Annotated in this window: 112 protein-coding genes, 5 tRNA genes and 1 pseudogene (2 of these 118 only partly in view); 58 read left to right on the top strand and 60 right to left on the bottom strand. The window is 54.3% G+C overall.

Going from position 1 to position 112,320, the window contains the following annotated elements:
* The 3 genes in view from uvrB to YERSI8AC_RS11745 are tightly spaced (at most 24 nt apart) and all read right to left on the bottom strand, a layout consistent with a single transcriptional unit that may run on beyond the window.
* A protein-coding gene (gene uvrB, locus YERSI8AC_RS11755) for an excinuclease ABC subunit UvrB (protein ID WP_138801033.1) crosses the window boundary here: on the bottom strand, positions 1–713 show its beginning. It extends 1,312 nt beyond the left edge of the window; the window shows 713 of its 2,025 coding nt (coding positions 1–713); the start codon lies at positions 711–713; its stop codon lies beyond the left edge, outside the window.
* 24 nt (positions 714–737) lie between these two features.
* On the bottom strand, positions 738–1,145 hold the full coding sequence (locus tag YERSI8AC_RS11750) for an OsmC family protein (protein ID WP_022523500.1): 408 nt from the start codon (positions 1,143–1,145) through the stop codon (positions 738–740).
* Entirely contained in the window at positions 1,145–1,342 is a 198-nt protein-coding gene (locus YERSI8AC_RS11745) for a hypothetical protein (protein ID WP_007114205.1), read from the bottom strand. The genes YERSI8AC_RS11750 and YERSI8AC_RS11745 overlap by 1 nt, the downstream gene beginning before the upstream one ends.
* A gap of 176 nt (positions 1,343–1,518) precedes the next feature.
* On the opposite strand from YERSI8AC_RS11745, the gene ygfZ reads away from it, so the two are divergent.
* Positions 1,519–2,490 (top strand): CAF17-like 4Fe-4S cluster assembly/insertion protein YgfZ, encoded by a 972-nt coding sequence (gene ygfZ, locus YERSI8AC_RS11740; RefSeq protein WP_159176780.1) that lies wholly within the window; start codon positions 1,519–1,521, stop codon positions 2,488–2,490.
* A gap of 7 nt (positions 2,491–2,497) precedes the next feature.
* On the opposite strand, the gene YERSI8AC_RS11735 is transcribed toward ygfZ, so the two are convergent.
* From YERSI8AC_RS11735 to YERSI8AC_RS11720, 4 genes are all read right to left on the bottom strand, one after another.
* Positions 2,498–3,265: a TatD family hydrolase gene (locus YERSI8AC_RS11735; RefSeq protein WP_027959408.1), complete on the bottom strand. Its 768-nt coding sequence runs from the start codon at positions 3,263–3,265 to the stop codon at positions 2,498–2,500.
* Between the two features lie 22 nt (positions 3,266–3,287).
* Positions 3,288–4,877 (bottom strand): peptide chain release factor 3, encoded by a 1,590-nt coding sequence (locus tag YERSI8AC_RS11730; RefSeq protein ID WP_138801030.1) that lies wholly within the window; start codon positions 4,875–4,877, stop codon positions 3,288–3,290.
* Between the two features lie 238 nt (positions 4,878–5,115).
* On the bottom strand, positions 5,116–5,325 hold the full coding sequence (locus YERSI8AC_RS11725) for a putative motility protein (RefSeq protein WP_022523503.1): 210 nt from the start codon (positions 5,323–5,325) through the stop codon (positions 5,116–5,118).
* 140 nt (positions 5,326–5,465) lie between these two features.
* The gene (locus YERSI8AC_RS11720; RefSeq protein WP_009286678.1) at positions 5,466–6,707 is read right to left on the bottom strand and encodes an NAD(P)/FAD-dependent oxidoreductase; all 1,242 of its coding nucleotides are present in this window, start codon (positions 6,705–6,707) and stop codon (positions 5,466–5,468) included.
* A gap of 313 nt (positions 6,708–7,020) precedes the next feature.
* Here YERSI8AC_RS11720 and amt point away from each other — a divergent pair, with 313 nt between their 5' ends.
* A complete protein-coding gene (gene amt, locus YERSI8AC_RS11715) occupies positions 7,021–10,401 on the top strand; it encodes an ammonium transporter (protein WP_159176779.1) in 3,381 nt (1,126 codons plus the stop codon).
* Between the two features lie 123 nt (positions 10,402–10,524).
* Here amt and YERSI8AC_RS11710 read toward each other — a convergent pair.
* The 5 genes from YERSI8AC_RS11710 to YERSI8AC_RS11690 all read right to left on the bottom strand — a co-directional run bounded on the left by YERSI8AC_RS11710 (position 10,525) and on the right by YERSI8AC_RS11690 (position 11,225).
* A tRNA-His gene (locus tag YERSI8AC_RS11710) sits at positions 10,525–10,599 on the bottom strand.
* Positions 10,600–10,633: 34 nt separating this feature from the next.
* A tRNA-His gene (locus YERSI8AC_RS11705) sits at positions 10,634–10,708 on the bottom strand.
* A 76-nt stretch (positions 10,709–10,784) separates the two neighbouring features.
* Positions 10,785–10,861, bottom strand: a tRNA-Arg gene (locus tag YERSI8AC_RS11700).
* A 92-nt stretch (positions 10,862–10,953) separates the two neighbouring features.
* Positions 10,954–11,030, bottom strand: a tRNA-Pro gene (locus YERSI8AC_RS11695).
* 36 nt (positions 11,031–11,066) lie between these two features.
* A complete protein-coding gene (locus YERSI8AC_RS11690; RefSeq protein ID WP_022523505.1) occupies positions 11,067–11,225 on the bottom strand; it encodes a hypothetical protein in 159 nt (52 codons plus the stop codon).
* A 14-nt stretch (positions 11,226–11,239) separates the two neighbouring features.
* On the opposite strand from YERSI8AC_RS11690, the gene folD reads away from it, so the two are divergent.
* Both folD and mtnN read left to right on the top strand, forming a co-directional pair.
* The gene (folD, locus tag YERSI8AC_RS11685) at positions 11,240–12,112 is read left to right on the top strand and encodes a bifunctional methylenetetrahydrofolate dehydrogenase/methenyltetrahydrofolate cyclohydrolase FolD (RefSeq protein WP_009286677.1); all 873 of its coding nucleotides are present in this window, start codon (positions 11,240–11,242) and stop codon (positions 12,110–12,112) included.
* A 38-nt stretch (positions 12,113–12,150) separates the two neighbouring features.
* Positions 12,151–12,858, top strand: coding sequence for a 5'-methylthioadenosine/S-adenosylhomocysteine nucleosidase (gene mtnN / locus YERSI8AC_RS11680; protein WP_159176778.1), 708 nt, complete (start codon positions 12,151–12,153; stop codon positions 12,856–12,858).
* A gap of 69 nt (positions 12,859–12,927) precedes the next feature.
* Here mtnN and pyrC read toward each other — a convergent pair whose 3' ends face one another.
* Positions 12,928–13,965, bottom strand: a complete 1,038-nt coding sequence (gene pyrC / locus YERSI8AC_RS11675; RefSeq protein WP_022523507.1) for a dihydroorotase — start codon at positions 13,963–13,965, stop codon at positions 12,928–12,930.
* A 223-nt stretch (positions 13,966–14,188) separates the two neighbouring features.
* Here pyrC and YERSI8AC_RS11670 point away from each other — a divergent pair, with 223 nt between their 5' ends.
* Genes YERSI8AC_RS11670 through YERSI8AC_RS11660 form a run of 3 tightly spaced genes read left to right on the top strand, consistent with a single transcriptional unit; the run spans position 14,189 to position 16,467 of the window.
* On the top strand, positions 14,189–14,605 hold the full coding sequence (locus YERSI8AC_RS11670) for a hypothetical protein (RefSeq protein WP_022523508.1): 417 nt from the start codon (positions 14,189–14,191) through the stop codon (positions 14,603–14,605).
* A 7-nt stretch (positions 14,606–14,612) separates the two neighbouring features.
* Positions 14,613–15,884: an ATP-binding protein gene (locus YERSI8AC_RS11665; protein ID WP_022523509.1), complete on the top strand. Its 1,272-nt coding sequence runs from the start codon at positions 14,613–14,615 to the stop codon at positions 15,882–15,884.
* 43 nt (positions 15,885–15,927) lie between these two features.
* Positions 15,928–16,467, top strand: coding sequence for a response regulator transcription factor (locus YERSI8AC_RS11660; protein ID WP_009286672.1), 540 nt, complete (start codon positions 15,928–15,930; stop codon positions 16,465–16,467).
* Between the two features lie 61 nt (positions 16,468–16,528).
* On the opposite strand, the gene YERSI8AC_RS11655 is transcribed toward YERSI8AC_RS11660, so the two are convergent.
* Both YERSI8AC_RS11655 and hybE read right to left on the bottom strand, forming a co-directional pair.
* Positions 16,529–17,302: a 3-hydroxybutyrate dehydrogenase gene (locus YERSI8AC_RS11655; RefSeq protein WP_159176777.1), complete on the bottom strand. Its 774-nt coding sequence runs from the start codon at positions 17,300–17,302 to the stop codon at positions 16,529–16,531.
* Between the two features lie 73 nt (positions 17,303–17,375).
* Positions 17,376–17,801, bottom strand: coding sequence for a [NiFe]-hydrogenase assembly chaperone HybE (gene hybE / locus YERSI8AC_RS11650; protein WP_022523511.1), 426 nt, complete (start codon positions 17,799–17,801; stop codon positions 17,376–17,378).
* 183 nt (positions 17,802–17,984) lie between these two features.
* Here hybE and YERSI8AC_RS11645 point away from each other — a divergent pair, with 183 nt between their 5' ends.
* On the top strand, positions 17,985–18,248 hold the full coding sequence (locus YERSI8AC_RS11645) for a GrxA family glutaredoxin (protein ID WP_022523512.1): 264 nt from the start codon (positions 17,985–17,987) through the stop codon (positions 18,246–18,248).
* A 104-nt stretch (positions 18,249–18,352) separates the two neighbouring features.
* Entirely contained in the window at positions 18,353–19,120 is a 768-nt protein-coding gene (locus YERSI8AC_RS11640; RefSeq protein ID WP_022523513.1) for a DUF1338 family protein, read from the top strand.
* Between the two features lie 93 nt (positions 19,121–19,213).
* Here YERSI8AC_RS11640 and YERSI8AC_RS11635 read toward each other — a convergent pair whose 3' ends face one another.
* Both YERSI8AC_RS11635 and YERSI8AC_RS11630 read right to left on the bottom strand, forming a co-directional pair.
* On the bottom strand, positions 19,214–19,879 hold the full coding sequence (locus YERSI8AC_RS11635) for a CoA transferase subunit B (RefSeq protein ID WP_022523514.1): 666 nt from the start codon (positions 19,877–19,879) through the stop codon (positions 19,214–19,216).
* A gap of 63 nt (positions 19,880–19,942) precedes the next feature.
* Positions 19,943–20,641: a CoA transferase subunit A gene (locus YERSI8AC_RS11630; RefSeq protein ID WP_009286666.1), complete on the bottom strand. Its 699-nt coding sequence runs from the start codon at positions 20,639–20,641 to the stop codon at positions 19,943–19,945.
* A gap of 164 nt (positions 20,642–20,805) precedes the next feature.
* Between YERSI8AC_RS11630 and YERSI8AC_RS11625 the strand changes: the two genes are divergently transcribed.
* The 3 genes from YERSI8AC_RS11625 (at position 20,806) to YERSI8AC_RS11615 (ending at position 23,604) form a co-directional block, all read left to right on the top strand.
* Positions 20,806–21,702, top strand: a complete 897-nt coding sequence (locus tag YERSI8AC_RS11625) for a LysR family transcriptional regulator (RefSeq protein WP_022523515.1) — start codon at positions 20,806–20,808, stop codon at positions 21,700–21,702.
* A 106-nt stretch (positions 21,703–21,808) separates the two neighbouring features.
* A complete protein-coding gene (locus YERSI8AC_RS11620; protein ID WP_022523516.1) occupies positions 21,809–22,690 on the top strand; it encodes an acyltransferase in 882 nt (293 codons plus the stop codon).
* A gap of 116 nt (positions 22,691–22,806) precedes the next feature.
* Complete coding sequence (locus YERSI8AC_RS11615) at positions 22,807–23,604, top strand: LysM peptidoglycan-binding domain-containing protein (RefSeq protein WP_159177928.1); 798 nt, start codon at positions 22,807–22,809, stop codon at positions 23,602–23,604.
* An 80-nt stretch (positions 23,605–23,684) separates the two neighbouring features.
* Here YERSI8AC_RS11615 and gcvT read toward each other — a convergent pair whose 3' ends face one another.
* Entirely contained in the window at positions 23,685–24,797 is a 1,113-nt protein-coding gene (gene gcvT, locus YERSI8AC_RS11610; protein ID WP_022523518.1) for a glycine cleavage system aminomethyltransferase GcvT, read from the bottom strand.
* A 123-nt stretch (positions 24,798–24,920) separates the two neighbouring features.
* Entirely contained in the window at positions 24,921–26,330 is a 1,410-nt protein-coding gene (locus YERSI8AC_RS11605; protein ID WP_027959396.1) for an alanine/glycine:cation symporter family protein, read from the bottom strand.
* A gap of 390 nt (positions 26,331–26,720) precedes the next feature.
* Here YERSI8AC_RS11605 and gcvH point away from each other — a divergent pair, with 390 nt between their 5' ends.
* Both gcvH and gcvP read left to right on the top strand, forming a co-directional pair.
* A complete protein-coding gene (gene gcvH / locus YERSI8AC_RS11600) occupies positions 26,721–27,110 on the top strand; it encodes a glycine cleavage system protein GcvH (RefSeq protein WP_022523520.1) in 390 nt (129 codons plus the stop codon).
* A 103-nt stretch (positions 27,111–27,213) separates the two neighbouring features.
* The gene (gene gcvP / locus YERSI8AC_RS11595; protein WP_159176776.1) at positions 27,214–30,108 is read left to right on the top strand and encodes an aminomethyl-transferring glycine dehydrogenase; all 2,895 of its coding nucleotides are present in this window, start codon (positions 27,214–27,216) and stop codon (positions 30,106–30,108) included.
* Positions 30,109–30,172: 64 nt separating this feature from the next.
* On the opposite strand, the gene YERSI8AC_RS11590 is transcribed toward gcvP, so the two are convergent.
* Positions 30,173–31,078 carry a LysR family transcriptional regulator gene (locus YERSI8AC_RS11590; RefSeq protein ID WP_009286662.1) on the bottom strand — a complete coding sequence of 302 codons (906 nt, stop codon included), beginning with the start codon at positions 31,076–31,078 and terminating at the stop codon, positions 30,173–30,175.
* A 218-nt stretch (positions 31,079–31,296) separates the two neighbouring features.
* On the opposite strand from YERSI8AC_RS11590, the gene ppnN reads away from it, so the two are divergent.
* From ppnN to YERSI8AC_RS11575, 3 genes are all read left to right on the top strand, one after another.
* Complete coding sequence (gene ppnN, locus YERSI8AC_RS11585) at positions 31,297–32,679, top strand: nucleotide 5'-monophosphate nucleosidase PpnN (protein ID WP_022523522.1); 1,383 nt, start codon at positions 31,297–31,299, stop codon at positions 32,677–32,679.
* Between the two features lie 224 nt (positions 32,680–32,903).
* Entirely contained in the window at positions 32,904–33,638 is a 735-nt protein-coding gene (locus YERSI8AC_RS11580) for a sulfite exporter TauE/SafE family protein (protein WP_022523523.1), read from the top strand.
* Positions 33,639–33,772: 134 nt separating this feature from the next.
* Positions 33,773–33,973 carry a hypothetical protein gene (locus YERSI8AC_RS11575; protein WP_022523524.1) on the top strand — a complete coding sequence of 67 codons (201 nt, stop codon included), beginning with the start codon at positions 33,773–33,775 and terminating at the stop codon, positions 33,971–33,973.
* Positions 33,974–34,090: 117 nt separating this feature from the next.
* On the opposite strand, the gene YERSI8AC_RS11570 is transcribed toward YERSI8AC_RS11575, so the two are convergent.
* The 11 genes from YERSI8AC_RS11570 to hemN all read right to left on the bottom strand — a co-directional run bounded on the left by YERSI8AC_RS11570 (position 34,091) and on the right by hemN (position 47,637).
* Positions 34,091–34,882: a DUF6694 family lipoprotein gene (locus YERSI8AC_RS11570; protein ID WP_340146502.1), complete on the bottom strand. Its 792-nt coding sequence runs from the start codon at positions 34,880–34,882 to the stop codon at positions 34,091–34,093.
* Between the two features lie 149 nt (positions 34,883–35,031).
* Positions 35,032–36,021, bottom strand: coding sequence for a GTP 3',8-cyclase MoaA (gene moaA, locus YERSI8AC_RS11565; protein ID WP_009286658.1), 990 nt, complete (start codon positions 36,019–36,021; stop codon positions 35,032–35,034).
* Positions 36,018–36,422: a putative zinc-binding protein gene (locus tag YERSI8AC_RS11560; protein ID WP_009286657.1), complete on the bottom strand. Its 405-nt coding sequence runs from the start codon at positions 36,420–36,422 to the stop codon at positions 36,018–36,020. Before YERSI8AC_RS11560 ends, moaA begins: the two co-directional genes overlap by 4 nt.
* 52 nt (positions 36,423–36,474) lie before the next feature.
* Positions 36,475–37,737, bottom strand: a complete 1,263-nt coding sequence (locus YERSI8AC_RS11555; RefSeq protein WP_138801025.1) for a molybdopterin molybdotransferase MoeA — start codon at positions 37,735–37,737, stop codon at positions 36,475–36,477.
* The gene (gene moaB / locus YERSI8AC_RS11550) at positions 37,734–38,312 is read right to left on the bottom strand and encodes a molybdenum cofactor biosynthesis protein B (protein ID WP_138801024.1); all 579 of its coding nucleotides are present in this window, start codon (positions 38,310–38,312) and stop codon (positions 37,734–37,736) included. The genes YERSI8AC_RS11555 and moaB overlap by 4 nt, the downstream gene beginning before the upstream one ends.
* A 35-nt stretch (positions 38,313–38,347) precedes the next feature.
* Complete coding sequence (locus YERSI8AC_RS11545; RefSeq protein WP_027959391.1) at positions 38,348–39,169, bottom strand: peptidylprolyl isomerase; 822 nt, start codon at positions 39,167–39,169, stop codon at positions 38,348–38,350.
* Between the two features lie 40 nt (positions 39,170–39,209).
* Entirely contained in the window at positions 39,210–39,902 is a 693-nt protein-coding gene (gene narI / locus YERSI8AC_RS11540; RefSeq protein ID WP_039858452.1) for a respiratory nitrate reductase subunit gamma, read from the bottom strand.
* Positions 39,903–39,915: 13 nt separating this feature from the next.
* Positions 39,916–40,728 carry a nitrate reductase molybdenum cofactor assembly chaperone gene (gene narJ, locus YERSI8AC_RS11535; protein WP_022523530.1) on the bottom strand — a complete coding sequence of 271 codons (813 nt, stop codon included), beginning with the start codon at positions 40,726–40,728 and terminating at the stop codon, positions 39,916–39,918.
* On the bottom strand, positions 40,721–42,283 hold the full coding sequence (gene narH, locus YERSI8AC_RS11530; RefSeq protein ID WP_009286654.1) for a nitrate reductase subunit beta: 1,563 nt from the start codon (positions 42,281–42,283) through the stop codon (positions 40,721–40,723). The genes narJ and narH overlap by 8 nt, the downstream gene beginning before the upstream one ends.
* Positions 42,280–46,077, bottom strand: coding sequence for a nitrate reductase subunit alpha (locus YERSI8AC_RS11525; protein ID WP_138801022.1), 3,798 nt, complete (start codon positions 46,075–46,077; stop codon positions 42,280–42,282). The genes narH and YERSI8AC_RS11525 overlap by 4 nt, the downstream gene beginning before the upstream one ends.
* Before the next feature lie 174 nt (positions 46,078–46,251).
* The gene (hemN, locus tag YERSI8AC_RS11520) at positions 46,252–47,637 is read right to left on the bottom strand and encodes an oxygen-independent coproporphyrinogen III oxidase (RefSeq protein WP_138801021.1); all 1,386 of its coding nucleotides are present in this window, start codon (positions 47,635–47,637) and stop codon (positions 46,252–46,254) included.
* Between the two features lie 284 nt (positions 47,638–47,921).
* On the opposite strand from hemN, the gene ubiU reads away from it, so the two are divergent.
* The 7 genes from ubiU (at position 47,922) to YERSI8AC_RS11485 (ending at position 53,962) form a co-directional block, all read left to right on the top strand.
* Positions 47,922–48,917, top strand: a complete 996-nt coding sequence (ubiU, locus tag YERSI8AC_RS11515) for a ubiquinone anaerobic biosynthesis protein UbiU (RefSeq protein ID WP_088701521.1) — start codon at positions 47,922–47,924, stop codon at positions 48,915–48,917.
* Positions 48,918–48,926: 9 nt separating this feature from the next.
* On the top strand, positions 48,927–49,874 hold the full coding sequence (locus YERSI8AC_RS11510) for a U32 family peptidase (protein WP_022523535.1): 948 nt from the start codon (positions 48,927–48,929) through the stop codon (positions 49,872–49,874).
* A 137-nt stretch (positions 49,875–50,011) separates the two neighbouring features.
* A complete protein-coding gene (locus tag YERSI8AC_RS11505) occupies positions 50,012–51,763 on the top strand; it encodes a ribonucleoside triphosphate reductase (protein WP_053857057.1) in 1,752 nt (583 codons plus the stop codon).
* A gap of 44 nt (positions 51,764–51,807) precedes the next feature.
* On the top strand, positions 51,808–51,972 hold the full coding sequence (gene nrdD / locus YERSI8AC_RS11500) for an anaerobic ribonucleoside-triphosphate reductase (protein ID WP_027959384.1): 165 nt from the start codon (positions 51,808–51,810) through the stop codon (positions 51,970–51,972).
* Positions 51,973–52,042: 70 nt separating this feature from the next.
* Entirely contained in the window at positions 52,043–52,792 is a 750-nt protein-coding gene (locus YERSI8AC_RS11495) for an anaerobic ribonucleoside-triphosphate reductase activating protein (RefSeq protein ID WP_022523537.1), read from the top strand.
* A 119-nt stretch (positions 52,793–52,911) separates the two neighbouring features.
* Positions 52,912–53,358 (top strand): Rrf2 family transcriptional regulator, encoded by a 447-nt coding sequence (locus YERSI8AC_RS11490; protein ID WP_022523538.1) that lies wholly within the window; start codon positions 52,912–52,914, stop codon positions 53,356–53,358.
* Between the two features lie 127 nt (positions 53,359–53,485).
* Positions 53,486–53,962, top strand: a complete 477-nt coding sequence (locus YERSI8AC_RS11485; protein WP_022523539.1) for a DUF4870 family protein — start codon at positions 53,486–53,488, stop codon at positions 53,960–53,962.
* Between the two features lie 72 nt (positions 53,963–54,034).
* On the opposite strand, the gene YERSI8AC_RS11480 is transcribed toward YERSI8AC_RS11485, so the two are convergent.
* A complete protein-coding gene (locus YERSI8AC_RS11480; protein WP_159176775.1) occupies positions 54,035–55,246 on the bottom strand; it encodes an NnrS family protein in 1,212 nt (403 codons plus the stop codon).
* A gap of 265 nt (positions 55,247–55,511) precedes the next feature.
* Here YERSI8AC_RS11480 and hmpA point away from each other — a divergent pair, with 265 nt between their 5' ends.
* On the top strand, positions 55,512–56,684 hold the full coding sequence (hmpA, locus tag YERSI8AC_RS11475; protein ID WP_141441130.1) for an NO-inducible flavohemoprotein: 1,173 nt from the start codon (positions 55,512–55,514) through the stop codon (positions 56,682–56,684).
* Between the two features lie 57 nt (positions 56,685–56,741).
* Here the strand turns inward: hmpA and ubiT are convergent, their stop codons facing one another.
* On the bottom strand, positions 56,742–57,212 hold the full coding sequence (gene ubiT, locus YERSI8AC_RS11470) for a ubiquinone anaerobic biosynthesis accessory factor UbiT (protein WP_159177927.1): 471 nt from the start codon (positions 57,210–57,212) through the stop codon (positions 56,742–56,744).
* A gap of 228 nt (positions 57,213–57,440) precedes the next feature.
* On the opposite strand from ubiT, the gene YERSI8AC_RS11465 reads away from it, so the two are divergent.
* Both YERSI8AC_RS11465 and YERSI8AC_RS11460 read left to right on the top strand, forming a co-directional pair.
* The gene (locus YERSI8AC_RS11465; protein WP_041158446.1) at positions 57,441–58,007 is read left to right on the top strand and encodes a cytochrome c oxidase subunit 3 family protein; all 567 of its coding nucleotides are present in this window, start codon (positions 57,441–57,443) and stop codon (positions 58,005–58,007) included.
* A gap of 15 nt (positions 58,008–58,022) precedes the next feature.
* The gene (locus YERSI8AC_RS11460; RefSeq protein WP_027959377.1) at positions 58,023–58,325 is read left to right on the top strand and encodes a cytochrome C oxidase subunit IV family protein; all 303 of its coding nucleotides are present in this window, start codon (positions 58,023–58,025) and stop codon (positions 58,323–58,325) included.
* 40 nt (positions 58,326–58,365) lie between these two features.
* Here YERSI8AC_RS11460 and YERSI8AC_RS11455 read toward each other — a convergent pair whose 3' ends face one another.
* The 5 genes from YERSI8AC_RS11455 to YERSI8AC_RS11435 all read right to left on the bottom strand — a co-directional run bounded on the left by YERSI8AC_RS11455 (position 58,366) and on the right by YERSI8AC_RS11435 (position 63,251).
* Positions 58,366–58,563, bottom strand: a complete 198-nt coding sequence (locus YERSI8AC_RS11455; protein ID WP_159176774.1) for a hypothetical protein — start codon at positions 58,561–58,563, stop codon at positions 58,366–58,368.
* A gap of 11 nt (positions 58,564–58,574) precedes the next feature.
* Positions 58,575–60,518: a nitric oxide reductase activation protein NorD gene (locus YERSI8AC_RS11450; RefSeq protein WP_159176773.1), complete on the bottom strand. Its 1,944-nt coding sequence runs from the start codon at positions 60,516–60,518 to the stop codon at positions 58,575–58,577.
* Positions 60,519–60,527: 9 nt separating this feature from the next.
* Positions 60,528–61,340: a CbbQ/NirQ/NorQ/GpvN family protein gene (locus YERSI8AC_RS11445; protein ID WP_138801014.1), complete on the bottom strand. Its 813-nt coding sequence runs from the start codon at positions 61,338–61,340 to the stop codon at positions 60,528–60,530.
* A 64-nt stretch (positions 61,341–61,404) separates the two neighbouring features.
* Positions 61,405–62,760: a cbb3-type cytochrome c oxidase subunit I gene (locus YERSI8AC_RS11440; protein ID WP_159176772.1), complete on the bottom strand. Its 1,356-nt coding sequence runs from the start codon at positions 62,758–62,760 to the stop codon at positions 61,405–61,407.
* Between the two features lie 38 nt (positions 62,761–62,798).
* Positions 62,799–63,251 carry a c-type cytochrome gene (locus YERSI8AC_RS11435; protein WP_088701534.1) on the bottom strand — a complete coding sequence of 151 codons (453 nt, stop codon included), beginning with the start codon at positions 63,249–63,251 and terminating at the stop codon, positions 62,799–62,801.
* 455 nt (positions 63,252–63,706) lie between these two features.
* Here YERSI8AC_RS11435 and YERSI8AC_RS11430 point away from each other — a divergent pair, with 455 nt between their 5' ends.
* The 9 genes from YERSI8AC_RS11430 to YERSI8AC_RS11390 all read left to right on the top strand — a co-directional run bounded on the left by YERSI8AC_RS11430 (position 63,707) and on the right by YERSI8AC_RS11390 (position 73,058).
* Positions 63,707–64,273, top strand: a complete 567-nt coding sequence (locus YERSI8AC_RS11430; RefSeq protein WP_159176771.1) for a YIP1 family protein — start codon at positions 63,707–63,709, stop codon at positions 64,271–64,273.
* A 69-nt stretch (positions 64,274–64,342) separates the two neighbouring features.
* On the top strand, positions 64,343–64,693 hold the full coding sequence (locus YERSI8AC_RS11425; protein ID WP_159176770.1) for a DUF488 domain-containing protein: 351 nt from the start codon (positions 64,343–64,345) through the stop codon (positions 64,691–64,693).
* Between the two features lie 322 nt (positions 64,694–65,015).
* Complete coding sequence (locus YERSI8AC_RS11420) at positions 65,016–65,318, top strand: c-type cytochrome (RefSeq protein ID WP_159176769.1); 303 nt, start codon at positions 65,016–65,018, stop codon at positions 65,316–65,318.
* Positions 65,319–65,344: 26 nt separating this feature from the next.
* Entirely contained in the window at positions 65,345–67,492 is a 2,148-nt protein-coding gene (gene nosR / locus YERSI8AC_RS11415) for a transcriptional regulator NosR (protein WP_159176768.1), read from the top strand.
* A gap of 17 nt (positions 67,493–67,509) precedes the next feature.
* Entirely contained in the window at positions 67,510–69,387 is a 1,878-nt protein-coding gene (gene nosZ, locus YERSI8AC_RS11410; RefSeq protein ID WP_159176767.1) for a TAT-dependent nitrous-oxide reductase, read from the top strand.
* Positions 69,388–69,433: 46 nt separating this feature from the next.
* Entirely contained in the window at positions 69,434–70,732 is a 1,299-nt protein-coding gene (locus YERSI8AC_RS11405; protein ID WP_022523554.1) for a nitrous oxide reductase family maturation protein NosD, read from the top strand.
* Positions 70,729–71,661, top strand: coding sequence for an ABC transporter ATP-binding protein (locus YERSI8AC_RS11400; RefSeq protein WP_022523555.1), 933 nt, complete (start codon positions 70,729–70,731; stop codon positions 71,659–71,661). The genes YERSI8AC_RS11405 and YERSI8AC_RS11400 overlap by 4 nt, the downstream gene beginning before the upstream one ends.
* On the top strand, positions 71,658–72,482 hold the full coding sequence (locus YERSI8AC_RS11395) for an ABC transporter permease (protein WP_022523556.1): 825 nt from the start codon (positions 71,658–71,660) through the stop codon (positions 72,480–72,482). Before YERSI8AC_RS11400 ends, YERSI8AC_RS11395 begins: the two co-directional genes overlap by 4 nt.
* Before the next feature lie 39 nt (positions 72,483–72,521).
* Positions 72,522–73,058 carry a nitrous oxide reductase accessory protein NosL gene (locus YERSI8AC_RS11390; protein ID WP_022523557.1) on the top strand — a complete coding sequence of 179 codons (537 nt, stop codon included), beginning with the start codon at positions 72,522–72,524 and terminating at the stop codon, positions 73,056–73,058.
* Positions 73,059–73,111: 53 nt separating this feature from the next.
* On the opposite strand, the gene YERSI8AC_RS11385 is transcribed toward YERSI8AC_RS11390, so the two are convergent.
* The 3 genes from YERSI8AC_RS11385 to YERSI8AC_RS11375 all read right to left on the bottom strand — a co-directional run bounded on the left by YERSI8AC_RS11385 (position 73,112) and on the right by YERSI8AC_RS11375 (position 74,569).
* The gene (locus tag YERSI8AC_RS11385; protein ID WP_022523558.1) at positions 73,112–73,498 is read right to left on the bottom strand and encodes a SirB2 family protein; all 387 of its coding nucleotides are present in this window, start codon (positions 73,496–73,498) and stop codon (positions 73,112–73,114) included.
* Positions 73,499–73,509: 11 nt separating this feature from the next.
* Entirely contained in the window at positions 73,510–73,917 is a 408-nt protein-coding gene (locus tag YERSI8AC_RS11380; RefSeq protein ID WP_022523559.1) for a hypothetical protein, read from the bottom strand.
* 82 nt (positions 73,918–73,999) lie between these two features.
* Positions 74,000–74,569 (bottom strand): hypothetical protein, encoded by a 570-nt coding sequence (locus tag YERSI8AC_RS11375; RefSeq protein WP_223827952.1) that lies wholly within the window; start codon positions 74,567–74,569, stop codon positions 74,000–74,002.
* A gap of 176 nt (positions 74,570–74,745) precedes the next feature.
* Here YERSI8AC_RS11375 and YERSI8AC_RS11370 point away from each other — a divergent pair, with 176 nt between their 5' ends.
* From YERSI8AC_RS11370 to YERSI8AC_RS11350, 5 genes are all read left to right on the top strand, one after another.
* Positions 74,746–76,644, top strand: coding sequence for a type IV pili methyl-accepting chemotaxis transducer N-terminal domain-containing protein (locus YERSI8AC_RS11370; RefSeq protein ID WP_022523561.1), 1,899 nt, complete (start codon positions 74,746–74,748; stop codon positions 76,642–76,644).
* A complete protein-coding gene (gene narL, locus YERSI8AC_RS11365) occupies positions 76,644–77,312 on the top strand; it encodes a two-component system response regulator NarL (protein ID WP_022523562.1) in 669 nt (222 codons plus the stop codon). The genes YERSI8AC_RS11370 and narL overlap by 1 nt, the downstream gene beginning before the upstream one ends.
* A gap of 238 nt (positions 77,313–77,550) precedes the next feature.
* Positions 77,551–79,143 carry an antiporter gene (locus tag YERSI8AC_RS11360; RefSeq protein WP_027959365.1) on the top strand — a complete coding sequence of 531 codons (1,593 nt, stop codon included), beginning with the start codon at positions 77,551–77,553 and terminating at the stop codon, positions 79,141–79,143.
* 72 nt (positions 79,144–79,215) lie between these two features.
* Positions 79,216–79,674 carry a universal stress protein gene (locus YERSI8AC_RS11355; RefSeq protein ID WP_022523564.1) on the top strand — a complete coding sequence of 153 codons (459 nt, stop codon included), beginning with the start codon at positions 79,216–79,218 and terminating at the stop codon, positions 79,672–79,674.
* A gap of 58 nt (positions 79,675–79,732) precedes the next feature.
* The gene (locus tag YERSI8AC_RS11350; RefSeq protein WP_159176766.1) at positions 79,733–81,226 is read left to right on the top strand and encodes an MFS transporter; all 1,494 of its coding nucleotides are present in this window, start codon (positions 79,733–79,735) and stop codon (positions 81,224–81,226) included.
* Between the two features lie 138 nt (positions 81,227–81,364).
* Here the strand turns inward: YERSI8AC_RS11350 and YERSI8AC_RS11345 are convergent, their stop codons facing one another.
* Complete coding sequence (locus tag YERSI8AC_RS11345; protein ID WP_159176765.1) at positions 81,365–81,781, bottom strand: MarR family winged helix-turn-helix transcriptional regulator; 417 nt, start codon at positions 81,779–81,781, stop codon at positions 81,365–81,367.
* 126 nt (positions 81,782–81,907) lie between these two features.
* Here YERSI8AC_RS11345 and YERSI8AC_RS11340 point away from each other — a divergent pair, with 126 nt between their 5' ends.
* Positions 81,908–82,474, top strand: coding sequence for a YIP1 family protein (locus YERSI8AC_RS11340; protein ID WP_138801002.1), 567 nt, complete (start codon positions 81,908–81,910; stop codon positions 82,472–82,474).
* 82 nt (positions 82,475–82,556) lie between these two features.
* On the opposite strand, the gene YERSI8AC_RS11335 is transcribed toward YERSI8AC_RS11340, so the two are convergent.
* The gene (locus YERSI8AC_RS11335; protein WP_159176764.1) at positions 82,557–82,988 is read right to left on the bottom strand and encodes a DUF488 domain-containing protein; all 432 of its coding nucleotides are present in this window, start codon (positions 82,986–82,988) and stop codon (positions 82,557–82,559) included.
* Positions 82,989–83,413: 425 nt separating this feature from the next.
* Here YERSI8AC_RS11335 and YERSI8AC_RS11330 point away from each other — a divergent pair, with 425 nt between their 5' ends.
* The gene (locus YERSI8AC_RS11330) at positions 83,414–83,773 is read left to right on the top strand and encodes an Atu4866 domain-containing protein (protein ID WP_081742520.1); all 360 of its coding nucleotides are present in this window, start codon (positions 83,414–83,416) and stop codon (positions 83,771–83,773) included.
* A 48-nt stretch (positions 83,774–83,821) separates the two neighbouring features.
* On the opposite strand, the gene YERSI8AC_RS11325 is transcribed toward YERSI8AC_RS11330, so the two are convergent.
* The 9 genes from YERSI8AC_RS11325 to YERSI8AC_RS11285 form a co-directional block, all read right to left on the bottom strand.
* Entirely contained in the window at positions 83,822–84,061 is a 240-nt protein-coding gene (locus tag YERSI8AC_RS11325; protein ID WP_236557446.1) for an AraC family transcriptional regulator, read from the bottom strand.
* Between the two features lie 114 nt (positions 84,062–84,175).
* The gene (locus tag YERSI8AC_RS11320; RefSeq protein ID WP_022523570.1) at positions 84,176–85,486 is read right to left on the bottom strand and encodes a TRAP transporter large permease; all 1,311 of its coding nucleotides are present in this window, start codon (positions 85,484–85,486) and stop codon (positions 84,176–84,178) included.
* Complete coding sequence (locus YERSI8AC_RS11315) at positions 85,479–86,027, bottom strand: TRAP transporter small permease subunit (RefSeq protein ID WP_022523571.1); 549 nt, start codon at positions 86,025–86,027, stop codon at positions 85,479–85,481. Before YERSI8AC_RS11315 ends, YERSI8AC_RS11320 begins: the two co-directional genes overlap by 8 nt.
* An 89-nt stretch (positions 86,028–86,116) precedes the next feature.
* Positions 86,117–87,214 carry a C4-dicarboxylate TRAP transporter substrate-binding protein gene (locus tag YERSI8AC_RS11310; RefSeq protein ID WP_159176763.1) on the bottom strand — a complete coding sequence of 366 codons (1,098 nt, stop codon included), beginning with the start codon at positions 87,212–87,214 and terminating at the stop codon, positions 86,117–86,119.
* A 224-nt stretch (positions 87,215–87,438) separates the two neighbouring features.
* Entirely contained in the window at positions 87,439–88,005 is a 567-nt protein-coding gene (locus YERSI8AC_RS11305; RefSeq protein WP_022523573.1) for a LuxR C-terminal-related transcriptional regulator, read from the bottom strand.
* 51 nt (positions 88,006–88,056) lie between these two features.
* Complete coding sequence (locus YERSI8AC_RS11300; RefSeq protein ID WP_022523574.1) at positions 88,057–88,896, bottom strand: 3-hydroxybutyrate dehydrogenase; 840 nt, start codon at positions 88,894–88,896, stop codon at positions 88,057–88,059.
* Between the two features lie 15 nt (positions 88,897–88,911).
* Entirely contained in the window at positions 88,912–90,078 is a 1,167-nt protein-coding gene (locus YERSI8AC_RS11295) for an acetyl-CoA acetyltransferase (RefSeq protein ID WP_159176762.1), read from the bottom strand.
* A gap of 12 nt (positions 90,079–90,090) precedes the next feature.
* The gene (locus tag YERSI8AC_RS11290; protein ID WP_236557444.1) at positions 90,091–91,608 is read right to left on the bottom strand and encodes a class I adenylate-forming enzyme family protein; all 1,518 of its coding nucleotides are present in this window, start codon (positions 91,606–91,608) and stop codon (positions 90,091–90,093) included.
* Between the two features lie 653 nt (positions 91,609–92,261).
* Positions 92,262–92,720 (bottom strand): hypothetical protein, encoded by a 459-nt coding sequence (locus YERSI8AC_RS11285; RefSeq protein WP_051430439.1) that lies wholly within the window; start codon positions 92,718–92,720, stop codon positions 92,262–92,264.
* Positions 92,721–92,752: 32 nt separating this feature from the next.
* Between YERSI8AC_RS11285 and YERSI8AC_RS11280 the strand changes: the two are divergent.
* Positions 92,753–92,857 (top strand): annotated as a pseudogene (locus YERSI8AC_RS11280) (IS30 family transposase); the annotation flags it as partial.
* A gap of 73 nt (positions 92,858–92,930) precedes the next feature.
* Here the strand turns inward: YERSI8AC_RS11280 and YERSI8AC_RS11275 are convergent.
* Positions 92,931–93,632, bottom strand: a complete 702-nt coding sequence (locus tag YERSI8AC_RS11275; protein ID WP_022523580.1) for a GntR family transcriptional regulator — start codon at positions 93,630–93,632, stop codon at positions 92,931–92,933.
* Between the two features lie 59 nt (positions 93,633–93,691).
* The gene (locus YERSI8AC_RS11270; protein WP_022523581.1) at positions 93,692–95,479 is read right to left on the bottom strand and encodes an IlvD/Edd family dehydratase; all 1,788 of its coding nucleotides are present in this window, start codon (positions 95,477–95,479) and stop codon (positions 93,692–93,694) included.
* Between the two features lie 208 nt (positions 95,480–95,687).
* Here YERSI8AC_RS11270 and YERSI8AC_RS11265 point away from each other — a divergent pair, with 208 nt between their 5' ends.
* The 7 genes from YERSI8AC_RS11265 to YERSI8AC_RS11235 all read left to right on the top strand — a co-directional run bounded on the left by YERSI8AC_RS11265 (position 95,688) and on the right by YERSI8AC_RS11235 (position 102,178).
* Positions 95,688–96,659, top strand: a complete 972-nt coding sequence (locus tag YERSI8AC_RS11265; RefSeq protein ID WP_022523582.1) for a tripartite tricarboxylate transporter substrate binding protein — start codon at positions 95,688–95,690, stop codon at positions 96,657–96,659.
* 48 nt (positions 96,660–96,707) lie between these two features.
* Positions 96,708–97,202, top strand: coding sequence for a tripartite tricarboxylate transporter TctB family protein (locus YERSI8AC_RS11260; RefSeq protein ID WP_022523583.1), 495 nt, complete (start codon positions 96,708–96,710; stop codon positions 97,200–97,202).
* Between the two features lie 101 nt (positions 97,203–97,303).
* Positions 97,304–98,809 (top strand): tripartite tricarboxylate transporter permease, encoded by a 1,506-nt coding sequence (locus YERSI8AC_RS11255; RefSeq protein WP_022523584.1) that lies wholly within the window; start codon positions 97,304–97,306, stop codon positions 98,807–98,809.
* A 26-nt stretch (positions 98,810–98,835) separates the two neighbouring features.
* A complete protein-coding gene (locus tag YERSI8AC_RS11250; protein WP_022523585.1) occupies positions 98,836–99,957 on the top strand; it encodes a mandelate racemase/muconate lactonizing enzyme family protein in 1,122 nt (373 codons plus the stop codon).
* Positions 99,958–99,984: 27 nt separating this feature from the next.
* The gene (locus tag YERSI8AC_RS11245; RefSeq protein ID WP_022523586.1) at positions 99,985–100,914 is read left to right on the top strand and encodes a dihydrodipicolinate synthase family protein; all 930 of its coding nucleotides are present in this window, start codon (positions 99,985–99,987) and stop codon (positions 100,912–100,914) included.
* A complete protein-coding gene (locus tag YERSI8AC_RS11240) occupies positions 100,907–101,920 on the top strand; it encodes a 2-hydroxyacid dehydrogenase (RefSeq protein ID WP_022523587.1) in 1,014 nt (337 codons plus the stop codon). The genes YERSI8AC_RS11245 and YERSI8AC_RS11240 overlap by 8 nt, the downstream gene beginning before the upstream one ends.
* A gap of 147 nt (positions 101,921–102,067) precedes the next feature.
* Complete coding sequence (locus YERSI8AC_RS11235; RefSeq protein ID WP_309599316.1) at positions 102,068–102,178, top strand: IS66 family transposase zinc-finger binding domain-containing protein; 111 nt, start codon at positions 102,068–102,070, stop codon at positions 102,176–102,178.
* Between the two features lie 143 nt (positions 102,179–102,321).
* On the opposite strand, the gene YERSI8AC_RS11230 is transcribed toward YERSI8AC_RS11235, so the two are convergent.
* The 4 genes from YERSI8AC_RS11230 to YERSI8AC_RS11215 all read right to left on the bottom strand — a co-directional run bounded on the left by YERSI8AC_RS11230 (position 102,322) and on the right by YERSI8AC_RS11215 (position 104,490).
* A tRNA-Pro gene (locus tag YERSI8AC_RS11230) sits at positions 102,322–102,398 on the bottom strand.
* A 132-nt stretch (positions 102,399–102,530) separates the two neighbouring features.
* Complete coding sequence (locus tag YERSI8AC_RS11225; RefSeq protein ID WP_159176760.1) at positions 102,531–103,352, bottom strand: inositol monophosphatase family protein; 822 nt, start codon at positions 103,350–103,352, stop codon at positions 102,531–102,533.
* A 94-nt stretch (positions 103,353–103,446) separates the two neighbouring features.
* On the bottom strand, positions 103,447–103,881 hold the full coding sequence (locus YERSI8AC_RS11220; protein ID WP_009286595.1) for an anti-virulence regulator CigR family protein: 435 nt from the start codon (positions 103,879–103,881) through the stop codon (positions 103,447–103,449).
* 114 nt (positions 103,882–103,995) lie between these two features.
* Complete coding sequence (locus YERSI8AC_RS11215; protein ID WP_201304213.1) at positions 103,996–104,490, bottom strand: pilin; 495 nt, start codon at positions 104,488–104,490, stop codon at positions 103,996–103,998.
* Between the two features lie 241 nt (positions 104,491–104,731).
* Here YERSI8AC_RS11215 and pilB point away from each other — a divergent pair, with 241 nt between their 5' ends.
* The 6 genes from pilB (at position 104,732) to YERSI8AC_RS11185 (ending at position 110,621) form a co-directional block, all read left to right on the top strand.
* Entirely contained in the window at positions 104,732–106,480 is a 1,749-nt protein-coding gene (gene pilB, locus YERSI8AC_RS11210; RefSeq protein ID WP_159176759.1) for a type IV-A pilus assembly ATPase PilB, read from the top strand.
* A gap of 3 nt (positions 106,481–106,483) precedes the next feature.
* The gene (locus tag YERSI8AC_RS11205) at positions 106,484–107,716 is read left to right on the top strand and encodes a type II secretion system F family protein (RefSeq protein WP_159176758.1); all 1,233 of its coding nucleotides are present in this window, start codon (positions 106,484–106,486) and stop codon (positions 107,714–107,716) included.
* 192 nt (positions 107,717–107,908) lie between these two features.
* The gene (locus YERSI8AC_RS11200; RefSeq protein ID WP_159176757.1) at positions 107,909–108,754 is read left to right on the top strand and encodes a prepilin peptidase; all 846 of its coding nucleotides are present in this window, start codon (positions 107,909–107,911) and stop codon (positions 108,752–108,754) included.
* A gap of 68 nt (positions 108,755–108,822) precedes the next feature.
* Positions 108,823–109,425 (top strand): dephospho-CoA kinase, encoded by a 603-nt coding sequence (coaE, locus tag YERSI8AC_RS11195; RefSeq protein WP_159176756.1) that lies wholly within the window; start codon positions 108,823–108,825, stop codon positions 109,423–109,425.
* Positions 109,426–109,460: 35 nt separating this feature from the next.
* The gene (gene yacG, locus YERSI8AC_RS11190; protein WP_159176755.1) at positions 109,461–109,694 is read left to right on the top strand and encodes a DNA gyrase inhibitor YacG; all 234 of its coding nucleotides are present in this window, start codon (positions 109,461–109,463) and stop codon (positions 109,692–109,694) included.
* 39 nt (positions 109,695–109,733) lie between these two features.
* Positions 109,734–110,621 (top strand): DNA replication terminus site-binding protein, encoded by an 888-nt coding sequence (locus YERSI8AC_RS11185; protein WP_159176754.1) that lies wholly within the window; start codon positions 109,734–109,736, stop codon positions 110,619–110,621.
* 23 nt (positions 110,622–110,644) lie between these two features.
* Here the strand turns inward: YERSI8AC_RS11185 and YERSI8AC_RS11180 are convergent, their stop codons facing one another.
* Positions 110,645–111,004, bottom strand: coding sequence for a hypothetical protein (locus YERSI8AC_RS11180; RefSeq protein WP_035537408.1), 360 nt, complete (start codon positions 111,002–111,004; stop codon positions 110,645–110,647).
* A gap of 374 nt (positions 111,005–111,378) precedes the next feature.
* On the opposite strand from YERSI8AC_RS11180, the gene YERSI8AC_RS11175 reads away from it, so the two are divergent.
* Complete coding sequence (locus tag YERSI8AC_RS11175) at positions 111,379–112,209, top strand: helix-turn-helix transcriptional regulator (protein ID WP_027959300.1); 831 nt, start codon at positions 111,379–111,381, stop codon at positions 112,207–112,209.
* Between the two features lie 88 nt (positions 112,210–112,297).
* On the opposite strand, the gene YERSI8AC_RS11170 is transcribed toward YERSI8AC_RS11175, so the two are convergent.
* Positions 112,298–112,320, bottom strand: partial view of a histone-like nucleoid-structuring protein, MvaT/MvaU family gene (locus YERSI8AC_RS11170; RefSeq protein WP_022523599.1) — the 3' end only. 352 nt of this gene lie beyond the right edge of the window; only the last 23 of its 375 coding nucleotides appear in the window; the start codon falls outside the window, past its right edge — the gene reads right to left on this strand; its stop codon occupies positions 112,298–112,300.

The raw sequence follows: 112,320 nt of genomic DNA, 5'->3' as shown, positions 1-112,320 counted from the left end.
ACCTCCCCGCGGACAGCGCCAGTGAGCGGATCAAACAGTCGGATAGTGTCGATTTCGCTGTCAAACAGCTCTACCCGCACCGCCTCCTCGTCAGAGTCGGCAGGAAAGATATCGATCACATCGCCGCGCACCCGGTAAGTACCGCGGCGGAAATCCATATCATTACGAGTGTACTGAAGCTCTGCCAAGCGCCGCAGGAAAGCGCGCTGGTCAATCAACTCGCCGCGAGTGAAGTGCAGACGCATCTTTAAGTATTGGTCGGGGTCACCCAAGCCGTAAATCGCTGACACTGATACCACAATCAGCGCATCGCGCCTTTCTAGCAGTGCCTTGGTGGCCGAAAGCCGCATCTGCTCGATATGGTCGTTTATCGAGGCATCTTTCTCGATAAAGGTATCCGAGGAAGGCACATAGGCTTCCGGCTGGTAGTAGTCGTAGTAGGAGACGAAATACTCTACGGCGTTATCCGGGAAAAACGCCTTGAATTCGCCATACAACTGGGCAGCCAGGGTCTTGTTCGGCGCCATCACGATGGTCGGGCGCTGCTGTTGTTCCACCACATTGGCCATGGTGAAGGTTTTGCCCGACCCGGTCACGCCAAGCAGCGTTTGGTGAGCAAGCCCAGATTCCAGGCCACTAATCAGCCCTTTAATAGCAGCAGGCTGGTCGCCAGCGGGCTGAAATTTTGACTGCAATCGAAAGGCTTTGCTCATCGGTGCTCCTATAAAAGATATAATTTAAACTAACCGGGTGGCGATCTCGACCGTAGACTGGGTCATCAGGCGTTGAATCGGGCAGCGGTGGCTAATATCTTCCAGCCGGGCGCGCTGTTCGGGGTCTTCAATACCGTGCAGTGTTAATGCCACGTCTAGCTTGTAGATGCCCTTTTTTTCCTGACTATCGTCCCGCTGCACGGTGACGGTAATACCCTCAAGCGGCCACTCTTTACGCTTGGCGTACATCTGCACGGTAACCGCCTTGCAGGTACCCAGAGCAATATCGAAATAGTCGTGGGGATCAGGGGCACTGCCCTCGCCACCTACTATCGGTGGCACATCGGCATATAGATCTTCCAAGCCATTGACTTCAACTCGCTGCCTAAAGACATGGTTGCGTTCACTGATCACGGTAATGGGAGGGTGCATTAGGATACCTTTACGCCTAGCTTGAGTTTTTCAATGGCATTAATCAGCGTCTCGCGTTTTGCCCGACCGTCCACATCGGCACCATGGCGCCCCACTTCGGCACTATCAACGCCATCAAGCATCATGAGCGCCGTGGTGATTTTGTTCACCTGATCGACCGATTTAACACCCTGGAATGTCAACGACTGCTGTGCCATAGCGTTTCCCTACCTGTTGCCCTGTGCAAAACTGATACAAGAGAAAGAGTCTAGCACGCTAATGGTGCCTTGCAATCAGTGACGACTGCCCACACCTAATAGCATTCAAGGCACTTTTACTTTTACGTACTGAATGCATCACTATCGAACGCTTTCCCACTTTTGCAGGAGTTTTTATGGCGACCGTTACCGCTAGCACCCCCGCCCTTGGCAGCGTCCGCCTTAACCACTTAGCCGCGCTGGATGTGAAGGGGGCGGATGCAGAAAAGTTCCTACAGGGCCAGACCAGCGCCCAAGTCAGCTTGGCCGACGGGCACTTTGCGCCGCTCACCTGTTTCTGCACGCCTAAGGGCCGCATGCTGGCCAACGCCCAGCTAATGCGCTTGGGCGAAGAGCATTATCGGCTACTGCTCAGTAATACCCTATTGGATAGCCTAGAGAGTCATCTTAAAAAATTCGCCGCTTTTTACCGTGCTGAACTAACCAGCCAACGCGACCTAGTATTCATTGGTGCCAGCGATGAGGCCCAATCGCTTGCGAATCAGCTGGGCCTGACGCTAGCTGATCAAGTAGGCCCCCATACTAGCAACGATCAGGCCTGCGCAATCCGCTACCCTGGTGAGACACCGCGCTGGCTATTGTGTTTCGCAAACGACAGCAAGGTCGATTTAGCGTCGGCTCAGGATGACCAAGCGGGCCGTAACGCTTGGCAGCTTGAGGATATTCGTAGCGGTTTGGCGTGGCTAACCGATACCCAACAGGATCACTTCCTGCCCCAAATGCTGAACTGGGAAGCGCTGGGCGGCATTAGCTTTAAAAAAGGCTGTTACACCGGCCAGGAAGTCGTCGCCCGAGCACACTTCCGGGGTCAGGTGAAAAAGCGCTTGATGCGTATTAGCTTAGAAGCCGACTCACTGCCCGCAGCAGGTGCTAGCGTGGTTAATAGTGACGATAAAGCGGTAGGTGAAGTGGTGGTCAGTGCGTTTAATCATCAAGGCGGCGTCGAATTACTGGCAGTCATGAGCACCAAAGTCGCCGAAGAAACTATGCAACTTTATTTAGATGGGGTGCCAGCGACACTTCTCACGTTACCCTATACGATTGAACGCGTTGACCCTGAACAGCTGGCAGTTAGCCTTAACGGCTAGGCTTATTCTAGGTTGAAGGCAAGCCAAACAGCGTCGCGGCGGTATTACTGCTCTGAGCTGCGACCTGCTCCTCTGTTTGCCCGCGCAGTGCGGCAACAACGCTGCATACCTCAGCCACTCGACATGGCTCATTACGCATGCCCTGGTAGCCGCTAAGCGGCATATCGGGGCTGTCGGTTTCCAGCACAAAGGCATCGTCAGGCAGTCCCTCAACGGTTCGCCGTAACCGCCTGGCGCGTTCATAGGTGACTGCGCCGCCCAACCCCAGCTTGAAGCCCAGATCGAGAAACTTGGTTGCTTGCTCAATGGAGCCTGAGAAGGCGTGAATCAGCCCTGCCTCTGGAAGCGCAAGCTGGCGTAGGCGCTTGGCGACCTTATCGTTGGCGTGGACACAGTGCACCACTACCGGCAGAGAATGCTGTTTCGCTAGCTTCAGCTGGACATCAAAGTAGTGCCACTGCGCTTCAAGCGTGTCGGTAAAGCGACCATCAATACCGCACTCGCCCACTGCTACTATCTCAGGGTGCTCAGCGAGCAAATGATCAAGCGCGTTGATATCCGACGCTTGATGCTCATCGACAAAGTAAGGGTGCAAGCCCAAGCATACCGACGTATCCGGCCGCTCGCCGAGCGCCAGCACCTGCTGCCAGCGCGAACGGGTCGTCCCCGGTACCACAAAGTGCACGACACCCACTGCCTTAGCGGACTCGAACACCTCAGCCCGATCATCATCGAACTGAGTAAAATCGAGATGGCAATGAGCATCTATCAGCATGGGAACGCCTGACATATAGGGATTAGTGCTCGCGGGTAGGCTGGAAGCGAATATCCGGCCAACGCTCCTGAGTCATCTGCAGGTTCACCCGGGTAGGCGCAATGTAGGTGAGATAACCACCGCCATCGATCGCCAGGTTGGCGCTGGCCTTGCGCTTGAACTCTTCCAGCTTTTTGGCATCTTCACAGTAGACCCAGCGAGCTGTCTGGACATTGACACCTTCATAGAGGCAGTCGACCTTGTACTCCTCCTTGAGACGGTGGGCGACCACATCGAACTGCAGGGTACCTACGGCGCCGAGAATCAGATCGTTGTTGTCCATCGGCATAAAGACCTGGGTAGCCCCCTCTTCGGAAAGCTGCTGCAAGCCTTTTTGTAGCGCCTTCATCTTAAGTGGATCTTTAAGCCGTACGCGCTTAAATAGCTCGGGGGCAAAGTGGGGTATGCCGGTAAAGCGCATATCTTCGCCCACGGTAAAGGTATCGCCGATCTGAATCGTGCCGTGATTATGCAGGCCAATAATATCGCCGGGCCAAGCCTCTTCTACCTGGGAGCGGTCGGAGGCCATAAAGGTCAAGGCGTCGGCAATCTTAACGTCCTTGCCGATACGCACATGGCGCATCTTCATGTTCTTTTCGTACTTACCCGAGCAGACGCGCAAAAAAGCGATGCGGTCGCGGTGATTGGGATCCATATTGGCCTGGATTTTAAACACGAAGCCGGTGAAGCGCTCATCATCAGATGTGACTACCCGCGTATCGGTTTCGTGGGCCTGGGGCGGCGGCGCGTACTCGACAAAACCGTCAAGCATTTCACGCACACCAAAGTTACCCATGGCGGTACCGAAATAGACCGGTGAAAGCTCCCCCCTCCGGTAAGCATCCAGATCAAACTCATGGGAGGCACCGCGCACCAGCTCGACTTCCATGCGCAGCTCTTCGGCCTGCTCTTCTCCAAGCACAGCATCCACTTCGGGATTATCCAAACCCTCAATGCGCTTATCCTCGGGAATGCGGCTACCCTGCCCCTGGGTATAAAGATGAATCACGTCGTTATAAAGGTGATAAACGCCCTTAAAGTGGCGACCCATGCCAATCGGCCAGGTCATCGGCGCACACTGGATATTCAGTACCGTTTCAACTTCATCCATCACCTCAATGGGATCACGGATATCGCGATCCATTTTGTTGATGAAAGTGAGGATCGGCGTGGTGCGCAGACGACACACTTCCATCAATTTAATGGTGCGATCCTCAACACCTTTGGCGCCGTCGATCACCATCAAGGCAGAGTCAACCGCCGTAAGCGTACGGTAGGTATCTTCAGAGAAGTCTTCGTGACCCGGTGTATCCAGCAGATTGACGATGCGGCCGCCGTAGGGGAACTGCATCACCGAGGTCGTTACCGAGATCCCCCGCTCCTGCTCCATCTTCATCCAGTCTGACGTTGCATGGCGATCGTTACGCTTGCTCTTCACCGAGCCGGCTAACTGGATGGCATTCCCAAATAGCAGCATTTTTTCGGTAATGGTGGTTTTACCGGCGTCGGGGTGCGAAATAATAGCGAATGTCCTGCGAAGCTCGGCTTCACGGGCTAATTGAGTCTCTTTCATTGTGCCTCTTCAAATATAGGGTCTCATTCGCAGCACTCACTCAGCAGCTTTCGCTAACTGGCCACCGCGCGTTGAGCCATGTCCATTGCGACAATTGTAACGCTTGGAGGCGGCTGTTGTCGCGGGTGGCGTCAAATGTGACGCTCTTGAAAAAGGCCAAAAAAAACGCTGAACAAGTCAGCGTTTTAATCTTACAAAGTGGCACAAGGCCGATGTTAACCACCACCAAAGCCGGGGGCTAGGCGAAGGTATTTACCTGCGTACCTAGGGTGCCCTCTTTAGCTAGATCTGGCTGCGCGCCAGTATCGGCAGAGGCCATTATTTCAGTTACTTGATCAGCTTGCGTATCCAAAGCTTCTTTGAAAACCTGCATTTGAGCCTGTTCGGCGGTTTGCGCCTGATTCATATACAGCGATGCACTGACTGAACTGCTGATGCCTACATCCATATATCCACCTCATGGTGTGCAAATGTACTTATAAACTAGCAAAGCATTAGATCACGCGCAAAGATACCGTCTCTATTACTGGTGCTAGCGTCTATTACTATCGGCCTAACTCGCCTGATCATTAATAAATAAAGCGCTAGTTAGAACCTATCAGCACGAAATGGTGCCATATCGATGGCCGTGGGCTGCCCCTCCATCATATCCGCCATTAGATGACCGGTGGCGGGCCCCAGAGTGAACCCCTGATGGCCATGGCCAAAGGCAAGCCACAACCCTGGATGCCTTGGCGCAGGCCCAATCACTGGCTTCATATCGGGCAAACAGGGGCGCGCGCCTTTCCAAGGGGCGTCATCGCGTCGCTCGCCCAAGGGGAACACGCTGCGTGCCACTTTCTCGGCGGCGCCCAGTTGATTGACATCAGCAGGCGCATCCAAGCGATCAAGCTCAGCGCCGGTAGTCAAGCGAACCCCTGCGTTCATCGGCGCCAGCAGGTAGCCCACCTCGGCATCCATAACCCAGAAATTTAGCTTGGCTGGCGCTTGAGGCGCGTAATGCATGTGGTAGCCACGTTTTACAAAGGTAGGAAAGTGGTAGCCCAATTCTTTTAGCCAGCTTCCCGCCCAGGGCCCTAGCGCCACGACGACGTCATCTACTTCTAACGCTTCAGCAGCGGTATTGACCTGCCAGCGATCACCCATTTGCTGAACCGACTTGATATCCGACTGCAAAATACGCCCGCCATCATTACTAAACGCTTGGGCGTAAGCCGCGACCAACCCACCTGGATCAGCAACCGTCCAGGGATCAAGCCAGTGAATTGCGCCGATAATGGTGTCACTCAAAGAGGGCTCTTTCTGCGCAAGAGCCGCCTTATCCAGTTGCTCAAACTGCACGCCATAAAGGCGCCGTGCTTCTTCGGCCTCGGTTATCCGCGCAGCAAGTTTTTCAGGCGTGCGATATAGCTCAAGCCATCCCTGCCTGCGCACCAAGTGCTCAGCGCCTGCGGCTTCAATCATCGGGCCGTGGGTTTTTAGCGAAAGCTGAATCAGTGAGGCGTATTCCGGCACGATTTTCTGGTAAGTCTTCGGCGCTGAGTTCATCCAGTAGCGCAATAGCGGGGAGGCGGCGTTGACCATACCCGCGGGGCGGTAACGAATATCTACCCGACGGTTAGGTAAAACGCTGAGGAGCGTTTTAACGTCGCGGGGAAAAGGGTAAGGCCTTACCGCTTCCCGCTGAATGATACCCGCATTGCCAAACGAGGTTTCGCGGCCAGGCTGAAGGCGATCTACCAGGGTCACCTCATGCCCACGCTGGCGCAGATGCCAGGCAATGCTGACACCGACCATGCCTGCTCCCAAAACTACCGTTTGACGCGCCATCTTGATGCACTCCCTTTTCAGCGTTTATGAACCACAATTGAAGATCTATAACTAATTGAAAAATATCACCAATCAATGCGCATTAACACAGTAGAAAACGCTATTTTATTTCTAAAAATCAGTAATTAATGCTGCCATTAGCGTTAAAAAGGATGACTTCACTATTAGCGGCATAACAATTGCTTAGTTTCTATTAGGAAACCTGAATAGCAGTCAGTTAGCACCGGTGCAACGGTTCCCCCTCCTTCCGCTTAAAACAAACAAAGCACCAAAAAGAAGCGCACTTGCACCAAAAGATACTAAGGAAAACACCATGCCTACCACGCTAAATTTGGACAGCTCGTTGCTCGATATGCTCTGGGTGCTCTGGGCCGCTGCTCTGGTATTTGTGATGCAAGCTGGCTTTCTCTGCCTGGAAGCGGGCACTACGCGCACCAAGAATGCTATCAACGTCGCTATGAAAAACGTAGCGGACTTTGCCATTGCCGTCAGTATTTTTTGGTTAGTCGGTTTTGGTCTCATGTTTGGCGACTCTCACCACGGCTTAATCGGCACAACGCTGTTTGGTTGGCAATTAGAAGCCTCCAGCCACTGGGTGATTACCGTTTTTATTTTCCAAGCAATGTTCTGCGCCACCGCCGCTACCATTGTGTCGGGCGCAGTGGCAGAACGTATGCCCTTTTTAGCCTATACCTGGACGGCCCTCTGGATAGCCTTGGTTATCTATCCGGTTTTTGGGCATTGGGCATGGAGCGGGCTTTTGGATGGCGCGGAAGGCTGGTTAGGGGCGCTAGGGTTTGTCGACTTTGCGGGCTCCACGGTCGTACATAGCGTAGGCGGTTGGGTCGCCCTGGCAGCGGTACTGTGTATTGGGCCACGCAGCGGACGCTTCAGCCACGGTAAACCACCTACTGCCTTCCCTTCAGGCAACTTACCCCTCGCCATGTTAGGCGCACTGTTTATGATCTTAGGCTGGTTTGGCTTTAACGGCGGTAGCACCCTGGCCGTTACCGAGCAAATACCCAGCATAATAGCCAATACTGTTTTGGGCGCCGTCGGCGGCATCCTTTCGGGCATGCTGATGGGGCTACGCACTCGGCGCTACGCCGACGTTATGTATGCGATTAATGGCGCCATTGCGGGCTTGGTCGCCGTCACCGCCAGCGCTCATGTGATCTCCTTATCGGCGGCATTTGGGCTGGGTGCGGTTAGTGGCGTACTGATGGTACTGACCAGCGAATGGCTGATAAGCAAACATATTGATGATGCAGTCAGCGCCATACCCTCGCACCTCGTCGCGGGCGTATGGGGTACGCTAGCACTGCCCTGGGTCGCTGACTTAACACTGATGGATAGTGGCTTGTCGCGATCCGCTCAGTTTGGCGTTCAGTTGATCGGTGTTGTGGTGTGCGGCGTTTGGAGCTTTGGCAGCGCCTGGCTACTGTTCCGCATTACCCGGCGCTTCCTGCCCATACGCGTCTCACCTGAAGCAGAAAAGATGGGCCTCAATCTCGCCGAGCATGGCGCCAAAAATGAGTTGAACCAACTGCTTGAGCATATGCGCCAGCATGAACAGCAGGGTGATATGCGCCAGCGAATTGACGCCGACCCGTTTACCGAAGTGGGCGAAATAGCGGCGAGCTATAATCGCGTAACCGCTGCCCTTGAAAGCGCCGTTGGACATACCCGCGTGATGCTTCGCAATCTCCGCGATGGCGTGATTACCTGGCAGGCAGACGGCACCCTGACCAGCCTTAACCCTGGAGCGGAGCAACTCTTCGAGGTCGACGCCAAACAGATTATTGGCCAACCTGTCTCGCAGCTATTGCCAACCCGCTCCCTCAGCCCCGGAGCACGCCATGAAATTAAACGCCGCTGCGCAGATATGCAGGTGCGCCACCTGGAAATACAAGTCAGCGAAGGAGCCAGCGGTTCCGCGTCAGAGCGCTCAGGGATGGTGCGCGATATTACCGAGCGCAAACAGCTGCAGGAGCAGTTAAACCGCGAACGCGACCTTGCCCGTACTACCCTGGCATCGATCGGTGATGGCGTTATTACCTGCGACGCTAGTGGCAACGTAACGTTTATCAATGCGGAAGCTAAGCGCTTGACCGGATGGACACTCGAAGAGGCCATGGATAAACCCATTTACGTGGTGTATCAACTACTCGATGAAGCCAGTGGCCAACCGCTAAACAACCCGGCCCGGCAAGTGCTCACTCAACTAACTCCGGTGCACTCCACCGAGCACTGCCTACTGGTCAGTCGTGATCACTCGCATACCCCCATCCAACACAGCGCTTCACCAATACGTTCGCGCAGCGGCATTACCTTAGGTGCAGTGGTCGTTTTTCAGGATGTTAGCCTCACTCGCCAGTTGACCGAACAGCTGAGCTATCAGGTCAGCCATGACAACCTGACCGACCTGCTCAACCGCCGCGCCTTCGAATCAGCACTGACTGCGCTACTTAATCGCGACGATGGCCACCATGTGCTGTGTTACCTGGATCTCGATCAGTTCAAAATCGTCAATGACACCTGCGGCCATCTCGCTGGAGATGAGCTGCTGCGCCAATTGGCGTTAAAATTTAAAGACCATGTGCGCAGCAGCGATATCGCCGCCCGCCTGGGTGGCGATGAATTCGCTTTGTTGCTACCCGATTGCGGTATAGAGCGAGCATTGACGATTGCGGAAGCGTTACGCTGCGATATTGAGCAGTATCGTTTTTCTTGGCAGGGCCATACCTTTGGTATCGGCGTAAGCATTGGTTTGGTTGAACTCAACGCCGCTCAGCCCATGCAGTTGAGCCAGGCTCTCCACGCCTCTGACGCTGCGTGCTACGCCGCGAAAGAGGCAGGCCGCAATCGCATCCACTGCTATCAGCCTGACGATCATGCATTACTGGAGAAACACGGCGAACTGCAGTGGGTACAACGCTTGCAAAATGGCTTGGATAACGACACCTTCCGTCTTTTCGCCCAACCCATTGCAGCCATTTGCGCCACTGGCCCTGGCTACCGGGAAATTCTGCTGCGACTTGAAGAGCATGGAGAGATCATCGCGCCAGGTAGCTTTCTACCCGCTGCCGAGCGTTATCACTTTATGGAGCGCATTGACCGCTGGGTGATTCGTAACACCCTAGCCTGGCTAGGGGATCAAAACCGCCATGCGACGCTGCCACCTCACAGCTTATGGGGGATCAATCTTTCAGGTGCGTCGCTTTCCGATGCGGATTTTTGTCACGACCTTATTACTCAGGTCGCCATGGCAGGCCTGCCCCACGGCACGCTCTGCTTTGAAATTACCGAAAGCACCGCCATTGCCCAACTCTCAAGCGTGAGTGAAATAATTGTCACCCTTAAAGAGTACGGCTGTCGCTTTGCACTGGATGACTTTGGTACCGGCCTCTCCTCTTTTAGTTATTTGAAGCAGTTGCCCGTCGATTATTTGAAAATTGACGGTAATTTTATCCGCAATGTGCATCAGGATCCGATTGATCGGGCGATGGTTGAGGCGATTCATGCCGTCGGCAAGGCGTTAGGAATTGAAACCATTGCTGAATTTGTGGAAACCCAGGCAACGCTGGATATTTTGCACCACATGGGAATCAACTACGCGCAGGGGTATTTGCTGGGCAGGCCTGAGCCGCTCACCCATATGGCGGGTAACCGCATTAAGGTGATGCCGCGCTAGCTACAATAAAGGAGGAGTCTAAAAGCCAGAAACACAAAAACCCCAGTTAAGGGCATACTCTCTAAAAGAAGGGGTAAACTAAAAGGAAATTAAAAATAGCAGAAGCGATATATGCTGGGGTAATGGGGTGGATGATGGGACTTGAACCCACGACCACCGGAGTCACAATCCGGGGCTCTACCACTGAGCTACACCCACCACAACCTAAAACTGGAAACGCAAATATTGTCACTGGGGTGGATGATGGGATTTGAACCCACGACCACCGGAGTCACAATCCGGGGCTCTACCCCTGAGCTACACCCACCAAAGACAATCTTACGTAGAACAAATAGCATGCGCTTGAAGATATGATTCTGACAGGTTGTTACCACTGAATTAGGTGGCACGCCCAGCAGGAATCGAACCCGCAACCTACGGCTTAGAAGGCCGTTGCTCTATCCGGTTGAGCTATGGGCGCACATATAGTATTCATATAATACGAATACCGATGAGCACTAGACCACAACTGCAGCTTGGAAAAGCAAACTACTACCTTTCATGCTAAGTGATTGGTCGGGATGGAGGGATTCGAACCCCCGACATCCTGCTCCCAAAGCAGGCGCGCTACCAGACTGCGCTACATCCCGATTTTTATCACCTTAGACGCTACCGTGCTGCCCGTCTCAAGCGAGGCATATATTACTATTTTTAATTTTAAAGTCAACCATTAAAGTGATTGTTCGTGAAGGCGCTTTGCCTGGATGCTCCAGCGTGCGAAAATTACCGCCTTTAAAGCGCTGTGGCTTGAGCGCTTTAATGCCTAGGCTATTTTTAACATTCACAGGGACTCCATTACATGACCGCCCAACTAATCGATGGCAAAGCCATCGCTGCTACTGTCCGCCAACAGGTTGCCGAAAAGATCGCTGCACGCCGTCAAACCGGCGGACGGGCACCGGGACTAGCCGTGGTTGTGGTCGGGGACGATCCCGCCTCTCATGTGTATGTCAGCAATAAGCACCGCGCCTGCGAACAAGCTGGCATTCTCTCCTTTCAGCATGCCCTACCCGCTACAACCTCACAGCATGAACTGGAAGCCCTGGTTGATCAGCTCAACAGCGACCCGACCGTTGATGGCATCTTGGTTCAACTGCCACTGCCCAAGCATCTCGATGCCGAGCCCATTTTAGAGCGTATTCTGCCTGGCAAAGACGTCGATGGGTTTCACCCCTACAACATTGGCCGCTTAGCGCAGCGTATGCCCGCCCTACGCCCCTGCACGCCGAAAGGAATCATGACCCTACTGGCACAGAGCGATATTGCGCTACGCGGCTTAGATGCCACCGTTGTGGGCGCCTCTAACATTGTAGGCCGCCCTATGGCGCTGGAGCTGATGCTGGCAGGCTGTACCACCACCGTATGTCACCGTTTTACCCGCAACCTTGAAGATCACGTAAGCCGAGCCGACATCCTGGTCGTGGCCGTCGGCAAGCCGGGTATCGTGAAAGGCGAATGGATTAAGCCGGGCGCTATCGTGATCGACGTAGGCATCAATCGTCAGGAGGATGGCACGTTAAAAGGCGATCTTGATTTTGCCACCGCCGCCGAACGCGCCAGCTTTATCACCCCCGTACCTGGCGGCGTGGGGCCGATGACCGTAGCTACTCTGCTGGAAAATACCCTTGAAGCCGCCGAGAAGCACGATTTAGCTCCCCTAGAGCACGCCTGAGTTAAACAACACCACTTTTAATGTAGGAGCATGGCGCAGTGAAGCGTATTGGTATTATTGGCGCAATGGCGCAGGAAGTGAGCACCTTGGTGAGTCAGTTGGACAATCCCCAACGCTACGAGCACGCGGGTTTTGTCTTCCATACCGGCACGCGTTACGGCCTTGAGGTCATTGTGCTGCAGTCAGGGATTGGTAAGGTCAATGCCGCAGTAGGCACGGCTATTTTATTAGAGCGCCATCAGCCCGATGCCATTATCAATACCGGTTCCGCCGGTGGCTTTGCCGCCGATTTAGCCATTGGCGATGTAATCATTTCAGACGAAGTACGCCATCACGACGTCGACGCCGTGGTATTTGGCTACGAGATAGGCCAAGTGCCGGGAATGCCCGCCGCCTACTTGGCCGACAAATCGCTGCGAGAAGTGGCGCGTAATGCCATCGTCTCGTTAGGTGAAGTCCAGGTACGCGAAGGCTTGATCGCTACCGGTGACGCCTTTATGGCTGACCCTGCAAGGGTAGACGCTACCCGTGCCCAGTTCCCTAGCATGCTTGCGGTAGAGATGGAGGGCGCAGCCCTTGCTCAAACGTGCCACCTCTACCAGTGCCCCTTCGTGGTGATCCGCGCGCTCTCTGACATTCCTGGCAGTGGCGACAACCACCTCTCCTTCGATGAATTTCTGGAAGTGGCCGCCGACCACTCATCGCGCATGGTTGACCAAATGCTTAAGCAACTTGGCAACGTCTAACAGGGCTTACTAAGCGCTTGGAGCCGTCGACCGTTAAAGCGTCGACGGCGCTTGTTAAGACCTGGCTTGTTAAGACCTAACCGCCCAGTTAAGCGTCTCCCCCGCCAGCAATGGAATAATGTTCTCTCCCTGAGCGTAAGGATAACTCTCCGGCAGTGTCCAACCCCGTCGCTCTAGCGTAATGGTGTCTGCGTTAGCCGATAACCCATAAAAACGCGGCCCATTCAGGCTGGCGAAGGCTTCCAACTTATCCAGGGCACCCATTTCATCGAAGGCGGTGGCGTAAAGCTCAATGGCCACGGGGGCAGTATAGGCACCGGCACAGCCGCAGCTTGACTCTTTAGCCCCCTGGGAGTGGGGCGCGCTATCGGTGCCCAAAAAGAACTTATGGCTACCGCTGGTGGCTGCTTTAAGCAGCGCCTGGCGATGCTGCTCACGCTTTAGAATGGGCAGGCAGTAGTAGTGAGGACGAATCCCACCCACCAGCATCTTATTGCGGTTAAAAAGCAGGTGATGCGCAGTAATGGTGGCGGCCACATTATCCGGTGCCTGGGCAACAAACTCTGCGGCTTGCTGGGTGGTGATATGCTCACACACTACTCTCAGCGCCGGATGGCGTTCCAGCAGCGGTTTTAGCACTGTTTCAATAAACACCGCTTCGCGATCAAAAATATCGATCTCAGCATGGGTGACTTCACCATGCACCAAAAGTGGCATGCCAACCTTAGCCATCATTTCGATAGTGGCGTCACAGTGGGCCAAATCGGTCACCCCTGAATCGGAGTTAGTCGTGGCACCCGCCGGGTAAAGCTTCACCGCTTTGACAATGCCACTTTGTGCCGCGCGCTCGATCTCTTCCGGTGGAGTTGTATCGGTGAGATAGAGCACCATTAAGGGCTCGAAGGTACTGCCCGCTGGCAAGGCAGCAAGAATACGCTGACGATACTCAAGCGCCTGAGCCGTAGTGGTAACCGGCGGGGTGAGATTGGGCATAATGATCGCCCGCCCCATCTGCGCTGCGGTATGGCCTACCACCGCGTTGAGCGCCTCATCGTCGCGCAAGTGAAGGTGCCAGTCATCGGGGCGGGTCAGTGTTACAGTGTCCACGGCATGTCCTGTAGTGGTGTTAAGTCGGGTAAAATACGCCATGTACAGTATACGCAATTGCGCGATGGGATAAATCCGCTCCTCAAGTGCCCACACCCCAGCCCAAGTATCGTATTATGGCGGCGCTGTTTTAGAGACACAGCTCTTTCAAGATCCAGATCTAACGGTTAGTTTTTGCAGTCGTTTATAAAAGTTAGTTTTGACGCTAAGGATTCGGTTGTTTATGCAGAACGTGCGCCGCTATGCGGATATTATTGCCAGCCTGGAAGGATTGATGTGGCTAAGCCTCGCTTGGTCGATTTCGCTCTCCGTTCATATCGGCAGCACAGAACCCACTCTTGCTAGCTTATTGGTGATTGGTGCTCTAGTGGTTTTCTGCTGGGCTCATCGGCCACTGCGTTACCTGTTGCGCCGCTACCATATTCGCAAGCGACGCACCGATATGTGGATCCATACCCTGGCTCTGCCGTTGCTGCTGGCGATGTTCCTCCACATCATGCTTGAAGCGTTATTGGGTAGCGCCTGGTTGCCGCCTAAAATGCTGCTGTTCAATATATTGGCGTCGGCTGGCTGGACAACCTACGTGATGACCCTGTTGATTAAATCTGTCATTCATGGCTTTAAAGCCAAGACCAAGTAAGCCCAAAATGCAAACTGCCCTACCCCTTCCGCTTTCTACTCCCAACCGAAACTTGGTGCGGCTGACTATTGTGCGCGGCATCACCTGGACCGGTTTCTTATTGGCTATTGTGGTGGGCGTTGAACTGCTCGCCTTCGATTTACCGGTGACCGCCGTGGTGAGCGTGGTCATTTCAATGGGCGTACTCAATATTGCCACCTGGTGGCGCCTGGGCCGTCCCCGCGCGGTGACGCACCTTGAGTATTTGCTGCATTTACTTGCCGATATCACCGGCTTAACACTACTGTTCTATTTCTCGGGCGGTTCCACCAACCCTTTTATTACCTACTACCTGGTGCCGGTTACCATCGCCGCCGCCACCCTGCCCTGGCGCCATGCCTGGATCATCGCCGCATGCTCCATGGCGGGCTATACCTTTTTAATGTTCTCCTACCACCCCATCCCGCAACTGGGCCATATCAACAGTGATAGCCCCTTGAGCCTGCATATACTAGGCATGTGGCTTAACTTTGGCCTCTCTGCGGGGCTGGTAACCTTTTTTATCTACAAAATGGCTCACGCGCTGCGTAGCCGTGATCAGGCGCTCTCCCGCACTCGGGAAGCGGCCCTGCGCAATGAGCAGGTGTTGGCGGTCGCGACCCAGGCCGCGGGCACTGCCCACGAACTGGGCACACCACTCTCTACCATGGCAGTCCTCCTCAAAGAGATGCAGGCCGATGCCCCCGCCGATTCGACGCTTGATCAGGACATTAACTTATTGCGCCAGCAGGTCGACGTATGCAAATCACGTCTACAAAATTTGGTCTCCAACGCTGACCGGCGGCGTATGGCAGAACCCGAAGTGCTCGATGCAGAAGTGTGGTTAGCGGGGGTTGTTCAGCGCTGGTTGGTGCTCCGTCCTGATGTGAGCCATCAGTTCGATGTGGCAGAGAAACGCGGAAGACCTTGGCTGGCCGTCGATGCCACGCTCGACCAAGCATTGACCAATTTGCTCAATAACGCCGCTGACGCCAATCCTGAGCACATTGCCATACGCTTAGACTGGCAGAGTGAGAGCGTGGTGATCGATATTCGTGACCATGGCCCAGGTGTCGCCATGTCGATCGCCGACCAGTTGGGTGAGACGTTTATTTCGACTAAAAGCAAAGGCATGGGCATCGGCTTGTTTTTAACCCATGCCACCATCAATCGCTTTGGTGGTGGTGTAAGCCTGTATAATCACCCGGAAGGGGGTACGCTAACGGAAGTCACGCTGCCCCGCTGCGCAGCGCCAACTTAATCGCGCCCGCCCCAAGCACCGCCAGTTATGGATTGAGGACAACATGCAAACGCGAGAGCAACGCCTGCTAATCATAGATGACGATGAAATGTTTTGTCATGTGCTGAACCGTGCCCTTACGCGCCGCGGTTACGACGTTATAGTTGCCCACGATGCCGAGCAGGCCCTGACCATGGCCGCGCAGCATTCACCCACCATGGCGACCCTTGATTTAAAACTGGAAAACAGCTCAGGTTTAAAACTGCTTCCGGAGCTGCTTGCCACCGTGCCCCAGTGTCGCATTGTGGTGCTGACCGGCTACTCCAGCATTGCCACCGCAGTGGAGGCGATTAAGCTCGGCGCGGTTAACTACCTGTGTAAGCCGGTGGATGCCGACGATGTATTAACCGCATTCGAGCGCCAAAGCGGTGACCCGGATATTGAGCTTGCAGACAATCCGCCATCGATTAACCGCATCACCTGGGAGCATATTCAGAAAGTGCTGCAGGAGCACGACGGCAATATATCCGCCACCGCACGAGCGCTGGGCATGCACCGCCGCACCCTGCAGCGCAAACTACAAAAACGCCCCGTACGTCGTTAAAGCCTGCAACAAAGCACCCCGCCAACCACATCAAGGTCACTGGCGGGGCCAAACTGATTAATTAATGCGCCGTCCAGCCTAAATCGATATTAAAGCTTGAGCCAGTCACAGCACCGGCTGCGTCGGATGCCAGATAAGCGACTAATTGCGCCACCTCTTCAGGTTCGATCAAGCGCTTGATGGCCGCCTGTTTGAGCATGACTTTCTCGATGACCTCCTGCTCATCCATACCGTGCAATTTAGCCTGGTCGGCGATTTGGTTGTCCACTAACGGGGTTTTCACATAGGCAGGACATACCGCATTCGCGGTGATGCCTTGTTCACCGCCCTCTAGCGCCGCCGTTTTGGTCAAACCAATCATGCCGTGTTTGGCACTGATGTACGCCGCCTTCCCTAGTGAAGCCACCTGAGCGTGTATCGAGGCCACGTTAACGATGCGTCCCCAACCCTTTTCACGCATATGCGGCCAAGCCGCCTGTGTTAGTAAGAAAGGCGCCGTTAGCATCAAGTCCATAATCTGACGCCACTTTTCCTCGGGGAAGGTCTCAATCGGGGCAACGTGCTGAATCCCAGCGTTATTGACCAATATATCAACACCGCCAAAGCGCTTGACCGCATCCGCCACCGCCGCACGGCAGGCGTCGGGATCGGTTAGATCCGCCTCAAAGAACGCCGCGCCGGATTTTTCAGCGACCGCCTTACCCGCCGGATTAAAATCGACGGCAAGCACTTGATGACCTAATTCGCAAAAGTGCTTAACCACAGCGGCACCGATCCCGCTGCTAGTACCGGTTACCAGCGCAACTCGCGGTGTTGTAACGGCTTGGGAAGTCATGGGTAATTTCCTTTTTCACTGCGTGGATGGAAGATACTGTTTGTAGAAATCCTGACAGTATAGCTGGCTGCACTTAGGCGTTGAGCCCTTCATCGGGTTGCATTAAACGCGCCATCATTTGCTGCGCCAGCCTCGCGGCCTCCTGCATGCTCTCCAGCTCGCTTAAATCTCGCAAAATGGCGCGCTTATAGAGTCCGTAGCCGCCTGGCAAGCGCTCAAGAGATAGTGGGTATGTGCCTGAAGGCAGAGAAAGCGTAAGCGTATCCGCCAGAGTCTCGGTCAGCAGGGAGTGGTCAGGCACTGCAACCAGCCACAGCTCGCAGGGCGTAATCAACGCCCCCACCATGTGCTTAGCGCCATGATGCTGGAAGCATAGCGCATCAACCCCTAAACGCGGGTTCCAGTCACTTTTTCGTTTAATGGATGGCAAGTGCCTATCTCGGTACGCTTTCGACAGATCAGTAAGAAAGGTGTATTCGTCAGCGGTGAGCGTTTGCATAGGCTTGTTGGTTTTCCCAGGTGATAACGGACATTAATGGTTCGTGTAGCGAGCTACTATTGGCGAAACGAGCTCTGCTCAGCCACAATGGGCGCGAATTTATCGCTTAGCCAAACGGCTATTTACCCTTCAGTTACTGTCTACCTGATAACTTACTCAGTTTATCGTAAAGGAGCACCACCTATGTTCGTGGTTATTTTTGGTCGGATGTCATGTCCTTTCTGCGTACGCGCAAAACAGCTGGCCGAGCATTTGGAAAAAGTCGGAAAAATTGAAGGCTATCGCTATGTGGATATGCCCTCTGAAGGCGTCACTAAAGAAGATATCGCCAAAACAGCGGGTAAACCCATTCACACTGTCCCGCAGGTATTTGTCGATCAAACCCATGTAGGCGGCTTTACTGAATTTGATCAGTTTGTCCGCGATCAACAGCTACTTGCCGTTTAACCGCTCGTTAATAGCCGTTGAACCCTTGCTTACCCCGCTTGCCTATACTGAGCAGTTATTTAATGGCTCACGCTAGGTGTGCCACTTTAGGCAAGGAGTTCACCATGCAGCGTCAGGAGTTCGTTCAGCAGCTGTGGCTTGACTATGTACATACCCATCCCGACATCGGCGCCCTTAGACTTTGGCCACTATCAACGGCGGCTGAATATTTAACGCTGGTAACGCTCAATTACGGGCCCTTTGCCGCTGCCGCGCTTACCGGCAATTTAGCTCATATGGGCTATCGCGTCATGGGCCATTACGCCATGGCCGATAAAGGCCTATTAGTGCAACTACTCGCGCCAAGCGACGGCAGTAGTTGGCTGGTGCTGGCAGAACTGCAAATAGGCACATTGTCCAAGGCGCCCCGGGAAGCCATTGAAGGGCTGGTGCAACAATCTCACCCTCAGGATTGCAAGGGGCATAATTTGCTCTGCCGCGGTCGCCCCTGGCCGATGCCTAGCTGGGCGCTTTATCAACAGCTACAGCAAGCTCACCCCTTGGCTGCCTGGATAGCGGTGATGGGCCCTCGATTGCATCACGCTGGCTTTGATTGTGGGCAGTTGGGGGAGCCCTTGAAAACGCTGGATCAACGCCTAAGTGAAGTGGGCATGCCAAGCCTTGAGGGCCAGCAAAACGGTGTCTTCACGGTATCATCACTGCTTGATCACCGCTTCTACCCCACCACACCACAGAAAACAGTCTTCGCCAATGGCGATGAACATCGCCTCTGCCTAGGCGGCCTGGCGTTAGCCCAAAAGCACGTTGAAGATAATCACGAGCATATTGCCGATTTACTGCTACCCCACCATACGCGCTGTGAAATGGCCTGAGACGCTAGCAGTAATGGCGCTAGCGTCTCACTGTGCAGTTTATTTAACCCTCTAACCTTCGGCTGTTTATCATTCGGGCTAATGGGAGCGTACTTACTCGGCATCAAACGTCATTTCGGGAACATGGTCAGGCACAATCAGTTTGCCCGCCGTCTTCTCGACGATTTCCTCAACGCTTACGCCCGGAGCGCGCTCCTTGAGAATAAAGGCACCGTCTTTGATTTCAAGATAAGCTAAATCTGTCAACACGCGGTTAATGCAGCCTGCGCCGGTCAGCGGTAGTTCGCATTTTTCCAATAGCTTGGATTCGCCGTGCTTAGAGGCATGGGTCATAGTGCAAATGATATTGTCGGCACCGGCAACGAGATCCATGGCACCGCCCATGCCTTTGATCAACTTCCCTGGAATCATCCAGGACGCGATATTGCCCTGCTGATCCACCTCGAAAGCCCCCAGCACGGTGAGATCCACGTGGCCACCACGAATCATCGCAAATGATTCTGCGGAAGAAAAAATCGCTGCGCCTGGGCGCGCCGTCACCGTCTCTTTACCCGCATTAATCATATCTGGATCAAGTTCGTCTTCGGTGGGGTAGCGGCCCATCCCCAGCAGACCGTTCTCGGATTGCAGCATGACATCGATGCCATCCGGAATATAGTTGGCAACCAGGGTGGGAATACCAATGCCCAGGTTGACGTAAAAACCATCTTGAAGTTCGCGGGCGACACGCTGAGCCATCTGTTCTCGTGTTAAAGCCATGGTGACTTCCTCTTGTTGAATCGTTAAATGAGAAGCTAGTGTTGCGTTTGAAGGCGCGGCGTATTAGCTGCGCACCGTGCGTTTCTCTATCCGCTTTTCAAACGTGCCTTGAATAATCCGATCCACATAAATTCCTGGGGTATGGATCTGGCTAGGCTCAAGCTCACCCGGTTCAACGATCTCTTCAACTTCCACCACGGTAATTTTCCCCGCCGTGGCGGCCATGGGGTTAAAATTCTGCGCCGTATGGCGATACATTACATTGCCATAGCGATCCGCCTTCCAGCCTTTCACTATGGCAAAATCACCTACAATGGCTTCTTCTAAAATACAGTGTCGGCCATTAAACTCGCGAACCTCTTTCCCCTCACCAATCGGCGTGCCGTAACCGGTAGCGGTGTAAAAGGCGGGAATACCAGCGCCGCCTGCGCGCATTTTTTCCGCCAATGTGCCTTGAGGCGTTAACACCACTTCAATCTCATCGTTGAGCATTTGCTTCTCAAACAGGGCATTCTCACCTACGTAAGAGGCCAGAATCTTACTGATTTGGCGGTCTTCAAGCAGTATTCCCAAGCCAAAACCATCGACACCGCAATTATTGGATACCACGGTAAGGTCAGTGACGCCGCGTCGCTTGATCTCGGCAATCAGGTTTTCGGGAATACCGCAGAGCCCGAAGCCACCGGCGATGACGGTCATACCGCTTTCGATGCCTTCCATAGCCTCTTCGTAGGAAGCTACACGCTTATCGAATCCTGCCATTGTTGTGCCTCACATTGTTGTTGATGATCAGTGTTATCGTAGATGAGTGCTGTCAAAAATTCGCGAACTGAAGCTTACGATAGTGCCAGTGTTGTGCGAGATGATATATTTGTTAAGTTTGTTTTTCTTATCAATTTATTTTTTAAACTTATAAAAGGTGCTTTATGACCGTCAAACAGCTGCGCGCCTTTCTGGCGGTCGCCCAAACCCTCAGCTTTACTCAAGCCTGCGAGCGCCTGCATTTATCCCAACCAGCGCTAAGCCTGGCAATTAAAGGCCTGGAAGAGTCCCTGGGTGGCAAACTGCTGATTCGTAGCACCCGCAGCGTCAGATTAACCCCAGAAGGCGAGTCGCTACTACCGCTAGCCAAACATCTGCTGGCCCAGTGGGACAATACCGAGGAGCGTTTGCGCCAGCGCTTCACCCTCCAGCTGGGGCGCCTTAGCGTGGCGGCGATGCCCGCCTTTGCCGGTAACTTACTCCCTGCGGCGCTGGTTAAATTTCGCCAACAGTACCCCAAAATCAACATAACCGTGCACGATGTCATCAACGAGGAGGTTACCGCCATGGTGCGCTCCCGACAGGTAGAGATGGGGATCGCTTTTTCTCCGGAGGGTACCGGCAGCCTGCTCTTTACGCCGCTGTTTGAAGACCATTTTGTGGCGGTCGTGCCGACTGGCTCTCCGTTAACCCAGAACACCCAGCTCGCCTGGTCGACGCTGCTAAGCTACGATTTCATTACTCTTCAGCGCCCCTCCATGGTACGTCGTTTATTGGAACAGGAGCTGAGCAAACAGGATATGGAGCTCACTGTGGCCTTTGAAAGCCACCAGCTCTCCACCGTGGGGCGGATGGTTGCCGACGGTCTGGGCGTCAGCGCTGTGCCTTCCATGTGCATTCGTCAAATGCATGAACTGGGCGCTCGCTGCATACCGCTGACAGCGCCCGCTATCTCCTGCCGGGTCGGCATTTTGACTCACCAAGAGCTCTCCGTAGCCACCCATGCACTGCGCACCGTTCTCTTGAACACCGTCCAAGCCCCTTCACTGCCGCTCGCCTAAAACATCATCAAGCTAATGAATTGCTGTAGGTTTCTGCTGGGCAGTGTGGCTAGGATCATTTAGCATTCAGTATTACGTTATTGGTCTGACGGTAAGGAAACGTGGTATGCCTATTTTAAAGGGGCTGATTAGCGCTCTGCTGCTAACGCTCAACACGCTGTTCTGGGGCGTACCTCTCATTCTGCTGACGCTACTTAAAGTCATTGCCCCAGGGCAGCGGCTTAAACAGTTAGTGTTGCAGGGGCTGAATGGCGTTGCGCTTAACTGGATAGGCGTTAATCTTTGGTGGATGCGGCACTGGCTCAAACCCGTGCTACACGCCAGCGTACCTGATAATTTGAGCCCACAGCAGTGGTGGCTGGTGATATCCAACCACCGCAGTTGGACGGATATCTTTATGCTGTTGATGGCGTTGCATCGGCGTATCCCCATGCCACGTTTTTTCTTAAAACGTCAATTAATCTGGATCCCCATCGTAGGGTTGGCTTTTTGGGCACTAGAATTTCCTTTTATGCGCCGCTTTAGCCGCGAACAAGTCGCTAAAAACCCTAAACTGGCCACCATTGATCGAGCAGCTACCGAACGGATGTGTCAGCAGGCAAGGCACTCGCCCATTGCGATTTTTAATTTTGTCGAGGGCACCCGCTTTTCGGTTACCAAACGCGATGCCCAGCAGAGCCCCTACCGCCACTTATTACGCCCTAAAGCGGGCGGCATTGCCCAAGTACTTAGTCTGCTAGGCAACCAATTGGATGGTATCCTGGATGTGACGATCAGCTACGCTAACCCCTCGCCGACGTTTTGGGGCTTTTTATGCGGCAGGGAAGCGCCCATAACATTACAGGCACGGCAACTCAGCATTCCTGAGTGGATGTACGCATCAGAAAACCACGAAGAAAAGCAGCATAAGGAACGCTTCCACACATGGATCAATGCACTCTGGTTGGAAAAAGATGGCATGCTGGACAGCCGAACCGATCACGCCTAGCCGGCTGGCTCACTGTTTGGCTGTTAGCGGGACTACTGACCGGCTGTTCCAGCGCTCCTCCATCGTCATCCCAGCGAGCAGCCGCTCCTAGCGCCAGCCAGATCAGTGGCAACTGGGTGCAAGTACAGCGTGGCGACACGCTGGGTAAGCTGGCGGCCCGGGCTAACGTGCCACTGGAACGCTTGGAGCGCTTTAACCCAGGTGCCGATACGCGGCGCCTGGAAATTGGGCAACGTCTATTAATTCCTACCCAGCAGGAGCGGGCACCTTCAGGTGGCCCCTACCGCTATCAAATCCGTCCTGGTGATACGTTCTCGAGCATCGCCCGACATTTTGGCACTACCAGTGGCCGCATTCAGAGTGCCAACCCTAGTGCCTCTCCCACTAATTTGAGAATTGGCCAAATAGTCAGCCTCCCCCTTAGCGGTTCAGCGGCGCGAAGTTCATCTAGAAGCTCAGCAAACAGTAGCAGCTCTTCAAGCGCTAACAAGCCTGCCGCTGCACCTACCAGCAGCGCTCCCAGTCAGGCGCTACCCTCATCAGCCAGGCGCTGGCCCTGGCCGCTGGAGGATTATCGAGTGGTTCGCCGCTTCGGGCCAGACAGCCGAGGCACCCTGCAGCCCATGCTGCTGGCTACTCAAGCTGGCGCTCAGGCTAAAGCCGTCGCCCCTGGCGAAGTACGCTTTGCCGACGGTATGCGTCAGTTGGGTGAAGTGGTGATTGTGCACCATGCCAATAACCTCCAAACCGTATACGCCCTTTGCGAGCGCATTTTGGTCAAGGTAGGCAAACAGGTTAGCGCGGGAGACCCACTTTGTGAGGTAGGTCAAAGCAGTGCCACCCAACGCTATGATCTACTCTTTGATCTGCGCCAAGGCGGCAAACCCATCGATCCCAAGCAGGTTCTGCGCTAAAACACTCGCTTGAAACCGTCCCTCATAATAAAGCAACGGCCCCTAGCTTAAGCAGGGGCCGCGGGTAGATGGACACGCTTCTAGCCGCGATAGTAGCCCGGCTTTACAAACGGCGTGGGAGTTACCACCATAGGTAACTGTTTACCGCGTACCACCGCGAATACAGTGCTTTGCGGTGCTTCCTGCTCGCGAGTGACATAACCCATCGCCACAGGCTTACCGACGCTGGGACCAAAGCTGCCGGAGGTAACGATTCCAATCTCATTGCCTGCCTCATCCACAAGCGGCGCACCCTCACGCACCGGCGCGCGACCTTCAGCTAACAGCCCAACACGCTTGCGGGTGTGATCTTTGGCATCGACCTGATGAAGAATCACATCGGCGCCTGGAAAACCTCCCGGCCGATCACCGCCACGACGACGGGGCTTGCCAATCGCCCAAATTAGACCTGCTTCTATCGGGGTGGTTTGCTCATCCATATCGTGGCCATACAGGCATAAACCCGCTTCCAAACGCAGCGAGTCCCGCGCTCCCAGGCCAATCGCTTCGACTTCAGGCTCAGCTAGCAGTTGCTCAGCGAAGGCTTCGCAAGCATCGGCGGCGACGGAAATTTCAAAACCATCTTCACCGGTATAGCCGCTGCGGCTCACCCAAACCTCCTGCCCAGCAATGGTGAAGCGGCCATGCTGCATAAACACAAGCTCACAGGCTTCAGGGCAAAGCCGCTGCATGACATCCCGCGCCTGAGGCCCTTGGAGCGCCAGTAAGCCACGATCCAAAGGTTCAATGGTATGGGTTGACGCCAAATTGAGGCGCAGGTGAGTCAAGTCCTGATCTTTACAGGCGGCATTCACTACCAGATAGAAGTGATCACCCGCATTGACCACCATCAGGTCGTCAATAATGCCGCCTTCTGTGTTGGTGAACAGCCCGTAACGTTGGGCACCTTTCTCAAGGCTCATCAAATCGGCAGGAATCAAGGTTTCCAGGGCTTCGGCCACGCCGTCACCGGAAACGCTGATTTGCCCCATATGGGAGACATCGAACAGCCCGCACTTTTGACGGGTGTGTTCATGTTCTTTTTTGACCCCCAGCGGATACTGCACCGGCATATCGTAGCCAGCAAAAGGTACCATCTTGGCGCCTAGCTTGAGGTGCAGCGCATGCAGTGGCGTTTGCTTTAATTCAGACATAGGGGCTTTCCTCGCTTAAAAGTGTTCGCTCAAAAAAGAGAACGGGAAGCCACTGATTAAGTGCCTTCCCGACTCTCCTGTTATTCACGTTCACCTACAGCGCCGATGAACGCGCTGCGGGTATTATTGGTCGTGATCCAGTGCTTCACCCGGCAATACGTCTTTGCCGTCGAAATAGTCCTTGGTTAGCTTAAAGACTACCGGCGAAAGCAGTGCCAAGGCAATCAGGTTCGGGATCGCCATCATGGCGTTGAAGGTATCCGCCATGAGCCAGATAAAGCCCAGTTGAGCGATGGCGCCCAGCGGGATGGCCAGTACGAACAGCACCCGATAGATCATAATAGAGCGAGTGCCAAACAGGAACTGGCAGCACTTCTCACCGTAAAATGACCAGCCTAGGATGGTGGTAAAGGCAAAAATCGCCAACGCAATGGCGACAATCTGATTCCCAAAGCCAGGCAGTGCAGCGTCAAACGAAAGCGCGGTCAGCGACGCCCCCGCTTCACCCTCTTGCCAAACCGTTGAGGTCAAAATCACCAACGCGGTAATCGTGCACACAAGAATGGTATCGATAAAAGTGCCCAACATCGCGATTAAGCCTTGGCGCACTGGATTTTTGGTTTTGGCCGCCGCGTGCGCGATCGGCGCACTACCCAAACCCGCTTCGTTGGAGAAGATCCCGCGTGCCACACCAAAACGAATCGCCGCCATGACGGCGGCGCCCGCGAAACCACCTGCGGCCGCCATGGGGTTGAAGGCATAGTAGAAGATCAAACCAAAAGCTTCACCGATCTGCCCGGCATTGACGATCAATACCAACAAGCCAGCCACTACGTAGGCAATGCCCATAATCGGCACCAACTTGCCCGCCACTTTAGCAATACGCTTGATACCGCCCAGAATCACCGCGCCAGCCAGCACCATAATGACCACCCCCGTGAGCCAGTGCGGCACGCCGAAGGTGGCGTCCATGGCGTCAGCAACGGAGTTGGACTGAACGGTATTGCCGATCCCGAAGGCTGCGACAGCGCCAAAAAATGAGAACAGGCCGCCCAACCATAGCCACTTTTTACCCAGGCCATTCTTGATGTAAAACATCGGCCCGCCCACGTGGTAGCCAGTGCTATCGGTTTCACGATAGCGCACGGCCAGCACCGCTTCAGCAAATTTAGTGGCCATACCCACCAGTGCGGTAATCCACATCCAAAACACAGCGCCAGGGCCACCTAACGCAATGGCTGTGGCGACACCGGCAATATTACCGGTACCGATGGTCGCAGAGAGTGCGGTCATCAAGGCATTAAAAGGAGATATTTCCCCTTCGTCTCCCTCTTTGGCAACTGCCGCTTTACCCACCCCAGGTTTCGCATCACGCCCCGCCCACATTAGCTTGAAGCCCATGCCGAGCTTTCTAATCGGCATCAGTTTCAAGCCAAGCTGCAGGTAGATCCCCACACCGAGTAGCAGAATCAACATGACGGGCCCCCAGACCACGCCGTTGATCGCCCCTAAGAGGCTAGTTAATGCTTCCATGTTCATCTCCTCGCTTTGTTGGTATGCAATATTGGTGTGTATTATTGGCTTGTTGCGATTACGGGCTAGTCCTAACGACGCTATTGTTGGTTAGCGCACGATTTGAATGTTTTACACCATAAACTTAGCTAGCATCTAGGGTGATGTCGCTTGTGCATAGAGGATACCGCTTTTTTCATAACCCGATCTTCTGCACAAACCCGGCGAAAAGTAGCTGAACCGATAACGCTACCAAGCAAGCTTTGAAGCAACGAAGAAATTTGTTTCCGATTGGAAACACGTTAACATGCTTGCTTATTCGCTCGATCTACCCCAGTCACTAGTCGCCAAGGCGAACGGCAACCGCTAGTATGCTCGGGCCCAGAAAACTGTTTCATATAGGAAAACACCATGAGCAATCTTCCTACCAATCTTCGTTACGCAGAAAGCCACGAGTGGGTGCTGGATAATAAGGACGGCACCGTGACCGTGGGTATAACTGATCACGCCCAGCAGGCGCTCGGCGATGTCGTGTTTGTTGAACTGCCTGAAGTGGGAACAGCGCTGAACAAAGGGCAAGAGTTTGGCGTTATCGAATCGGTAAAAGCTGCTTCTGATCTCTACTCACCGGTTGTTGGCGAAGTCATTGAGGTCAATGACGCTCTTGAAGACGCACCTGAAACAGTCAATGAAGCGCCTTACGAAGGCGGCTGGATTATGAAAGTGCGTTTAGACAGCGACTCACTTGATGGCTTGCTCGACGCAGATGCCTATCAAGCAACGCTAAGCGCCGACGACTAAAGGCGGTAGCTGAATCATATATTAGGGCCTGCCTTTATCCTTTATGGCAGGCTCTTCGCTTAACGCCCTGCACGGTTCTCTCTTAACGTCCGGAATCTTCTTCATGTCTCTTGAAACACGCCGTCTGGCCGAGCTGGCCGATCACGATGCTTTTATCAAACGTCATAATGGTCCAAGTCAAGATGACGTGGCCACCATGTTAAAAGCGCTCAACATGCAGCACATGGAAGATCTGATTGAACAGACCGTGCCGAGCGATATCCGTCTTGGCCGTGAGCTAGCGCTTGATGAACCGCGCAGCGAATCAGAGGCGCTAGAGTACCTAGCGCAGCTCGCGCGCCAGAACCGCGTGGCTAAGAGCTATATTGGCCAGGGCTATTACGGCACCCATATGCCCGCGGTGATTCAGCGCAACGTATTGGAAAACCCAGGCTGGTACACGGCCTACACCCCCTACCAGCCGGAGATTTCTCAAGGACGCCTGGAAGGCTTGCTTAACTTCCAGCAGGTGGTCATGGATTTAACCGGCATGGAGCTGGCTAATGCGTCGCTGCTCGACGAAGCCACCGCTGCCGCCGAAGCCATGGCGCTGTGTAAGCGTGGTAATAAGAAAAGCAAATCCAACGCTTTTTTCGTCGCCGACGATGTTTTCCCGCAAACGCTGGATGTCGTTAAAACCCGTGCCGAGTTCTTTGGCTTTGAGCTGATCACCGGCCCTGCAGAAGAGTTGGCCAGCCACGATGTGTTTGGAGCCCTGGTTCAGTACCCCTCTGCCAGTGGTGAAGTGCGCGATCTGGCACCGCTATTAAGCGCCGCGGCTGAGCGCAATATAATGACCTGCGTGGCCAGCGATCTTTTGAGTCTGGTGCTGCTTAAAGAACCCGGCCAGCTGGGCGCGGATATTGTGGTGGGCAACTCCCAACGCTTTGGCGTACCCATGGGCTTTGGTGGCCCTCACGCGGCGTTCTTTGCTACATCCGACAAGCTCAAGCGCTCGATTCCTGGGCGTATCATCGGCGTATCAAAAGATAGCCGTGGTAACACCGCCCTGCGCATGGCAATGCAGACCCGCGAGCAGCATATCCGCCGCGAGAAAGCGACGTCCAATATCTGTACCGCCCAGGCGCTTCTGGCCAACATCGCAGGCTTTTATGCCACCTATCACGGTGCAGAAGGGTTGCGCAAAATTGCCGGCCGCGTTCATCGCCTAGCCACCCTGCTTGCCGAAGGCCTTAAGCAGGCAGGCGTATCGCTCGCTCATGACAGCTGGTTTGATACGCTACGTCTGACAGGTGTTGATGCAGGTAAGATCCATGGCCGAGCCATGACCCATGATATTAATCTGCACTACTTCGGCAATGGCGATGTCGGTATTAGCCTGGATGAAACCACCACCGCCCACGATGTAGCCACATTGTTTGATGTGCTGCTGGGCGATGAGCACGGCCTTGCCGTTGCAGTATTGGACGAGCAAGTGGTAGCTAGCGGCGCTTCCGGCATTCCCGCGGCATGCCAGCGCGAAAGCGACTTCTTGAGCCATCCCACCTTTAACCGCTACCGCAGCGAAACCGAAATGCTGCGCTACTTAAAGCGTCTGGAGAATAAGGATCTGTCGCTTGCCCATGCAATGATCCCGCTCGGCTCCTGCACCATGAAGCTCAACGCCACCAGCGAAATGATCCCCGTCTCCTGGCCCTCGTTTGCGCACCTTCACCCCTTTGCACCTCGCGACCAGGTGGCTGGCTATCATCAAATGATCGACGAGCTCTCGGCCTTCCTGGTCGAAGTCACCGGTTACGATCACCTCTCGATGCAGCCTAACTCCGGCGCTCAGGGTGAATATGCTGGCCTTGTGGCAATTCGTCGTTACCAAGCGGCCCAAGGCGAAGGTCATCGCGATGTCTGCTTGATTCCAAGCTCTGCCCACGGCACCAACCCTGCCTCGGCAGCCATGGTGCAAATGAAGGTGGTGGTGGTCGAGTGCGATCAAAACGGCAATATCGACATAGCGGACTTACGCGCTAAAGCTGAACAGCATAGCGATAAGCTCTCCGCCATTATGCTGACCTACCCATCCACACACGGGGTGTTTGAAACCAGCGTACGCGAAGCGTGCAAGATCGTTCACGACAACGGTGGTCAGGTGTATATCGATGGCGCCAATATGAACGCCCAGGTAGGGTTAACCCGTCCTGGCGATTTTGGCGGCGATGTGTCTCACCTTAACCTGCACAAAACGTTCTGTATTCCCCACGGTGGCGGCGGCCCGGGCATGGGCCCTATCGGCGTGAAAGCCCACTTGGTGCCCTACGTTTCAAACCATGTGGTAACACCTATCAACGGCGTCAACACTGATAGCGGTGCAGTCTCCGCGGCTGCCTTCGGCAGTGCTTCCATTCTGCCCATTTCCTGGGCCTACATTAAGATGATGGGTGCCCGCGGGCTGCGGGAAGCTACCGAGCTTGCCATCCTAAACGCCAATTACATTGCCAAACGATTGGAAGCAGCATTCCCGATTCTATACCGCGGTCAGAACGGTACCGTTGCCCACGAATGCATAATCGATATTCGTCCGCTCAAAGCGACCTCTGGGATTAGCGAGGAGGATATCGCCAAGCGTTTGATGGATTACGGTTTTCACGCACCAACCATGTCGTTCCCAGTGCCGGGCACGCTGATGATCGAGCCGACTGAGTCTGAGTCGCTGTATGAAATCGACCGTTTCTGCGATGCGATGATTGCCATTCGTGACGAGATCGCCCGAGTGGAGAGCGGCGAATGGCCGTTGGATAATAATCCGCTGGTCAATGCGCCACATACCCAGGCGGATCTAATGGATAGCGACTGGCAGCGGCCTTATGACCGCCAGTTGGCCGCCTTCCCGACCGCGGCTGTTCAAGCCGCTAAATACTGGCCCGCCGTTAACCGCGTCGATAACGTTTTCGGTGACCGTCAGTTAATCTGCTCCTGCCCTAGCATCGACGAATATCGCAACTAGCGGCAAAGCTGGCAAGATGTGAAGCGATAGCGCTCTAAGTAACGAAAACGCCCTTGGTGCCTAATCAATTAGACGGCATCAAGGGCGTTTTTTCTTGCAGACGCTGAGCGTGAAAACCGTCTAACAGCTTCGCGTAGCGCTTAGGCAGCACCGAGTCGCGGCGGCGCAGCAAATAGAGCACTTCATTGACCGCATTGGGCAGGTTCAACGCTTTTACCTGGCGCTGCCAAGGCGAAGTTTCCAATACCAATCGCGATACCACGCTAAAGCCCAACCCCCTGGCCACTGCATCCAGCACCATGCTGACTTCATTGGTAAAGCCTTGATGGCGGAAATGGGTCATTGAGCGAAACTCGTCGGGGTAATTGGCTCGCAGCAGTGCATTGGCATGGTTAATGCCGTCGTAATAATTGAGAAAGCCGATGCCCATTAAATCTGATAACGTGCTGCCCGCAAAATCTGCAGGCACCACCAAGCAGAGCGGTTCTTCATGCCAAATGCTGCAGCTAAGCTCAGGGTGCCGCATTGCCTCGGTGACTATCCCGATGTCATAACGCCCTTCAAGCAGGTCATTGACGATTTCGTGGTTGAACGCAAAGCTATAGTTGACCGTTAAATTGGGGTGCATTTGCTGCTGCCCCAATATATACGGATAGAACATCAGGCCAACGCTACCCGGCGAGGCAATGCGGCAGTCGCCGCTATCCAAAGAGTCATCGTCTAGCCCGTGACGGAACTGTTCATGCTCAGCAAATAACTTTAAAGCGTAATCGTAAGCACGCCGCCCCGATTCGGTTAATGTAAAGCTACGCCCCTTGCGCTCTAGCAGCTCTTTATTTAAATAGTCTTCTAACTTGCGTACATGCTGGCTTACGCCCGGCTGGGTCATTTCTAAACGTTGCGCCGTACGGGTAAAACTGCCTGTTTCAACAAGCGTAATAAAGGTACGAAAATAGTGGGCATTGAACATAGTGAAGCGCCATGGTCTTTGATAACGGTCTTTAGCAGCTCTCTTTGAGAACCCGCTTTAGGCAACAGTTTAGTAACTAACAAAAAACGCTATTGCCGCCGCCCTATAAAATAGACCTCATAATAGCACACCCCGGCGAGCCAGCCGCTGCGCTGTACCCACCGCTTGGGCGTGGTAATATGCCAAGAGACATCAAACGATTAGGGACAGCCCCGCTAATGACCGAAAACGTTCAACCTCGCGCCACTCTTTCCAGCATCATTTCCCCCGAGGGGAGCCTCGAAGTACTCTCTCAGCATGAAGTTAATCGACTGCATAAAACTTCTCAAAGCGGTCTGCACGACCTTCTTCGGCGCTGTGCGTTGGCAGTACTCAATTGCGGTAATCCCAGCGACGATAGCCTGGCGATTTTAGAAGCCTATAAAGATTTCGATATTGAAGTGCTGCAGCAAGACCGCGGCATTCGCTTAAAGCTCACTAACGCCCCCGCCGAAGCCTTTGTAGATGGCCGCATGATTCGCGGTATCCGCGAGCATCTATCCTCGATCATTCGCGACATCGTTTACGTCTACAATGAGATTCAGCACCACAATCGTTTTGACCTGAGTACGGGAGAAGGCACCACCAATGCGGTCTTCCATATTCTGCGCAAAGCGGGCACGCTCAAACCCGGCCGCGACCCTAGCCTGGTGGTGTGCTGGGGCGGTCACTCTATCTCCCGGGAAGAGTACGAATATACCAAAGATGTGGGCTATCACTTGGGTCTGCGCGATTTAGATATTTGTACCGGCTGTGGCCCTGGCGCAATGAAAGGCCCCATGAAAGGCGCGAACGTTGCCCATGCCAAGCAGCGGCGTAAAGAAGGCCGCTATTTGGGTGTTTCAGAGCCCGGCATTATCGCTGCCGAAGCGCCTAACCCCATCGTCAATGAACTGGTTGTCATGCCAGACATTGAAAAACGCTTGGAAGCCTTTGTGCGCCTGGGCCATGGCATTATTGTGTTTCCTGGCGGGGTGGGCACCGCAGAAGAGATTCTCTATCTGCTGGGCATTCTGCTGCACCCCAGCAACCAGGATATTCCTTTTCCGTTAATTTTCACTGGCCCTGCTGATTCTGCGGCCTACTTTCAGAAAATTGATGAATTTCTGGTCTATACCCTCGGTGAGGATATCCGCCGTTACTACACCATCATTACCGGCGATCCGGTCTCGGTTGCACGCACCATGCGCCACGGCATCGATGAGATCGCTGAATTCCGACGCACCCATCAGGATGCTTTCTACTACAACTGGCGATTGACCATTGCGCGCGACTTCCAGGCAACCTTTGAACCGACACACGACGCCATGCGTGGCTTAGCGCTCCACCGCCAGCAGCCTACCCATGAGCTCGCTGCTAATCTGCGCCGCGCTTTCTCGGGGATCGTCGCAGGCAACGTCAAAGAGGCTGGCATTCGAGCCATTGAAGCTCATGGCCCCTTTGTACTGACCGCAGAGCCCGAACTAATGCAACGCCTTGACGAGCTACTCACCTCGTTTGTAGCCCAAGGGCGCATGAAACTCGATGGCCAGCACTATGTGCCCTGCTATGTGCTGAAATAACAGCGTTTAGGCTCTGCCTGAAAACTGGCTGCGCTCGACCATACGGCGTTAAAAATCGGCTCAAAGTACTCATTTACACAACGTAAACTCCGTCTTTTCGCCGATTTTTGCCTTGTCTGGCCTTCGCTCGCCGACTTTTCAGACAAAACCTAATCCTGAAGAAAATCAATACGCACAGCTGCCGGTTGCGTGGCGGCTGTGCGCTAAAAAGGGCCGGTAACCTTATGCTGTTAATTGCGTTTATAGCGCTACTCGTTGCAGGTATCGTCAAAGGTGCCATCGGTTCAGGTGTCCCGGTTATTGTCGTACCCATTCTCACCATGCTGTACGACGTTCAACTCGCTATCGCTCTATTAGTCGCGCCTAACCTATTTAGTAATGCTTTACAGGTATGGCAATATCGACGCCACCTACTACCCTTGCGCTTCTTGGCAGCTTTCTCCATTGCTGGCGGGCTAGGCATCGTTCTGGGCACTTGGGGATTAGTCGTTTTATCTCCCGAAATACTGTCACTGGGTGTCGCGGGTGTGATCGTGCTTTACCTGATCATCAAAGTGATGAAACGTCGTATCGCCCTGCCTTTTAATATCGCTGCGCGACTAGTGATCCCTATTGGCCTACTCGCTGGCGTGCTTCAAGGCGCTGCAGGCATGTCGGCGCCAGCCTCGGTTACGTTTCTCAATGCGATGCAGTTGAAACGAAGCGTATTTATTGGCTCCATCTCAGTCTTCTTCGTCGCTATTACCAGTGTTCAAATACCGGCGCTTTTAAACGCGGGCATTTTAACTCTGGAACGCTTTTTGTTTAGTATTTTTGCCCTTGTGGTGATACTCGCCGCCATGCCCCTAGGCGCCCGCCTGGGCAATCGGCTGCCCCACCGCTGGTTTGATAATTTGGTTATGCTGCTGCTGGCAAGTATCGCCGGTAAAATTTTTATCGATACGCTGATGGCTGGCTAGCCCACGGAAAACCTTTTCTACGCTTTTTTTCTCACTTCAGCTAAGCAGTGTTGAGAACCAAGTCAGGTAAAAGCGGCCAGAATAGCTACACTGAGTGAGCATTACCTCACTATTGACCTTGAAAGGAACTCAACATGTCGATGATTAATCAGCTAAAAGATGTCAAAACCAAAGATTTCGCCAAGCACTGCTATGAAAGCAGCAGCGTCGATAAACTACGCGAGGCGTCGGCAGGCAGCGCCGATCAGTCAGAAATGGAGCATTGGGGGTTAACCGAAGGGCAGTGGGAAGAGGCAATTGTTGCCGCCCTCGCCGACCATGAAGCCAAAGAGTAAGTAACCCCGTTTGGCGAAAAGATAATTGGTAGAAATGTTTGCGCCCTATCGGATAACCGCTAGGGCGCTGTGGTTTTTGCATCGCTTACCTCACAAAGAGCTTAGTCCACACGAGACTCACTCCAAACGGGAGAAAGCAATGCCACCATACTCCTTCTGCAGTTGCTCAAGCCTGGCCAGTTCGTGTTCCGTTAGCTCAGGGGAGTCCCATAATGGCTGCTCATCAAGCCCTTTCAACCCTTGCAAGGTGACCGTCAGCTCTGCATCGCTGGGTATTTGAGCATTCCCCCATGGGCCAAAGCGGTTAGGCGCAAGGCTCCACTCAAGTGTTTCACCAGGCTCAATGCCACCAGGAACAACGTAGTAAAACGTTTCGTCTACCCAAGCTGCTGAGTGATCAGAGCTCGTCACCACGCCCCTCAACAGAAGCTCAGAAATGGCCTGATCCGTGTCATTGGTCACTGTAAGATCAATCACAGGTTCCGGAGCGCCATAAGGGCTTGAGCCAATGTAATAGCGAGCACTGTCAATGGTAAACCGCGCTAACTGCTGCTGATCACTGGTGGCTTTTGCACGCTTCTCTTCCAGCCGCTTTAAGGTGCGAATAGCCTGTTCGCGTTCGCGTGCCCGACGCTCGCGCAGAATTTGATCGGCACGCTGAATCACCTGATCCCCCGTTAACCCATGCATTTGCACATTGGCAGTTTCGGCAATCTCGGCGGCATTCATGCGGTGGGGGTTGAGAATATCGATACCACTAAACGACGTCGACGTGGCGATAATGATCAAGCCTTGATCAAACTCATCGCGTTTGTAGGTGGGCAAGGAGTTACGCACTTTCTCAACCGAGACAACCGACGCAGGCATGGAGCTAGTATCAATTTTGGGATCTGAGCAACCAGCTATCATGAGTACTGATAGTGATATTGCAGACAGCCTTAGCAGGCTCCACATACAATCACCTCAACGCAACCAAAAATAAAAAATTGTCGAGGAGCTTAACGGAAAGCGCTATTCACCACTAGCCCCTGTTAGCTTTGAACGCTGACCGAATCGTATTACCCGCCTGTTGCATTCATAAACCTCACTATTTGAACTTCACCATCCGTCGTGAAGTGATGACGCTCAGGTTTTTTCTTCATTGCCGCCACAATGCTCGATTTAAGCCGCTGGGTATCACCCGGATAACGTCGCATTACGGCGCGTAAATCTACCGAGTGCTCATTGCCCAAGCAAAGGAGTAGTCGCCCTTCAGCCGTCACCCGAACACGATTACAGGCAGCGCAGAAATTGTGGCTATGGGGAGAAATAAAGCCAATCCGCGACTGGCTGTCTACCATGCGGTAATAACGGGATGGCCCTAGGGTGGTTTCGGTGGTGGGTAAGAGTTGATAGTGGTTTTCTATGGTCTCGCGTACCGCATCGGTGGAAAGAAAGGTTTCACCACGGTTATGCTCGCTGATAGCGCCCAGCGGCATCTCCTCAATAAAGCTTATATCGACTTGTTCATCCCGGGCAAAGTTTACCAAGTCGATAATTTCGTCGTCATTGCGCCCCTTGAGCAGTACGGCGTTGAGCTTAATCGACTGAAAGCCAGCGCGGCGCGCTGCACGGATACCCGCGATCACCTGATCAAGATCCCCCGTCCGGGTTAATGCTTTAAAGCGTTCGGGCTTGAGCGAGTCGAGGCTAATATTGAGCCGATGTAGCCCGCCTTGCCGCAAAGCATTGGCATGCTTGACCAACCCTGAGCCGTTGGTGGTCATCGCCAGCTCGCGCAGGCCTTCCAATGCACCGAGTTTTTGCACTAGCGTGAGTACGCCCTGGCGTACCAGCGGCTCACCGCCAGTTAGACGGATTTTCTCCACGCCCAGCTCGACAAATGCCTGTGAAAGCGCGGCTATCTCCTCAAGGGTAAGCAGTTGGGCGCGTGGCAGAAAGGTCATTTCCTCAGCCATGCAGTACACACAGCGAAAATCACAACGATCAGTTACCGATATACGCAGGTAACGCACCGTACGGCCATACCCATCGACTAGCGCACTCATTCCATGGGTTCCTCTTGGGTATTGGCATTAACGGGCAGCCGTGCAATAAGTTCTTTTACTTCTGCGGTGACGTCGATGATTGTTTGCTCATCATAAAACTGGCCCCGCCGCTTGCGCAGGCCGTTTTCATATAGCTTTACGTGCTCTGTGGGTATCACATCCGCTTTGGCGAGACAGTGGCTGGCGCAGTGCATCTGGCACCCGTCAATGGCTACAATAGGGCGCCCGGAGCGGGCAATGCGCACCAGACCGGGCACACCACCGCCCACACCAGCAATGCAGGACATTTCTGCCTCTCCTGCATGGTCAAGACGCAGGGCAACGCTATTGGCAAGTTGCGCCACATCAGAGCAGCCGGAGCAGGCATAAATCAGTGTGCGGGGTTTGTGTTGTGAAGACATACCCTCTCCTATGAAAAAAAACGAGGTCAGTGGCCACGATAGGAAAAGCTGTTCAAGCGGCGAACTGATTGATGGGGTAATAGTGATAGGTGGCCCCTTCAGTTACCTCCGTGGCGGGGTTAATCATTAAATAACCATGGGCCTGGCTAGCCGCGCTGAGCATATGTGAGCCCTGCCCGCCCGCTAGCTGCGCCACGGGAGCCCCCTGTGACCAATTCATCACCACCCGTAGTAGCTCGCAGCGCCCCTGGGGGCCACGCTGAGAAAAGCCCGCTTTTACCGGATAACGCTGTAGAGCCGCTACGGCTCTACCTTGCATGGCATGGATAAACGGCAGCGCCAGCAGCTGCCAGCCCACCAGGGAGGCCACAGGATTACCCGGCAGCGCCATTAACGGTGTGGAAGAGGCAGGCTCCGCGCCCAGATAACCGAACGCAAAGGGCTTCCCTGGCTTCATGGCGACACCATGAAAATGTAAGCCACCGCGCTGCTCGATCACTGGGCGTACATGATCCTCCTCGCCTACCGAAACGCCTCCGGTGCACATCACCACATCCGCAACGGTTTGTGCGTGCTCAAAGGCCTGATGCAATGACTGCGGTGAATCAGCGATGATGCCCAAATCCAGCACGTCGCACTGAGCTTGCGCTAGCAGTGCGTTAAGCATGGCGCGGTTGCTGTCGTATACCTGTCCCGGTGATCGCACTGTACCTGGGGCAATCAGCTCATCGCCGGTGGAAAGCAGCGCCACCCTCAGACGCCGTTTGACAGTCACGGCATTGATTCCATGGCTTGCCAGCAGCGCAATCGACGCGGCATCAAGAAGCTTACCCGCAGCGAGCAGCGGGGTGCCTATGCGAGTCTCCTCGCCTTGGCGACGAATGTTAGCGCCTAGCACCAAGCTACCCTCGAGGTGTATATGCCCGCGCGGATCAAGAGTCACCCGCTCTTGAGGCACCACAATATTTGCCCCCATGGGCACCGGCGCGCCGGTAAAAATACGCGCGCAGCCTCCTTCCGGTAGCAGCATGACGCCTGCGCCAGCTGGTACGCGTTGGAGAATGGGTAAGCCTGCGCCGCGAGGTGCCGCTTGGTAATCAGCCAGACACAGCGCGTAACCATCCATAGCGCTATTGTCCACGCCCGGCATATCGAGAGGAGCGACCAGCGTTTCTGCCAGCACTCGCCCTGTCGATTGTTCTAGGGTGATGGTTTCTACTGCATTAATGGGCGTGGCTGCGTCGATAAGCCGTTGGCGCGCATCAAACAGATCTAACAAGCCGGGCGTGACTATTTCTGCGCAGTGACAGTTCATAAGCGCTCCACCTCATTGGAAGAAGTCGCTGTGTGACGTCCACTACACGGGGTCGCTGAAGGCAGCACCATGGCGGCGAAGTTGCAGGGCCGAGTGCGGGAGTCCAGCTGCAAAGCAATAATCCTGTCCCACGCCAAGGCACACGCTTTGGGCGAACCGGGCATCGCAAATATCATCGTTCGGTTGGCCACCCCCGCTACGGCGCGAGACTGGATCGTCGCTGTGCCGATTGTTTTCAGGGAGTAGTGGCGGAACAGCTCGCCATACCCCTCAATCGCTTTGTCGAACAGCGGTATCAACGCCTCGGGAGTGGTATCCCGGGAGGTAAAGCCAGTGCCGCCATTAACCAGAATCGCGTGGACATCCGTTCGGGCAATCCACTCCGAGACCACGGCACGAACCTGGTAGATATCATCAGAAACGATGCGCCTCTCGACCAGGATATGGCCGCTTTCGCTCAGATGTTCAACCAGCAGGTCACCGCTACCATCCTCGTCGAAACCACGGGTATCGGAAACCGTTAGCACCGCGATGCCGAGCGGAGTGAAAAGAGCATCTACAGGAACATGGGACATCAAGCCTCTCCTATTAGCTTTGCTATTGCTTCAAGCTATTGCATCAAGCTGCCGCCAGCATCGTCATCCAGAACAATCCCTTCGACGCCTATTTCGCTCTCTAACGCCAGCAAATAGTGACGCAGCGCACGTCGAGTTGCCTGTTCCCGTAGGCTATGGCGCACCCGGTCAATCACTTGATCGAAAGGTAACGCCCTACCGTCTCGCCGCTCGTCAATACTCACCACATGCCAGCCATAGCGAGACGCCAAGGGGCGCTCGTGTAGACCTTCGGGTAAGTGCTGCAAAGCGCGATCCAACTCCGGAACAGTCTGCCCTGACACCAGCCAGCCCAAATCACCATCCAGCTCTTTTGAAGGGCACGCGGAGTGGTGTTGAGCAAATTCGGCAAACCGTTCGGGTATCTGCTTAAGCTGTTCGAGTAGCTTTTCACCAAGCTGGTAAGCGTCGTCGCGACCCTGGGAGTCATCGGGTGCGGCCGCGAGCAGGATATGCCGAACGCGTAACTGCACTGGTTCGCTGAAGCGCTCGCGGTGGGTGTCAAAAAAGCGCTGGCAATCTGTTTCCCCCGGTTCCGGCACCTCAAGCTCCTGTTCGAGCAAGGCAGCAATCGCCGCATCTTCCTGTGCTTCGTTAGTTTCCTGCCTCGACAGTAGGCCCAGGACGTTGGCTCGCTGGCGCAGCAGTTCCCTGACCACCAGGGCGCGGGCCGCCTGAAGCTGGGCCTCCCCCGACGTTTCGGCGGGGTGGTACTGCATCTCCAACGCAATCGTTGCTTCATCGATAGGGGTGTCACCGACACGTACCGGAGGCGCAGCGACGCCCCCAGGTAGCTGTTCGATATCAATCATCTGCATGTTATTTCTCCTCTAGGCCTGGCCGAGCACAAGCCAGTTTTTAGCCACGACGGCGGACAAGCTGATAGCGCCGGGTTACATAGCCGAACGGCGCGCTCCACACATGCACCAGCCGCGAAAACGGGAACAGCAGGATGATGGTTAAGCCGATAAAGATATGCAGTTTGTAGATCCATGACACTTCCTGCATGTAGTCCGCCGCACCGCCGCTGAAGAAGACAATCGACTGCGCCCAGCTGGAGAGTGTCAGCATCATCTCGCCGTCCATATGGCCCAACGAGAAGATGATGGTCACCATACCCAGGCACGCCTGTAAGACGATCAAGCCCAGGATCAAGGTATCCATCATGCTCGACGACGCCTTTACGCGTGGGTTGGCCAGGCGACGATAGAGCAACATGGCGCCGCCCACCACGCACATGGCACCGGCAATACCGCCCACCACGATAGCCACTAGCTGTTTAGTACCGGCGTGCAGGAACGGTTCATAGACCCAGTGCGGTGTGAGCATGCCCACCAGATGGCCGAAGAAAATCACGATAATACCGATATGAAACAGGTTGCTGCCCAGGCGCATATTCTTTGAAGAGAGCATCTGGCTAGAACCGGTCTTCCAGGTGTACTGACCATGATCAAAACGGAGCAGGCTGCCAAGCAGAAACACCGTGCCCGCGAGATAGGGGTAGTAACCGTAGATCAGATGGGTTAAGTAATGCGCAATCGCGTCATACATGGTGATTCTCCTATTAACGATCGGCGGAAGGAGCGGAAGAGGCATTTAAAGACGGAGCAGGCATAATGCGTACCGGCTGGCTCTGAACGGTGTGTTTGCGCTCGGCCAAGCGGCGGCCTTCGGCAGACTGCAGCGCGCAGTCTTCGTCAGAGGTTGCCGAGAAACGCACCGCTTCTTCTTCCCATACGGCGTCCAAGGCTTCGGGGGTGTTATCAGGCGCTTCTTTTTTGACCTGGGGCCGATGCTCTTCGACATCGCCCTCGGCCCCAATTAACGCCAAGAGTGATAGCGGCACCAGGGCGTGATCCGCTCCGCGCTCCTCCAGCCGCGCGGTGAGCAGCGCCAGGATATGACGTATTTCGCCCAACCAACGGCCGATCTCGGCGTCGTCGCACATCGAAAGGTATTCAAGAAATACCGGTATATGGTCCGGCAGCTCCCGGGCATCCAGTTCGAAACCGGCCGCGCTATATTCGGCCATAAGATCGACCATGGCCTGACCACGATCGCGGGATTCACCGTGAACGTGCTCGAATAGCAGCAGCGACGTAGCCCGCCCCTTATCGAACATGGCGACGTACTCGGCCTGCAGCTCAAGCAGGTCGCCCTCTTGGAGACGCTGACACCACTCCATTAGCGACGATTTGAGAGCCGCCCCCAGGCGGCGTTCGGCATTGAGAATTTCGATGAGCTCACCGCTGGCATCCTGCAGTTCCTGGGTCGGGTAATCGAGCAGGCGGGCCAGTACGCGTAGGCTACGCATACCCTGTAGCGGTTCGAACGACGGCTCTACCGGGGTCGGCGATTGGGTAGCGGCTTCAGTCATGACGAGACTCCTCAAGTTGTGGCTGTGGGTCGAAGACCTCTACCGGTTTTACCAAAACGCTGGTCTGCTTACGGCCGTTAAATAGGTTGGGCTGGCTCTCACCGTGGCAACCATCACCAAAGGTAAAGCCACATCCACCCCGCTCGGGGAAGGCTTCGGTTGCCATCTCACGATGGCTGGTGGGGATCACGAAACGATCCTCGTAGTTGGCAATGGCCAGGTAGCGGTACATTTCTTCCACCTGGGCTACGCTCAGACCTACGGCGTCGAGCACCTCGGCATTAGGGGCGCCATCCACGTGCTTGCCGCGCATGTAGACACGCATCGCCATCAAGCGCTTGAGTGCCAATACCACGGGCTCCTCTTCACCGGCTGTCAACAGGTTAGCCAGGTACTTCACCGGGATACGCAGTGATTCGATCTTGGGCAGGATGCCATCGAACTCTACATGCCCCGCCTCAGCGGCGGACTGAATCGGCGACAGCGGCGGCACGTACCACACCATCGGCAGCGTGCGGTATTCCGGGTGCAGCGGCAGCGCCAATCCCCAGTCGATAGCCATCTTGTAAACCGGTGAGGCCTGGGCGGCTTTGATGACGTTATCCTGGATGCCATCCCGCTTGGCCTGGGCAATCACTTCCGGATCGTTGGGATCTAGGAAAATCTCGCACTGGCGGTGGTAGAGATCACGCTCGTCAGGGGAGCTTGCCACTTCCTCGATCCGATCAGCGTCATACAGCAGCACGCCGAGATAGCGAATGCGGCCCACACAGGTCTCGGAGCAGATGGTCGGCTGACCGGCCTCGATACGCGGGTAGCAGAAAATACACTTCTCGGACTTACCGCTTTTCCAGTTGTAGTAGATCTTCTTGTAGGGGCAGCCGGAGATACACATACGCCAGCCACGGCACTTGTCCTGGTCGATTAGAACGATGCCGTCCTCTTCCCGCTTGTAGATCGCACCACTTGGGCAAGCCGCTACACAGGTTGGGTTCAAGCAGTGCTCGCACAGACGCGGCAGATACATCATGAAGGTGTTTTCGAACTGGCCGTAAATATCTGCCTGCACCTTGTCGAAGTTGGCGTCTTTGCGCCGCTTGGCGAACTCGGTGCCAAGAATCTCTTCCCAGTTCGGGCCCCATTCGATCTTTTTCATACGCTGACCGGAAATCAGCGAGCGCGGACGCGCCACCGGCTGGTGCTCGCCGATCTTGGCGGTATGCAGGTGTTGGTAGTCGAAAGTGAACGGCTCATAGTAGTCATCCATCTCGGGCAAGTCGGGGTTGGCGAAAATGTTCGCCAGCACCCGCCATTTGCCACCAATACGCGGTTCAATCCGACCGTCGTTACGGCGCATCCAGCCGCCCTTCCACTTGGCCTGGTTCTCCCACTCTTTGGGATAGCCGATACCGGGCTTGGTCTCGACATTGTTGAACCAGGCGTACTCCATACCTTCGCGACTGGTCCAGACATTTTTGCAGGTCACCGAACAGGTGTGGCAACCAATACACTTATCAAGATTGAGAACCATGCCTACCTGGGAACGAATTTTCATTTCACGGCCTCCTGAGCACTGTTCTTCTGAACACTGTCATTGCCTTCACCATCCAGCCAGTCAACGTGTTTCATCTTGCGCACTAACACGAACTCATCGCGATTTGAGCCGACGGTGCCGTAATAATTAAAACTGTAAGAGAGCTGCGCGTAGCCGCCGATCATATGGGTTGGCTTGGGGCAGACACGGGTGACCGAGTTGTGAATACCGCCCCGCGTGCCGGTGACCTCAGAGCCAGGGACGTTCACGTTGCGCTCCTGGGCGTGGTACATCATCACCATGCCCGCTTTGACCCGCTGGCTGACCACTGCCCGCGCGGCAATCGAGCCGTTGGCGTTGTAGACCTCGATCCAGTCGTTGTCCTCGATATCGATCTCAGCCGCGTCCGCCTCGGAGAGCCACACCACCGGGCCGCCTCGGTTAAGCGTCAACATCAGCAGGTTGTCCGAGTAAGTAGAGTGGATGCCCCACTTCTGGTGCGGCGTGAGAAAGTTCAGCGCCTTGCTCTTAAAGCCGTTGTCGGCGGGAAGCTGGAAGCCTTTGGCCGCCTTGGTATCGATGGGCGGACGATAGACCAGCAGGCTTTCGCCGAAAGCGCGCATCCAGGCGTGATCCTGATAGAACTGCTGACGGCCACTCACGGTGCGCCAGGGAATCAGCTCGTGAACGTTGGTGTAACCGGCGTTATAGGAGACATGCTCATCCTCGAGGCCGGACCAGGTCGGGCTGGAGATAATCTTGCGCGGCTGGGCGACGACATCGCGAAAGCGAATTTTCTCATCAAACTTAGGCCTCGCAAGGTGAGTATGATCACGCCCGGTAATTTTGGAGAGTGCATCCCACGCTTTAACTGCCACGGCGCCGTTGGTTTCCGGTGCCAGGGTCAGAATCATCTCGGCAGCATCGATAGCGCTGTCGATCAACGGACGCCCTTTATGCGGGCCATCCAGTTTGCGATGGTTGAGTTTGCCCAGCAGCTCGACTTCAGCATCGGTATTCCAGGCGATGCCCTTGCCGCCGTTACCGATGCTTTCCATCAGCGGCCCAACAGAAGTGAAGCGCTCATAGGTTTCGGGATAGTTGCGCTTAACCTCAATCAGCGATGGCATGGTCTTACCGGGAATCGGCGCGCATTCGCCCTTCTTCCAATCCATCACCGCCGGTTGGGCCAACTCTCCTGGCGAGTCGTGCTGCATCGGCAGCGTGACCAGGTCGGTCTCTTCGCCCAGGTGGCCTACACACACCTTGGAGAAAGCCTTGGCAATGCCCTTGTAAATATCCCAGTCGCTACGCGATTCCCAAGCCGGGTCGGTGGCGGCAGTCAAGGGGTGAATAAAGGGGTGCATGTCAGAAGTGTTAAGGTCGTCCTTCTCATACCAGGTCGCCGTAGGCAGCACGATATCCGAGTAGAGGCAGGTGGTGGACATGCGGAAATCCAGCGTCACCAGTAGGTCGAGCTTGCCTTCCGGCGCCTCGGCTCGCCATACCACTTCTTCGGGCTTCTGGCCGCCGAAGTCACCCAGGTCTTTACCCTGAATACCGTGGCGAGTACCCAGCAGGTACTTGAGCATGTACTCATGGCCCTTACCGGAGCTACCCAGCAGGTTGGAGCGCCAGATGAACATATTACGCGGGAAGTTCTCTGGCGCATCCGGGTCTTCCGCTGCAAAGCGCAGTTCACCGCTCTTGAGCTGCGCAACGGCATAGTCGGCTGTCGACATGCCTGCAGCCTCGGCTTTTTTCGCTAGGCGTAGCGGGTTAGTGTCCAGTTGTGGTGCTGACGGCAGCCAGCCCATGCGCTCAGCGCGCACGTTAAAGTCAATCAGGCTACCGGGGTAATCCTCGGCCTTGGCCAACGGCGAAAGAATTTCTTTAATCTCGAGCTTCTCGTAGCGCCACTGGGAGGAGTGACTATAGAAGAAGGAAGTAGAGTTCATGTGGCGCGGCGGGCGCTGCCAGTCGAGGCCAAAGGCCAAAGGCGTCCAGCCAGTCTGCGGACGCAGTTTTTCCTGACCAACGTAGTGGGCCCAGCCGCCACCGCTCTGACCGATACAACCACACATGACCAACATATTAATCAGGCCGCGGTAGTTCATGTCCATGTGGTACCAGTGGTTCATACCGGCACCAACGATGATCATGCTACGGCCGTTGGTTTTATTGGCGTTATCGGCAAATTCACGGGCAATCCGGGTGCACTGCTCTGCAGGGACGCCGGTGATTTTCTCCTGCCACGCGGGGGTATAGGGGCGAATCTGATCAAACGAGGTCGCGCCATCATCTTCGCCGTCGCCGACAAAGCCACGGTCGATACCGTAGTTGGCACACATCAGATCAAAAACGGTGACCGCCAGCATTTCGCTGCCATCGGCTCTCTTTAACCGCTTGGCGGGCAAATTGTGGAACAGCAGGTCGTCAGCAGCGCCGACACCGGCCCCTTTGACGTGTTCAAAGTGTTCGTGCTCAATGCCACCGAAATAAGGAAACGCCACGCGAGCGACGCTATCGTGGTGATTGGCCAAACTCAGTAACGGCTTGATCTCGGTGCCTGCGGCGTCCAGCGATTCCAGGTTCCACTTGCCCACTTCGTCGCCGGTTTCGCCCCAGCGGAAACCGATGGAACCGCGTGGTACCACCAGTTGGTCACGGGTTTCGTCCCAGGCAACGGTTTTCCACTCGGGATTGTTTTCCTGGCCCAGGGCAGCATCAAAATCACTGGCACGCAGTTGGCGGCCCGGTGCGAAGCTGCCATCTTCACGCACTTCCAGTTCCACCAGGAACGGCATGTCGGTATAGCGCCGCACATAGTCAGTGAAGTAAGCACTCGGGTTATCGAGGTGGAACTCTTTGAGGATGACATGGCCCATGGCCATCGCCAGGGCGGCATCGGTGCCCTGTTTGGCGGACAGCCATTCGTCGGTGAGTTTGGAAACCTCGGCATAATCTGGGGTGATCGAAACCGTCTTGGTGCCCTTGTAACGTACTTCGGTAAAGAAGTGGGCATCCGGGGTACGCGTCTGGGGCACGTTGGAGCCCCAAGCGATAATGTAGCCGGAGTTGTACCAGTCAGCGGACTCGGGAACGTCGGTCTGCTCGCCCCAGGTCATCGGTGACGCCGGCGGCAAATCGCAGTACCAGTCGTAGAAGCTCATGCAGACGCCACCAATCAGCGAGAGGTAGCGACTACCTGCGGCGTAACTGACCATGGACATGGCAGGAATCGGCGAGAAGCCGAGAATACGGTCGGGGCCGTACTGCTTGGCGGTGTAAACGTTAGAAGCAGCGACCAGCTCGTTGAGCTCGTCCCAGTTACCGCGAACGAAGCCGCCCATGCCGCGAGCACGTTTGTACTGTTTGGTCTTGGCGGGGTCTTCGACAATAGACGCCCAGGCGTCGACCGGATCTGGGTTAGCCTTGAGCGCTTCGCGCCATAGCGCCAGCAACGGCTTGCGAATCAACGGGTACTTGAGGCGGTTGGCGCTGTACAGATACCAGGAGTAGCTGGCGCCGCGCGGGCAGCCACGCGGCTCATGGTTAGGCAGGTCGGGACGGGTACGGGGGTAGTCAGTCTGCTGGGTTTCCCAGGTAACTAAACCGTTCTTAACGTAGATCTTCCAGCTACAGGAGCCGGTGCAGTTCACCCCGTGGGTACTGCGTACTACTTTGTCGTGCTGCCAGCGGGCACGATAACTATCTTCCCACTGGCGGGATTCGCTGCGTAGCTCACCGTGTTCGTTGGCAAAAGGCTCGCGGGACTTGCGGAAGAAATTCAGCCGATCTATGAAGTGACTCATGGTCGATCTCCAGGCTCCTCGGAAATTTGCATACCCGACAGTGCGGGTTCCATGGAGTGGATTCTGCGTGATCGACAAGCGAATTACTGCGTGATTACCTCCATATACACCCTGTCTACCCCCAAGGTGATAGAGCGGCCAACGTAAAGGAATAGACAGTTGGCACTGTTGAAATTACACCGTGCGCGAATAACGGTTTTCCGTTGGTTTCAGGTAGGCGTCGAACGCCATGGCCAGGTTGCGGATCATCAACCTCCCTGAAGGCAGCACCTCGATGTCATGGTCGCGCAAAGCAATTAACCCGTCGTCCGCCATCTCTTCGAGGCTCGCCAAGGCACTCGCGAAGTAGCTGCGAAAATCGATATTGTGCCGGGCCTCGATAGCGGCAAATTCAAGGCGGCCGTGACACATCAGAGTATTAATGACATCGCGGCGCAGGCGGTCGTCATCGCTAAGGCGATAGCCACGGAAGACCGGTAAACGCCCTTCATCCAAGCGATGCTGATACTGGGCAGTTTCCTTGACGTTTTGGCTATAGGTATCGCCCACCTTGCCAATCGAGGTAATGCCCAGCCCAATCATGTCGCAGTCGGCGTGGGTAGAGTAGCCCTGAAAATTGCGCTGCAGAGTGCCATTTTCACGGGCCAAGCTCAGCTCGTCATTCGGAAGGGCGAAGTGATCCATGCCGATGTAGACATACCCTGCGGCCGTCAGGCGGTTAATCGTAAGCTCCAGCAGCTCCAGCTTGCGCTCGGGTGGCGGCATGTCTTCGGGGCGAATTAGCCGCTGAGCTTTAAACAGTTCGGGCAGATGGGCGTAGCTATAAGCGGCAATGCGATCCGGTTGCAGGTCAATAATCTTGGTTAGCGTCGTATCGAAACTCGCCACTGTCTGCAGCGGTAAACCGTAGATCAGGTCAACGCTGACCGATTCAAACCCCGCCTCGCGGGCAGCCTTGACCAGGGATACCACCTGCTCTTCGCTCTGGACGCGATTGACCGCTTGCTGCACGTCGTGATCGAAATCCTGCACACCGAAGCTCAACCGATTGAAGCCCAGCGCGTAGAGCTCGTACACCTGTTCGGGTGTCACGGTGCGAGGGTCTACCTCCAGCGAGAATTCACGCTCTTCAGGTGCGGCGAAGTGAAAGGCTTCGTCCAGCGCCGCCATCAGTTCGCTTAGCTGGGCGTTGCTTAAATAGGTTGGGGTGCCGCCGCCCAGGTGCAGTTGGGTCATTTGGCGGGTGGTATCGAACAGCGCTCCCTGAGCACGTATCTCCTGTTTTAACCACTGGAGGTATTCGGCGGCTCGCTCGGTATTATGAGTAATGATTTTGTTGCAGGCGCAGTAGTAGCACAGGCTTTTGCAGAACGGGATATGCACATAGACCGAAAGCGGCTTGGGTACTGCGACCCGATTACTGCGCTCGGCGGCGCTACGGTAATCATCCTCGGCAAACGCGGCATGAAACTGGGGCGCAGTGGGATAAGAAGTGTACCGCGGGCCTGGGCGGTCATATTTCTCTACCAGGGGGCGATTGAAGAGCAGTTCATCTTGCATGATTGGAATAGGTCTCTGAGGAATAGGTCTCTGAGGAATAGGTCTCTGAAAAGGGGCTCTAGAAGAGTTCTCTGAAAAAGGTCTCTGAGAAATAAATCTGGAAGTGGGTGCAGCAAGCATTGGTTAATATTCATACAATATACGTTTTAAAAACTGCCTGCATCCAGCTTGCCTACTCTGCAGCGTTATCCTCTTTTGAAAGCCACCCCAATATGACCTGTGTCAAAAGCCGACAAAAAATAGGTGACTAAAATGCTCGGACTTTTCCCGCAAGGAGTCTCGCTATGGAGCTTGTATGTCCCGCTGGCAACCTGCCCGCCCTCAAGCGCGCCGTAGATGAAGGTGCCGACGCTGTCTATTTCGGTTTCCAGAACATCACCAACGCACGGCAATTCGCCGGGCTAAACTTTACCGACAAACGTGCCCGCGAGGGGATCGATTACGCCCACCGACATGGCAAACGCGTTTTTTGCGCCATTAATACCTATCCCCAGCCCGATGGCTGGCAACACTGGACTCGGGCCGTAGACCAGGCCGCCGAACTGGGCGTGGATGCGCTGATTCTCGCCGATATGGGACTGCTCGACTACGCTACTCGCCATCACCCCGAGATCTCGCGGCACCTTTCAGTGCAGGGTTCGGCAACCAGCCATGAAGCGCTTCGCTTTTACCACCAGCATTTCGGCATCAAGCGCGCCGTACTGCCAAGGGTGCTGTCAATCACTCAGGTACGCGACCTGGCCAAGCAAACACCGGTAGAACTGGAGGTGTTCGCTTTCGGCAGCCTGTGCATCATGGCCGAAGGACGCTGCTATCTCTCCTCCTACCTGACCGGCGAATCGCCCAATACCCGGGGCGTCTGCTCGCCAGCGGCTCATGTCCGCTGGGAAGAAACGCCAGAGGGCTTAGAGTCTCGCCTTAACAATGTTCTTATCGACCGCTACGCCGAAGGCGAGCGCGCGGGCTACCCCACCCTATGCAAGGGTCGCTTCGAGGTGGCGGGCGAGACCTATCACGCCATTGAGGAACCCACCAGCCTCAATACCCTGGAGCTATTGCCGGAGCTACGCGACCTGGGTATTAGCGCCGTCAAAATTGAAGGTCGTCAGCGCAGCCCCGCCTATGTCTCTAAAGTGGCCGGGATCTGGCGCCAGGCGCTCAACCGCCTAGAGGCTCAGCCTGAGCGCTTTGATCCAGAACCCGCCTGGATGGCAGGCCTTGCCGAGCTTTCCGAAGGTGCCATCACTACCCTAGGCGCCTACGAACGCCGCTGGAAATAGGAGCCTACTATGCCGAACACTACACCTCCCCTATCACCGACCTTATCAACCGGCCCTCTGCAACTCTCCCTCGGGCCGGTGCTTTTTTACTGGACTCGGCAACGCTACGCCGACTTCTACCGCGAGGCGGCCGACTGGCCGGTAGAGATTATAACCCTGGGCGAAACCGTCTGCTCGCGGCGCCGCGATATGAAACTGGACGACTGGCTAGGCATTGGGCGCGAGCTCAGCCAGGCGGGCAAGCAGGTAGTACTCGCCAGCCAGACCTTGGTCGAGTCCGAAGCCGACCTGCGTGACTTGCGCAAGCTGTGTGACAACGGTGATTTTATCGTCGAGGCCAATGACCAAAGCGCCCTGCAACGACTCTCCAGTGCCGGACTGCCGTTCATCGCCGGTGCTGCGCTCAACCTCTACAACCCGGCGACACTGGGCGTTATGGCCCGTGCCGGCATGCGGCGTTGGCAAGCGCCGGTGGAAATGTCACAGCAAGACTTAGCCAAACTTATTAACGATTGCCACCAGGCAGGCGTTCCCCACCCATGCGAAGTATTCGCCTACGGGCATCTCCCCTTGGCCTGGTCGTCACGCTGTTTTACCGCCCGGCGTCACCAAACACCCAAAGACCGCTGCAAGTTCGTCTGCCAAAAGTACCCCGAAGGCTTGGTGCTACGTTCACAAGAGTCCCGGGATGTTTTTACCCTGAACGGTATTCAAACCCTTTCCAGCGCCTGCCAGGATCTGCGCCATGAACTTATGGTCATGGCGGATATGGGGGTATCAGTGGCACGTCTCAGCCCACGGGCGGAAGGCATGGCCGAGGTGGTCAAGGCTTTCGATCAGTCCCGCCACGGCAGGTTAGCTACGCCCGATCCTTTGACACTGGTGGATGCTGAAATCTGCGACGGTTACTGGTATGGCCGACCGGGTATGGATAACACCCGCACGATGACCGGCTAAAACAATAGCCTAGGCGCCACCACGCCTTACTATTTTTCCCCACCATTTTTGACCTGGGTCATTTATTGCAAAATCCTGAACGCTTACCCTTTAACACCATATATAGTATTTATTTTTATTAAATCTAGCATATATAGGTGAATTGGGTGAAAAGCTCCACAAGCGTTCAGGTAGCAAAGCATCATATTGACGTCGCCTCGACGGTCAATGAGTACCTCCAACGCGCCGACTGGCGTGTTCACGCCAATGCCAACCAGGGCTATTCATTGGGCGGTTTAATCCTCAACGTCTCGGGCAAGTTGATAGCCAACTACTGGCTCGATGAGATTTACCCCCACACCGTGGGGGAAGCTCATAGGGAAGGTGATTTGCATATTCACGACCTGGATATGCTGTGCGGCTATTGCGCCGGCTGGTCGCTGCGTACTTTGCTGCTAGAGGGATTTAATGGGGTACCGGGACGAGCCGAAAGCCACCCGCCCCGCCACCTTTCAAGTGCCCTGGGGCAAATGGTTAATTTTCTTGGCACCTTGCAGAACGAGTGGGCCGGGGCACAAGCCTTCAGCTCTTTCGATACCTATCTGGCACCCTACGTGCGCAAGGACGGCCTGACCTACGCGCAGGTTAAGCAGGCGCTTCAGGAATTCATCTACAACCTAAATGTACCTTCGCGCTGGGGTAGCCAGACGCCCTTCACCAACCTAACCTTCGACTGGGTCTGCCCCGACGACTTGCGCCATCAGGTACCGGTTATCGGCGAAGAGGAGCAGCCGTTCAGTTACGGCGAACTGCAGGTTGAAATGGACTTGATCAACCGGGCCTATTTGGAAGTCATGGAGGCCGGGGATCGCCACGGGCGTGTGTTCACCTTCCCGATACCCACTTATAACATCACCCATGATTTCGACTGGGAAAGCGACAACGCCGAGCGGCTCTTCGCACTGACCGCCAAGTATGGACTGCCCTACTTTCAAAACTTTCTCAATTCGGATCTGGAACCCCACATGGTGCGTTCCATGTGCTGCCGCCTGCAGCTTGATTTGAGTGAACTGCTCAAACGCGGCAACGGTCTGTTCGGCAGTGCGGAGCAAACCGGATCGTTGGGAGTAGTGACGATCAACTGTGCCCGGTTGGGTTACCGCTTTGCCGGCGACCGGGCCGGGCTGTTCAGCGAGCTGGATCGCCTTCTGTCGCTCGGGCGCGATAGCCTCGAACTCAAGCGCGAGCGCATTCAGCAACTAATGGATCAGGGGCTCTACCCCTTTACCCAGCGCTACCTGGGCACGTTACGCAATCATTTCTCTACTCTGGGTGTGAATGGGCTCAACGAAATGGTGCGCAACTTTACTGGGGATCGCTGCGATATCGCCGACGCCCAAGGGCTACAGCTGGCACTGGATCTTCTTGACCACGTTCGGGAGCGGATGCGCGAATTTCAAGAACAGACCGGCCACATGTATAACCTTGAAGCCACCCCGGCAGAGGGCACCACTCACCGCTTTGCCCGGGAGGATCTGACGCGCTTTCCTGACATTCTTCAAGCCGGTACACCCGAGGCGCCCTACTACACCAATTCTAGTCAATTGCCGGTGGGTCATACCGATGATCCCTTTGAGGCACTGAGCCATCAAGACCCCTTACAGACTCGCTACACCGGTGGCACGGTATTGCATCTCTATATGCGCGAACGGATTACCTCGGCCTCCGCCTGTCGCAAGCTGGTTAAAACGGCGCTCTCTCACTTTCGCTTACCCTACCTCACAGTCACACCCACCTTTTCGATCTGCCCGGTGCATGGCTACCTGTCGGGTGAACATGAGTTCTGCCCCAAGTGCGACGAAGCACTTTGGGCAAAAACGGCGAGCGCAATCGACGCCGCCACGGCTTGAGGCATTTGCCTCACTTTTTCTCAACTCGTTTAAGGAACACGCTAATGCAAACCTCTCAATATGCTAGCTTGCCCACTGAGCAGCGCCAGCGCTGCGAAGTCTGGACCCGCGTCATGGGCTACCACCGCCCGGTAAGTCAGTTCAATATCGGCAAACGTGCCGAACACCAGGAGCGACGCCATTTTACTGAAGCCGCCGCCTCTCGGTAGCTAGCCCTCACTTTTCTCTAACGACAGCTGGGGGGTCTGGCTACAGGCGCCCCAGCAGGGGGATATCACTATGGCTATGCAGACGACACTTGACGACATCACAACTAAATTATCTTCGGTTCGGCTGCCGATTGCCGGCCTTGTGCCCATGACCACACTGGATTATCCCGATCATCTGGCGTGTGTTGTCTTTCTCCAAGGCTGCCCGCTACGCTGCGGCTACTGCCACAATCCCAACATGATCCCGTCGCGCCGAGGTGAACCCCAGGAGTGGCAAGCGATACGGGAATTCCTGAGCACCAGGCAAGGCCTGCTGGAAGCGGTGGTTTTCAGCGGTGGTGAGCCCACCCTGAATGCCGGTTTGTCCGATGCAGTAAAGGAAGTGAAAGCATTGGGCTTTAAGGTGGGACTACATACCGCCGGCCCTTATCCTGACCGCCTCACCCAGCTATTACCGCACCTTGACTGGGTGGGGCTGGATGTAAAAGGACGCGGAAAAGAGTTTGACCGCATCTGCGGCCGTCCCGGCATCTGGCAGTTGCATGCCCGTAGCTTGGAGGCTTTGCTCGACAGCGGACTCAATTTCGAGTGCCGTACCACCATTCACTGGAAAGATTTTCAGCTTACCGATGTGGAACGCCTGGCACTGAGTCTTGCCGACTGTGGGGTACGCCACTATGCGCTGCAGGTGGCCCGCAGCGAGCAATGCTTCGATCCCACCTATTCTCAGCCAGTTGCCAATACTCCATCTACAGCTCAGATGAATGCGCTGGTAAGCCGTTTGAAACCGTACTTTGACCAGCTTGAGCTAAGGCAATAACGCTTTCCTTCTTGACTCAGGTCAGCATTAGTACCCCCATGTTCTGATTGCAACTTACTGAACGTTCATACAACATGTTTCTTTTACAGTTGGATTACTCTCGGAGCAAAGCACACTCCATGCATCTCACTCGATTCACCGATTATTCAATACGCGTGTTGATCTTCCTCGCCGTGAAAGGCGAAGAGCGTTCTACTATCAATGAGATCGCAGAGACCTTTGATATTTCTCGCAATCACCTGATGAAAGTCGTTCAGGAGCTTAGCCAGAAGAACTACGTTACCGCTATTCGGGGCAAGAACGGTGGCCTATTGCTCACGCGAGACCCCGCTACTATCGTGCTGGGTAAACTCGTGCGCGAAATGGAACATGGCATGGAGCTAGTCGAGTGCTTTCATAGCGATAACAACTGCATCATTACTCCCTCGTGTCGGCTCCAGCCCATTCTAAACGAAGCCTTGTCAGCGTTTCTGGAGGTGCTTGACCGCTATACTTTGGCAGATGTGTTGTCCAATCGTTACCCGCAGTTGGCAGGACTAATGCGTATCCCCACCGTCAATGTCTGACGATCACTAGAAACAACCCTATTAATTTCAGCTAAGGAAATTCTGCATAGTTGCTCTACAATAAATGCATTAAAAATGCATTTTAACGCGCTATTAATGATTCCCACTTTGCCGAATGAGGTTTTCTATGGCTATCTCCCCATCATCCATGCCCTCCGCATCTCACTCCGCGGCCACTTCAACGTCGACTTCCTCTAATACGTTTAAGAAAAGCCGCGGGCGTGGCGCGGCTATCGTTGTCTATATGCTCTTTCTGGGTAGCGTATTAGCGGTGGTCACCGCCCCCATAGGGGTACTCATTGCCCACATGAAAAGAAACGATGCCGAGGAGTGGGTCGCTTCCCATTTGCAGTTTCAGATTAGAACGTTTTGGTTAGGGCTATTAGGCGGGGTGTTGTTCACTGCCATTTGGCATCTACTGGGCTGGATCGGGCTACCGGCAGTAGCCCCCTGGGCTCTGGGCTACCTCTATTTTACAGCCTGCCTGATCTGGATGGTGGGCCGTTGCGGGGTAGGTATTACCCGCCTCACCAACAACCGTCCAGTGGCTAACCCACGCAGTCTTGCCTTTGGCGGTGCCCGGGTCACCCTGGCTGATCGCTAATGAGCGTTTGAATACCTCAATGGTTTTAATACGCCTGCATCCGGACGGATGCAGGCGCCATCTATTATTCGTTCAGCCATCCTGACCGTCGACTCGCGCCTGCATCAACGGCCAAGTGTAGTGCACGACGAATATTGCGTAGGCAACGCACCAGAAGATGATGCTCAGCGTATAGGTCCAGTGGGTGATCTGGGGAAATAGCGCCAAGACGGGTGAGCGCACCAAGGCGGCTATTAGCATTAAGCCCAGCGCCACACCAATACCGGGCAAAGTGCGTATGGGGCGGCCCGTATGACCTAGCGAAACTCTGGCCATCATGGCCAGCATCATGGTGCCCATGCCACCAATGGTCAGGGCGTGCACGGCAAGTTCAACGCGCATCAGCCCCATGAGTGCCAAGACCCACATGACAAGCCCTAGCGGAATGCAGGCGTAGCTGCCGTGCAGCCCCCAAAGTAAAGGTTCACGCCAGCTATGCAACCCACCCCAACGCGCCATGCGAACAGTGTTGGCCAACGCCGCTAAGAGCATCACTCCCCCCATTAATAAAGCAGGAATGGCAACCCCCAACATGATGACCAGTTGCAGCACGACTACGCCAGCCGTACTCAACAGCGTCACTCCTTCGAGCAAAGCAATAGGTTCAGGTTTGGTGCGGCCCAAACGATTGGCAGTGAACATGGCAATCACACGTCCGCCCACTACGGTCATCATCAGTGTGATTAACAGTACGGCCAAGTAGGCGGCTTGGCGGATCAGCTCGGCGTCACCCTGCATCACCCCTAAGTGCATCGCCAGGTTAGCCGTGGCAAACAGCAACAGCACAGGTATAAAGATCAAGTTGCGCCAACGCTTTGCGGTAATAACCAGACGCGCCATAGTAATGGCGACCACTGGAAGAAATGCAAGGTCAACCGCCAGCAGCAGCCATCCTGGCAAATCCATGGGAAAAGCCATCAGCACTCTACCCAATAGCCATAACACCACCAGTCCCAATAGCGGCCCGCCGTTTAAGCTCGGCAAGCCTGTCCAGTTTCGTACAGCGGTAAGCAAAAACCCTCCGATCACTGCTGCGGCAAAACCAAACAACATTTCATGCTGATGCCAGAACACCAGGCCGCCATAAGGGCGCAGCAAAATATTGCCATGCCAAAAGCCCAGCCATACCAGTAGAGATAAAATACTGAACAGCGCGGCCAACAGGAAAAAGGGCCGAAAAGCCAGACGCAGCAACGGTAGTTGCTTGAGCTTGGAGGCAGACTGGGAAGAGGTGATGGTTGCCATAGCATAATACCCCACTGAATTACTTGGATTTGCATTGTGCGTCAGGCTAATAACAAAAACCATGACAAGTATCAAAAATGCATCTTATAGGCTCAAATAAGCTACTTCGTCACTCAATGACAGACGCTTTTGCATTGTCTTCAGGCCTTGTTATTCAAATGACTAGCAGCCCCCTCTCCTTAACAAAGCCCCTTGATGGTTGGTATTTATCGCTTTTGGCGTTAAGATGCATTTGCAATGAATCTTAACGATTGAGGTATTATCCGTGCTAACACATGAACAGGAAAAGCTGATCAACGCGACAGCTCCCGTCGTGGCCGAACACCTGAATGCGATTACACAGCGCTTCTATCCGCTGATGTTTACCCGCTACCCAGAGGTCAAGCCGCTCTTTAATGAGGTTCATCAGCAAAGCGGTGGTCAGCCCCGTGCCCTGGCCAACGCCGTGTTGGCCTATGTGCAACTACGCAGTAATCCAGCTCAGGCGCGTGCTACTCTGGATATTGTGGTCAGTAAACACGTCTCGCTAGGGATTCTTCCCGAGCAGTACCCTATTGTCGGTGAATGCCTGCTGGCAGCGATTGGCGAAGTGCTGGGTGACGCCGTCACCCCGGAAATCGCCGATGCGTGGGGCGCTCTATATAACGAGCTTGCCGCCCTGTTAATTGACCTCGAAGACCAGCGCTATCGTGAGTTTGAGCAGCGCCCGGGGGGATGGCGCGGCACACGCCGTTTCAAGATTGCCAGTACCCATCAGGAAAGTGCTGTAATTCGCTCTTTTATCCTTGAGCCCGAGGATGGAGGACGTGTGGCTGACCATGAGCCAGGTCAGTATATCGGTGTACGTCTAACCATTAATGGCGAGCTGGTTTATCGGCATTACAGCCTCTCAGACACGCCAAATGGCCAAAGCTATCGAATCTCGATCAAACGCGAAGAACAGGGCCAAGTCAGCCGCCACTTCCACGATGTCTTACAACCCGGCGACACCTTGGAACTGTTACCACCAGCAGGTGACCTCACGCTGATTGAAGGTGACGAACCTCTGCTGCTTGCCAGCGGCGGCGTTGGGCAAACGCCCCTGCTCCCCATGGCAAGACATGCCTTGTCCCTTGGGCGGCAAGTCACCTATCTACACGCTGCCCTGGACGCCGACCACCAGGCCTTTAAAGGCGAATTAGAAGCGCTGAAGAGCGAGTATCCTCAACGTCTTAAGGCTGTCCGTATTCATGAGCGCGGCAACGAAGCCGAACATATTGGTCGTATCGACCACAGCTTATTAGCTCACTACCTGCCTGATCTTAAGGCGCGCTGCTATTTCGTCGGCCCCCAAGGATTCATGACGGCGATTAACAGCGCTTTGTCCGAACTGGGTGTCGACGAGGATCGCCGACACTTTGAGCACTTTGGCCCCTCACGCCCCCTCGACGCAGCGTAATAATGGGCGGCCTCGGCATATACCCGGGGCCGCTTGTGAACAGTTCAGAAGCCTGGGTCATTCTTTACCTACCAAACGCTCCAGCCCCAACAACAGTTCCCCCAAACGCCCTTGTGCAAGACCTTCCTCGCAACCGTCGAGTAGATTCTTGAGCGTCAACCCCAGCTCTGTATCCCCTTCAATGATTAAGCGACGCTGGAAAAACAGGCTGTCGGGATCTTCGCGGCGCGTGGCAAGGCACAAGAATTCCCGCCAACCTCCCCGGATGGTTGCCTCGCCTTTCTCGCGACATAATATCAAGCGCTGGGATTCAAGCGTCAGACTTAGCGTCACACCTAAATCGGCGATGGTGAGACTAATGCGCCGACCTTCCAAAGCATCGAATTCCCCCTCAGCAAGCGGCATAGCAAAAGTACGGTTGAGTAAAGGCTCGACTATACGTTGCTTAATTGTAAACGGTACCCGTGGATCAAGGAGACGTATCAAATGGCTAGGCGTTATAGGAGGGGAAATTGAAAAAGAGGGCATGGAAAAAGGTAAAGACAGCAATGACATAACAGTCACTCCGAAGTAAAGGCATCATCGGCAAACACTAGGCCACTGATGCTAAGCGTTGCCGTGGCGCTGGGTAGTGACGCGTGTCAAATAAAAGAAATATTGCACCAAAATTAACATGTATTTAAAATGCACTTAATATATTGACGAAAACTAATGAGCCCTGATACCTCGGCACAACGCTTACCGAGTGGAGTATTAATGAGGCACGACCTGCCCAATCCCGGCTGGGGGCCGCTTTCAGCGCTACCTGGCAATCCACTGATGTGGGTATTGATACTGAGCGAAATGCTGGTTTTCACCGCCTTCTTTGCGCTCTATGCCGGTCAACGCGCCCTTGACCCTGCACTATTCAATGAATCCCAACATCAGCTTGACCCGGTGCTGGGCGGCCTCAATACCCTGGTGCTCTTGACCAGTGGGCTTTTTGTAGCCTTTGCCGTTGAGGCGATAAGCGCTAAGCGCATACAGCGCAGCCGACAGTGGTTAGGCGCCGCTATACTGTTGGGCCTACTGTTCTGTCTCATTAAGGTTTTTGAGTATACAAGTAAGTTTGCCGCTGGAATAACGCCAGAAACGAACGTTTTTTTTGGTTTTTACTATGGTTTAACCGCCTTCCATTTTGCTCACGTTGTGTTCGGCTTAGCGCTACTAGGCTTAGTGAGCTGGCGCACCTCCACCGAGAACGTAGAAACGGCGGCAGCCTTCTGGCATATGGTGGACTTGATTTGGATCCTGCTTTATCCACTGATTTATCTGCTCAGATAATTTTGTGAGGAAACAATGAGGGCACTGCCCGGTACACGACGTTTACTGATTACTTGGGGCGTATTAATGGCGCTGACCCTGGTTTCCATGGTTTCCGCTCGGCTAGATCAGACCACCGACTGGCAGGTGCTTCCCCTATGGTCAGCCGCCATGATAATGATGGCGACGGGGTTCAAAGCCCACTGTGTGCTCATGGTCTATTTAAACTTGCGCGCCGCGACCCCAGCCTGGAAGGGAGTTTTCATTGCCCTGACACTATTAACGTTAACGCTGATTGCCGCGGGCTACCTGGCCGGTCGCTTTCATTTAGTGGGGTAGCCTCACAGGATTGGATTTAGCGAAGTGCGGAATCAGTACCTCAAGGCCGCTGCGCGGCGTTTGCCCAGGCTTCCAGCGACCGACCCAACCGCATCAAACCATAAACGATAAAGGGAACCAGAAACATCAGCGCCACGCCCCAATCTCGGTTATTGATAAGCCATACCAGCGGCACGACTATCCCTAAAGCGACCAAAGACCACAGACTAATCGCCGCTACGAAGCGCAAGCGCACCATAGATAACCTCCTTAGGAAGCAGCAATCTGGCGGTAGATACTCGGCAGAGCCAAGGCGAGATGCTCCGGACGTTGGACAATGGCATAACTACCTCGCCCAAATAGATGAGGAATATAGCGCCCCGCCTCCCGGTCGATCGTTACCCCGAATACCCGCACTTCTTCCCTTCGCGCTTCAAGTACCGCTTTGCGCGTATCCTCTATACCATATCGCCCTTCATAATAGTCGGTATCGTTAGGCTTACCGTCGGTCAGAAGTAGCAGCAACCGGTGCCGATTGGGCCGTTTGGCAAGCGCTTGGGAAAGGTGCCGAATAGCGGGCCCCATACGCGTGTAGTGGCCTGGTTTGAGCGCTGCGATCCGCCGTGACACCCGCTCGCCCATTGGCTCATCGAAACTTTTCAGCGTATTGACCCAAACACGGTGACGACGGTGGGAGGTAAAGCTGTGAATGGCATAGTCATCGCCGCACCCCGCAAGGCCGTGCCCCAATACCAGCAGCGCTTCTTTAGCCACATCCAGCACTCGCCGGTCTTCCAGCCAGGCCTCAGTGGAAAGGGATACATCGACCAGGATCGAAACCGCCAAATCCCTCGCCTGGGTACGGCTAGCTTGATAAAGACGGTCGCTGGCTTCACCGGTAGCCGCCAGATCGCAGCGGGAGCGAATGACGGCGTCCATATCCAGCTCGCTGCCATCCAGCTGGCCACGTAGCGTCTCACGACGCGGCCTAAGTGCTTCAAACTCGCGTCGGACTCGGCGAATGCGCCGTTTTGTCGTTTCATCCGGCTGCCAGTTCTCCCCCTCCTCGCTCTGCACATCGCTGAGTACCACACAGTGGTCAGGCATATAGATTTGCTTACGATGATTCCATTCCGGATAGGTATGGCGCCCACGCAGCCTTCCCCCACTCACCTCACCGGGCGCCAGATCAAGATCAAGCTTTAACTTGGAAGCCGCCTTCTTACGGTTAGCACTGAGCACAATTTCATCAATCTGATCGGCCGCCTGTTTGGCCTCATCATCGTCTTCATCCTCTACATGACGATTGAGATTGACCATTTCGGCCCAGGAAAGCATCTTTTCGGATGCATTGAGCATTAAAGAGTCATCGCGGTCGGCCTGATCCTGCTCGCGCCGGTCAGCCTTACGTTTACCGTGATCATCTTGTGGCGAATTCTTCCCTGGAACCGGCGCCTCATCATCTTCCTGCTCGGTTCGTGCTTGTTTATGAGTACCCAGGGCAACGGCTTGCCCCCATAGCGGCACCGGCAGTGGCGGCCGGTATCCATGCGGCGCATGAAAATTGTCCAAAGACAGGGTCTCGTCGAGGATGGCGATATGCATCACTTCGGCCCAGCCAGCCTCGGGCGGCGTTTCTCCCAGCTGGGCACAGAGAACGGATTCAAGCGCTGCTTCCATCGGCGGCAAGCGCTTGCGCTGAGGGCGAATGGCCAGCAATGCCTGACATAACCTGGCGTGACGCTGAGCGAGCCCAGGGAAGTGGGCCAACACTGCCCGAGTCGCCCGGTTTACTTCACGCAGCTGGAGAAGGTCTTGCTGTAGCGGATCTTCGACGACGTGCACATGCCGGGTCACCGCCAGGTACGCTACCAGCCAAAGGTAGAGATCCCGGTTCAGGGAAGCCTCGGCGAACAGGGCAATGCGTGGCGGTAACAACAGTCTTTCTTCGTCACGGCGTGCTTGATCGAGCACCTCCTCATCAAGCCCAAGCCTTTGACGTAAGGATAAGCGATGCGACGAACTACGCCCCGCAATAGCAGCAACATCGATACCCGCCTCGCCGCCTCCGGCGCGGAAAAAGACGCCGAGCATGGGCCGCAGCGTTTCAAGGCGCACTGCGGCTTCGGGATGGTCTGGGTAGCTTGCCGCACTGGAAGCCCATCGGTGCCAATGGCGGCCTACAAACTCTTCGACTTCAAGAAAATCAAGCATGCCCTGCCCTCACCCAAAGGTTGCGTGAATGGCTTCCATCAGCCCTTCCTGAACATCTGCGTCATCACTCAGCGGCTCCACTAAAGTAGCCCGGGCAGCTTCCAAAATGGGCACCCCGGCAGCAATCAGGGTAGCGCAGTAAACTAACAGGCGAGTAGAAACACCCTCTTCTAAATCCTGCCCCTTCATGGCCCGCAGGCTGGCGGCAAGATTGACCAGCGCGGCGCACTGCTCTCCGGGCAAACCACTCTCCCGCGCGACAATATCGCGCTCAACTTTGGGTGGTGGAAAATCAAATGACATGGCCAGGAAGCGCTGGCGGGTACTCGGTTTAAGCGATTTGAGAATATGCTGATAACCAGGGTTGTAAGACACTACCAGCATGAAGTCATCCGGCGCTTCGAGCAGTTCCCCGGTACGTTCCAACGGCAGTAGTCGGCGGTCATCGGTGAGCGGGTGAAGCACCACGGTGACATCTTTACGCGCTTCTACCACCTCATCGAGATAGCAGATACCCCCTTCGCGCACTGCGCGAGTAAGCGGGCCATCGACCCAGCGGGTCTCGCCGCCCTGCAACAGATAGCGGCCTGTAAGGTCGGCTGAAGTCAGGTCGTCGTGACATGAAACAGTGAATAGTGGGCGGCCCAGCTTAGCGGCCATATGGCTAACAAAACGTGTTTTACCACACCCGGTGGGGCCTTTAAGTAACAGCGGCAAACGTTGGCGAAAGGCGTGCTCAAACATAGCGCATTCGTTGCCGACATTCTCGTAGAAAGGTATTTCACGCTCATCGATAGGATTAGCGACAGAAGAAAGAGGCATGGGAAGACTCCATTGCCGGAAAATAAATAAAGAAAGTAAAAACGGCCCCGCAGGGCCGTTAAGTTCAGGCCGAGCCTGCCCCAGCTGTAATTTGTGTGCCGCCGGCTGGCACCTGCTCTCGAGCGGGGCCGAAGAAAGAGTAAAGCAACATGATCGACCCCACGGCCACGGCCACGCCAGCGCCCAGACGCATAAGATAGAACAGGCCTAATTGATCCTGTACTTCCATGTAATTCATACCCAAGACGCGCTGCAAGTGAGTCTGCACGACCCCGGCGAAGGTCAGGGTAAAGGTCATAAAGCACATGGCACTGGTGACGATCCAGAAGCCCCACATGTTCAGCACTTGGTTATAAGGCCGCACACGGCGGATCTGCGGCATGGCGTAGGTAATCACGCCAAGAATCAGCATCACATAGGCACCATAGAAAGCTAGATGGCCATGAGCGGCGGTTACCTGAGTACCATGGCTGTAGTAATTCACGAACGAGAGGGTATGCATAAAGCCCCACACACCAGCGCCGAAAAAGGCAATGGTTGGGCAGCCTAGGGCCCATAGCATGGCCGCTTTATTAGGGTGGTTACGACTGCCCTTCCAGAACATGGTAAAGGCGAATACCACCATGGCGAAGAAAGGCGCCACTTCAAGCGTCGAGAAGATACTGCCGATGGGCTGCCAGTAGCCAGGTGCACCAATCCAGTAGTAGTGGTGCCCGGTGCCCAGCAGGCCGGAGAACAGTGCCAACCCAACAATGATATAGAGCCATTTTTCGATCACTTCGCGATCCACGCCGGTCATTTTGATCAGCAGGTAACCCAGCAAGGAAGCCATGATCAATTCCCATACGCCTTCCACCCACAGATGCACCACCCACCACCAGTAGAGTTTATCTACCGCTAGATTGGTCGGATTGTAGAAAGCGAATAACCAAAACACTGCCGCTAGCCAAAGCCCCAGCATTAACACCAGATTGATAGCGGTCTTGCGGCCCTTGAGCAGCGTCATGCTGGTATTGAAAAGAAACATTAGAAAAGAAATGGTGATGAGTATTTTCACCCAGAACGGTTGCTCAAGAAACTCGCGCCCTTCATGGATACCGAACTGGTAGCCGACCAGAGCAGCGACGCCAGCAAAAGCAAAGATCGCCAGCTGGATATACGCCAGATTGGGACTATGAATTTCCCGCTCGGCTTCCTCTGGCATCAGATAGTAGGTGCAGCCCATAAAACCGATCAGCAGCCACACAATCAACAGATTGGTATGGCTGACACGCATGATATGAAAGGGCATCACTTCGGCCATAAAGTTGGGCCAAGCATAGACGGTGGCGGCCAGTAGTCCGAAGACTATTTGTAGCGTAAATAGCGCCATGGCCACCATAAAAAAGGGTAAAGCAACCTTCTGGGTTTCATATTTCATTGTACGGTTCTCCTTGATTCATCCTTCGGCTGGTAGCTTTAGCCAGCGGGATGTGGGGGCCAGTCCTGATCGTCGATGCCATCGGTCCATTCGAGGAAGTCGATTAGCGAGTTCATATCCTCTTCGCTAAAGTCATACGCTGGCATTTGACGACGACCCTCGATCCCCAATGGCTGGGCGCGGATCCAGGCATTAATACCCGATCTGGCAGCCTCAGGATTTTCATGACCTCCATAGCGTTCCCAGACGTTACCCAGTTCAGGAGCGAAGTAAGCCCCCTCTCCCATAATGCTATGGCAGTTGATACACATGTTTTTTTCCCACACTTCTTTGCCATGCTTAACAGAATCCGTGAGACCTTCGCTGTCCGTGGAGACATTGACCATGTACCAATGACTATGAGCCGTTAGCGCAGCAAATAGCAGGAAGAAGAACAGCGAACCACCGTAGAAAATATTGCGGGCCGCTGATTTAGTGAGACCATCAGCCATAAGCCATACTCCCTTGCTAGTCAGATCCGACCTTAGGCTGGGAAGCCAAAAGGCATGCATTTATTAAGATGTATATTATTTACATTTTTAAGATTAGCAGAAGAATCCCCCTAGCAACATTGCCACAGATCAATTTTTGGCAAGAGCAAAACCCTGGGTAAATTTAAGATTACTAATTAATTCGAGCCAGAATGCGGCTGGGTTTCTTAATAGTGCCTAATCACTCTGTGCGGTTTGCACCAGGGCATAGCCGTTCTAGAGGTAGGCTGATGCTATGACTTCTCAGATTTCACACGGGCATGCACCACTGCTGCTGATATGGGTTGCGCTCTCTTAAAACAGAGAGAATCAAGCTTCACACTTGACAAAATACAAACTAGCCTTAATTCTGAATATAATATCATGACATGATATTTTAAGCCCACAACGATCACAACTGACTGCGAGGCTAGACAATGAACCCTCTAACCATTATTCAACTGCCCTTTACCCATTTAGCGGGATGGAAAGACCTCCAGCAACGCCATCCTTCAATCGCCACTCTGGCTTGGTGCATCGTGCTGCCCATGTCGTTGTTACCTCCCGTGATGCTCTATTATGCCGGTACACACTACGGAGATATCTTCGCTCCAGGCTTCGCCGATCGGCAGTGGCGCTTCATCACGACCATTCTATTCCTGGCCGAGCTGCTCACCTTCTTTGTAATGGGCTGGCTAATTCACGCGGTGGTCAATAGCGATCGTGATCTCTCAATTAGCTACCACGACGCTTATCTGTTGGCAGCCCTGGCACCTTTGCCACTTTGGTCAGCAGCGACCGCTCTGCTGCTCCCCAGCCTGTTGTTCAATGCGCTGGTAGTACTGGTGGCACTGGGCATCTCTTGCAGTTTGGTCTACCACGGGCTGCAGGCTCTATGTAAACGCTCAGCGAATGACGTAACAACGATGTCTGCTACTTACACCGTTATGGCCGCCGGGGTGCTGGCATGGGGTTTACTGATGGCTATTGTCTGGGCTTACTAGGATTCAAGTAGAGTGGAACCGACTCACTAGCTAGGCTTTAAAGGAAACTCATTTACTTGCGAGATAGCGATGGATATTGAATTAAAGCGAGCCTATGACTCACCTCAAAGCAAAGATGGTTATCGTGTCCTCGTCGACGGTATCTGGCCGCGCGGGGTGTCCAAGGAGGAAGCCAAAATCGATGAATGGCGCAAGGAGGTCGCCCCAAGCAGCGAACTTCGCAAAGCATTTCATAATGGCTCTCTCGACTGGAGTGGCTTCCGCAGTCGCTATCTCAAAGAGTTAACCTCTTATCGCGAGTCTCTTCGTAATCTTGCACAACGTGCCAGGAAAGAGCGAGTTACTCTGGTATTTGCCTCTAAGGAAGAGCGCCGTAACAATGCCGAAGTGCTGCGCCAGTACTTGAACATGTTGAAATAATCCGCGCTGTAAAAAACATTTCTACATCGCCACACCCCTAGCGCCGTGGTGCATAGCCAAGCGTCTGAATTTCGAGTTGAAATCACAATAACGACTGACGTCATCGCCTACCCACTAAGGGGTAAGCTAATGCTCTGTAGGGGTACGCGAGACTAAAAATGATCCAGATCAACATTAGTCCCCCTTATTTCTTTAAAGTGAACTTCATACCTTTTCTCGTACTGAGACATCAGTACCCAGCAACTCGTATACCTCTATAAACCACCTTGCCACGTTGCCGAATTGGTAATTTCAACTCAAAAGATGCATAAGGAATACTTCAATGAAAACCCTCGCGTCCATACTGTTGCTAGGCGTTGTTGCCTCTATTTCGATTACCGCTCATGCAGATGGCGAAGCCACCTATAACCAAGCCTGCATGGCTTGCCACATGACGGGCGCCGCAGGTGCTCCCATTCGCGGCAATGCCGAACATTGGGCGCCTCGCGTGGAAAAAGGCAAAGAGACCTTGTACGACCATGCGATTAACGGTTTTCAGGCAATGCCGCCGAAAGGAGGCCAATTGGGCTTGAGCGATGACGAAGTGAAAGCTGCCGTCGACCACTTGCTAGAACCGGTTCTATAACGCTCTTGACCCGAAAGGAAACCACGATGTCCCCTGTGGCTTACCCACGCCGTCTAACCGGCATCTGGATTAGCTTACTGTTACTCCTAGCAATAACACTGCCCGCCCAAGCTATCGAACTGGAGCAGGTACGCGAGGGGTTTCCCACGGCAGAGCATCTTGAAGCCGCGGATTCACAGTGGCCGGTAAGCCGTGTACTCGCCAGCGACGATGAGTTGCTCGGCTACGCTTTTGAGAGTGTGGATGTCGCTCCAATCCCCGCCTACTCAGGCAAACCGGTCAATGTACTGGTGGGCATCGGTCTGGATGGGCAAATTGTACAGGCCGACGTCCTCAGTCATTCCGAACCGATCATGCTGGTGGGCATTCCCGAGTCGAAGCTAAATAGCTTCGCCGATGAGCACGAATCGGCCCACGTCAATGACAGGCTCAGGGTCGGCGACAATCTTGACGCGATCTCTGGTGCGACGGTGACCGTCATCGTCGTCAGCGACACCATCATGCGCAGCGCCAGGCAAGTGGCCGCTGAACAGCAGCTCATTGCCGACCCCTCCCAGACACCACCGGCACGCGTTCGAGAAGACGTTTTCGCCCCTGCAAACTGGGATGAACTGACCGGCGACGGCACCATTCGCCGTTTGCAACTGACCCATGGCGAGGTCGATACGAGCTTTATAGGTACGCCCGCCGAAGATTACCTGCGCTCGCCACAGCCCGCCGATAAAACCTTTATCGAGCTGTTTTACACCTACCTCAACCCACCAACCGCTGGCCGCAACCTGCTCGGCGATACTGGCTATGACCAACTAATGGTCGAGCTGAAGGATGGCGAGCACGCTATTGCCGTCATGGGGCGTGGTGACTACTCATTCAAGGGTTCAGGGTATGTGCGCGGCGGCATCTTCGATCGCATCGAGCTTTCACAGGGCAGCACTCGGGTCAGCTTTCATGATCGCGATCACATCCGCCTGGGTGATCTGGCCCTCGAAGGCGCGCCCACACTGGCCGAGCGAGACATTTTCATCGTCCGCGAAGAGACGGGCTTCGACCCCGGACAACCGTGGCAGCTGGAATTACTGGTTCGCCGCGCTTCTGGCCCCTTGGATACCGAGTTCAGCCGCTTTAGCGCCGACTACAGTGTTCCCGAGGCCTATGTAGAGCGGCCTGAACCACCGGTGGAAGAGCCTATCTGGGTACAAGTATGGCGCGACAAGGCTTTCCAGATCGCTGTGCTATCCGCCGGATTATTGGTGCTCACTGGCATCATGCTGTTCCAGGATATGCTGGCGCGCCACCCGCGTGTACTGAACCCACTGCGTCTGGGTTTCAAGATATACACCTTAGTATTTATCGGCTGGTACTCGCTGGCCCAGCTATCAGTCGTCAATATCCTTACCTTTACCAACTCGCTGATAAGCGGTTTTAGCTGGTCCTCATTTTTGATCGACCCAATGCTATTTATTCTCTGGTCGTTCGTGGCGGTGAGCCTGCTGCTGTGGGGCCGCGGAGTTTTCTGCGGCTGGCTATGCCCATTCGGCGCTTTACAAGACCTGGTCAACCAGGTCGCTCGCAAACTAAACGTTAAGCAGATAGAGGTGCCCTTCGGGCTCCACGAGCGCCTATGGGCGATTAAATACATCATTCTGCTGGCCTTGTTCGCAGTCTCGCTACATTCGCTTGGCACCGCGGAACGCTACGCCGAAGTGGAGCCGTTCAAGACCGCAATCACCCTGCGTTTCCAACGTGACTGGGCCTTCGTTATTTATGCTCTTGGACTGGTGGCGATTTCTGCCTTCAACCACAAGTTCTACTGCCGCTATCTGTGCCCTTTAGGTGCCGGGTTGGCTATTCCTTCGCGTTTACGCCTGTTCGACTGGCTCAAGCGCCACCGCGGTAGCTGCGGTACCCCGTGCCAAATCTGTGCCAATGAATGCGAAGTGGCCGCTATACACCCGGACGGCCGCATCAATGCCAATGAGTGCCACTACTGTCTCGACTGCCAAGTGACCTACCACGACGACCAGCGTTGCCCGCCCATGGTCAAGCGCCGCAAGCGCTATGAAAAGGCGGCCAATATGTCATCGCGCGGTAATAGCGTTGAGACCCAACGGGATACCGACGCCAGCGGCAAACAGGCCGCATGGCAACGCATCCCTCTTCACCAGCAAGACTGATCTCAGGGGAATCAAGCATGAGCGATAAAAAAGACCATATTCAGGATATCGGCCGTCGCCATTTCTTGCGCAATACCGCCGTCACCGGCGTTGCCGGGGCGGGCCTGGCCAGTGGTTTTGGCGCAGGTGCGTTACTCAATAGCCGTCAAGTTCAGGCCGCCGGCGCCAACGGTATCGACGTTGCGCCCGGCGAGCTCGACGATTACTACGGCTTCTGGAGCGGTGGCCACTCGGGCGAGGTTCGGGTGCTCGGTGTACCTTCAATGCGCGAACTGATGCGGATTCCAGTGTTCAACGTGGATAGCGCTTCTGGCTGGGGGATCAGCAACGAGTCGAAGCGGATACTCGGCGAATCGAGCCATTTCCTCAACGGCGACTGCCACCACCCCCATATTTCCATGACCGACGGCAGCTACGACGGCAAGTACCTATTTATCAACGACAAGGCTAACACCCGCGTTGCGCGCATTCGTCTCGATATCATGAAGACGGACAAGGTCACCACCATCCCCAACGTCCAGGCGATTCACGGTTTGCGCCTGCAGAAGGTGCCTTACACCAAGTACGTCTTCGCCAATGCCGAACTGCCGATCCCCCAGATCAATGACGGCCGCGACCTGGAGAACCCCGACAACTACTTTACTATGTTCAACGCTCTCGATGCCGAAAGCATGGACGTGGCCTGGCAGGTGATCGTCGATGGCAACCTCGATAACACCGATGCCGACTACACCGGGCGTTTCGTCGCCTCTACCTGCTACAACTCGGAAAAAGGCATGACCCTGACCGAGACCATGCGCAACGAGCGCGACTGGGTCGTGGTATTCGACGTTGAAGCGATTGAAGCCGCCGTGGCGGCCGGGAACTACAAGACACTGGGTGAATCAAGCGTGCCGGTACTGGATGGGCGCAAGGGCTCGCAACTGACACGTTACATACCTATCCCCAAGAACCCCCACGGTGTGAATACCTCACCGGATGGCAAATATTTCATCGCCAACGGCAAGCTATCCCCAACTTGCTCAATCATCGCCATCGACAAGTTGCCTGAGCTGTTCGACGACAGTATCGAACCGCGCGATACCATCGTGGGTGAACCTGAACTGGGCTTGGGCCCGCTTCACACCACCTACGATGGCCGGGGCAACGCCTATACCACGCTGTTCATCGATAGCCAGGTAGCCAAGTGGAATATTGAGGATGCCATTCGCCACTACAATGGCGAAGACGTCAACTACCTGCGTCAGAAGCTCGATGTCCACTACCAGCCTGGGCATAACCACGCCAGTCTCACCGAATCCCGCGATGCCGACGGCAAGTGGCTGGTAGTGCTGTCGAAGTTTTCCAAAGACCGTTTCCTGCCGGTAGGCCCTCTGCATCCCGAGAACGATCAGTTGATCGACATCTCCGGGGAAGAAATGAAACTGGTGCATGACGGCCCCACTTATGCCGAGCCCCACGACTGTATTCTGGTACGCGCCGACCAGATCAACCCAAGCCGAGTATGGACACGAGACGACCCCTTCTTCGCCGAGACCGTGGCCATGGCCGAGGCAGACGGCGTCAACCTGGAGGGCGAAAGCAAGGTAATCCGCGAGGGCAATAAAGTACGCGTGTACATGACCTCCATCGCACCGCAATTTGGCCTGACCGAATTCAAGGTCAAACAGGGTGATGAGGTGACCGTGGTCATCACCAACCTTGACCAGGTCGAGGATCTGACCCACGGCTTCTGCATGGTCAACCACGGCGTGCAGATGGAGATCAGCCCCCAGCAGACCGCTAGTGTCACCTTCACCGCCGACAAAGCCGGGGTGCACTGGTACTACTGCAACTGGTTCTGCCACGCGATGCATATGGAAATGACTGGTCGCATGCTAGTCGAACCCGCCTGACGACAACACGCGGGCCGATTCCTTCGGCCCGCTGCGGGAGAACACCATGAAACGACACCCTGGCTATTTAGGTTGCCTACTGGCGCTGCTATGGCTTTTTTGGCTGCCTAGCGGGGTTTATGCCGCCGACTGGCTCGCCACGCCTGGTGAGCCGTTACAGCCGTTGATCGAACAGGCGACCGACGGCGATCAATTGCTGCTGCCTGCAGGACGCTACCCCGGGCGTGTGGTTATTGACCGCACGCTGCATATTAGGGGCGAGTTGCAAGCCATCCTCGATGCAGGAGGCCACGGCCATGCGGTGGTGCTGGCAGCTCCCGACATTATATTTGAAGGTGTCCGCATTGAAGACTGGGGAGATAACCTGACAGCACTGGAGGCCGCTATTTTTGTCGAGCCCGCCGCTCACGGCAGCAGCATCCGCAATAACCAGCTAAGCGGGCCTGGCTTCGGCATCTGGCTCGATGCTGTCAATAACGTCAGTGTGATAGGCAATACCATTCGTGGCGATACCCGACTGCGCTCTCAGGATCGCGGCAACGGCATTCACCTCTATAACGTTAGTGACTCAATTATTGAATCCAACGATGTTGCGCAGACTCGCGACGGCATCTATCTCGACAGCAGCCGCCACAACGTGCTGCGCGACAACACCCTGCATGACCTGCGCTATGGCGTGCACTACATGTACTCCTTCGACAATCGTCTTGAAGGCAACCTGACCCAACGAACCCGAACCGGCTACGCCCTGATGCAATCCAAACGCCTGGAAGTCGTTGATAACCGTTCGGAAGCAGACGACAACTACGGCATTTTGATGAACAACATCACCGACTCCCTATTGAGCGGCAACCGTGTCGAAGGCGTCACCCAGCCCCTGGGGGCAGATGGCGAGGGGCGTCTAGCGGGCGGCGACGGCAAGGCACTGTTCGTTTACAACTCGCAGTTCAATCGTATCGAGAATAATCGTTTCGCAGCCAGCGACATTGGCATCCATCTCACCGCCGGTTCAGAGGATAACCAAATGGCGGGCAACGCCTTCATCGCTAATAAGCAGCAAGTCATGTATGTCGCCACCCGTGAGCAGGATTGGTCGGGCAATTACTGGAGCGACTACCTGGGTTGGGATCTTGACGATAACGGTGTCGGCGACACCGCTCATGAGCCCAATGACGCCATGGATCATCTTCTCTGGCGCCACCCCTCCGCGCGCCTGTTGATGCAAAGCCCTGCGGTGTTGGCACTGCGCTGGGTGCAACGTCAGTTCCCGGTGTTTCGTCCCCCGGGGGTCAGAGACAGCGCGCCCTTGATGAGCGAGCCCGGCCGAGAAGGAAATGCTCCATGAACCCAGTAATAGAACTACAGCGAGTTACCAAGCGTCACGGGGCGCTGGTGCGACTAGCTGAAATGGATCTCACCATCAAAGAAGGCGAGATGCTCGCCCTGCTGGGACATAATGGCGCGGGCAAGACGACCATCATGAAACTCATACTGGGCTTAATTGCGCCCAGCTCGGGCCACGTTGACGTCCTCGGTGGCGCTCCTGACGGGCCACATGCCGAACGCCTACGGCGTCAGTTGGGCTATCTACCTGAAAACGTCACCTTCTACGAACAGCTCACCGGGCGTGAAGTGCTCACCTATTTCGCTCGTTTAAAGCGCGCTGACCGCCATCAGGTAACGGTTCTGCTTGAGCGTGTGGGCCTGGTCGAAGCCGCCGACCGTCGCGTTAAAACTTACTCCAAGGGCATGCGCCAGCGCCTTGGCCTGGCCCAGGCTTTACTAGGGTCTCCCCGGCTATTGTTGCTGGATGAACCCACCACCGGCCTTGACCCCGCGGCCACCCGCGATTTTTATCAGGCCGTAAAAGCCCTACGCGACAACGGCTGTACCGTGCTGCTCTCTTCCCATGTACTGCCGGGCATCGAACCCTATATCGACCGCGCCTTGATCCTGGGCAAAGGGCGACGCCTGGCCCTGGGCAGCCTTGAACAACTGCGCGAAGAAGCACAGCTACCGCTGACGTTTCGTATCCACGGCACATTGCTGGCCATGCAGTCTCAGCTCTGGAAAGCCATGTCCCTTGAGCCTATCCCAATCAATGAGCGCTGTGTGGAGGTCAACGTGCCCGCGGAAAATAAAATGCAGGTACTACGTCAATTAACCACCATGCCGAATATCGACGACATCGAGTTATCACCACCCACCCTTGAGCATCTCTACACGCATTTTTCTACTCGCCCCGCCTCACTGACGCTAGGAGCCAGCGCATGAAGGCCATGTTCATCGTCGCCGCCAAAGAGTTCCAGGATGGCCTGCGTAATCGCTGGGTACTGGCGATCACCGTGATCCTTGCCGTTCTGGCAATGGGTATTGCCTACTTTGGTGCCGCTGCGAGCGGCGGTCTTGGTTTTACTTCACTGGCCACCACCCTGGTCAGTTTATCAACTCTGGCCGTTTTTCTGATCCCCTTAATCGCGCTGATGCTAGCCTACGACGCCGTTGTCGGTGAGCAGGAGGCCGGCACGCTACTACTGCTACTCACCTACCCTATAAGTCGTTCGGCGTTGCTGTTTGGTAAGTTCTTCGGCCATGGGATGATTCTGGCTGTCGCCACGCTACTCGGTTTTGGTATCGCGGGTATGGTTATTGCGTTGGGCGCTGAAGGCGTACCGCTTATCCAACTAACCGTCGGCCTAGCACGATTGATCGCCAGCAGTGTGCTTTTGGGCTGGGTGTTTTTGGCCTTTGCCTACCTGATCAGCGTAACGGTCACCGAAAAGGCACGGGCCGCCGGGTTGGCACTGGGAGTGTGGTTTCTGTTCGTGCTGGTATTCGATCTAGTACTGCTGGCCCTACTGGTTGGCGTCAAGCAGGGGGGCGACTGGCTCCCCTACCTGATGCTGCTCAATCCCACCGACAGTTTTCGCTTGATCAACCTATCGGGGTTCGACAGCACACAGCTAGAAAGCGGTATCGCGGCTATCGCGCAGCAAGGCGCGTTCCATTCTGCCTGGCCGCCCTTGGCAATGCTGGTTTGGGTCGTGGTGCCCCTGCTATTGGCCGCCCGTCGCTTCCACCGTCATACCGCTTAACATCATCTCTTAACATCATTTTATTAACGAGGATTGACCATGCCCGCCCTGCTGCCCATTCTGGCCCTTATTATTTTGCTCATGGCCGGTTGCAACAATGCCACTGACAGCGCCGAAAGGATGCCGCCTCAGCCTATTAGCGGCGATGACATCTGCCATGTATGCGGTATGTTTATCACCGAATTCGAAGGCCCCAAAGGTCAGGCATTTATGCAAAGCCACAGTGACGCGCGTAAGTTCTGCTCCACGCTGGAGATGTTCGTTTTCCTCCAGCAGCCCGAAAATCAGACCCAGCTGCGCCACGCCTATGTACATGATGTCGGCGTGACACCCTGGGAAGCACCTAAAGACGATGCCTTTATCCCTGCAGCAGACGCTTGGTATGTGGTCGGCCATAATCGGCGCGGCAGCATGGGCCACACCCTTGCGCCGTTCTCCAGCCATGAGCGTGCCGAGCAGTTCGCAGCGGTTCATGGTGGCGAGATAATCACCTATGACGATATCGACCTGGAATTGCTCGCCCGGCTCGGGCGCCACGAAGGGAGCGGCCATGCCGCCCACTCAATGGCGCAATAAAAGTGAGGAGTGAGGAGTGAGGAGTGAGGAGTGAGGCAGAAAGTAGCTGCAATTCAGGCTAGCCAGGAAAGCGGGCTGTGATGAACAGCGGCCCCCACCATATAGGCGAAGATAGCCACCGCCACTACCGCGGCTAGGGCTCGCACCGTTGGCGTGGCCCCGCGCTTAATCGCAATGGTGCCAATACCGATATAGGCCAGCAGCGCCAGTAACTTGGCGCCAAGCCAAGGAAGCTGCCAGGGCCATACGGAAAGCAATACCATCAAAGTCACCCCCAGCCCCAACAGAGCCGTATCAATAAGATGAGGCAATACCTTGACCCAACGGGCGTTGAGTCGCGGGCTTTCCTGCACCGACCACCAGGCGCGCACTACGAAGAGCGTGATGCTCAGCGCAGCGGCCGTCATGTGCAGGTGCTTGATGAGGAAATAGTGCTCCATGGTAACCGTCCCTAGCCGACGTTAACCGCATTGCCGTGATGGTCGAAGGCAAGATAGGCGGTGATATTACCCATTTGCAGCGACTCCATCATACGCTGGAGCTGCCGTTCAACCTCAGCGTCATCTTTTGGGTCGTCCATGGCAGCTGTGAAAACTAGATCCCATTCGATCTCGGTACGGCGTGACTCCTCGACCAACGCCGCCATGCTGGTCAATTCCTCCGTCGACTTATCTACGCAGACCACAGGCACCAACACTCCCCCTTCACCCTGTTCGAAGCGACGACGCTGGTCAGCATCAGGGAAATCGGGCAGCTCTGCGCGAACGAACACAAACAGCAGGCGCTGGGGCTTAGGTTGTTTACGCGCTTCCAGCAGTAAATCGGCAAACGTGGCTATGGTCATAAAAACTGTGGTCATAAAATGGGCCTTATCGCTAGTGGTTTAGAATCAGAAGGAGAGAGAGTAGGTAAGAATGAACAGGTGAGACTCATAGGCGGCGTTACTCGGGTGACTCTACGAAAAGCCACAGCAGCAGCATTACCATAAACAGAGGGATCAACAGGCTAAGTGGCGCCGCACGCCAACCATAGGCTTGGACTACCAGAGGCGCCATCCGCAAGGAAAACCCTACCCCCGCCGCTAAAGCCAGAAAAAGGGCGACACAAAGACTCACCCAACGACCAGGCATCCAGCCTTTGGCGTGGGCGATGCCCGTCGTAATCACCGCACCTCCCAGTCCAAGCCCAGCCCCCACTAACAAAAACTCCCACGGTCGGCTAGCCATCCCAAACCCGCCCAGCGCCAACGCTAGCCCCAGTAATAGCCATTGCATCAAGCGGCAGGTGTCTCCCCGCCTGGCGATATACCAAGCCGGCCAAGCCAACAGCACACCACTACTCAACGGTACCAGCACATAGAGGGGTTGTTTTGCGAGCAGGGCATAAAGTGTCCAGCCAGCCACCGCTAAAGCGCTTGCCAGCGGCATCAGCAGCATGGCTACCAGCAACTGATAACCATTTACTGGCTGTTTTGATGTCTCCAACGTGGGAGGCGGCACAGATGATGGCATGGCGTTTCCCAGCGAGGGTATAAAGACATCGGAAGACATGTAAGAATTGTCTGTAAATACTGGGCGTAGGTCAAAAGGCATCGGAGGTAGACCGGCTAACCCCAAAGGAATAGCCCTCGTATCGAAATGCAGACAGTGCCACACTCCCTTACCTCTTCCGCGCTATCGGAAATGCCATGAAATTACTTCAGCGCTCCCTGGTTGCTCGCATCATTGCGTCCTTACTTGCCATTAGCGGGATGGCACTCATCAGCATCACCCTGACCATGGCAATGTCTAACAGCAGCCGTGGCGATGCTGCCGCGATTAATGTCGCTGGCTCACTACGCATGAATGCCTATCAAATCATGGGGGCACTGCAACGCCTGGAGTATGCTCCAGAGGAGACTAGCGCAGAACAGCTCGAAGGACTGATTTCGAGCTTCGATCAACGTTTGTATGGCACAACGCTTCAACAAACGATCCCCATCGATGATCGTCACGAGCGCCGCCGTCAACTGGAAAAACTTCAGATCTACTGGCAGCACACGCTTCGTCCGGCACTAGAGGCACCGTCCCCAGCCACTGCGCTTGACCTCGATACGCTAGAAATGATGATCGTGGCGATGGTCAATGACATTGAAGTGCTGGTGACCTATTTGGAAGAGAGCACCGAGGCCAAGGTGCGGCTGCTGGGGATGATGCAAGTGCTCTTTCTTGTACTGATCGCTATAGTGGTCTCGATTGCCCTCTACGATGTTCGCTTCAATCTGGTAGTACCTTTGCGTCAACTGATGGTTCTGGCCCGCGAGGCGGCACAGCGTAACTTCAAGCCACGCTCCCAGCTCCGCGGCAGCGACGAGTTGGCTTTGTTGGGCCATACCTTTAACAAGATGTCTGCCGAACTGGCAACAAGCTACGCCGCATTGGAAGACAAGGTGTCGCGCAAGCAGCAGGAGCTTGAGCGCAGCAATCAGGCGCTGCAGGTAATGCACGATGCCAGCCGCTCGCTGTATGGAGGCGGTAACGACCTCTGTTCTAGCGCAGCGCCCATGTTACGCGAACTGGAAAAGCTGCTGGATATCGGGCCAATACGGCTTTCCCTAAACGATCCTTTCGACCAACGGGAAATGCCGGTTTTAGAAACCCACTCGCGTACCCGACCAGAGTATTGCCGTGACCAGGATTGCCACGCCTGCCTGATCGATCCTCGCCCCTTGGAGATGGTGGCCAATAACCAGTCACAGTGCTTGCTACTGCCTATTAGCGTAGGCGATACGCTGCTAGGCACCCTGGAGGTGTGGTATCCCCAGGAGCGGCTCAACGATAGCACCCGTCGGCTGCTCACCATGTTAGCCGACCAGCTCGCCACGGCGGTGTATCTGCAGCGGCGTATCGAGGAGCAGCAACACGTTACGCTGATCAACGAGCGAACCATCATTGCGCGGGAACTTCACGACTCTCTAGCCCAATCGCTCTCTTATCTCAAGATGCAGGTCGCCCGACTCGAACGCATGCAGCAGAAAGAAGCTACCCGAGAAGTACAGTCTGCGGTATTCGACGAGCTGCGTACCGGCTTAAACAGCGCCTATCGTCAACTGCGTGAGCTACTCACCACCTTCCGACTCAAACTAGAGGGGCCAGGGCTGCAATTTGCCTTACGCCAGACCGTCGATGAGTTTAGCCAGCGCATGGGGGTAACGGTCGAGCTTGACTACGATGTGCCGCCTTACCTACTTAACCCCAATGAAGAAATTCACGTGCTGCAGATCATTCGCGAGGCATTGGCCAATACCCACAAGCATGCCCAAGCCCACTGGGCTGGGGTCACTGTGCGTTTCGCCGATGCTCGCCTGCTAGTGCGTATTGAGGATGACGGCATAGGCCTGGAAGACGATAGCTCGCCACCTATGCACTACGGTTTGGTGATCATTCGCGACCGTGCCACTACCCTGAACGGGGAGCTAAGCATCGCCAATCGCCCCGCAGGAGGTACTGGTATTGAGATACTCTTCACTCCGTTGACCGCTCGCTTAATTCAGCAGCAACCTGTTACGGCTACCCCCGACTCTCATTTAGGTACAGGGACTTCTTAATGACGCTGACCACTGCCAACGATACACCCGCCAGCCTGATGATTATTGACGACCACCCGCTACTACGGCGTGGCGTGATACAGCTGCTTGAATTAGAAGACGACCTTGAATTGGTTGGCGAGACGGGCAACCCGGAAGAAGGTATTGCACTGGCCCTCAAACTTGAGCCTGACCTGGTTTTACTTGATTTAAACATGCCGGGCGTCAATGGCTTAGAAGCCTTGCGCCGCCTACGGGAAGCCAACTATAGCGGCCGTGTGGTGATGTTCACTGTTTCCGACCATGAGGATGATGTTGTCGCCGCACTGCGCAACGGTGCTGACGGTTACCTGTTAAAGGATATGGAGCCTGAAGACATGGTTCGCCAACTGCGTCAGGCTGCTTTGGGGCGCATGGTCATCAGCGAAAGCCTGACCGCCCTACTCGCTGAAGCCCTGCGTAATCAGCGCAATGCCCCCACCACCCCGGATATTCATAGCCTAACGCAGCGTGAACGCGAAATTCTGCAACAGCTTGCTGGCGGACTCTCCAACAAGCTTATCGCACGCAAGCTGGATATTACCGAAGGCACGGTCAAGGTTCACGTCAAGCATCTGCTCAAAAAGCTCAACTTACGCTCACGTGTCGAAGCTGCCGTCTGGGCAGTCCAGGAAGGTATCGATCACTAATCGATTCTGTGTGGTTACCTCTAAAGACTCCCAGAATACTTTTGCTCTGATCCGCCTTTACCTCCTCTCGATTTTTTCTGTTAAAAATCAATGAATCCAGGCTTTTCAGCGACTACCTCTCAAGAGGTATGTCGCTGTTTTTCATGCTATTTACACCTATTCCCCAATTTCTTCCTCCAGCGTATCTTGCTTTCTAACTGCTAGATGCAGATAGGTTTGATGCCAAGGGGAAAGCGCCATGAGCAAGAGAAATGCCGACATTGAGAAATGGAATGTCGAAGACGCCCAATTTTGGGAACAGGAAGGCAAGCACATTGCCAACCGCAATCTATGGATATCCATTCCCAGTCTGCTGATGGGATTCGCTGTCTGGATGATGTGGGGAATGATTACCACCCAGATGCAGAACCTGGGTTTTTCGTTCACGGTTAACCAGCTATTTTCACTGACGGCGCTTGCCGGTCTAGCAGGTGCCACACTGCGCATCCCAGCATCGTTCATGATCCGCATCGCTGGCGGGCGTAACACCATCTTCCTGACCACCGCGCTATTGATGATCCCCGCAGCCGGCACTGGTATCGCCTTGATGAACCCAGGCACGCCGTTCTGGGTATTCCAGGCTTTGGCGCTACTTTCCGGTATCGGAGGGGGTAACTTCGCTTGTTCAATGAGCAACATTTCCACTTTTTATCCCAGCAAGCAGCAAGGTTACGCCCTGGGAATGAATGCAGGCCTTGGTAATTTCGGCGTCACGACCATGCAAATTGTCATCCCGCTGGTAATGACCGTCGGTATTTTCGGCGCTATAGCCGGTTCGCCGATGGAATTGCAAAGCGCTAGCGGTACGTTGATCGGCAGGATCGAAGCAGGTACCGATACCTGGATCCAGAATGCTGGCTTTATCTGGCTTGTATTCCTGGTTCCATTAGCGTTCGCCGGTTGGTTCGGTATGAACAATCTTCGCACTATTACGCCCAACCCTGGTTCGCCGCTGGCGGCTTTCAGCAAAATATTGGGCCTCTACGGCGTCGGCATGGTAACTGCCATCGTCGGCATGCTGGCTCTCAGCTGGCTTAATATGTGGGTTGCCCTACCGCTAACCATTGTTCTGACTCTGGTGTTGTTGCGCCTGATTCCTGGCGACATCAAGCCCAATATCCAGAAGCAGTTCGCAATATTTTCCAATAAGCACACTTGGTCAATGACCATCCTCTACATTCTGACCTTCGGTTCTTTTATCGGCTTCTCTGCAGCCCTGCCGCTCTCCATCAACGTCATCTTCGGCAACATGATGGAAGCCACTGCCGATGGCACGCTGATTCGCGTGGCCAACCCAGAGGCGCCCAGCGCTCTAACCTGGGCCTGGATAGGCCCCTTCGTGGGCGCCCTGATCCGTCCGCTGGGCGGATGGATCTCCGACAAAGTGGGTGGCTCCATCGTCACCCAAATAATCTCTGCAATCATGGTGGTCGCCTCTATCGCCACCGGCTACGTGATGATGCAGGCCTATAACGCCACCGACCCTAATCAATTCTTCTGGCTATTCCTGCTGCTATTCATTGTGTTATTCGCCGCCAGTGGTATCGGCAACGGCTCTACCTTCCGCAGCATCGGGGTTATTTTCGACCAGCAGCAGAAAGGCCCGGTACTTGGCTGGACCTCAGCCGTCGCTGCCTATGGCGCCTTCATCGCCCCGCGGGTAATGGGCGAGCAAATCCAGGCCGGCACACCGGAACTTGCCATGTACGGCTTTGCGGTCTTCTACGCCATCTGCCTGGTCATCAACTGGTGGTTCTACCTACGCAAAGGTGCCTACGTTAAGAACCCCTAAACAGGGCTTGCTTGTTTACGACCGGAGCCAAGCTCCGGGTCTTCACCCCCTACCCCAATGCGGGAGGACACCATGAAAATCATGATCGCCTATGACGGTTCGCGAAACGCCAAGTTGGCTCTCGCTCAGGTCGTCAACATGTTCCGCTGCAACCAACCTCTGCTGGTACTGGTCGGCGTGGTGGAGAATCCACTCGACGCTACCGATAACAACGAGGCGCTTTTTCAGCAGGAGCACGATGAGGTTAAACGGCACCTTCAAGAGGGTGTGGCATTCGCCATCGGCGAGGGCTTCCAAGCCGAGCAGCTTCTAGCCGAAGGGGATGCGCGCAAGATGTTGCTGCAGGCCACTCGCAAACTCTCGCCAGACCTACTGGTCATTGCCCGCCATAGCCATCAGCCGGACGGCGGCATCATCGCCAAATCGTTGACTTATTTTGTTGATGAACTCGACTACATGACTTTCGGCAGCGTCAGCTCGTTCCTGGCCCGGCGCGCCGAGTGTCCCTTGTTGATCCTACCCAGCCCTTGAGCAGCCCTTACCCCTCCTTTTGGTACAAACCACCTTTGGGACACAGGACGATACGACCATGAAAGTTTCCGCTGTATTCAAGTTTCGCAGCCCCGAAATTCGGGCCTTGCACCTGACCTGGATTGCCTTCTTTATTACCTTTTACGTGTGGTTCAACATGGCGCCGCTCGCGTCGAGCATGCTCAAGAGCGTCGACTGGCTGACCACGGATGATCTCAAACTATTCGCCATCTGCAACGTCGCCTTGACCATTCCCGCCCGCATCATAGTCGGCATGGCGCTGGATCGATTCGGCCCGCGACGGGTGTTCTCGGTGCTCATGGTCACTATGGCGCTACCGGCGTTGGCGTTTGCTTTCGGTAACAGCATGACGCAGCTGCTGGTGGCGCGCCTGGTACTGAGCTCGATTGGCGCCAGCTTCGTGGTCGGTATCCACATGACGGCGCTGTGGTTCAAGCCTAAGGACATCGGCTTCGCCGAAGGCTTCTACGCTGGTTGGGGTAACTTCGGCTCCGCCGTAGCCGCCATGTCGCTGCCAACCATCGCCCTGAGCATGTACGGCGGCCCCGATGGCTGGCGCTGGGCAATCGCCCAAAGCGCTATTGTTATGGCCGCTTACGGTGTTTACTACTGGTTCGCGATTACCGATGGCCCGGATGCCCAGGCTCACCGTAAGCCACGCAAATCCGCTGCCATGGAAGTGAGCTCCTGGGGCGATATGATCAAGCTGATCATCTGGACCATCCCACTGGTCGGCGTACTCGCCATTCTGGTCTGGCGTATCCAGTATATGGGCTATTTATCAGTTACTGGTGCGACCATCGCTTATCTAGCCATTATCACGATCGTCATCTATCAAATTGTCCAGATCCTGCGAGTCAATCTACCGATCCTGCGTAAGGGTGTACCGGAGGATGATAAGTACTCGTTCAACAGCGTGGCGGCGCTTAACAGCACCTATTTTGCCAACTTCGGCGCTGAACTAGCAGTGGTATCGATGCTGCCCATGTTCTTTGAGGAGACCTGGGGCCTGAATGCCGCTACGGCCGGCCTGATCGCTGCATCATTCGCGTTCGTCAATCTGGTGGCGCGCCCCATGGGCGGCATGGTTTCCGACCGCATGGGTAACCGGCGCTTTGTGATGCTGTGCTACATGTTTGGCATTAGCGTTGGGTTCTTGCTGATGGCCATGCTCAATTCGAGTTGGCCACTGATCCTGGCCATTGCGGTGACCATCGGCACCTCGATTTTCGTACAAGGGGCCGAGGGGGCAACCTTCGGTATCATTCCCTCCATCAAGCGCCGCATCACTGGGCAAATCTCGGGCATGGCCGGCGCCTACGGTAATGTTGGCGCGGTGGTTTACCTAACCATCTTTACGTTTGTCACACCGTCGCAGTTCTTCTACATCATCGCGACCGGCGCCTTCATCAGTTGGGTTATCTGCCTAGTGTGGCTCAAAGAGCCAGAAGGCGCTTTTGATGACGAGTACTACGTCTCTTCAGTCGATAGAGACATCGAAGAACAGGCACTGCAGAGTGCTCAGCGCTAATCGTTAGAGTTCTCGGAAGTTCTAGGCACTGTCCAAGATCCAGACAGTGCCTTTAAAAGCCAAAATAGTGACCTTCAGAGCGCACTTAATTAGGAGTCGTGATGTATATTGGTTATATCCAACTTCTTAAGCTCAGCATTAAGTGGGCTTATTCCAACCAGGAAATGGCGTCTCTTCCTGCAAATGACGCAACTCAGGTTGATGAGCTTCAGCGATTTGCGTTACCCGATTCACGCCCTCTTCCAATAAATGCACTTCTATTTGACGGCGATCCTCACGCCCTTGCCGCCGCTCAACCAACGATAGCTGCTCACAGCGGTCAACTAGCGCCACCACCCCATGATGTTTTGATTGAAGCCGCTCCGCTAGCTCCCCCACCGTCGCCCAGTCTCTTCCATAGAAACCACGAAGATGTAGCAATAGTTGATACTGCAAGGGCGTCAGCCCATAGCGGCGACAGATATCTTCACTATGGCGAAGAAAGCAACGCAACCGGTAGCGAAATTGCGACAGCCGCTCAAAGTCGCTTTTATCAAGTGTCTCGGGGTTATTCATTTTTCCGTTTCTCTTAGCTACATACTTAACTATCACTTATTGGCCAATTTATAGCGCCTTTAAAAATACAATATCATACCATGATACAAGCAGCCATTGAGATTATTCCCCCAGGAGGGATCTGCAATGAGAGCACTCACTTTTCTCAAATTACCATTCAACCATCGTGAAGGCTGGAAAGAGTTACAGGCATCTTCCCCCTCCATTCCTTTACTAGCGTGGCTGGTGGTGTTACCCATGTCGCTCTTGCCGCCAGTAATGCTCTATTATGCGGGCACCCATTACGGCGATGCATTTATGGCGGGCTTTGCTGACCGAGAGTGGCGTTTTATCACGACAATTATTTTCCTTGCAGAGATATTGAGTTTTTTCGTTATCGGCTGGGTAATCTACGCTGTAGTCAATGGAACTGATGAGCTATCTATCAGCTATCAAGATGCCTATTTACTTGCCACACTTGCACCACTACCGTTATTCGTCGCTTCATTGGCACTATTGGTACCCAGCTTACTTTTCAACGTAGTGGTTATACTTAGCGGGCTGGGCATCTCTTGCAGCTTGATTTACCACGGCTTACAAGCACTCTGCACCCATCAAAAGTTTGATGTTGCTACTATTTCAGCCACTTACACCATTATGGCTGCCAGTGCTCTGGGGTGGGGTATTTTGTTTGCTGTTATCTGGGCTTATTAAGCCATGAACGTTAGGCGCACTGGCCTACCGGGGCACCAATCCAGTCATCGTCAGCCAAATGATGACGCGTTAAGCAAACGGTCTAACGTTGAGAAGTGGGTAATGTGTGCGCCAGGCAGGGAGATGAGCAAAATTCACGATCACTGGCGTCTTCCTCTTCTAGCGCTGATAGCGCCAGCTCTTTGATTACTGGAAGGTGGGAATCTTCAATTTCACGAGCGGCGGTTAGTAGGGTAACTCGCCCCGCTCGTGCGAATCTCATTAAAGGCAGTAGCTTATCAGGACATGCCTTCAGCTCACTCCTGTAGCGCTCAAGAAAGAGTGATTTACTGATTTTTTGCTGTCGATACTGACGACATAATTGAGATGCAGGCGCTATCTCCGGGTACCACTCATTCAGCGCCAGTAAACTGGGAGACAACCCGCTAGGACATAACCGATCAACCAACACCCGAGTGCCGTTGTGCTCCTCTATCGGCGCATATATACGCTTTAGCATGATTTCATACGACATCGTTTATATACCTCCGCCAGCGCGCGCATGGCTTCAGCGAGTAAAGCTATATAGGTATTAACATAGTAGCAAACTTAGACAGGTTAATAGCCATAGGGATTTGCACCATTCATAACCGGGCGTTGGTCATCACCACGGTGGAACGCCCTCGCTCACCCTTATTTTAATAATAGGATTAGGCAAGGATGCAATAGAATTGTCTCTATGAGCGATTGCTCCCGCTAGTTAAACTTCTCCAGGTATTTTTCATTGTGCGGATTAACACATGACAATTTCAACTAACTTCGTATCAAAAGTTGTTTTATTAACCGGACGACGTTGATACCAGCGACATAGTGGTACGACCTACGGTGAGCCTGTAACTCCGTATGAATATGTGTCCGAGCTATTCAAGCAAATGTGGCATTTAAAGCGAGTGACCTTACATGCAAGACACCAAGCTTCCTATCTACTGGCAACGTGCGATAGTCGTTGCTGGCATTATCACTATTTTCCCCGCCACCACTACGGCTCAAACAGCCCCGAACATAGGAGATAACGCTATGGCAGAACACCCGTATGTTGGCATGTGGGTAACTAAAGATGGCCAAATACGCCACGAACTTTTACCCAACAATCGTTACGATGAAGCCCGTGGTGAGCGTGAAAGCGCCTATCAGGGCCGCTATCAGGTGACAGGTAACTATATCGAATACTGGGACGACACCGGTTTTACCGCTGATGGCGAGTTTATTGATGGCGTGCTCTATCACGGTGGTATGGTGCTATACCGTAACAAAGAGTAGCGCTAAAAAACGAATCACCCGAGCCGGACTTCGCCGCTCAGATGCAGCTCACCTTCGACAACCTGCAGAGTATTCTGGAAGCAGTGGGCGCATATGAGCGGCGAGCTCAAGCAAAATCACCATATCCAGTTTGACCGCGATCGTTAGATAGGGCTCGCTGGATCTCGCCTGCACAATCCGGCCAACCACTGGCATATCAACACTCACGATCGCCGACTGCCCGGCGGACAAAACCTTCTGCTGATTTCCCACGATAATGTATTTAGCGCCCTGCAGAACCAGACACACCAGTGACTTATAGACCGAATGCAACTCGCCTGCTGGCGCCTTCAACACGCATCATGCGTAGACCCGGCACGGACGCCAAGCCATCGCTATTGGTGTGGCGTCTAGCATAAAGCCCTACATTGTATTGGGCAGATAAGTGGCAATAAACGGGAAACAGAAAATAAATACAATGGTCACGACTTCCATCAGGATGAACCAGGAAGCGCCGGAAAAGACATCCGTGAGCGAGGTATCCTTATCCAGTCCGGCAATGACGTACACGTTCAACCCTATCGGCGGAGTGATCAACCCGATTTCACACATCTTGATCGCCAATATACCGAACCAGATGGGATCGAAGCCCAGGCTCGTCACGACAGGAAAGAGAATCGGCAAGGTGATGACCAACATGGAAAAGGCATCCAGGAACATGCCCATGGGGACATATAGCAGCAGAATCAGCGCGATAATCACGATAGCGGGAAGTGGTAAGTCGATCACCCAGCCCGAGATCAACTGCGGAATCTGGATCAAACTCAAGAAGAAACTGTAGACCCCTGCGCCCAGCATGGTCATCATGATCATGACCGTCGTGTTGACCGCATCACGCGAAGAGGTACCAATCGACTGTAACTTGGCCGATCTATCCTGCCGAGAAGCCAGCAGAAACAGGATGGAAGCGACCGCCCCAAGCGAGGCTGCCTCGGTAGGCGTCGCCCAACCCGTATAGATGCTACCCAGCACCACAATGATTAATACCAGTAACTGCCAAGAGCGGCGCAACGAGGTAAAGCGCTTTTTCCAACCAACCCGTTCTCCCTTCGGGCACATATCGGGTTTCAGAACAGAGATGATGAAAACCCCGGCCACGAACACGGCGACTGACAGTATGCCTGGCAGAATACCGGCCACCAGCATCTTGCCAGCAGACACTTCCGTCAATGCCGCGTAGAAGACCAACAATACACTCGGGGGGATCAACACGCCCAGCACACCACCGGCCGCGACACAGCCCGCCGAAAGGCGCTTATCGTAGCCGGCCGCCTTCATTTCGGGTAACGAAATGGAGCCTACCGTTGCAGCAGTGGCCACGCTGGAGCCGGATGTCGCGGAGAAACCAGCGCACGTTAGAATCGTAGAAATCGCCAAACCACCGGGTAAATGCCCGCACCACCGCTTCGCCACGTGAAAGAGCGACTTTCCAACCCCCGCATGAAGGGCAAAGTTACCCATGATGATAAATAACGGGATGACGGTTAACAGGTACGCAGCCGTTTCATCAAAGGCAAAATTCTGCAGGACATTATAGACATAGCTCAGATCCTGAACCATGACGATACCGACAATACCCGCCAGACCCAAGGCTGCGAACACAGGGACACCCAACCCCATGAGCACAAAAATAAGCCCCACGGAAATCAAGCCAAGCAAGCCAGGATTATTCATCAGCAGCCCCAAAGGAAGAATAGATAGCAAGAATGAAATGTAACGTCATTTGTATGAAGGCCAGCAGAAGACCACAAGCAACGATAATTTTTACCCACCAGATAGGCATCTGAACGATTCCCCAGCGGAACTCCTTATCTAGAAACGAGCTATAAGCCCCCTCTATGGTGGGCACGGTAATAGCTAACAGGAAAATAGCCGCAAATAACCAACCAATCCCTTCCCACACCTGCTTGACCGGAAAAGATCTGTTTTCACTTATCAACGACACACGGATATGTTTTTTGTCGTGCTGAGCCCATAACAGGCCCAGGTAAACAATGATTGCCATTGAAACTTCGGAAAACTCGTAAACACCCGGTAGTGGAAAATTGAACAAGCTGCGAGACGTTGCATCGAGTGCAGTAGACAACATCATGAACAGCAGCGCTGCCGCAGCAATGACGCCTGTTACACTCGCCAAGCGCGACTCTATCTTCCGTAATGCAGCTAATTTTTTCACTTCAGCCTGTTTTGGGTCTGTTTTTTCTAATACACCCATCGTGCGTTACTCCAACGGCATGACAAAGCAGTGGGCTGCTATTCAGCAGCCCTGGTGGAATGCAGCTATTTGTGAAGTAGCGCCAGGAATCAGGATATATCCTGATAAATCTCGTAGGGTGTCTTCAGCTCCCCGGTACCATCATGGCGTTCAATGGCTTCATTGATGATTCCCTGCATTTCCTCGCCATCGATACCGGCACCACTTGCCACGTTATTCACCCAGTTATTGACCTGCTCGGGTTGTACCAGGTGACGCGCCCTATCGATTTGCTCATCGTCCCACTTCGAGAATTGAGCGCCCTCAGCCATTGCCTTGCGTACACGGTCTTCCGCGATGCCCGAATAGATTTCCCGGTACTTGCCCTGGTAAATTTCATCGGCCAATTCCTGCATGACTTGCTTTACGTCATCAGGCAATTGATTCCAGACATCGATACCGATCACCGTGGCCGAAGGGCCGTGAGGACCGGCGCCGATTTCGGTGATATACGGCGCGGCTTCATGCAGGGCGTAACTGATTGCGGTAATGAAATCAAAGCCGTAGGCGCCATCCAGCACGCCGCGCTCCAGGGCTGAATAGACCTCCGGTGCCGCCATGGGAATGGCACGCCCTCCCAGGCTTTCCACCACATCCGTGCCCACCCCATAACCTCGAATCCGCTTACCCTTCAGGTCTTCGATCGAGTGGATGGGATCGCGTGTTATCAGCGGGCAGTAATACCAGTTCGTCCAATACAGCACCTTGGATTTATGGCGTGTTTCCCACTCCTCCCGCAACGGCTCATAGCGCAGGTACACATCGCGGCACACCTTCAGTAGGGCATCCGCACGATCCATCTTGTAGTACCACTCGAGGCCACGGGTAACCGGCAAGTCGCTCTGGTAATAACCGGGGGAGATCAACGAAATTTCCGAAATACCATGCTTGATGGCATCAAGGTGGGCACCCGCCTTGTTGAGCGATTGCGCCCAGTAATAATCGATTTCAACGGCACCGTTGGTTCGCTTTTCCAGCTCCTCCAGGAACCACCGATCCAACACCGAAGGAGAAGCGTGTTCGGTCACATAAGAATCATACTTAAGCCGCGTGCTTGTTTGAGCAAACAACGTACTAGGCATCGTTGTCAGCGTCAGCGTGCCACCAATGGAAACAGCACTGATCTTCAAGAAGTCTCTTCTTTTCATGATTAACTCCTGACATCTTTTTGCTTTATTAGCATTATTATAAAACCCGAGTTTTTCTCGGCAGGAATAGATACTTAGTGTTATTGATTCATTATTGGCAAAGCATCATATAACTCATCCTAGCCGCTCCAGGTACGCTACGGTATACGTAGTACTACGTATCCAAGTAGGGAGTTTTACAGCCCCCTCTGAACTGGGTTGAAACACGCCAGGCCACCCCATGCTCAATCTTCCAACTGTATGATTTTTGATACTAATTCTGCGGTATTGCGACACCCCAGCTTCTTCATTATCTTGGCTCGGTGCGCTTCTACCGTCCGATGCGATATATGCAGCATCCTACCGATTTCCTTGCAAGTATGACCATTCGCTATATAGCTGGACACTTCGAGTTCGCGCATGGTCAAGTCATTAGATTTATCCCGGCCCACATTGATTTTCATGAATGACCAAACAGCTAGTTCAAAGGGAGCGTCGGGGGTTAACGTATTACCTATCGTTTTAGTCCAGAAAACTTCTCCGCGGCTATTACGCATGAAACGTTCATCAATACACTTCTTGTTCTGCAAAAGATCCTTATAACGAAGATCACCGATTGACTTGAAATCCGCATAAGAAGGATAAAGTTTCAACATCAACTGGCCGATCAACTTCTGTTTTTCATAACCAAAGAGATCACAAAAAGCATGGTTGCACTCCAGCACACGACGGTTCCTGGTGACGACAATGGCACAAGGCGCATGTTCAAACGCCACCTGAAGAAGATCTCTGCCTAGCACCGTTGCATTCATCGCTGATCACCGCCGCTGTTATCTGGGCATGCCATTATTGGCATACCACGCTCATTGACAGGTCCACCCCCCATCGATAGGCAGCGTGGTGCCGGTCATATGCGCCGCCTGGTCACCCGCCAGGTAATAGACTAACGCCGCCACATGCTCGGGAGGAACCAACTGGCCTGTAGGCTGTTTCTCCGTCACCAGATTGTGTACTGCCTCATCCCGTGAGCTTCCCAACAGGGCCATTCGCTGCTGGATCTGGGGCCACAGAATAGGCGTATCCGTCCAGCCGGGAGAAATGGCATTGACCGTAATATTCTGGGTCGCCGTCTCCAGTGCCAGTACCTTGGTAAGCCCCACCACACCATGTTTGGCAGCCACATAAGCAGCTTTATTGGCGGAACCCACCAACCCATGTACCGAAGAAAGGTTGATGATACGCCCCCATCCTGAATGGCGCATGTCCTCAACCGCGTGCTGAATGCACCGGTAAACCGCCGTTAGATTGATCGCTAGAATGTCCAACCAAGTGGCCGCATCAAACTCCTGTATGGGAGCCGTTTTCTGAATACCGGCGTTATTGACCAGAATATCGACCCGCAGCCCTTCTTCACGGAGATCCGCAAATAGCGCGTCAATGGCCGAAATTTGCTTCAAGTCCGCTTGAAAGTAATGGACAACAGGCGCACCGGCTTGGCGCAGTTCCTCGACGAACCGGGTAACAACCGTATCGCTTTCAGCGCGGATGTCATGAACGATCACCGAGTCCCCCTGGCCTGCGAATTGGTGGCATATCGCACGCCCGATACCGCCCAATGCCCCGGTGACCAGCAGGGTTCTAGACGCGTGAGGCGTTGTTACCGTTGAGCTTGTTGCTGTATTTGTCATCGCCGACATTGTCATTGTCCGCTCCCGGCCTTAATCGACACGTTGCAAGAGGCTGGCGTAATTGGCCACCGCCAGACCGCCCATATTGAAGACAGCACCCGTATGCGCATCCGCAATCTGGCACCCGCCCGCTTCACCCAGCAATTGGCGTGCCGCCATGACATGCATGGAAACCCCGGTGGCACCGACCGGATGCCCTTTGGCCTTCAAGCCACCGGAAGGGTTGACCGGCAATCGGCCATCTTTCATCACCCACCCTTCCTTGATGGCGCGTGCGCCTTCGCCATAAGGCGTCAAGCCCATGCTTTCATAAATCATCAGCTCCGCGATGGTGAAGCAATCATGCACCTCCGCAAACGAGAGCGAATCGAGCGTCATGTCGGCCTCGCGCAGCACGTTCTGCCACGCTCTGGTCACACCATCGAAGACTAACGGATTACGCTGCTGCATGGGCATGAAATCCGTGACCTGGGTGCGCGCAAGGAAACGCACCTTTTGTGCGGCGGCATCCGCCACATCCTTGGACGAGACCACCACCGCCGCCGCCCCATCGGAAACGGGAGAACAATCGGTACGCTTCAGCGGTGCCGCCACCACCGGGTTCTTTTCCGATACAGCCTCACAGAACGCCACGCCCACGTCTTTCTGTAGCTGCGCATAAGGGTTATGCACCCCGTTGGCATGGTTTTTCGCGGCAATACGTGCCAGTGCTTCCGTCTGGTCGCCGTAGGCCTCGAAATAGCGGGCCGCCACATCGGCAAACACCCCCGCAAACCCCGAACGTTGATGCCGGGTTTCCGGCTGGTAACTCGCCCCCAATAGCCCTTTACCGATCCGGGAAGCATCGGCATCGGTCATTTTTTCGGCACCGATCACCAGCACATTGCGGGCCAGGCCCCCCTCGATCAGATTGATCGCCTGATGCAACGCCGCCGAGCCACTGGCGCAAGCATTCTCTACCCGGGTAGTCGGCTTGAAACGCATGTCCGGCAGCGCGTTCAGCACCAGCGATGCCGGAAACTCCTGATCACACATGCCGCTATTAAAATTCCCGATGTAGACAGCATCGATATCCTTTGCCTCCATCTGTGCCGATGCCAATGCCTCGACCGCGGCCTCGCCTATCAGCTGTTCGAGCGACTGCTCGATTTTACCGAAGCGTGTGTGCCCACCGGTGCCAATGATATAAGTACGCATGGAACGAACTCCCTAGCTGGTGACGCCATCGAGCCGCTTGCGCAGCTCGGTTTTAAGGATCTTGCCGTAGGCATTCTTGGGCAAGTCAGTGAGGAAATGGTACGACTTGGGGCGTTTGAAACGCGCCATCCTGTTAAGGCAGAACTGATCGAGCGCCGTGGTATCGAGCGAGACCGAGCAGGCGATGAACGCCATCACCACCTCGCCCCACTCGGCATCACGCTGCCCCACCACGGACACTTCTTTGACCCCGGGAAATTGCAACAACACCTCTTCCACTTCACGTGGATAGATGTTCGTGCCACCGCTGATAATCACGTCCTTCAGGCGATCCGTCAGGTAGAGAAAACCCTGCGGGTCGAGATGGCCTATATCCCCTGTCCGCAGCCACCCATCACGCAGCGTTTCTTGTGTCGCGGTAGGGTTATTCCAGTAGCCCGCCATCACCATATCGCCACGCACACAGACTTCCCCCTCTTGGCCGCAGGGCAGGCAGCTACCCTCCTGATCCTGGATAGTGACTTCGAGCTGAGGATGCGACTGGCCCACTGGCAACAAGGGCGAGCCCTCGGCATCCCCGCTCAAGCACTGCGGCGTCAGTTGATGGTGCTGCCCCTTGCCCAGGAAGGTAATGGTCATGGGGCTTTCCCCCTGTCCATAGATCTGCACCAGCCGGTGCCCGAATACCCTTAACGCCTCCTCGAGATCCTTGGCGTACATGGGGCCGCCGCCATAGGTGATGGTAGCGATATGTGCGGCACTATACTCAGGCTGGTGCGCCGCCAGGTAGTCCAGCACGCGACGGATCATCGTGGGGGCCAGGAACATGGAAACGTGGTCATGGCCCGCCAGGGTAGACACGAAACTCTCACCCGAGAACTTCAAGGAACCGGGAATGACATTGGCGCCGCCTGCCATCAGGTAAGGCACGATATACAGCCCTGAACCGTGGGACATGGGGGCAAAATGCACCAGCCTGCTTTGCGCCGTCACCGGTTCGATGTTGGCCGCATAGCACGCCGACATGGCCGCCAGATTGAGATGGGTCAGCGTCGCGCCCTTCGGCTTGCCCGTGGTACCGCTGGTATAGAATATCCATGCCGGTGCGTCAGGGGCACGGAAAACCGGTCGATCGAAGCTCTCTTCATGAACAAGACCTTCCGGCAGCATGGGGGGCAAAACGAGTGTGTCGGTGAGGGCCTGGGCTACATCATCACGTTCGCAGAACACGATGCAGCTGCCGCTATCATCCGCAATGTAACCGACTTCCGCCACGCTCAGCTTGGCATTGACCGGCACCACCACCAGGCCCGCGTACCAGGCGCCGCATAGCAGTTCGATATAGACAGGGCTGTTGGGCAGAAAGAGGGCGACTCGCTCCCCCGGCGCTAAGCCTTGCCGGGCAAAAAACGTTGCCCAGCGCCGGGCTTGGCAAGCCAGCTCAGCGTAACTGAGCGCCGGCACATCCCCCTGGTAAGTCGCGATACGATGAGGAAACCTAACGGCATTGACGGCTAGGTAATTGGCCACATTCAAGGAGCATTCTCCTGCTTTAGTTATTATTGCTCCTTTAGGCTAGGGGTTGTGGCTACCTAGTGATATACGTAGTAATACGAAGCCCGCTAGACTAATAGTCTAGTGTCGGTGCTGGCATCACCCCTGATCTCATGATGGGAAGGCCGACCCACTCACTACAATCTCAAGCGCTGAAGCGCCGTCCACCTTAAACCAAACCCGGAAGTCAAATGTTTAGCCGTCCTGAGCGGTAATCACCAACACATCGCCTTTTAGCATCATGGGGGCAATAACAGCGCCACCTTTACTATCAGGGCTCATGCCAACACGGACCGCTTGGCGCGTCAGGGTGTCGATAAAGCAGACGCGGGCTTTGGGGGCGTATTTTTTGATGTTGGCGGTGTTTTCAGGCCGCTTGTGTGGCTTTGAGATGTTCTGGTTTATCTATATACAGCTGTTCTAGGCTTAGGAAAAAGCCGCTGGACTGACTCTGGCCGCACTCTAGCCGTGACTGAGTCAGTAACCGTGAGCTTTCAATGGAAACCGGTGCTGCCAGCAGGATAAAAACGAATAAGATGTGGCAGTCATTCTTGTGCGCGTAGCCCACCCTGCCCCGAGTGCCTGGGCGACTTGGCGAAGCATCGCGCGCTGATCCTCAAACAGGATCATTATTGGCTCCTTGCACCAGTCATCAGATGTTGCGAGAGCTGTTCAGCGGCCACTTTGCTTTCACGGGGATGGCCCAAACGTATGGCATCTACCAACGCTAACATCGCATAAAGTTCTTTATCACGCCGTACAGCGTAAGTTGCCGTTTTGAACAACGGCTCTACCGCCGGACCTTTACTATTGCCTCGCGGGTCAGGCCAAACCAATAGCAACTCACCCGCACTGTAAATTTGGCCTTTTAACACCGGTGCTGCAAAAGTGGTGGCAATTCCACGCGTAATTTCACCAGGCCTAGCTGGGAATACGTAGCGCAGACCATGCACAATAAAATCAAATAGGGCTCTGACATTCGCACGCGGCACGCCGGTTTTGCGATCTTTTCGCACGAGGCCAACCTCGATGCAGCGTTTCAGCGATAGGCTGATTTGGCTTTTGCTTATCCCTGTTTCAGCTGCCAAGGCCCTTACGCTGTAACACTCTTTAAGTCGCAAACGATGAGCCAAGAAAGCGGCTGGGATACCGAGCCCCAGCCCAGGTGTTCTTAGGTGAATACTCAGGAGCACTAGAAACCACAGGTGCTGCACTTATTAGCTGAATTCAGAACCGAACCCACTCACAACCTATTCAAGTGACACAAAAGCTTCTACGGTTTGGAAAATCTGTGAAACTTAATCTTTAATGCCAGCATAAAGCGCCAAGTAGCGGTTTTTGGAAGGTAGTAGATGCTGGCGACACAGGTCAGACAAGCGTTCGCGGTCTTCGTCGCGAATGGCGTCAATCATCAATTGGTGTTCATTTCTGGCTTGAGCCAGAGCATCGCGATCCGTAATCGCGATAAAGCGGATGCCATGAGCCTTCTGGGCGAACTCATTAATAGTAGCGTACAAATATTCATTCCCGCAGGCTCTGAATAAGGTGCGGTGAAAAGCGATGTTCATATGGAATACTTGCCTTAGGTCGTGAGCATTCACGGCTGAGCTGTGCTGCTGATGAACATCTTCAAGCTCTGAAAGCCATTCCTGCGGAGCTGGCAGGGGCAGTCTACTCACTGCAGCTAATTCGAGAATCTCGCGCATAGCGTAGATGTCCTCGACCTCTTCCGGCGGATAACTCCGGACGAAAGCACCTCTGTTTTTGATGCGCTCAGTTAAACCGATGTTATCGAGTTGGAAGAGAGCCTGGCGAACAACGTGTCGCTTGCAGTCGAAGCGCTCCATCATGGCCTCTTCGACCAGCCGCTCACGCGGGTGCAGTCGGCCGAGCACAATGTCCTCTTCTACAGCGGCCACGATGTCATCGACACCGTTTGCAGGTGTAGAGGGTTGAGTCTCGGCGCCACTTACAGTGGGCGGCTGGGCAGTTCGGTTCATGATCGCTTTCTCAGCATTCTTTGCGGTGCATAAGGAAAATAAGTGTATCAAACTCGCTTTCAGGCTTCATTCTGTCTTGGTATCCGGCACGTAGGTTCAGGCCGACAGGCACGGAAATCGCACCCTTGTTCGGCTTGAAGGATTTGCTCCATAAACAGACGCCGATAGCCCAGCAGTGGCGCTCCGCCCTCCTCCCCCTTGAGGGATTGGCGTCTAGCATCGAGCACCTTGTTATCCACTTCTAGGTTCAACTGATTGTTAGCAACATCAAGCGATATGAAATCGCCATCGCGTACCAACCCAAGCGGGCCACCCTCAGCGGATTCTGGAGAGACGTGGAGCACAATAGTACCTGCTGCGGTGCCACTCATGCGCCCGTCAGATATGCGAACCATATCTTTAACGCCTTGAGCGGCGAGTTTCTTGGGAATCGGAATGTAACCCGCTTCTGGCATACCCGGTGCCCCTTTGGGCCCTATGTTCTGTAGTACTAGCACGTCGTCAGCTTGCACATCCAGACCCAGGTCATCAATACGGTTAGCCAAGTCTTCTAGACCTGTGAACACGACAGCACGACCGCGGTGAGTCATAAGATCGGCCGAGGCAGCTGACTGCTTAATAATGGCGCCAGACGGTGCCAAGTTACCACGCAAGACTGCTATACCACCCTGGGCGTAGACCGGGCTTTGCATTGACCGCACGACCTTTTGATCGATGAGATGGACGGCGGCATCGATGTTCTCGCCCAAGGTATGGCCATTGATGGTCATGGCGCTCAAGTGTAACAACGGTTTTAACTCACGTAGCAAGGTGGGCAGGCCGCCTGCCCGATGCAAATCTTCCATGTACCCTTCTCCTGATGGTTTGAGATCCATCAGTACAGGGGTTTCCTGGCTCATTCGGTCAAATGCCTCAAGATCGATATCGATGCCCAAGCGCCCTGCGATAGCGGTCAGATGAATCAAGGCATTAGTGGAGCCGCCTAAGGAGAGCAGTACGCGCAAAGCATTTTCGAAAGCTTCAGGAGTAAGAATTTGATCTGGCGTAACGCCTGCGTGTGCAAGTGCAACGGCCTGCGCACCTGACTGTTCGGCAATGCGTTGCCGATCAGCGTAGACAGCCGGCGCAGTGGCGCTATTGGGTAGCATTATTCCCAGTGTCTCGGCTAGGCAGGCCATGGTGCTTGCGGTGCCCATTACCGAGCAAGTACCCACGGTAGGGACCAGCTTGTCGTTGACTTCGTTAATTTCTGCTTCGTCGATGTCATTACCACGGTAGGAGGCCCAGTAACGGCGACAGTCGGTGCAGGCTCCGACGCGAGTACCACGGTGTGAGCCTGCAAGCATGGGTCCGGTGACGACTTGGACTGTTGGAACACCAGCGCTAGCGGCGGCCATCAACTGTGCGGGTACGGTCTTATCGCAACCGCCGATCAGCACCACGGCATCCATCGGCTGGGCACGAATCATCTCCTCCGTATCCAATGCCATAAGGTTACGCAGGTACATGCTGGTGGGGTTAGCGAAAGATTCATGAAGAGTAATGGTGGGAAAGTCTACTGGTAAGCCGCCAGCGAGCATGACGCCACGTTTAACGCTCTCGACCAATCCAGGCACATTGCCATGACAGGCATTGTAGCCACTGTAGGTATTGGCAATCCCAATGACCGGACGCGAGAGCGCATCATCCGTATAACCCATGCCCTTAATGAAGGCCTTGCGCAGAAAGAGCGAAAAGTCTGCATCGCCATAGTTGGTTAGTCGGTTGGACATGCCCAAGGTGGGGGCTTCAGATGTCGATTCATGACGCTCATTGCCGTTGCTATTGTTTTTAAAGTTCTGGCTCATTGCGGTTTCCTCTACTTTATTCGCGGCTTCTCGGAGGTGTCTGTAAATACGGCTCTCGATCCTCAGGCTAGGCGGTATAAATCTAGCTGGCAAGATTATTAATAATATTATTGACAATATTATTGATGTGCAACTACGTTGGATAGTGCAAGCACGCCTTGCTCAACCATGTGCATCACAACGACAAACAGCACTTGAGGTAATAACAATGAAAATCCGTAGCATTTACACAGCGTCCCTACTATCCGCCCTGATACTTTCAGGCGCCGCTCAGGCGGAGTATTCAGCAGCCGATGAGATTAAGGTGCTTCAAGGATTTAAGGCAGGTGGAGGCAGCGATACCTTGGCCCAGTTGACCCAACCATTTTTGCGAGAATCCCTGGGCGTGGAATTTATTAATGAATACATTCCCGGCGCCACAGGCGCGATTGCATGGACGCGGCTAACCCAACAGTCGGCAAATGATGGCAGCGTCATCAGCATCACCAATACCCCGATGCTGATGACGAACTACATCATGAATGACGCTATTAATTACTCAATCGACGAGCTAACGCCCATCGCCAACGTGGTAACCGACCCAGGCGTTATCGTGGTGCCGGAAGACAGCCCCTATCAAACAGTGGAAGATTTTCTCGCTGCTGCCGAGGAACGCCCCGGTCAGATTACAGTGGCAAATTCAGGCGTCGGCGGTGATGACTTCTTTTCAACCATCATGATTGAGAAGGCAACGGGGCTTTCCTTCCAAAAAGTCCCTTTCCAGGGCGATGGCCCCTCTGCGACAGCAGCCCTGGGAAGCAAGGTCGACGCCAGTTTCAATAACCTTGGTAATGTCTATGGCCACATCCAGTCGGGCAGCCTTCGCCCCCTCGCCGTCTTCACTAAAGAGCGTCTGGACATTCTGCCTGATGTGCCCACCATGATTGAGAAAGATATAGATGTCGTGGCCGGCTCTTCACGCGGTTACAGCGCACCAGCAGGCATTCCAGATGAAGCACGCGATGAGCTTATTGCTGCCTTTGAAGCCCTAAAAGATAACGAGGAATTCCAGCAGACGGCTCAGGAACGTGCCATGAATCTCGACATCCAGACCGGTGACGACTACGGCCAGATGATGCAAGACATGGAAGGCCAATTCGAGGAAATCTGGGCAGATGTCAAAGATGAGGTCAACCAGTAAGTCGCTTAACCGGCAGAGGGAAATGGCGAATCGACAAAGGGGTATGAAATGAACATAAGTCGTCTAGTCTTAGGATTTTTTGCCATTGGCATAGCAGCGACCTTTTATATCACTGCGATGGGCTATCCGGCTAAGGCGGCGAACATGCCCCTTATCTATTCGGTTGCCGTCGCATTGTTGGGAGCGGCGATGGTGGGCCAGGAAGTATTCAGTATCCTGCGTCAGCTCTCGGCCGAGGGAGCAGCAACCTCCAATACTGCCGCACCAGAGGAGGAGAGCGTCAGCGGCCAAGCTAGGCACCGCAAGCCATGGAAGGCAATGCTGATTTTCTTATTGGCCGCCTTCTACCTCTACACCATTTCGATAACAGGATACCTGATTGCCACTGTTGGTTTCATGGTAGTGGCGTTAGCGATGATCGGGCATGTTTCATGGCGCTTCGCCGCCATAGGCATTGTGGTGTTGGTCGCGGTGGTGTGTGCGGTTTTCATCGGCTTTCTAGGCCTGCCTGTCCCGCTACTGCCGCCTCTGTTTTCCTCATAACGACAATTAGAGCACCCCTTATTCCCGGCTCGCATGGCTTAGAAAGACATTGCAGCGCGCTGGGAGGGGGTGCCTGACGCAGGCTTCTGGAGTCTAGTCATATGGATAATCTTGTTTTGGTGGGCCTGACCAACGTCATCACGTTCACCAATATCTCCCTAATACTTGGCGGCACCCTGCTGGGGCTGTTTGTAGGCGCCATGCCGGGACTCTCGGCGACCATGGCGTTGGCGCTGCTGTTACCTCTAACCTTTGGCATGAATCCGGCCTCGGGTCTCAGCATGCTGGCTTCGCTCTATGTGGGGGCCTCCTACGGTGGCTCTATCGCCGCCATTCTATTGAAGACGCCAGGCACCCCTTCGGCCGCGGCGACAGTACTTGATGGATTTCCGCTATCGCAACAAGGCCAGGCCGGAAGGGCATTAGGAGTGTCGCTCTTCGCTTCTTTTATCGGGGGGCTGCTGAGCGGCATCGCCCTACTCACTGCAGCGCCGTTGCTTGGCGTACTGGTACTCAAGTTCGGCCCTATCGAGCTGTTCGCGATTGCTGTATTGGGTATCACCATCATTGGCTCTTTATCACAAGGCTCAGTCGTCAGTGGCCTGCTTTCTGGCACCCTGGGATTACTGTTGAGCACAGTAGGTATGGATCTCATCACCGGCACGCCACGAATGACCTACGGGGTCATTAACCTGTTTTCGGGTATCGAATTCACCGTCGCACTGATCGGTCTGTTCTCGATCCCGCAAGCGCTGATATTGATCGAGAATGCCCATGGTGCTCAGAAGGTGGCAAGCAAAATCACCGATAGGTTGATTCCGCCTCTCGCTGAGATTCGCCGCTTGTTACCCAATATCTTCCGTTCCAGTGGCATCGGCATCATCACTGGCCTAATTCCCGGTACCGGCGGCGATACTGCCAGTTGGTTCGCTTACAACGAAGCCAAGCGCTTTGCCAAAGATAAGAGTCGCTTTGGCAAGGGAGACATTGCGGGTGTCGCTGCACCTGAAGCGGCCAACAATGCGGTGGTGGGTGGTGCCTTGATACCCACCATTGCTCTGGGTATTCCTGGCAGTTCCTCTACTGCCATTCTGCTAGGTGCGCTAATGGTTCAGGGCATCCTGCCCGGCCCTAACCTGCTGACTGACTATGGCGATGTCACTTACACCCTCATCTGGGCGGTGATTTTCGCCAACATAGGCCTACTGCTGGTGGGGCTACTGTTCACTCGGCTCTGTGTAAGCGTAACGCGGGTACCTGACAGCTTCGTGGCCTGCTCCATCATCACGCTGTGTGTGATTGGTGCCTTTGCTATCAACAATAGCTTGTTTGAAGTTGGGCTGATGCTGGGCTTTGGGCTGTTTGGTTACTGGATGAACAAAGCCGGTGTCTCACCAGCGCCAATGGTGATCGGGCTGATTCTGGGGCCGGTCATGGAGACCAGTTACCAACAGTCAATGCTGATCGGGCAAGGCAACCTGAGCATCTTTTTGACCAGCCCCATTGCCGTGGTGCTGTTATGCATCGCCGCTTTCTCGATCCTGCAACCGACCCCCCTCTTTCGCTGGCTGCGGGTTGCACTGCGCCAGCGTACTCAGCCTGAGTGACCTTACTCTCAATTCGAGGATTCATCATGACAACGATAACCGAAGTACGTACTCGAACGGTCAATGTACCGCTAGACAACCCCACCAGCTTTTCTAATCGACAGGTACTTAAGCGAGATTATGTACTAGTGGAAGTGGTGGGTGATGATGGCCATATAGGCATTGGGTTTTGCTATGGCGGCAATAATGCTGGCTCACTAGTGGCAAATGCGGTACGGGAACTGCTGAAGCCGGTGCTGTTGGGAGCGGACGCTCATTCGACCGAAGCACTGTGGCAAGCGATGTATCAGGAATCGCTTCTTCATGGCCGCAGCGGTTCGGTGATGCGTGCCATCAGTATTTTGGATACCGCGCTGTGGGACCGTAACGCTCGGGCAGCGAAACTCCCGCTCTATAAATTTCTGGGCGCCAGCGACACCCTCAGCGTGCCGGCTTATGCCAGCGGAGGCTACTACCTAGACGGCAAAACGCCCGCGATGCTTGGCGAAGAGATGGCAGGCTACGTGTCAAAAGGTTTCACCGCGGTAAAGATGAAAGTGGGACGAGAAGACCTAGCGGGAGAGGAAGCTCGCTTGGCGGCGGTTCGCGAGGCGGTGGGCCCAGATGTACAAGTAATGATGGATGCCAACAATGCCTGGCGGGATCTGCCGTCGGCGTTAGCCTTCATGCGCATGGCAGAACCTTATAATCCGTTCTGGATCGAGGAGCCCTTTAGTCCCGATGACATTGACAATCATCGCCGCTTAGCGGAGCGCACGCCAGTTCCGGTAGCCACCGGTGAAATCGAAGCGGGACGCTGGCGCTTCAAGGAGCTGCTGGACAAAGAAGCAGCCATGATTTTGCAGACTGATGCGGCGGTTTGTGGAGGCATCACCGAGTTTCGGCGTATCGCCGCCACGGCTGCCAGCTATGGGGTGGATATTTATCCGCACTGGTTCCACGACTTGCATATCCATCTGGTGGCATCGGCGCCAAACGTGAAGATGGTCGAGTTCTTTGCCGACGATCAGGTGCTTAACTTCAGGCGCCTTGTGGATACCCAGTTGGAGTTTGCCGACGGACAATTGCTACTGCCCACCGCACCCGGACTTGGTTTTGGCTTTGATCAGGCTGCGCTTGAGCGCTATGCCATCGAGCCCTGGCAATAACGACCTTACAACAACAAGGAGAATATCATGTCCCAAGCGAGTGGAGACGTCTGGTCACCGGTGATTACCCCCTTCGGCGCCGACTTGGCGCCGGATACGCAACGTTTTGTGGCGCACTGCCAATGGCTGGCCTCAAATGGTGTCGGCTTGGCCGTGTTCGGCACAAATTCTGAAGCCAACTCAATGACGGTGGGCGAGAAACAGGAGCTTTTAAAAGCGCTAGTGCATGGCGGTGTCGATCCCTCCAGGATTATGCCCGGCACCGGGAGCTGTACAATTGATGATTGCGTGGCGCTGACACGCGAGGCAGTGGACAGTGGCTGTGCCGGTGTGCTGATGCTACCGCCCTTCTACTATAAGGGTGTTAGCGATGAAGGCTTGTTCCGCTATTACAGTGAGGTGATCAATCGCATCGCAAATTCGCGCCTACGGATCTACCTCTACCATATCCCGCCGGTCACTCATGTCCCGCTCTCGTTTGAACTGATCGAGCGTTTACGTGACGCCTTCCCGGGCATTATTGCTGGCATCAAGGACAGCGGCGGAGACTGGGAGCACACCAAAGGGTTAACCGAGCGCTTTGCTGGGCAAGACTTTGCTGTGTATGCCGGCAGCGAGCGGTTCTTGCTGGATACCCTACGAGCAGGCGGTGCTGGCTGCATTAGCGCCACTGCCAACGTCAATCCGGCCGCCATCGTTGAGTTGGCCCGGCATTGGCAGGCGGACGATGCCGACGTTCATCAGCAGAACCTCAATGTTATACGCGACCTATTTGAAAAGTACCCACTGATCCCTGCCATGAAGGCGGCAACAGCTTACTTCTCAGGAAAAGACGCTTGGCGGCGTGTGCGCCCGCCTTTAGTAGAGCTGGAGGAGCAGCGTGTATCTGAACTCGTGTCTTCGCTTAAAGCGATAGGATTCCAGATGGAAGGCATAGGTGAGGCGAGCCATGGATGAGCAAACGAAATCGTGGCGTATTGTCGCTGTACGACGGCTCAGTGAAGCCCAGCTTGAGGCACTTTCCGAAGTTGCCGAGGTCGACTATTTCGAGGACGTGGACGAATCAAACCGTGCTGATTTCATGGCAGCGCTTTCCAGAGCTCATGGCCTAATCGGCGGTAAGCTAGAACTCAATGAGGCAATGCTAGCCGAGGCGCCTGCGCTTCAAGTGGTATCCACCATTTCAGTGGGCTATGACCACCTGCCCCTTAAGGCACTGAATCAACGCCGCATTCTACTCTGCAATACGCCAGATGTGCTTACCGAAACCACTGCCGACACAGCATTTATGCTAATCATGGCGACCCAGCGGCGGCTAGTCGAACTGTCCAACCTTGTCCGCGATGGCGGCTGGCGAACACATATCGGTCCCGAATACTTCGGTATTGATGTACACGGCAAAACCCTAGGCATCGTGGGTGCTGGTCGCATTGGTGCGGCGATTGCACGACGGGGAGCGTTGGGTTTTGGTATGCCCATTCTCTATACCGCCGCCTCATCCAAGCCTGCGCTTGAGCAGCAGTTAGGGGCGAAAAGGCGTGAGCTGAATGACCTGTTAGCTGAAGCAGATATCGTCTGCCTCAGCGTGCCCTATAACAGCGATACACATCACTTAATTGACGCAGATGCTCTAGCACGGATGAAAACGACGGCTGCCCTAATCAATATAGCGAGAGGTAAAGTGGTCGACGAGCCAGCACTGATCGAGGCACTCCACTCCGGCGGAATCCGTGCAGCTGGGCTTGACGTGTTCGTAGAGGAACCGCTTCCACCCGATTCGCCACTGGCGGCCATGGACAATGTAGTGACGACTCCACACATTGGCTCGGCGACCCATGAAACACGTGAGGCCATGGCACAGTTGGCAGTCGATAATCTGCTGGGCACGCTGATCGGCAGCGGCCCGCTTACCGCGGTTAATGAGCATGTCTGGCGACGGGCTGATGCTATTGAGGAAACATAATGCCTCGCCGCCTACAACACATCTTGTGTCTTGATGATTTCGAGCGGGCCACTCAGCGGCATTTAGTCCCGGCCGGTTTGTCGCGGTGGGGAGCGTCCATGAACTGCCCGAGAACGCCCACCATTGTGACGATGACAGCACACCGCGCTGAAGGTCATCGGTGAAGCGGTCAGCGAGGAGCTGCATGTGGTGCCCGCCCGGATCGAGGTGATCCGTCATGTGCGGCGTCAAGATCGCCCCAGCGCCCGCCAAGCATGAGGTTGCTGTGACATCTCCAAATACGATGATGGCGTGACATCACAGAAACTCCGGACAAGTGTCACCTATATGCCACTTATAAAACGCTAACAAACAAAAACGGCCACTGTAGCAATTAGCTAAGTGACCGTTTTATATGTTCTTGGTCGGAGCGACAGGATTCGAACCTGCGACCTTTGCAACCCCATTGCAACGCGCTACCAAGCTGCGCCACGCTCCGCTGTCTTTATTGGCCGCTACATCTTTGCCTCAAGACGGTGCGTATACTAGCGGTTTCTTGCATAAATGAAAAGCCCTTATAGCGCTTTCTTTTCAAGTATTTGTCACACACCGCTATAAATCTCATCACCCTTTATGGCTTACGTTGATCGGCTTCAAGCAGCAGATAAGCCATTGCGTCATATACACCGGGGGCCGTTACGATTAAATGATCCGGGTAGATATCTTCCGGCACCGCTGAAGGTACTGGGTATAGATGCCCTACTCGCGCGCCGGCTTCCCGTGCAATAACCCAGCCCGCAACGAAATCCCAGGGCGAGACACTCTCGTAATACGCATCCAGACGACCGCAGGCTACATCGCATAAATCGAGCGCTGCAGCGCCATTACGACGCATGTCTTGGCACTCAAAAAGCACGGCTTCCAACCGCTTCAAAAGGTGCTTACGCTCCTCTTTACGGTAGGGAAATCCTGTCCCTACCAGGGTGTGCGCCAGTGAATCCGCACTGCTTGGCTGTATGGTTTGACCGTTGCAAAAAGCCCCAGAGCCTTCTGCAGCACTAAAGGTCTCACCTAAAAACGGTGCATGAACAACGCCCACCTTGGCAACGCCCTCTTCCATCCAGCCAATGGAAACCGCTACGTGGCGAAGCCCTTGAGCAAAATTAACAGTGCCATCAATAGGATCCACCACCCACAGCTTAGGTGCTGTTTCATGCAAAGCGCTTTCTGGAGCAAGCTCTTCACTCAGCCGCGCTTCCCCCGGAAAGTGCTCCTCCAGGCGTTGGCTAATGAGTTCATCCACGGCCACATCCACGTCGGTGACCAACTCATTATCCTTTTTTAAGCGCTGGGCAAAGCCTTGCTGCTCCCGCGCCTTGATAATCATCTGCCCAGCTTCTTCGGCAATAGCGATAGTAATTTCAAGACGTGCGGCTAGTGTGTGGTCGCTCATTGAATCTCCCTTTAGAACGCGATGATACTGTGAGCTTCTACCATAAGCCGCCGGGATGTAATTTTCGAGTCATACTGACTTGCGCTTGCAATGGTTAACGCAATACGTCTACCAATACATCCACCACGATGCGCGTAGCGGCTTCAATTAGCACCACATCGGCACCAACACGCTCCCACTCATAGCCTGGGTAGCGCGGCAATTGAGATGCTAACTGGCCGTCAAAACGCTTGGCGATACCTGGGGGCAAAGGTTTGCCACGCTCAAGGTTGCGCTGAATACCTGGCGGCAACGATTCGGCTCGCGGTGCGTCATGCCGGCGCAGCAGTTGGCGCAGCTCACGTTCGTTAATGCGTGGTAAATCAACTCGCTCATCGCGGAAGTGACCAGGTCGGTTAGATTCATGTTGCTGGTGCTGGCCCTTATCGCGGGCACCGTGAGCCGGGGCATGGTCAGGCTGAGCAAAGGCTGCGCTATTAACTAGCAATGCGCCAAGTGCGCTTATGGCAATCAGTTTGATGGGCTTCACTGTAAGCTCCTCGCTTAAGGTCAGAGTTAGCAGTGTACTCGGTGAATAAGTACGAAGTGTGGAATTAAAAAGGAGCCGAAGGCCCCTGACAGAATAAATATATATAAGCGAATATCAGTCACGGCAGCTTGCAGGCAAGAAACGCGTAGGAATAGCATTAGACGCAGCGGGGCGGCACACCCACTCTACAGATCCACTATTATTATCGTTATTTACTTTAGGCTCGAAAACTAGCCGCGTGCCAACTAAAGCATCTACAACACCTTCACTCTTCATAGTCACGACGATCCCAACGCCTTGCCCATCTAACGTTTTTACATTCACACTATTTACGTAGCTTCCTTGGATTTGAGCGGCAGCAGACAAACCAGCTTGGTCATTACCTTTAGGCCAATCACCTGTTGTCATATAGTATTCTGAGACTGCTGTCTTAGCTGATGATGCAAGACTAATGGCCTCACTCACCTGAGCCCGACCCACATAGTTTTGATACTGCGGCACAGCAATAGACGCCAATACACCAATAATCGCGACGACGATCATCAGCTCAATCAGCGTGAAACCGCCTTGGATGGTGTTACGAGAAATTGGCTGTGCAGCATTCTGCATGAAGGCATCTCCTGTGGGGTGAAGGAAAAGCCTTTTTAAGGATCGTGAATCCTTAAAAAGAATTAGAAATCGTTGAAATTAAACTAACTTAAATGGTCTACTTTTACAACGAACCTTATTAATATGATCAGCTTAGCCGACTACCGCTTTAACTACATGAAAGGATTAGTCATTTCATCCCTGTAAACGCTAGTTTATGGTACAAGTAACACGCTTATATCGATGTAAAACAGGTTTTTTGATGAGCCAGCCCTCCTTAGAGTCGACGTTAAGCCACGCCTCCGCACATGGCGGCCTGCGCGGCATTGCCCAGCGCTTGGTCAAGCACGGCTTGCTGACCAACGCCCAGGCCGCAACAGCGGAAACAACCGCCTCGGACTTGGAAATATCGTTACTGCAGCATGTGATCGAAAGCGGCCTGGTCGACCCTAACAAAGCCACACTAGCAGTTGGCTGGGAGTATGGGCTTCCAGTCATTAACCTGGAGGCGGTGCGGCTTACCTCACTGCCTCCCGCTGCAGACTATCCTGTCAAAGTACTGCAGAGCCTTAACGTTTTGCCATTAGCGCGCCACGGTCATCGCCTCACGGTGGCGGTGCCCTACCCCGCTACATTGACGCAACTGGATGAATTGCAGTTTGCAACAGGCCTGAGCATTGAAGGTATCCTCGCGCCCGTTGATCAAATCACTGTCGTTCTCAATAGCTACCTTGCTCACAACGAGCGCGGCATGCTGGATGAGTTGGACGATGTGGTCAGCTCGCTGAGCATTATGCAGAACAACGGCGGTAACGATGTACCGCTGGAAGAGTCTTCCCAAAATAGCGAAGATGCACCCATCGTTAAATTTGTGAACAAAATTCTGCTAGATGCTATCCGCCGAGGCGCCTCCGATATCCATTTCGAACCTTACGAAGCGCTTTACCGAGTACGCTTTCGGGTTGATGGAATGCTCATAGAAGTGGCACGACCACCATTCGCCATGCGCAATCGTATCGCGGCCCGGCTAAAAATCATGGCCCGCCTTGATATTTCCGAGCGCCGCCTGCCTCAGGATGGCTCGATAAAACTCAAGCTTTCGCGCACCCGCTCCCTCGATTTCCGGGTTAATTCGCTGCCTACTGTCTATGGTGAAAAGTTGGTGCTGCGAATATTAGACCCTACCGCAATGCAGCTGGGTATTGAGCAACTTGGATTTACCGACGAACAACGGCGCCATTATGAGTACGCCTTAAAACAACCCCAAGGCATGATTCTAGTAACCGGCCCTACCGGTAGTGGTAAAACCGTTTCGCTGTATACCGGCATTAATATTCTTAATAAAGTGGAACGCAATATTTGCACCGCCGAAGACCCGGTTGAAATCAAAGTCGCGGGTATCAATCAGGTGAACGTATTGCCTAAGATCGGCCTCGATTTTGCCAGTGCGTTAAGGGCGTTTCTGCGCCAAGACCCTGATGTGGTCATGGTGGGCGAGATTCGTGACCTTGAAACAGCCGAAATTGCCGTCAAAGCGGCTCAGACAGGCCATCTGGTACTTTCCACGGTGCATACCAACTCGGCAGCTGAGACACTGACTCGACTGGCTAATATGGGAGTCTCTTCGTTTAATATCGCCAGCGCCGTTAGCTTGATTGTTGCCCAACGGCTGGCTCGTAAACTATGCACACACTGCAAAGAGCCCATTGACATTCCCCACGAGGCGCTGCGCAAAGAAGGCTTTAGTAGCGAAGAAATCCATCAGGCAACGATCTACAAACCGTTAGGTTGCATGCACTGTACTCACGGTTATAAAGGTCGAATTGGCATTTATGAGGTAGTGCCGATCACCGAAGCGATGCGTCAACTAATTATGCGTGATGCCAACGCCTTAGATATTGATCAACAGGTGCGCAAGGAGGGCTATCCAAGCCTTCACCGCAGTGGGTTACTGAAAGTCATGCAGGGTATTACCAGCCTGGAAGAGGTTAACCGAGTGAGCAAGGAGTAAGGCATGGCTAAAACGGCACGTCGACGCCAAACGCCCGCCATCAAGCTAGCGCGCTGGAAATGGATCGGTAAAGGCCCCCAGGATAGAGCGCTAAGCGGTGAGATGATTGGCCGCAGTAAAGCCGAAGTAGCCGCTAAACTCACCAAGCAAAATATCGTTATCCACCGGATTAGTAAAAAAGCCAACCTAGGCGGCAACGGCCGAATTAACCCCAACGATGTTATGGTCTTTGCGCGCCAGATGGCCACAATGGTTCGCGCTGGTATCCCCTTGCTACAGGCGCTTCAAGTGGTGGCAGAGAGCCTCAAAAAACCTGCTATGGTTGCCCTAATGCAACAGATGATAAGCGATATATCATCGGGCTCCAGCTTCTCTGATGCATTGAACCGTCACCCCAAACACTTTGATCGCCTGTTTGTTAACCTAGTCAGCGCTGGCGAGCAGTCAGGTGCGCTGGATCAAATGCTTGATCGTCTTGCGACCTATAAGGAGAAGGTTGAGTCGCTGAAAGCGCGAGTAAAAAAAGCGCTTTGGTACCCCACCACCGTTATGACGATTGGCATTGCAGTCACCATGCTGCTATTGATTAAAGTAGTGCCTGAATTTGAAAGCATGTTCCAGAGCTTTGGCGCTGAACTTCCAGCACTGACCCAGTTGACCGTGAATTTATCCGAGCTTGCCCAGCGTTATTGGCTAGTGGCACTCGGCGCAGTGTTTGCTGCCATGTTCCTGCTCAAAATAAGCATTCAGCGCTCGCCCAATGTCGCCTACCGCATGCACGCACTGCTGCTTCGGTTACCGGTCATTGGCGACATCGTGCATAAATCCGCGATCGCGCGCTTTTCTCGCACGTTAGCGACGACCTTTGCCTCCGGTGTACCGCTCGTAGAAGGCTTAGATACCGCCGCCGGTGCCACCGGTAATAAAGTGTACGAACGCGCGGTGGTACAAACGCGCCAGGACGTAGCCACCGGGCAACAGCTACACTTCGCCATGCGGATGACCAACCGCTTTCCCCCCTTGGCAATCCAAATGGTCAGTATCGGTGAAGAAGCGGGGTCGCTGGATGCCATGCTTAATCGTGTTGCCGATTACTACGAAGAAGAAGTCGACAATAAGGTCGATGCTCTTACCTCGCTCATGGAGCCGGTTATTATTGTAGTACTGGGCGTGCTCGTTGGCGGTGTGGTTGTCTCTATGTACTTACCCATTTTCGACTTGGGCGCAGCCCTCTAAGCACCAAATGCTTAGGCTCTGTCAGAAAACTGGCTGCGCTCGACCATACGGCGTTAAAAATCGGCTCAAAGTACTCATTTACACCATGTAAACTCCGTCTTTTCGCCGATTTTTGCCTTGTCTGGCCTTCGCTCGCCGACTTTTCAGACAGAGCCTAAAAAAACGCTAATTTCTAGAAACCTAAGGAGCTCCATGCATCACCCTCCGTTTATCCTGTGGTTAATCGTTTTATTGATTGGGCTATGCCTGGGCAGTTTTCTAAATGTGGTGATTACGCGCCTGCCGGTGATGCTGATGCGTGGCTGGCGTAATGAAGCCCGCGAAGCACTTGAGCTTAGCGCTGAACACTCACAACGCTTTAATTTGGTCACACCAGGCTCTATGTGTCCACGCTGTGAAGCCCCCATTGCATGGCACGACAACCTGCCACTGATTGGCTGGATAAAGCGCCGCGGCCGCTGCGCTGAGTGCCAAACGCCGATTAGCGTTCAATATCCTCTGGTAGAAGTAGCCGGTGGCTTACTGGCCATGGCGGTGCTAGCGCTCCACGGGCTTACGGCAGAATCAGTCTTCGTCTACGGGGCCTGTCTGATGCTGTTAGTGCTCGCCGTGATCGACTTTCGCACCCAGCTTCTCCCCGACATCATCACCCTCCCCTTGCTTTGGGCAGGGTTACTGTTTCAGCTCCTCTTCCAGCCACTGATGCTGCCAAGTGCCGTTATCGGCGCAATGGTAGGCTATCTTTCACTGTGGAGCTTTTATTGGCTATTCAAACTGGCCACCGGCAAAGAGGGTATGGGCTATGGCGACTTTAAGCTGCTGGCAGCACTAGGCGCCTGGCTGGGTTGGAGTTTTTTACCGCTAATATTGATACTTTCCGCAGGGCTTGGGGCCATTGTTGGGCTAGTTGCCCAGGCCTACTCACCTAACCTACGCGGCACACCGTTTCCCTTCGGCCCTTTTCTCGCCCTCGCCGGCTGGGTGGCGTTGTTAGTCGGTGATGAAATAATGGCAATGTATCTCAACCTGCTTATGTAAAATTGAGCCATGTGAACTTTGACCATGTGAAACGTGGCCCTATAAACTTTAGCTATATGAGGCAGCAGATGATTATCGGATTAACGGGTGGCATTGGATCGGGAAAATCGACCGTCGCTCGCGCCTTCGAAACGCTTGGCGCTGCCTGGGTCGATGCCGATGATGTCGCCAGGGAAATAGTCTTACCTGAAGAACCGGCACTGCTAGCCATTAGAAATCGCTTCGGCGAACAGGTCATGCACCAGGATGGCACGCTTAATCGCGCCGCCCTGCGCGAGATTATTTTTAACGATCCAGAACAACGCCAGTGGCTAGAATCCATCACACATCCCAAAATAAGGGAGCGGCTATTGCAGCATTTAGAGCGGCTCAAAGTCCAGGGAGCGCCTTACGTGCTGCTTGTGTCACCGTTACTGTTTGAGTCGGGTCAAAACACACTAGTAAACCGCGCGGTGGTTGTCGATGTGCCCCAAGCGCTACAATTATCGAGAACCCAACAACGTGATGGGGTGAGTGAAAGCCAGGTGCGTGCTATTCTCGCCGCCCAACTTTCCCGCGAACAACGGCTAGCAAAAGCAGATGACGTGATAGATAACAGCGGTGACCACGCCAGCATGATGGAACAAGTGGCACGGCTTGATGAACGCTACCGTCGACAGCTTAACTACTGAGATATCGCACTTGTTAACGCAATTGGAGTTTTTTTATGGCTCGCCCTGCAAACGATTCCCCGCTAGAAGTTAATTGTCCGCAGTGCGCTAAGCGCGTGCCCTGGTTACCAGAAAGCACTTACCGCCCTTTCTGCAGTAAGCGTTGCCAACTATTGGATTTGGGTGCCTGGGCCGATGGGTCACATCGCATATCGGGCGAATCCGCCATGGATGAAGCCGATATAGAAACCTTACTGGCGCAAGCCGACAAGGATGCACCACTGACCTAGTTTTTACGAAAACTGACTTAACGAGCACTGACACTGACTATGGCCGAGATAAACGCTAACCCATCATCGCCGTCGGCCTATCATCTGCTACTTCAACTGGAGCAGCAGTTTGATCATCTACTGGCAACCATTGAAGCCGCCGTTTCACTATACGAACAGCAACTACCGGCAACTTGGCTCTTTCATCAAACGACGCCGTCTAGCGATTGGTTGCGTAAAGCGCTGTTCGATATGTGGCATGAGCAGGATCAAGATGGCCGTGAGACGCGCAACTATATTGCCGTAGTAGCCGCTAATGACGAGCTACTGATGGCAATAGACGCTGTAAATCAAGCCAAAGTCAATTTTAGTGACCAACTACAACATATCAAACAGGCATTTCCCCAAACACTTAGCGATGCAAAAAGTCGCTTACCGCAACGCCACCCTCATGTTGATGAAGTGTTTCGCCGCAATGGACTTGCCCGTTTACATCTTAAACAGAGCTGGCGGCAGCTACCTATCGCACAAGCGCCTGTCTCACGCATTCGCTTTGCTTGGTACAGTAGTGGTCGCTCTATTAAACGCCTGTCAGTTCAAGAAGCTGAACATAAGCTATTGCAGCTTGATACTGATGCACCGCATATTCGTATTCAGCTACGCAAGCTAGCCGGTATTCCAAGCGGCGAAGTGCTTGCCCAGGTGCAAACTCAGGCCCCGCTGATGCGGGCAAACCTGTTTTTTACCGAACCACTCGACGATGGGCATACACGACGGGCACTGAATGCCGCTATGCCTATTTTTGTGCCTGACAATAACCAGCGGCTGCCCCACATTAACCTGCCTACGCCAGAACCTCCCACTGCCCGCACACGGGCAAGACGACGCGATGAGAAACTAGAGCAGGATGTATTTCTACCGAGCTTGAGGATTTATCGCTACCGTTAGCATAAAGGCACCTGCAAAGACTTCTACGGTGTTTTGGATGTGCTAGCTGCAGGCACTACATCCTGCTGCCATACCCCATAGCCAAGCAGCGCTTCGATCAGCTCGGCCAGGTCGTAATGATCCACACCATACTCGCTCAACAAAGCTTCAAAGCGCTGTTTAAAAATACGCTCCCGCTCTTGTTGCTGTTCCTCCTGCTGGCTTTCTAAATCTTCTTGCTCCAATGCCGCAAGCGAGCGTACCGGCGGGCCTGTCGGTATATCGAAACCGCTCTCTGGGTCATCTAATTGGCGTAAAGCCTGCGCAAAAGCATCGTCTAACTCACGAAACTTACGCAGCTTCTCGCGCTCATCTATCGGCTTTTGAACCTTTTGATATTTCATCGATGTTTCATTTACACCTTGCTTGAAATGGTCGATATGACTGCCAATGTCGCTTTTTTTGGCAAAAACTGTGCACAAACGCGTAAAGCTAACGAGCAAACTTGCCTTTGCCACCCAATTACCAGCATAAAGGCATCATTATTAGGTATATGAGGGTAACCCACACATTTATCAAACACGTCACAGTCAGCGACAACGCATTAATTGATGCCTCGCATCAACATTACCCACAAGTAGCCTGAATAGAGATTCCACTCTCATCAGTAAGCTGAACTTTTTCCTTTCAGCCAGGTTACCAACACTAACGCACTGGGAGAGTGCATTACAGGCAAGATAAGCACGACCTGTATGATTCACGTATTAGAGGCCAGATAATGTTCAACGCGATGACACGAGCTGAGATCTGGCTGCAGGACACACTTGATAAGCCACTCGGTATTGAAGACCTTGCGAATCACATAGGGTATTCATCTTCCCAAGTTCGGCGCCAATTTCGCCAAAGCTTTGACATCTCACCTAGCGCCTACCGTGAAATAAGGCGATTGGAGCGCGCAGCGGTGTTGCTAGGGCTTACTCCTCTCAATATAGCGCAAATTGCGATACGTTGCGGGTACCATAACCACTCGTCGTTTTCCCGGGCATTTCAACGTCGCTATCAGCTGAGTCCGCGCCATTTTCGACAAACCCTGAAAACCACGCTCATTCAGCCAAAACCGCATCCTGTTTTTAACACGCGCATCGAAAAAAGCAATGACCGCCAAATGATCCTAATGCGACTCTACAAAGCTCCCACGCATATTAAGGGGCTAGGGGATGCCAGCTATCAGAATAAGCAGCTAGCGTGCTTACAGGCGCGCCTTAGACTATCAACGACCGTCATTGCACTGCCCGACATACTCGCAGATAAGGCTAATGCACTTAATAGTGAATTTTTTCATTCATACCGTACCGACTTTGGTCTTTACCTATCGGATACGGACAATGCACAAGACATTGCGTTACCAGTGCACTACCGGCGGGTCGACATTCCCACCCACCACTACGCGAGCACGTGCTTTGACGACTTAGCTGATCTAAATAGCGCGTTGATGCATACCATCATGTATCTACTTCACAAGAAAAATGTCTGTCACGTTAGCGGCCACCCTCCGCAGGTATTATGGAAAGCGAACCATTTAGAACTTCGTATTCCCTTAATAGCCTAGCAGTGATGGCCACGTCTTAGCGATATAGCTGAACACAGGGCAATAAAAAACCGGCATTCCTGTACAGAAATGCCGGTTGTTAACTAACTTAGTCTTCCATGCGCTCCAGCC

The sequence above is a fragment of the Halomonas sp. 113 genome, assembly GCF_904067645.1.
In the GTDB taxonomy this organism is placed as follows: Bacteria; Pseudomonadota; Gammaproteobacteria; order Pseudomonadales; family Halomonadaceae; genus Vreelandella; species Vreelandella titanicae.
Note: the sequence above shows the minus strand (reverse complement) of the source record. Positions and strands in the feature narration are given on the sequence as shown.

What these genes read in the sequence shown, in the direction of transcription:
- YERSI8AC_RS11750 (WP_022523500.1), bottom strand. Translation starts at nt 1,145, where the DNA reads ATGCACCCTCCCATTACCGTGATCAGTGAACGCAACCATGTCTTTAGG.
- YERSI8AC_RS11745 (WP_007114205.1), bottom strand. Translation starts at nt 1,342, where the DNA reads ATGGCACAGCAGTCGTTGACATTCCAGGGTGTTAAATCGGTCGATCAG.
- ygfZ (WP_159176780.1), top strand. Translation starts at nt 1,519, where the DNA reads ATGGCGACCGTTACCGCTAGCACCCCCGCCCTTGGCAGCGTCCGCCTT.
- YERSI8AC_RS11735 (WP_027959408.1), bottom strand. Translation starts at nt 3,265, where the DNA reads ATGCTGATAGATGCTCATTGCCATCTCGATTTTACTCAGTTCGATGAT.
- YERSI8AC_RS11730 (WP_138801030.1), bottom strand. Translation starts at nt 4,877, where the DNA reads ATGAAAGAGACTCAATTAGCCCGTGAAGCCGAGCTTCGCAGGACATTC.
- YERSI8AC_RS11725 (WP_022523503.1), bottom strand. Translation starts at nt 5,325, where the DNA reads ATGGATGTAGGCATCAGCAGTTCAGTCAGTGCATCGCTGTATATGAAT.
- YERSI8AC_RS11720 (WP_009286678.1), bottom strand. Translation starts at nt 6,707, where the DNA reads ATGGCGCGTCAAACGGTAGTTTTGGGAGCAGGCATGGTCGGTGTCAGC.
- amt (WP_159176779.1), top strand. Translation starts at nt 7,021, where the DNA reads ATGCCTACCACGCTAAATTTGGACAGCTCGTTGCTCGATATGCTCTGG.
- folD (WP_009286677.1), top strand. Translation starts at nt 11,240, where the DNA reads ATGACCGCCCAACTAATCGATGGCAAAGCCATCGCTGCTACTGTCCGC.
- YERSI8AC_RS11670 (WP_022523508.1), top strand. Translation starts at nt 14,189, where the DNA reads ATGCAGAACGTGCGCCGCTATGCGGATATTATTGCCAGCCTGGAAGGA.
- YERSI8AC_RS11665 (WP_022523509.1), top strand. Translation starts at nt 14,613, where the DNA reads ATGCAAACTGCCCTACCCCTTCCGCTTTCTACTCCCAACCGAAACTTG.
- YERSI8AC_RS11660 (WP_009286672.1), top strand. Translation starts at nt 15,928, where the DNA reads ATGCAAACGCGAGAGCAACGCCTGCTAATCATAGATGACGATGAAATG.
- YERSI8AC_RS11655 (WP_159176777.1), bottom strand. Translation starts at nt 17,302, where the DNA reads ATGACTTCCCAAGCCGTTACAACACCGCGAGTTGCGCTGGTAACCGGT.
- hybE (WP_022523511.1), bottom strand. Translation starts at nt 17,801, where the DNA reads ATGCAAACGCTCACCGCTGACGAATACACCTTTCTTACTGATCTGTCG.
- YERSI8AC_RS11645 (WP_022523512.1), top strand. Translation starts at nt 17,985, where the DNA reads ATGTTCGTGGTTATTTTTGGTCGGATGTCATGTCCTTTCTGCGTACGC.
- YERSI8AC_RS11640 (WP_022523513.1), top strand. Translation starts at nt 18,353, where the DNA reads ATGCAGCGTCAGGAGTTCGTTCAGCAGCTGTGGCTTGACTATGTACAT.
- YERSI8AC_RS11635 (WP_022523514.1), bottom strand. Translation starts at nt 19,879, where the DNA reads ATGGCTTTAACACGAGAACAGATGGCTCAGCGTGTCGCCCGCGAACTT.
- YERSI8AC_RS11630 (WP_009286666.1), bottom strand. Translation starts at nt 20,641, where the DNA reads ATGGCAGGATTCGATAAGCGTGTAGCTTCCTACGAAGAGGCTATGGAA.
- YERSI8AC_RS11625 (WP_022523515.1), top strand. Translation starts at nt 20,806, where the DNA reads ATGACCGTCAAACAGCTGCGCGCCTTTCTGGCGGTCGCCCAAACCCTC.
- YERSI8AC_RS11620 (WP_022523516.1), top strand. Translation starts at nt 21,809, where the DNA reads ATGCCTATTTTAAAGGGGCTGATTAGCGCTCTGCTGCTAACGCTCAAC.
- gcvT (WP_022523518.1), bottom strand. Translation starts at nt 24,797, where the DNA reads ATGTCTGAATTAAAGCAAACGCCACTGCATGCGCTGCACCTCAAGCTA.
- YERSI8AC_RS11605 (WP_027959396.1), bottom strand. Translation starts at nt 26,330, where the DNA reads ATGGAAGCATTAACTAGCCTCTTAGGGGCGATCAACGGCGTGGTCTGG.
- gcvH (WP_022523520.1), top strand. Translation starts at nt 26,721, where the DNA reads ATGAGCAATCTTCCTACCAATCTTCGTTACGCAGAAAGCCACGAGTGG.
- gcvP (WP_159176776.1), top strand. Translation starts at nt 27,214, where the DNA reads ATGTCTCTTGAAACACGCCGTCTGGCCGAGCTGGCCGATCACGATGCT.
- YERSI8AC_RS11590 (WP_009286662.1), bottom strand. Translation starts at nt 31,078, where the DNA reads ATGTTCAATGCCCACTATTTTCGTACCTTTATTACGCTTGTTGAAACA.
- ppnN (WP_022523522.1), top strand. Translation starts at nt 31,297, where the DNA reads ATGACCGAAAACGTTCAACCTCGCGCCACTCTTTCCAGCATCATTTCC.
- YERSI8AC_RS11580 (WP_022523523.1), top strand. Translation starts at nt 32,904, where the DNA reads ATGCTGTTAATTGCGTTTATAGCGCTACTCGTTGCAGGTATCGTCAAA.
- YERSI8AC_RS11575 (WP_022523524.1), top strand. Translation starts at nt 33,773, where the DNA reads ATGTCGATGATTAATCAGCTAAAAGATGTCAAAACCAAAGATTTCGCC.
- YERSI8AC_RS11570 (WP_340146502.1), bottom strand. Translation starts at nt 34,882, where the DNA reads ATGATAGCTGGTTGCTCAGATCCCAAAATTGATACTAGCTCCATGCCT.
- moaA (WP_009286658.1), bottom strand. Translation starts at nt 36,021, where the DNA reads ATGAGTGCGCTAGTCGATGGGTATGGCCGTACGGTGCGTTACCTGCGT.
- YERSI8AC_RS11560 (WP_009286657.1), bottom strand. Translation starts at nt 36,422, where the DNA reads ATGTCTTCACAACACAAACCCCGCACACTGATTTATGCCTGCTCCGGC.
- YERSI8AC_RS11555 (WP_138801025.1), bottom strand. Translation starts at nt 37,737, where the DNA reads ATGAACTGTCACTGCGCAGAAATAGTCACGCCCGGCTTGTTAGATCTG.
- moaB (WP_138801024.1), bottom strand. Translation starts at nt 38,312, where the DNA reads ATGTCCCATGTTCCTGTAGATGCTCTTTTCACTCCGCTCGGCATCGCG.
- YERSI8AC_RS11545 (WP_027959391.1), bottom strand. Translation starts at nt 39,169, where the DNA reads ATGCAGATGATTGATATCGAACAGCTACCTGGGGGCGTCGCTGCGCCT.
- narI (WP_039858452.1), bottom strand. Translation starts at nt 39,902, where the DNA reads ATGTATGACGCGATTGCGCATTACTTAACCCATCTGATCTACGGTTAC.
- narJ (WP_022523530.1), bottom strand. Translation starts at nt 40,728, where the DNA reads ATGACTGAAGCCGCTACCCAATCGCCGACCCCGGTAGAGCCGTCGTTC.
- narH (WP_009286654.1), bottom strand. Translation starts at nt 42,283, where the DNA reads ATGAAAATTCGTTCCCAGGTAGGCATGGTTCTCAATCTTGATAAGTGT.
- YERSI8AC_RS11525 (WP_138801022.1), bottom strand. Translation starts at nt 46,077, where the DNA reads ATGAGTCACTTCATAGATCGGCTGAATTTCTTCCGCAAGTCCCGCGAG.
- hemN (WP_138801021.1), bottom strand. Translation starts at nt 47,637, where the DNA reads ATGCAAGATGAACTGCTCTTCAATCGCCCCCTGGTAGAGAAATATGAC.
- ubiU (WP_088701521.1), top strand. Translation starts at nt 47,922, where the DNA reads ATGGAGCTTGTATGTCCCGCTGGCAACCTGCCCGCCCTCAAGCGCGCC.
- YERSI8AC_RS11510 (WP_022523535.1), top strand. Translation starts at nt 48,927, where the DNA reads ATGCCGAACACTACACCTCCCCTATCACCGACCTTATCAACCGGCCCT.
- nrdD (WP_027959384.1), top strand. Translation starts at nt 51,808, where the DNA reads ATGCAAACCTCTCAATATGCTAGCTTGCCCACTGAGCAGCGCCAGCGC.
- YERSI8AC_RS11495 (WP_022523537.1), top strand. Translation starts at nt 52,043, where the DNA reads ATGGCTATGCAGACGACACTTGACGACATCACAACTAAATTATCTTCG.
- YERSI8AC_RS11490 (WP_022523538.1), top strand. Translation starts at nt 52,912, where the DNA reads ATGCATCTCACTCGATTCACCGATTATTCAATACGCGTGTTGATCTTC.
- YERSI8AC_RS11485 (WP_022523539.1), top strand. Translation starts at nt 53,486, where the DNA reads ATGGCTATCTCCCCATCATCCATGCCCTCCGCATCTCACTCCGCGGCC.
- YERSI8AC_RS11480 (WP_159176775.1), bottom strand. Translation starts at nt 55,246, where the DNA reads ATGGCAACCATCACCTCTTCCCAGTCTGCCTCCAAGCTCAAGCAACTA.
- ubiT (WP_159177927.1), bottom strand. Translation starts at nt 57,212, where the DNA reads ATGCCCTCTTTTTCAATTTCCCCTCCTATAACGCCTAGCCATTTGATA.
- YERSI8AC_RS11465 (WP_041158446.1), top strand. Translation starts at nt 57,441, where the DNA reads ATGAGGCACGACCTGCCCAATCCCGGCTGGGGGCCGCTTTCAGCGCTA.
- YERSI8AC_RS11460 (WP_027959377.1), top strand. Translation starts at nt 58,023, where the DNA reads ATGAGGGCACTGCCCGGTACACGACGTTTACTGATTACTTGGGGCGTA.
- YERSI8AC_RS11455 (WP_159176774.1), bottom strand. Translation starts at nt 58,563, where the DNA reads ATGGTGCGCTTGCGCTTCGTAGCGGCGATTAGTCTGTGGTCTTTGGTC.
- YERSI8AC_RS11450 (WP_159176773.1), bottom strand. Translation starts at nt 60,518, where the DNA reads ATGCTTGATTTTCTTGAAGTCGAAGAGTTTGTAGGCCGCCATTGGCAC.
- YERSI8AC_RS11445 (WP_138801014.1), bottom strand. Translation starts at nt 61,340, where the DNA reads ATGCCTCTTTCTTCTGTCGCTAATCCTATCGATGAGCGTGAAATACCT.
- YERSI8AC_RS11440 (WP_159176772.1), bottom strand. Translation starts at nt 62,760, where the DNA reads ATGAAATATGAAACCCAGAAGGTTGCTTTACCCTTTTTTATGGTGGCC.
- YERSI8AC_RS11435 (WP_088701534.1), bottom strand. Translation starts at nt 63,251, where the DNA reads ATGGCTGATGGTCTCACTAAATCAGCGGCCCGCAATATTTTCTACGGT.
- YERSI8AC_RS11430 (WP_159176771.1), top strand. Translation starts at nt 63,707, where the DNA reads ATGAACCCTCTAACCATTATTCAACTGCCCTTTACCCATTTAGCGGGA.
- YERSI8AC_RS11425 (WP_159176770.1), top strand. Translation starts at nt 64,343, where the DNA reads ATGGATATTGAATTAAAGCGAGCCTATGACTCACCTCAAAGCAAAGAT.
- YERSI8AC_RS11420 (WP_159176769.1), top strand. Translation starts at nt 65,016, where the DNA reads ATGAAAACCCTCGCGTCCATACTGTTGCTAGGCGTTGTTGCCTCTATT.
- nosR (WP_159176768.1), top strand. Translation starts at nt 65,345, where the DNA reads ATGTCCCCTGTGGCTTACCCACGCCGTCTAACCGGCATCTGGATTAGC.
- nosZ (WP_159176767.1), top strand. Translation starts at nt 67,510, where the DNA reads ATGAGCGATAAAAAAGACCATATTCAGGATATCGGCCGTCGCCATTTC.
- YERSI8AC_RS11405 (WP_022523554.1), top strand. Translation starts at nt 69,434, where the DNA reads ATGAAACGACACCCTGGCTATTTAGGTTGCCTACTGGCGCTGCTATGG.
- YERSI8AC_RS11400 (WP_022523555.1), top strand. Translation starts at nt 70,729, where the DNA reads ATGAACCCAGTAATAGAACTACAGCGAGTTACCAAGCGTCACGGGGCG.
- YERSI8AC_RS11395 (WP_022523556.1), top strand. Translation starts at nt 71,658, where the DNA reads ATGAAGGCCATGTTCATCGTCGCCGCCAAAGAGTTCCAGGATGGCCTG.
- YERSI8AC_RS11390 (WP_022523557.1), top strand. Translation starts at nt 72,522, where the DNA reads ATGCCCGCCCTGCTGCCCATTCTGGCCCTTATTATTTTGCTCATGGCC.
- YERSI8AC_RS11385 (WP_022523558.1), bottom strand. Translation starts at nt 73,498, where the DNA reads ATGGAGCACTATTTCCTCATCAAGCACCTGCACATGACGGCCGCTGCG.
- YERSI8AC_RS11380 (WP_022523559.1), bottom strand. Translation starts at nt 73,917, where the DNA reads ATGACCACAGTTTTTATGACCATAGCCACGTTTGCCGATTTACTGCTG.
- YERSI8AC_RS11375 (WP_223827952.1), bottom strand. Translation starts at nt 74,569, where the DNA reads ATGCCATCATCTGTGCCGCCTCCCACGTTGGAGACATCAAAACAGCCA.
- YERSI8AC_RS11370 (WP_022523561.1), top strand. Translation starts at nt 74,746, where the DNA reads ATGAAATTACTTCAGCGCTCCCTGGTTGCTCGCATCATTGCGTCCTTA.
- narL (WP_022523562.1), top strand. Translation starts at nt 76,644, where the DNA reads ATGACGCTGACCACTGCCAACGATACACCCGCCAGCCTGATGATTATT.
- YERSI8AC_RS11360 (WP_027959365.1), top strand. Translation starts at nt 77,551, where the DNA reads ATGAGCAAGAGAAATGCCGACATTGAGAAATGGAATGTCGAAGACGCC.
- YERSI8AC_RS11355 (WP_022523564.1), top strand. Translation starts at nt 79,216, where the DNA reads ATGAAAATCATGATCGCCTATGACGGTTCGCGAAACGCCAAGTTGGCT.
- YERSI8AC_RS11350 (WP_159176766.1), top strand. Translation starts at nt 79,733, where the DNA reads ATGAAAGTTTCCGCTGTATTCAAGTTTCGCAGCCCCGAAATTCGGGCC.
- YERSI8AC_RS11345 (WP_159176765.1), bottom strand. Translation starts at nt 81,781, where the DNA reads ATGAATAACCCCGAGACACTTGATAAAAGCGACTTTGAGCGGCTGTCG.
- YERSI8AC_RS11340 (WP_138801002.1), top strand. Translation starts at nt 81,908, where the DNA reads ATGAGAGCACTCACTTTTCTCAAATTACCATTCAACCATCGTGAAGGC.
- YERSI8AC_RS11335 (WP_159176764.1), bottom strand. Translation starts at nt 82,988, where the DNA reads ATGTCGTATGAAATCATGCTAAAGCGTATATATGCGCCGATAGAGGAG.
- YERSI8AC_RS11330 (WP_081742520.1), top strand. Translation starts at nt 83,414, where the DNA reads ATGCAAGACACCAAGCTTCCTATCTACTGGCAACGTGCGATAGTCGTT.
- YERSI8AC_RS11320 (WP_022523570.1), bottom strand. Translation starts at nt 85,486, where the DNA reads ATGAATAATCCTGGCTTGCTTGGCTTGATTTCCGTGGGGCTTATTTTT.
- YERSI8AC_RS11315 (WP_022523571.1), bottom strand. Translation starts at nt 86,027, where the DNA reads ATGGGTGTATTAGAAAAAACAGACCCAAAACAGGCTGAAGTGAAAAAA.
- YERSI8AC_RS11310 (WP_159176763.1), bottom strand. Translation starts at nt 87,214, where the DNA reads ATGAAAAGAAGAGACTTCTTGAAGATCAGTGCTGTTTCCATTGGTGGC.
- YERSI8AC_RS11305 (WP_022523573.1), bottom strand. Translation starts at nt 88,005, where the DNA reads ATGAATGCAACGGTGCTAGGCAGAGATCTTCTTCAGGTGGCGTTTGAA.
- YERSI8AC_RS11300 (WP_022523574.1), bottom strand. Translation starts at nt 88,896, where the DNA reads ATGACAATGTCGGCGATGACAAATACAGCAACAAGCTCAACGGTAACA.
- YERSI8AC_RS11295 (WP_159176762.1), bottom strand. Translation starts at nt 90,078, where the DNA reads ATGCGTACTTATATCATTGGCACCGGTGGGCACACACGCTTCGGTAAA.
- YERSI8AC_RS11275 (WP_022523580.1), bottom strand. Translation starts at nt 93,632, where the DNA reads ATGAACCGAACTGCCCAGCCGCCCACTGTAAGTGGCGCCGAGACTCAA.
- YERSI8AC_RS11270 (WP_022523581.1), bottom strand. Translation starts at nt 95,479, where the DNA reads ATGAGCCAGAACTTTAAAAACAATAGCAACGGCAATGAGCGTCATGAA.
- YERSI8AC_RS11265 (WP_022523582.1), top strand. Translation starts at nt 95,688, where the DNA reads ATGAAAATCCGTAGCATTTACACAGCGTCCCTACTATCCGCCCTGATA.
- YERSI8AC_RS11260 (WP_022523583.1), top strand. Translation starts at nt 96,708, where the DNA reads ATGAACATAAGTCGTCTAGTCTTAGGATTTTTTGCCATTGGCATAGCA.
- YERSI8AC_RS11255 (WP_022523584.1), top strand. Translation starts at nt 97,304, where the DNA reads ATGGATAATCTTGTTTTGGTGGGCCTGACCAACGTCATCACGTTCACC.
- YERSI8AC_RS11250 (WP_022523585.1), top strand. Translation starts at nt 98,836, where the DNA reads ATGACAACGATAACCGAAGTACGTACTCGAACGGTCAATGTACCGCTA.
- YERSI8AC_RS11245 (WP_022523586.1), top strand. Translation starts at nt 99,985, where the DNA reads ATGTCCCAAGCGAGTGGAGACGTCTGGTCACCGGTGATTACCCCCTTC.
- YERSI8AC_RS11240 (WP_022523587.1), top strand. Translation starts at nt 100,907, where the DNA reads ATGGATGAGCAAACGAAATCGTGGCGTATTGTCGCTGTACGACGGCTC.
- YERSI8AC_RS11225 (WP_159176760.1), bottom strand. Translation starts at nt 103,352, where the DNA reads ATGAGCGACCACACACTAGCCGCACGTCTTGAAATTACTATCGCTATT.
- YERSI8AC_RS11215 (WP_201304213.1), bottom strand. Translation starts at nt 104,490, where the DNA reads ATGCAGAATGCTGCACAGCCAATTTCTCGTAACACCATCCAAGGCGGT.
- pilB (WP_159176759.1), top strand. Translation starts at nt 104,732, where the DNA reads ATGAGCCAGCCCTCCTTAGAGTCGACGTTAAGCCACGCCTCCGCACAT.
- YERSI8AC_RS11205 (WP_159176758.1), top strand. Translation starts at nt 106,484, where the DNA reads ATGGCTAAAACGGCACGTCGACGCCAAACGCCCGCCATCAAGCTAGCG.
- YERSI8AC_RS11200 (WP_159176757.1), top strand. Translation starts at nt 107,909, where the DNA reads ATGCATCACCCTCCGTTTATCCTGTGGTTAATCGTTTTATTGATTGGG.
- coaE (WP_159176756.1), top strand. Translation starts at nt 108,823, where the DNA reads ATGATTATCGGATTAACGGGTGGCATTGGATCGGGAAAATCGACCGTC.
- yacG (WP_159176755.1), top strand. Translation starts at nt 109,461, where the DNA reads ATGGCTCGCCCTGCAAACGATTCCCCGCTAGAAGTTAATTGTCCGCAG.
- YERSI8AC_RS11185 (WP_159176754.1), top strand. Translation starts at nt 109,734, where the DNA reads ATGGCCGAGATAAACGCTAACCCATCATCGCCGTCGGCCTATCATCTG.
- YERSI8AC_RS11180 (WP_035537408.1), bottom strand. Translation starts at nt 111,004, where the DNA reads ATGAAATATCAAAAGGTTCAAAAGCCGATAGATGAGCGCGAGAAGCTG.
- YERSI8AC_RS11175 (WP_027959300.1), top strand. Translation starts at nt 111,379, where the DNA reads ATGTTCAACGCGATGACACGAGCTGAGATCTGGCTGCAGGACACACTT.